This is a genomic window from Sporosarcina trichiuri (genome assembly GCF_030406775.1).
Taxonomy (GTDB): Bacteria; Bacillota; Bacilli; order Bacillales_A; family Planococcaceae; genus Sporosarcina; species Sporosarcina trichiuri.
Genome location: NZ_CP129119.1, coordinates 220,001 through 333,955, shown reverse-complemented (window position 1 = coordinate 333,955; position 113,955 = coordinate 220,001). Strand labels below are relative to the sequence as shown.

Sequence of the window (113,955 nt, the reverse complement as noted above, 5' to 3'; positions counted from 1 at the left end):
ATCAGGATGGCAGCGACGAACGGCAGGTCGAGTTTCATCGTCATGATCGCGGCGACGTACGCGCCGACCGCCAGGAATCCCGCATGGCCGAGGGAAAACTGTCCGGTGATACCGATGACGAGGTGCAGGCTGACCGCAAGCATGATATTTATTCCCATGAAGATAAGTGTATTGGAGTAGAAATTATTCAGGAAGCCTCCGCTGATCGCAAACTGGACAGCCGCATAGAAGACGATCGCCAGTCCGGCAAACACCCAGAACTGCTTAGATTTTTTCATCATTTCCTTTCACCTACACTTTCTCTCTTGTGTGTTTGCCGAAGATGCCGGAAGGCTTGAAGATCAGGATCAGAATCAGGATGATGAAGGCCGCCGCATCGCGCCACAGGGAGAACCCGAGCGCGCTGACAACCGTTTCCACGACACCGAGGACAAGTCCGCCTGCGACAGCACCCGGGATGATGCCGATCCCTCCGAGCACCGCAGCGACAAACGCCTTCAAACCCGGGATAACACCCATCAGCGGATCGATCTTCGTGTAATAGATTCCGAAGATGACACCTGCCGCGCCGGCAAGCGCCGATCCGATCGCAAACGTTGCGGAAATCGTGTTATCCACGTTGATGCCCATCAGTTTTGCAGCTTCCGCATCGTAGGAGACAGCGCGCATCGCTTTCCCGATCTTGGTCTTATGTACAACGAACTGCAAGATGATCATCAGGACAACAGAGACTGACAGAATCAGGATCGCCTGTGTACTGATCTGTGCGCCGAACAAATTGAATGTCTTATTCGCGAACACTTCCGGGTATGCAGCAGGCTGTGCGCCCCGGATGTAGATCACTCCGTTCTGAATGAGCAGGGACACGCCGATCGCCGTGATGAGCGCCGCAATCCGTGTTGCGTTTCGCAGACGCTTATACGCGACACGTTCTATGATGACGCCAATCACCGCACAGATCGCCATCGACAGGAGCAGTGCCGGAAAGAAGCTCAGGCCCCATCCGGTAATAGAAATGTAACCGATGAATGCGCCGATCATGAACACTTCGCCGTGCGCGAAGTTGATCAGCTTGATAATGCCGTACACCATCGTATAGCCGAGCGCAATAAGCGCATAGATACTGCCTAACGAAATGCCGTTGATGAGCTGCTGCAGCCATTCCATGAAGTCTCACTCCTTATTTCTCATCTGACTTCCATCCAAAAAAAGAAGGGGGAGGGAGTTCCCCCGCCCCCCTGATATTACGGATTCACCTTCGTATTGAACACTTGCTCGCCATCTTTGTATTCAAGGATGGTGGCCGATTTGACAGGATGGTGATTTTCATCGACGGAATACGTACCGGTTACGAGATCCAGTCCGTCCGTCTTTTCGAGTGCCTCTTTGATTTTCGTGGAATCTGCGCTGCCTGCCCGCTCAATTGCATCTTTCAGCAGGTACACCGTATCATAGCCGAGCGCATTGAAGGCATCCGGGGACTTGCCGTATTTCTCATTGAACTTATCGTTGAATGCTTTTACGGCTCCATCCGGGTCATCAGCTGAGTAGTGGTTCGTCGTGAATGTATTGTTGAGCGCATCCGCGCCTGCCAGATCCAGCAGTGTCGGAGAATCCCAGCCATCGGCGCCCATGAGCGGAACGTCGATGCCCATTTCACGCGCCTGCTTGACGATCAGTCCGACTTCTTCGTAATAGCCCGGGATGAAGATGAATTCAGGGTTCGCGGATTTGATACGTGTCAGTGTCGAACGGAAGTCCGAGTCTTTCGCTACATAGGACTCTTCCGCGATCACTTTCCCGCCAGCCTTCTCAAAGTCCTCTTTGAATGAAGCGGCCAGGCCTTTCGAATAGTCGCTCGAGTTGTCCGCATAGATGGCGACATTCTTCACGCCTAAGTCGTTATATGCGAAGTTCGCTGCGACAGTCCCCTGGAAAGGATCGATGAACGATGTCCGGAAAACATATTCGTTCACGTCGCCCTTTTCATTGACCGTGACGGTCGGGCTTGTGCCGGACGGACTGATGAGCGGTGTCTTATTGTCATTGGCGATCTGTGCCTGTGCGACTGTCGCACCGCTCGTTGCAGCCCCGATGATGACGGATACGTTTTCCTGTGTTGTCAGTTTGATAGCTGCGTTCGTTGCTTCCGCAGCATCGGACTTGTTATCGATTTTGACGAGCTTGATCTTTTGGCCGTCGATTCCGCCGTCGTCGTTGATTTCATCGACCGCCAGCTGGATGCCGTCCGCTTCGGATGTCCCATACGAGGCGACCGCTCCCGACAATTCCAGGTTCACACCTACCTTGATGTCGCCGCCGTCTTTCGAACCGGAAGCGCTGCCCTTATCTCCGTCTCCGTCTGAACAGCCGGCCAGGAGACCGACGCCAAGCGTCATTGCTGCCAGTAAACTCCATGCTCTTTTGAATTTCATTTCTCTTCCCCCTTATTTTTAACTATTCTGAAATTTGGACAGAAAGCAAAACACAAGGCGGATCAGCAGATTGTCTGCCGGCCGTTTCTGTCTGTAACCCTATTCTAGAACAAACTTCTAATTCAGTCTATACAAATTTTCATAATCTTATTACAAGATTGATAAATCAGCATTATCCCGTCATTCCTGTCCTCTGGATAATGGGAACTATTTCTAAATAACTAGTTGATGAATTCCAGGGAAACAAGAAAAAAGGTATCCCCCACAACTATGGAAGAATACCTTTCACCTATTATTCAGCTGCAGGAGCCACTGCATTCTGACGGGACCGCATCGTCCAGAAAGTGAACAGGACTGCAAGGATGATCACGACAGCGATGAGGCCTATCCAGATCGAACCGGTCAGACCGAGCACGATATACCCTCCTGTTGCAATCCCCGCTGCGACAAGTGCATACGGCAGCTGTGTGGCAACATGGTCGATATGGTTGCTGCCAGCCCCTGTGGACGACAGGATCGTCGTATCGGAGATCGGCGAACAATGGTCACCGAACACTGCGCCCGCAAGCACTGCAGACAGCGCCGGCAGAAGCAGCTCAGGTGCAGCATTCACCATGATCGTCCCTGCTATCGGCAGCAGGATTCCGAACGACCCCCACGACGTGCCTGTCGAGAATGCCATCAGGCCGGCCAGGACAAACAATACGACCGGCAGGAAGCCGACGGGAATATTCGACTTCGAGACGGCTTCGGACAGGAACAGCCCAGTCTCCAGGAGGTCGATGAGATGCGTCAGCGACCAGGCCAGGATCAGGATCAGCACAGCCGGCAGCATCGCTTTCACACCGCTGACGAACGCTCTGCCGATCAGGCCGGCGGAAGCGGTCTCATTCACCTTGAACTGTGCGGCGTACAGGATGATCGCTGCAAGTATGCCGGCAGCACCGCCGAAGACCAGTGACAGAGGTACATCCGTATTTTCGAAAATCGTCCAGAGGTTGAGTTCCCCGCCGATCCGGAATCCCGTCACGATCATCGCTGTCAGAGTGACGGCCACCAGTGTGACAATCGGGGCGACTAGATCGCGCACATGACCGTGGGCATGCTCGGGAAACTCGTCTTTCAACTGTCCCGGTATCTCTTTTTCAGGATCGAACAGCTGGCCTGTTTCCTCTGCCCGTCTTTCGTGTTTCTTCATGGTGAAGAAATCGACATTCGTCCAGGCGAAGAAGAAGACCATGGCGAGTGTAGCGAGAGCATAGAAGTTCATAGGGGCCATCAGCAGGAAGGCCCCAAGCGGTGAATAGTTCACTGCTGTAGTTGTCGCCAGGATCAGCGTCAGCTGTCCGATCAGGAATGCCCCCCAGCTCGAAACCGGGGAAATGACGCAGACCGGGGCGGATGTCGAGTCGATGAAGTATGCGAGTTTTGCGCGTGAAATCTGATGGCGGTCGGTGATCGGCCGTGCAATCTGCCCGACTGCCAGTGCGTTGAAGTAGTCATCCACGAAGATGGCGATCCCGACAGCGACTGTCAGCAGTTTCGCACTCCGCCGCGTCCGGATGCGTTTCACAGCCCATTCGGCAAATGCCCGGCTGCCGCCTGACAGGCTGACGAGCGCGGTGATGACGCCGAGAAAGAGGATGAACACCATGATGTAAATATTGTACGTATTAAGTGCGCCATCGTCCCAGAAGGAGACAGCCAGTGCTTTTCCGAGCTGCATAGCCGTTTCCCCCGGTGCGAACGATGCGACGAGCAGCGCAGCCGACAAAATTCCTGCGCTCAGTGACAGCAGGACCCGCTTCGTTGTCAACACCATGACAATCGCAATTACGGGCGGCAGAATCGAAAGCCAAGTACCGATCATTCCAATTTCCTCCTTTGTTTTCGGGTATGCGGGAAAACAAAAAGCCGGCACCCGCTCACTTGTGAAAGTGTACCGGGCACCGGCTGTCTACATGTCGTTTGTTTGATAATCACGTTCGTTATCCAACTGACGATTGTAGCTCATCACGGACAATATAACGTCCATGACAGTGCCATTCCTGTTCGAAATGACCCCAACCGCAATGGAGATGACCTCCATACGGCTTCGGCAAAACTTCCTTTTTCACATGGTCTTCAACGTCACTCTCGCATGTGATACTCATAAGCAATGCAGCCTCTACCCTATCGAATATGATATTACCTTTTCAGCATACCAGATAGTGAAGGGACATGCAAGGGAGCTTACGGAGCATTCGTGTCGCCCATCGGCACTTCGATATTAGCCGGACTCTGTCCCCCCTTCGTGTAGATTTGAGGTACGACTCCCTGGATGATGCCGATCGCCACTGGGAAGGAATGCTCGACAGTACTCTGTTTTGTCGCCACCGGGATGATGATTTCAACATTGACTTCCAGGATTATGTTCACTTCCATATACACGTTGTTAATGCCGTATTCCGTGATTTTCGTATCGATATTGCCATGGACATCACCGATGATATGGAAACGGATCGGTATTTTCGGGCCAAGATTACCGAGCAGCGGAATGCCCGCCACCTGCCCGATCGGCACGAAAAAGACGACCCCGCCGTGTTTCTCCATTTCCTCAGTGTCAAAGTCGATCCCTTCCCCGTCCGGCAGCATTGCCAGATCTCCGGATTCCGCCCGGTCCAGATGCTCCTCCACAAGCTCATGGATCTCCGCCATGATCTGACTGATCGTCTCGGCATCGACTTTCATCGTCACGGTCTCTTTTGAATCGTTCGGGATATTGATGAGCACATCATTGACATCCAGGACACTGTCCGACCTGGATTGGATCGCCTGGCTGATGACGTGCGCCGCTATTTTACGTGTCTGCACCTCAGCATATTTCATGTAGACGGGTGTCAGTTTGGCATTCAGATAATAGAAACTGAAGACGATCGCCACCACTAACGACGGCAGGAGGATTTTGAGCCATCTGCCTTTCGATTTCTTCCGCTTCGGAACTTGCGTATGGAATCTCAAAAAGGCAGCACCTCCTTTTCATATCCTATGAAAGGGGGGTGCTGCCTATGTCAGTTTCCAAGCTGCCTGCCATACCAGCCGGCGATATCCCGGATCAGTTCAGGGACGAGATAATCGATCTTTTCGGACTTCATGTCCGGGTAGAAGAAGCCGAATGTGAACATGTCCAGGGTGGCCAGCTTATAGGTCCCATCCATCCGGACACGCTCGCTCCCTATGTACAGCAGGCCGTCTTCCATTGAAAGCCGGGTCTGGATCATGGCCCCCATCATCGTGCCCCGGAAGCCGAGCCCTCTCACTTCCGTACGGATCCATGAAGGATCATCCGAAATGATCCAATACTCGAGCAGTGCCCGGCCGGTCACCGTCATGACACAGGCATTGATGGGATGCGGCAGAACGCGGTGCAGATCGCGCAGCGTCACATCCCCTTCCGGCAGGCTCCCGAGAAACAGACCGGCATTGAATAGTGCGCAGTCCGCACCTGTATACGCCAGCAGCGCCCTTCCGAAGAAATCCGACAGGCCGCTCGGACCCGACAGATTCTGGCTGAGCGGACACGGGGACTTGAACACAGTTTCATCAAGCAGTTCCTCACCCGCCTGCAGGAAAAGTCCGAACGCCCGCTCCGCTGCCGGCGGAGCATCCAGCTGTTCAGCCGGTATGACGGCAGCTGCCCTGTCCGTGATTTGTCCGGCTTCCAGCGTGATGCACATATGGCCGACATACTGCCCGTATTTGCCGGTGGCGGCGAGAAGGGTAGTTCCTTCCCATTCACCGCGCAGGAACAGGTGATGAGTGTGTGCACCGAGGATGACATCGATGTCCCCCGTCTCCGCTGCAAGTTTTCTGTCTTCATGGATCCCCAGATGGGACAGGCAGATGACCACATCGGATGTTTCTTTCAGCTGTTCCGCGAGTGTCTTCAGGATGGGCAGTGGCTCACTGACAGCCCAGCCGAGCTTCCCGTAGAAGGCTTCATAGACCGCTGTCGCTGCAATGACGGCAACTGAAGTGCCCTGTGCTGTCTCGTATTGTTCATAAGGGACTGCCCACTCCAGCGGACGGCCGCCCGCTTCCGACAGGTTTGCGACGATGACATCGAACGCCGCGTCATCGTACAGATGTGCAAGATCTTCCGGAGGCAGTGTGATCCCTTCATTGTTGCCGATCGTAACCGCATCGTAGCGGGCCCGGTTCAGCAATTCGGTATTCCCTTTCCCATGTGTCGCTTCCGTGAAAGGGTGCGAGCGGTCCACGAAGTCCCCGAGATCGAACACGAAGACCGATTCTCCAGCCAGCTCATGCTGTTTGCGCTGCTGGAGCAGATACTCGTGGATGCCCGGCCAGTTGTCAAAATGGCTGTGTACATCATTCGTATGATAGATATGGATCGTTTCCGTTTTCTGTGTAATGCCGATCATCCCCAGATTCCGTCAATGATTGAATTGACCCCGAACAGCAGAAGCAATATACGCAATACGACAACGAGCGCTTCGGAGCTCAGCTTCTTATTCAGCATCGAACCGACCGTGCCGCCGATATAGGCGCCCGGAATGACTGCGAGCGAATACAGCCAGGGCACATGGCCGAGATAGATATGCGTCCCTGAATTCACAAGCGCGGACAGGAACACCATGAGCATCGATGTGCCGACCGCCACGTGGGGCGGGAACAGGAACAGCAGGATCATTCCCGGCACGAGCATCGCTCCGCCGCCGATCCCGAAAAGACCTGACGTCAGGCCGATGAAAAAGGTGAATACGAGTGCGAACCAGATGGGATACCCGTACACATGGTCCTGACCCTGCGGATCGGTGAATGTGATCGGTTTGCCATGGTCGACGAACCAGCGGATCGGTTTTAAATATTTTTTCACAAGCAGAAGTGCCGCCAGGAAGATCAGCAGCAGCCCAAAATAGATATTGAATGAATTCAGATCGAGCCCTCTGTTGAAAAAGGCACCGACAATTGTCCCGGGAACACTCCCGGCGAAAAAGATGAGTCCGCTGCGGTAATCGACGGTCTTCGCTTTCAAGTGATACAGCGTGGACGACAGCCCGTTGAACACCATCATGATGACGGACATGCCGACGACCGTCTGCGGCGTCACATGCGGAATCCACCCGAGATCAATGCCGACGAGCAGTGTCACCGGCACGAAGATCGTCCCGCCGCCGAGCCCGACGAGCGAGCCGACGACGCCCGACAGCATGCCGATGGCAATGAGCAAAATATATTCCATTCCTATTCCCCCTCAAAGATGTCGAGCTGCTTCGGGGCAAGGTCTTCGAAGGAGAGGCCGAGCATCTGCTGGAACTGTTTCGCATTCCCGGCAGCATGCCCGCCTGAATTATTGTTGAAGATGACTGCCGTATACGCCGCGTGCTCAGACGCCTGCTCCACAGCCGCCTGGATCTCCTGTAGCTCCCGATCATTGTAATCATACAAATAGCGGACTTTCCGCCAGGCTTCCCGGCTGCCGCCAGGGTTTTTCCAGCCGGCGAGATTGCGTCCATGCAGCCGTACCATCGCCTTATCCGGATGCGTCACCCGGGGGATGAACGGCACACTGCCTTCCCCGGCCTGCGGTTCGTCGGTGATGACGTGGATCAGTTTGTTGTCGGACAGGAACTTGAACGTCTTTTCCCGCAGCTGCTCCGAATACCAGGACTGGTGCCTGAACTCGACAGCCAGATCGAACCCTTCCAGCTGCCCGCATATGTATCGTATTTCCTCGACATGCTCTTTGACACAATCGAACCAAGGCGGGAACTGTATGAGGATCATCGACAGCTTGTCCGCTTCCTCGAGCGGCTGCAATGACAGACGGAACAGCCGGAACATTTCCTCCTTCGATTCATACGGCAGCTCCCCGCGCAGATGACCGGTCATCCCCTGATACGCTTTGACGATGAACTGGAAATGATCCGGCGTCTCCCGTATCCATTTCCGGATATTGCGCTCCGGCTGAATCGCGTAAAATGTAGAGTCCAGCTCCACGATCGGAAAATGCGCGCTGTAATCGATCAGTTTGTCTTTGGCGGATGAGGTCGGTGCATAGACATCCGGATGGTCGCCCCAGCCCGTCAGGCCGATTTCTATCATGAGAATCCCTCCATTCTTGTCTTGTTCCTTACCCGTATCATATCATAACTAGTCGTCCTGGCCGGGCAGTCTGCCTGAACGCAGCAACAGCCGGCAGATCGGGATCCGCCGGCTCTCGTTACTCTTCTTTTACATAGACGGTCCAGCCATGGGCGGCCTTGATCAGCTCTGCCGCTTTCTCTGCACTGTCCCGGCTGCTGAATGTGCCCGTCACGAGCCGGTATGCGCTGCTGCCCAGCGGCTTTTGATTTTGCGGTGTCAAAACCAATCCGAAGTACGCAGCTATCGCGGAAGCTGCTGCCCTTCCTTGTGCCTGCAGTTTCTGCGAATTGCGGAGTGCAGCAATATCCGTCCGGGAATCCATGAACCCACCTTCCATAAGCACGGCGGGCATACGGGTCTCCCGCAGGACATGGAGATTCTTCTTCTTCACTCCCCGATCGCGCAGCCCCATCGCTTTCACGATCTCCGGCTGGATTAACCGGGCGAGCCGGACAGACTCTGGATTCGCATTCCGTGCATCCATCGTGTACGTTTCCACGCCGCCCCAATCGCCCCAGGAGCCTGTATTCGCATTATGATGGAACGAGATATACAGATCGGCCTGCTGTGCATTCGCTCGATCTGTCCGCTGTCTGAGCGGTATGTCCGCCATTCCTGATGGATCATCCACCCGTACGACTTCTACGTTTTCATATTGCAATAATGCCGTCTGTGCAGCCAGCAGAACCCTGTTGTTGAACAGCCATTCCTTCTCCCCGGCGGGCGACTGTTTCCCTGGGGTGCCCAGCCCATGTCCTGCATCCAATACAATACGAACCAAAGTCATCGTCTCCTTTCCTTCCTGCCCGTTATATAGGACCCTGCGGCGGAAAGGGATAGCGGCTGCCGGGCAAAAGCATCTGGACGGACAAATTGTAATCCTGAACCTGTCCGGGTTCCCAAATGAAAAAACCTCTGCACGGATGTGCAGAGGCAGGAGGGGGATCAGCCGATCGATCCTTCCATTTCGAACTTGATCAAGCGGTTCATTTCCACCGCGTATTCCATCGGCAGTTCTTTCGTGAATGGCTCGATGAAGCCCATGACGATCATTTCGGTCGCTTCCTGTTCGGAGATGCCACGGCTCATCAGGTAGAAGAGCTGCTCTTCCGATACTTTGGACACTTTCGCTTCGTGCTCGAGCGAGATGTTGTCGTTCAGGATTTCGTTGTACGGAATCGTATCGGATGTCGACTTGTCATCCATGATGAGCGTATCGCATTCGATGTTGGAACGGGCGCCGTCCGCTTTCCGTCCGAAGTGGACGATACCGCGGTAGCTCACTTTTCCGCCGTGCTGTGAAATCGACTTCGACACGATTGTGGACGAAGTGTTCGGTGCTAGGTGCATCATCTTCGCGCCGGCATCCTGATGCTGGCCTTTTCCGGCGATGGCGATTGATAATGTCATACCGCGGGCGCCTTCACCTTTCAGCAGGACTGCCGGGTATTTCATCGTCAGTTTGGAACCGATGTTGCCGTCGATCCATTCCATCGTCGCGTTCGCTTCACAGACCGCACGCTTCGTCACGAGATTGTAGACGTTGTTCGCCCAGTTCTGGATCGTCGTATAACGGCAGTACGCGTCTTTCTTGATGATGATTTCGACGACTGCACTGTGCAGGGAGTTTGTCGTGTAGACAGGTGCTGTACAGCCTTCCACATAGTGGACGCTTGCGCCTTCGTCGACGATGATGAGCGTACGCTCGAACTGTCCCATGTTTTCCGAGTTGATCCGGAAATAGGCTTGCAGCGGTGTATCGACTTTCACGCCCGGCGGCACATAGATGAACGATCCACCCGACCAGACAGCCGAGTTCAGTGCGGCGAACTTGTTGTCCGAATTCGGGATGACGGTGCCCCAGTACTGCTTGAAGAGTTCTTCGTTCTCGCGGAGCGCGGAGTCCGTGTCCTTGAAGACGATCCCCATGTCTTCGAGCTCTTCTTTCATGTTGTGGTAGACGACTTCCGACTCATACTGAGCCGACACGCCTGCCAGGTATTTCTGTTCCGCTTCCGGAATCCCAAGCTTGTCGAACGTCTGCTTGATCTCTTCCGGCACTTCGTCCCAAGAACGCTCAGTCGCTTCAGACGGTTTGACGTAGTATGTGATCTCGTCGAAGTTGAGCGAGTTCAGATCGCCGCCCCATTGCGGCATCGGCTTGCTGTAAAACAGCTCTAGGGATTTCAGGCGGTAGTTGAGCATCCATTCCGGTTCTTCTTTCATGCGCGAGATCTCTTCGACGATTTCTTTCGTCAGACCGCGCTCGGAACGGAATACAGATACGTCCTTGTCGTGGAACCCGTATTTGTAATCGCCGATTTCCGGCATTTGTTTAGCCATTTGCTATTCCTCCCGTTCATATCATTCGGAATCGTGTGCGATCCCTTTCTCCATTGCTTTCCATGGCAAGGTTGCGCACTTGATGCGGGCCGGGAATTTGGCCACACCCGTCAATGCCTCGATATCTCCGAAGTCGACGGTGTCGTCCACGTCCTTGCCGAGCATCATATCGGAGAATGCATGCGCTGCGTGAAGGGCATCTTCGGTATTCTTCCCTTTGACGAGCTGTGTCATCATCGAAGCGGAGGCCATCGAAATCGAGCAGCCTTCCCCTTCGAATTTGGCATCTTTCACGATATCGTCTTCCACTTGCAGAGTCAGATGGATGACATCGCCGCACGTCGGGTTGTTCATGTCGATAGTGACGTTGCCTTCGTCGAGCACACCTTTGTTCCTTGGTGTTTTGTAGTGATCCATGATGACCGATCGGTACAGCTGGTCGAGTTTTTCGTTTTTCATTACTGGAAATACTCCTTTGCCATGCGGAGGCCTTCTACCAGACGGTCCGCATCTTCTTTCGTGTTGTACAGATAGAAGCTGGCACGGGCGGTGGCTGAGACATCGAGCCATTTCATGAGCGGCTGGCAGCAATGGTGCCCGGCACGGACGGCAATCCCGTTCATGTCAAGGACGGTCGCCAGGTCATGCGGATGGACGCCTTCCAAGTTGAACGTGATGATGCCCGCACGCTTGCCCGCATCACGCGGTCCGTAGATTTCGAGACCTTCCACTGATTTCATCTGTTCCATTGCGTAAGCGACCAATTCGTGTTCGTGCTGTTCGATTGCGTCCAGACCGATCGCCTGGATGTAATCGATGGCTGCCGCCATGCCGATCGCTCCGGCGATGATCGGCGTGCCGCCTTCGAATTTCCAAGGGAGCTCTTTCCACGTGGAGTCGTACAAACCGACGAAGTCGATCATTTCGCCGCCGAATTCCGTCGGTTCCATCGCTTCAAGCAGTGCTTTCTTGCCGTACAATGCGCCGATACCGGTCGGCCCGCATAATTTATGGCCGGAGAACGCCAGGAAATCGCAATCGAGATCCTGGACGTCCAGTGCGATGTGCGGAGCCGCCTGGGCTGCATCGACGACCATGATAGCATCATGGGCATGGGCGATCTCGGTGATTTCCTTGATCGGGTTCACGGTGCCGAGCACATTCGAAACGTACATGATGGAAACGATCTTTGTCCGGTCGGTCATCGCATCGCTCACTTTTTCGAGCGAGACGGTGCCGTCTTCTTCCAGATTGATATATTTCAGGACAGCTCCTGTCGCTTTTGCAAGCTGCTGCCACGGGATGATGTTGGAATGGTGTTCCATATAGGTGATGATGATTTCATCGCCCTCCGAGATGTTGGCACGGCCGTAGCTGTCCGCGACCAAATTCAGAGCGGTTGTCGTTCCGCGCGTGAAGATGATCTCCTTATCGGAAGAAGCATTCAGGAACTTCCGCACGGTTTCCCGGGCGCCTTCGTAATCTTCGGTTGCCCGGTTGCCGAGCGTATGGACGCCCCGGTGGACGTTGGCGTTATCGTAATTATAGTAATGCTCCAGCACCTCGATGACCTGACGCGGTTTCTGTGACGTCGCCGCGCTGTCGAGATAGACGAGGGGGAAGCCGTTCACTTCCTGGTCGAGAATCGGAAAATCATTGCGAATGTCAGGATTTAGCATTAGCGCACTTTCCTTTCAATTACCTCCGTCAGCTGTTTCTTGACGCCTTCAATCGGAAGTTTGCTTACAACCGGCTCCAGGAATCCGTGGATGACGAGGCGTTCCGCTTCCTGCTTCGAAATCCCGCGGCTCATGAGGTAGAACAGCTGCAGCGGATCGACACGGCCGACGGATGCTGCGTGGCCTGCCGTAACGTCATCTTCGTCGATGAGCAGGATCGGATTGGCATCGCCCCGCGCCTTTTCACTCAGCATCAGGACGCGTGACTCCTGCTCGGCATTGGAGCGGGTTGCCCCTTTTTCAATCTTTCCGATTCCATTGAAGATCGAGGAAGCAGCATCTTTCATGACGCCGTGCTTCAGGATATGGCCTTCCGTATCCAGTCCCCAGTGGACGATCTCGGATGTGAAGTTCTGCTTCTGCGAACCGCGTCCGACGACGACGGACTTCATGTCGCAGCGAGAGCCGTTGCCGACGAGGTGTGTCAGGTTGTCGGAAATCGTGTTGCTGTCGTTCATGAGACCGAGCGCCCAGTCGATGCGGCTGTCACGGCCTGCGACGCCGCGGCGGTTCACGTACGTCGTGAACCCTTCTGCGAGTACATCGACAGCCCCGTATGTGACAACGGCATTGTCGCCTGTGAACACTTCGGAGATGATGTTCGCAAGACCTACCGCATGCTCGACTGTGGACAGGTAGTTTTCCACGTATGTCACGGAGCTGTTCGCTTCCGCCACGACGATGACGTGGTTGAATAGGGACGCTTTCTCATCATCATGCAGGAACAGCACTTGGATCGGCTGCTCGACGACAACGTTCTTCGGCACATATACGAATACGCCGCCGTTCATGAGGGCCGCATGGAGCGCTGAGAGCTTGTGCTCGTCCACTTTGACGCCGTCCGTCATGAAATACTTCTTCACGAGGTCTGCGTGTTCCCGTGATGCAGTGAAGATGTCCGTCAAGATGACGCCCTGCGCTTTCAGATCTTCGGAAAGCGAAAGATAGGCAGGTGTATTGTTGTGCTGCACGTAAATGTTCTTCTGGTTCTCTGCATCGACAAGCAGCTTCGCATCTTCCGGAAGCTCACTCAGATCCGCATAGGCGCTGCTGTCGACCGCATGTACAGGAAATTCCGTGAAATTCCACTTGTCGATCTTCGTTTTGTCTGGTTTCGGCATTGGAAGTGCTGCCGCTTTTTCGAGCGCTTCCAAGCGGAGATCGGACAGCCATCCTGCTTCGCCTGTAGAGGCGGCATAAGAGCGGACGTCGTCTCCGGTCAATGCCAATTTCGTTTCAACCGTCATGTTCAATCGTCCTCCCTCTTACGCTTCTTGTTCTACTGTCTCTTCTTCGATACCGAGTTCTTCTTTGATCCAGTCGTAGCCGTGCTCTTCCAGCTTGCGTGCAAGTTCTTCCCCGCCTGATTTGACGACACGGCCCTGCATCATGACATGGACGTGGTCCGGCGTGATGTAGTTCAGCAGGCGCTGGTAGTGGGTGATGATCAGGCAGCCGAAGCCTTCGCCGCGCATTTCGTTGATGCCTGTTGAGACGATGCGCAAAGCATCGATGTCAAGACCGGAGTCGATCTCGTCGAGTACTGCGAATTTCGGTTTCAGCATCATCAGCTGAAGGATCTCGTTACGCTTCTTCTCCCCGCCCGAGAATCCTTCGTTCAGATAGCGTGTTGCCATATCTTCATCCATTTCAAGAAGTTCCATTTTGCTGTCGAGTTCACGGATGAACTTCATGAGGGAGATCTCATCCCCCTCTTCACGGCGAGCATTGATAGCAGAACGGAGGAAGTCCGCATTCGTGACGCCTGTGATCTCACTCGGATACTGCATGGCCAGGAACAGACCGGCTTTCGCACGCTCGTCCACTTCCATTTCAAGCACATCTTCGCCGTCCAGCAGGACCGTACCTGATGTCACTTCGTATTTCGGATGCCCCATGATTGCGGACGCGAGCGTGGATTTACCTGTTCCGTTCGGTCCCATGATTGCATGGATCTCATTTGTATTGATGGTCAAGTTGACCCCTTTAAGTATTTCTTTGTCTTCGATTGAAACGTGAAGATCTTTGATTTCCAAAGTTGCCATTCCAATACCTCCAGTATGCGTAATAAGATGATTGCTCATCTTCTAATTATCATCATTCTAATCTTACCCCATCCCGCCGTCCGTTGCAAATCATTGAGAATGATTATAAATAATATAAAAATCCTTTAATTCTTCGCGATCAGCAAGTATTTTCATTTTCAATTAAGTTTCACAGAGTGAGAATATAAGCCTTCATAAATTGGCTTAAAACCGCGGTTCAGACGCAAAAAACCGCTTCCTCCGAAAAGGAAACGGCTCGGGCCCGGTCATTTGGCCGGTGTTCTGTCTGAAAAGCTGTCGACGATGATGGCAAGGGCTCCGTCGCCCGTGACGTTCGTCGCTGTGCCGAAACTGTCCTGCGCCATGTACAGGGCGATCATGAGCGCAATCATCGACTCGTCGAATCCGAGCATCGATGCGAGAAGTCCGGTCGCTGCGACGACTGCGCCCCCCGGTACGCCCGGAGCTGCGATCATCGTGACGCCGAGCATGAAGATGAAGCCCAGATACGAAACGAAACTGATCGGTGCTCCGTTCATGAGCATGACGCCGATCGAGCAGGAGACCAATGTGATCGTACTGCCGGACAAGTGGATCGTGGCGAACAGCGGAATGGTGAAATCCGTAACTTTCGCGGACGCTCCGGTCTGCTTCGCCTGCCTGAGTGTCACCGGGATCGTTGCCGCCGAGGACTGTGTCCCGATTGCTGTGAAATAGGCGGGAGCCATCGTTTTCATCAGGCGGAACGGATTGCGCTGGGACACAGCGCCCGCCACGGTGTACTGGACTGTCAGCATGATCAGATGGAGCACGATGATCATGACGAACACGAAGATGAAGATCGACAGCACTTTCGCAACTTCACCTGTATAGGTCATGTTCAGGAAGATCCCGAAGATATGTATCGGCAGAAGCGGGATGATCACGACGCTGATGACTTTTTCAATGATCGTATTCAATTCCTCGAACACGCGGAGCATCGTCTTGCTGCCGATTGACGCCATGCCGATGCCGAGCACGAACGCCAGCAGCAGGGCCGTCATGACGCCCATGAGCGGTGTCATCTCCATTTTGAAGAAAGCGGCCGCGGCTTCCTTTCCCGTACTGATGGACTTATCCGACAGTCCATTGATATAGGAAGGCAGAATGGCCGTTGCCGCAAAGTACGCAAGGATTCCAGCCACGATCGTGGACGCATAGGCGAAAACGGTTGCAAGACCGAGCAGCTTGCCGGACCCCTTCCCGAGTTTGGCAATTCCCGGTGCGATGAACGCCAGGATGATGAGCGGCACGACGAAGTTCAGGAACCCGCCGAACAGCATATTGAATGTCGCAAACAGACGGGTGAAGTTTTTCGCAAACCCTTCCCCGATCAGCGGAGTCAAATAGCCGAAGCCCACGGCCAGGCCGATGGCGATGACAATTCTCCAGATGAGTCCTATCTTGAATTTCAAAACACAAACCCCTTTCACACAGTAAATAGGTAAAGACTTTTTCATCATACAATATATTCATCTGGATTATTAGCCTATGAACCGTTTTCTTTCTATTCAAAAAACCACCTTAGCCGGATAACCGGCTAAGGTGGCCTGCATGGTTTTTATTTTTCCACTGGAACAACGGAGCCCTTCCATTTGTCGAGGATGAAGTCCTGGATCTCTTTCGATGTCAGGACATCGACGAGTGCTTTGACAGATTCTTTGTCTTCGTCCCCCGAACGGACGGCGATGATATTGACATACGGCGAATCGGAATCTTCAAGTGCAATCGCGTCTTCCAGCGGGTTCAGGCCTGCATCGATCGCATAGTTCGAATTGATGAGGACTGCATCGCCTTCTTCGCTTTCATACATTTGCGGAAGCAGGGCCGCTTCGTAGTCCGCTTCGAACTTGAGGTTCTTCGGATTGTCCGTGATATCTTTCACTTCGGCTTTTGTCTTGTCGATACCGTCTTTCAGTTTGATGAGTCCTTGTGCTTCAAGCATTGCAAGGACGCGTCCGTGGTCTGCGACCGAGTTGCTGATCAGGATGGTCGCACCGTCCGGCAGTTCATCGAGGGACTTGTATTTCTTCGAATAGACACCGATCGGTTCGATATGGATACCGCCGGCATTCTTGAAATCATAGCCGTTGTCCGCAATCTGTGTCTCCAAATACGGAATGTGCTGGAAGTAGTTCGCATCCAGGTCCCCTGACTCCAGATCTTTGTTCGGAAGCACGTAGTCCTGGTATGTCTCGATTTCAAGATCGTACCCTTTCTCTTTTAGCAGCGGTTTCGCTTCTTCAAGGATTTCAGCGTGAGGCACGTTGGATGCCCCGACTTTGATTGTTTTTGATTCTTCGTCTGAACCGCCTGCGCTGCCGTTCTTATCATCTTTCGTACCGCAAGCCGCCAGTGCCAGAACGAGCACAGCGAGTAAAATACCTGTCAACAGTTTTTTCATCCATTCCACTTCCCTTTACTGTATTTTTATAATGCAGGCTGTGATGCCTGGTAATGCCGGATCAGCGTTTGTCGAGCTTTTTGACTGCCCAGTCCCCAGCGAACTGGAGGATGAAGACGACGATGAGGATGAGTACCGTGGACACGAGCGTGACGTCGGTGCGGCTCCTCTGGAAACCGTCCAGGAAGGCCAGTGTGCCGAGTCCGCCTGCGCCGATGATGCCCGCCATCGCCGTATAGCCGACGAGTGCAATCGCCGTGACCGTGATGCCCGAGATGAGCGCGGGCATCGATTCAGGCAGCAGAACTTTGAAGATGATGGTGGACGTCTTCGCCCCCATTGACCGGGCCGCTTCAAGCACCCCTTTGTCAATCTCCTGCAGAGCGATCAGCACCATCCGTCCGTAGAACGGCGCGGCACCGATGATCAGTGCCGGCATCGCCGCCATCGGCCCCCGGATCGTCCCGATCAGGTATTTCGTGAACGGAATCAGCAGGATGATCAGGATGATGAACGGGATCGAGCGGAAAATATTGACGATCGATCCTGTGAGCAGGTTCACAAGGCGGTTCGCCCACACATGACCCGGTGATGTCAGGAATAATAGGATACCGAGCGCAAGGCCGAGCACGAAGGTGAAGACGGTGGAAACGGACGTCATATAGAGCGTCTCGGCGGTCGCTTCCCACATTTTCGCCCAATCGACGTTAGGCAGATACGTTTCAATCATTTCCCGAACACCTCCGTCTGGACACCCTGCTCATTTAAGTATCCGATCGCTTTGCCGATGGCCGCTTCTTCACCGGTCAGCTGCAGGATCAGCGTTCCATATGCGCCGCCGCGTGTCTGCGAAATGTTGCCCTGCAGGATGCTGACGTCAATCGGGAATTCACGGATCAGACTGGCGAGTACCGGCTGTTCGGTCCGTTCCCCGACGAACGCGAGCTTGACGAGTGTGCCGTCCGGATGATCCTCCCGCATGAGCGACATGACTTTCTTGGCGTCTTCCGGCTCGGTCACCTGGGACACGAACCGTTTCGTGATCGCCTCTTTCGGCGCCTGGAAGATTTCCAGCACATCGCCTGTTTCGACGACACGTCCCTGCTCCATCACCGCCACCTCATGGCAGATTTTGCGGATGACGTGCATTTCGTGTGTGATCAGGACGATTGTCAGGCCGAGACGCTCATTGATGCTCGTCAGCAGATCGAGGATCGCATCTGTCGTCTCCGGATCCAACGCGGACGTCGCTTCATCACACAGCAGGACTTCCGGATCGTTGGCAAGTGCACGGGCGATGCCGACACGCTGTTTCTGGCCGCCCGACAGCTGGGACGGATACGCATTCTCCCTTCCGCCGAGACCGACCAACTCAATCAGCTCGGCCGCTTTCCGTTCACGCTCCGCTTTCTTGACGCCGGCGATCTCGAGCGGGAACGTGATGTTCTCTTTCACGGTGCGTGACCAGAGCAGATTGAAGTGCTGGAAGATCATGCTCACCTTCTGACGGGCGGTGCGCAGTTCCTTTCCGCCGATCGACGACATGAGCCTGCCATTCACTTCGACAGAGCCCTCTGTCGGCCGCTCCAATCCGTTCAGCAGACGGATCAGCGTACTCTTGCCGGCGCCGCTGTATCCGATGATGCCGTAAATACGGCCTTCTTCGATCGTCAGCGTGACGTCATCGACAGCTTTGATGCCAGACGCCGCGGTGCCGAACCGCTTGTTGACATTCGTTAGTTGAATCATCCCGCTCCACCTCACCGTTCATTCAAATAAGTCGTTCTGTCCGCTTGGCGGATAAAAACAAAAACACCTTTCTGCAGATTCACAGAAAGGTGTACGCGAAAAATTATGTGCGTTCAACCGATCTCTCATCTTTCAAAGCATGCGCTTTGTGTGACTTGGCACCATTTCAAAAAATTTGACGGTTGCCGGGCTTCATAGGGCACTTCCCTCCACCACTCTGTATAAGAGTCAGCTATTCAATTGGTTGCTACTAGTTATACCATAGGGGTTCCCAGGTGTCAACTGAGTTTTTCGAGGATATTCTGGACGGACCGGAAGGCATAGACTTTCTCCACCGGCTGCCCGGTACGATGGATGAGCAGGCAGGGCACACTCTCCACCTGATAATCTTCTGCGATTTGTTCTTGATAATTCAAGTCGGCCTTCCCGATGACAAGATCAGGTTTCAGTTCGGTCACGACGGAGAGGATCCTGGAAGCGACCGCGCATGTGCCGCAAAGAGGCGTGTATAAGTAGTATGCACACAGGTCCTCCTTTTCCGTAATCTCTTTCCATTCACGGTATGACCATTGTTCCATATGGCGTCTTCCCCGCTTTCTGATACATGCTGGTCAAAAAGAAAAAACGCCGGAGCTGCCCGGCGTCTGTTTGCTGCTGTTATTCTCCGACAGTCATCTTGTCGTAGTCTTCCGCCGACATGAGCTCATCGAGTTCTTCCGGCTTGGACGCTTCCACGACGACCATCCATGCGCCTTCGTATGGAGACTCGTTGACGAGTTCCGGGCTGTCTTCGAGGTCTTCGTTGACTTCGACGACTTTGCCTGTGATCGGTGCATACAGTTCAGATACTGTCTTCACGGATTCGACGCTGCCGAACGGCTCGTCCGATTTCAATTCATCGCCGACCGACGGCAGTTCCACGAATACGATATCGCCGAGTTCGGATTGTGCGAAATGTGTGATCCCGATCCGGTATTTACCGTCTTCTTCTTTTACCCATTCATGCTCTTCAGAGTACTTCAAACCTTGTGGTGTGCTCATTCCATTTCCCTCCAGCTATCAAATTAAATGTCTAATTTCATATTGCCACAGCCGTCCGTGAAAGACAAGAAATGAACTCAGGATTTCCAGGTGTCTTCAAACGTCTGTTCCGCAAATCCGACAGTCGTTTTCTCTCCGTCCGTCACGAGCGGGCGCTTGATGAGCATGCCTTCTGAGGCAAGCAGTGCCAGCTGTTCATCCTCGGACATTGCCGGGAGTTTGTCTTTCAGACCGAGTTCCCGGTACTTCTGGCCACTCGTATTGAAGAACTTTTTGAGGGGCAGACCCGACGTCTCCACCATCTGCCTGAGTTCACCAGCGGATGGCGGCTCTTCCGCGATATTGGCAGCCGCATATGAAATGTCGTTCTCCTTCAGCCATTTCTCCGCCTTTTTACATGTCGTGCACTTCGGGTATCCGTAATACGTCACGTCCATTCCAGTCACCTCCATGGTGATAAGTGTACCGCAAAAACACCCAGACTGCCGAGCGGCAGTCTGGATGCTCATCAGGCCTATCCCTTATCAGACGACATAGCGTGCAGCATCGATCAGTTTCTCGGATGCTTCGCGCTTTTTCGCGATGATGTTGTACGGGTTGGACCGGGTCAGTTTGCGCAATGCCGACACCATCATGCGCTGGTTGTCGCCGTCCACTGCGGCGTACAAGGTTTCCTTCGCATCGCGCTCGATGGCGGCGAATGCTTCCTGGCAGAAGATTTCCGTATACAGGACTTTCTGACGCTCTTTTTCCGGACCGTTCTTATCGACCGCCTTCTCCGCGCGCAGCAGTGCCGACTCCATGGCGAAGATGTTGTTCGCGATGTCCGCGATGTTGACAAGCACTTCCTGCTCTTCTTCCAGCTTCGTGCCGAAACGCTGCGCGGCAAGGCCGGCTGCAAGGAGACCGATCTTCTTCGCGTTCTTCACGAGCATCCGCTCCTGTGCGAGCGGCTCGTCACCGGGCTCTTCCGGCATCATCATAAGCAGCTCTTCCTGCAGGGCCTGGGCCTGCTGCAGCAGAGGCAGCTCGCCTTTCAATGCTTTCTTCATGAACGTGCCCGGTACGATCATCCGGTTGATTTCATTCGTACCTTCGAAGATCCGGTTGATGCGTGAATCGCGGTAGGCGCGCTCCACTTCGTATTCCTGCATGTAGCCATAGCCGCCATGCAGCTGGACCGCTTCGTCGACGATGTAATCGAGTGTTTCCGATCCGACGACTTTGTTGATGGAGCATTCGATCGCATACTCGGCAATCGCTGCAGCGATCGCTTTCCCGTCTTTCTGCTGCTCTGCCGTCATCTGGCTCTGCCGCTGTTCAAAATAACCGACTGTGCGGTAGATCAGGCTTTCCGTCGCGTACAGACGTGCCGCCATCGTTGCGATCTTCTCCTTCGTCAAGTTGAACGAAGAAATCGGCGTGTTGAACTGCTTGCGCTCGTTCGCATACGAAATCGCGAGTTCGAGTGCACGCTTTGCGCCGCCCACTGTCCCGACACCGAGCTTGTAGCGGCCGATGTTGAGGATGTTGAATGCGATAATATGGCCACGGCCGATCTCGCCGAGCAGGTTCTCGACGGGCACTTCCGCGTCAGACAGGATGAGTGTCCGTGTGGAGGAAGACTTGATGCCCATCTTCTTCTCTTCCGCACCGACCGACACGCCCGGGAATTCACGCTCGACGATGAACGCCGAGAACTTCTCGCCATCCACTTTCGCATAGACGACGAAAACATCTGCGAACCCTGCGTTCGTGATCCATTGCTTTTCACCGTTCAGAATATAGTGTGTGCCGGCGTCGTTCAGCTTTGCAGTCGTCTTCGCACCAAGCGCATCCGACCCCGAGCCCGGTTCCGTCAGCGCATATGCAGAGATCTTGTCACCTGCAACCGAGTTCGGCAGATACTTCTTCTTCTGCTCTTCGTTCCCGAACAGGACGATCGGCAGTGTCCCGATTCCGACATGGGCGCCGTGCGTGATCGAGAAGCCGCCCGCGACGGCCATCTTCTCTGAAATGAGTGCCGAGGAGATCTTGTCGAGACCGAGACCCTCATATTCTTCCGGTACGTCAGCGCCGAGAAGGCCGAGGTCCCCAGCCGACTTCAGCAGACGGACGGAATGCTCGAATTCATGGTTCTCGAGTTTCTCGACGACCGGCAGCACTTCGTTTTTCACATAGTCCTCTGTCGTCTTCGCGATCATCTTCTGCTCATCTGTATAGTCTTCCGGTGTGAAGACACGGTCCGGTGTAATATCCTCCGTCAGGAACGCCCCGCCTTTTACCAGCTCGTTTGTAGTTGTCTCACTCATATCGTTTTCCTCCTCATGTATTGGATAAGGTTGTCATAGTAATTCGAACACGCCTGCAGCGCCCATGCCGCCGCCAATGCACATCGTGACGACGCCGAACTGTTTCTTCTGACGCTTCAGTTCATTCATCATGCGGACAGTCAGGATCGTACCCGTCGCACCGAGCGGATGACCGAGCGCGATCGCTCCGCCGTTGACGTTCACCTTGTCGGTATCGAGACCGAGTTCCCGGATGACCTGCAGCGACTGAGAGGCGAATGCTTCGTTCAATTCCCATACATCGATATCGTCTTTCGTCAGGCCTGCCAGTTTCAGCGCTTTCGGGATTGCGGCGACCGGTCCGATCCCCATCACTTCCGGCGGGACACCCGCGACTGCGAAGGAGCGGAATTTCAGTATCGGTGTCAGCCCTTCGGCAAGAGCTTTTTCCCGGTCCATGACGAGGACGGACGCCGCTCCGTCTGACGTCTGCGACGCATTGCCCGCTGTCACAGACCCTGTGACGGAGAATGCCGGCCGCAGTTTCGCGAGGATTTCCGTCGTCGTCCCTCTTCTTACGCCTTCATCCATCGAGAACGTTTCGTGCTTCTCATCGAATTTGCCGCTGCTGTCCACGTACCCTTTCATGAATTCGACAGGGACGATCTCTTCGTCGAATTTCCCGGCATCGATCGCAGCGGCCGCCCGTTTGTGGGATTCCACTGCAAAGGCATCCTGGTCCTCACGGCTGACCCCATATTTTACGGCGACCTGCTCTGCGGTATGCCCCATGCCCATGTAATACTGCGGCGCCTCTTCCGCAAGTTTCGCGTTCGGACGGACCGTATTGCCCATCATCGGCACCATGCTCATCGACTCCGCACCACCTGCGAGGATTGCTTCCGATGCACCGAGCATGATCCGCTCGGCTGCATAGGCGATCGACTGGAGACCGGACGAACAGAACCGGTTCACTGTGATGGCGGGAGTCGTATCCGGGAGTCCCGCAAGCGCTCCGATATTGCGCGCCATGTTCATGCCCTGCTCCGCTTCCGGCATGGCACAGCCGATGATCAGGTCCTCGATCGGCCCGTCATAGCCGCCAGCGCGTTTCAGCGTTTCTTTTATAGTAAGGGCCCCGAGGTCATCCGGCCGTACTGTCGCGAGCGATCCTTTGCCCGCCTTCCCGACCGGTGTGCGGGAACCCGCAACGATTACTGCTTCACGCATTGTATTTCCTCCTCTGTTGATTGCTCTCTTTCCTTCAGTTGCGGAGCGGTTTGCCTTTGACGAGCATATGCTGCATGCGCGCCTGTGATTTCGGCTCCGCCACCAGGCTCAGGAAGGCTTCCCGTTCCAGATCGAGCATGTACTGCTCATCGACGAGTGTACCGTACGGCAGCTTCCCGCCAGCGAGCACGTAGGCCAGTTTCTTCGCGATCTTCATATCATGATCGCTGATGAACCCTGACAGCCGCATGCCTTCCGCACCGAGCAGCAGTGTCGCATAGCCGGTCTCCCCGACGACCGGGAATTCCTCTTTTTTCGGCGGCTGGTAGCCGTTTTTCGCTAACGCGAGCGCTGATTGTTTTGCGTCATAGAGCAGATGATCTGGATTCACACTGATCCCGTCCGCGAAATCGAGGAAGTTGTTCTCCCGCGCCTCCTCGGCGGAAGTGGAGACGTTCGCAAGCGCGATCGATTCGAACACTTTGTTCGCGATGTTCTGATAGTCGACCTGCACGCCCTGCGGCAGCCCTTTCAGATGCTTCAAGTAGAGTCCGACGTTGCCGCCGCCGCCCGGGATGAGTCCGACACCTGCTTCGACAAGACCGATATACGTCTCCATCGATGCCTGGATGTGCGCAGCCGGCAGACAGACTTCCGCACCGCCGCCGAGTGTCATCTGGAACGGCGCCGCAACGACCGGTTTCGTCGAGTACTTGATTTTCATCATCGCGTTCTGGAAGGTGCGGACGACGAAGTCCAGTTCAAAGATGTTGTCGTCCTGTGCTTCCATGAGAATCATGCCAAGGTTCGCGCCGACGCAGAAGTTCTTGCCCTGGTTGCCGATGACGAGCCCTTTGTAGTTCTTTTCGACTTCATCCACAGCAAAGTTGATCATCTGCATGATGTCGAGTCCGATCGCGTTCGACTGGGAATGGAATTCAAGCAGCGCAATGCCGTCGCCCATGTCGATCAGGCTCGCGCCGGAGTTCTTTTTGATGACACCGTGCTGCTTCTTGTACCGCTTCAAGTCGATCACTTTCTCATTGACCGGCACTTCCGAGTAGCCGTCGCCATCGAAGTAGTAGCGTGTATGGTCTTCTTCCTTATAGAACGTTTCATAGCCTTTGCCGAGCAGGTTCTGTACAAATTCCGGGATGGTGTCCCCTTCTTCTTTCATACGTTCGACGGACTTGGCGACGCCAATCGCATCCCATGTCTCGAACGGTCCCTGCGTCCAGCCGAAGCCCCACTTCATGGCATTGTCGATGGCGACGATATCGTCTGCAATCCGGCCATGCATTTCCGCGGAATACCGGAGTGTCGGCGCGAGAATATGCCAGAGCAGTTCGCCGGTCCGGTCATCTGCATAGACGAGCGATTTCACACGGTTGCCGAGGCCCTTCTGCTGTTTCGCCATCTCGATTGAAGGCGTTTTCAATTTTTTCGCCGGGCTGTACTCGAGCGTCGCCGAGTCGATCTCGAGGATCTCCTTGCCCTTTTTCAGGAAGAAGCCCTGCTTCGCTTTGGCGCCGATCCAGCCGTTGTCGATCATCTTCTGCATGAACGGCGGCAGTTCGAACACTTTCTGTTCGTCGCCTTCCGTCTTGTCGTAGGCGTTCTTCGCTACGTGCATGAACGTATCCAGTCCGACCACGTCAAGGGTGCGAAATGTTGCTGATTTCGGGCGTCCGATCAGTGTACCGGTAACGGAATCGACTTCCCCAACGGAATACCCACGCGCCTCCATTTCACGCAGCGTGACGAGCAGCCCATATGTCCCGATCCGGTTGGCGATGAAGTTCGGGGTGTCTTTCGCCAGAACAACACCTTTCCCGAGACGGTCCTCCGCGAACCGTGCCATGTAGTCGGTCACTTCCTGTGATGTCCGCTCAGCCGGGATCACTTCCAGCAAATGCAGATAGCGCGGCGGGTTGAAGAAATGGGTGCCGAGGAAATGGGTCTGGAAGTCTTCCGAACGGCCCTCGGCCATATCATTGATACTGATACCGGATGTATTGGATGTGACGATCGTTCCCGGTTTCCGCACACGGTCGATTTTTTCATAGAGTGACTTTTTGACAGCCAGGTTTTCCACAACGACTTCGATGATCCAGTCTGCGTCGGCCAGTTTTTCCAGGTCGTCTTCCAGGTTGCCGGGTTCGATGAGGGACAGATTCTTCTTCGATGTCAGCGGAGCCGGTTTCTGTTTCAGCAGTTTCTTCAATGCTCCGGCCGCCATCCGGTTGCGCACTGCCGGACTCTCGATCGTAAGCCCTTTCTTTTCCTCGTCATCTGTCAGCTGGTTCGGCACAATGTCGAGAAGAAGCACAGGGATCCCGATATTGGCGAGGTGCGCCGCGATTCCGGAGCCCATGACACCGGACCCGATGACCGCCGCTTTCTTGATATGATAAGCCAATTGAATGTCCTCCCTTAACGTTTGAATGAATACTCATTCATTTTATGCGTAAAAAAAATAGAAACCCCTTCTATGAATACAAGTCTAGCTCATTTCCAGCGTTTTCGCAATATTTAAATCTGAAAAACTTCCATCACTATGGGGAAGGCAAGTTCGTTCCCACTTACCGGTTTTCATTGTACACTGGGGGTATGAAAGGTAGGGATTGCAATATGGAATCAATCAAAACTTCAGAACAATTTTACGACATCATTTCGGATAAGTCCCGCTCCATCGTCAAGTTCCAGGCCGGCTGGTGCCCGGACTGCCGCGTGATGGACATGTTCATCGGACCGATCGAAGAGAAATACGACGAGTATGACTGGTATGACGTCGACCGCGACGTTCTCCCTGAAATCGCCGAGAAATACGATGTCATGGGCATTCCGAGTCTTCTTGTGTTCGAAAATGGCGAAAAGAAGGCGCACTTGCACAGTGCCAACGCGAAGTCCCCGGATCAGGTGACCGGGTTCCTTGAAGGGATCTCCATCTGACAGCACGCGCAACCGGATGTTTCGGCATCCGGTTTTTTCGTGCCATTTTTCCAAGTTCCTGTATAATAGGGGAGAACCATAGAAACTACACAGAGGTGTACCATGAATCCAACAGAAGAGATCCGGCAGTTGAAAGAGAAGATTGCCAAATATGAAGAGATCATCAGTGAGACGTCCGTTCCGATCATTCCTTCGATCGTCGAAAATACAATTCTTCTCCCCATCACGGGACATACAGACCAAAGCCGCTTCGAACGTATCCGGTCCACTGTCCTCGCATATACAGGCGACCACAGGGATATCGAATATGCCGTCTTCGACTTTTCCGGTCTCCGGCTGGACGAAGAAGATGGCCCGGAAGTCATGACAGCGGAACTCCGTCTCATGCAGGCCGAACTGCAGATGATGGGGGTCCGTCCTCTCATGGTCGGGTTCACACCTCCTTTCGTCCGCGAATTGACGAACGCCGGAGTTGCCGAACAGATCGAGTCCTATGCAAACTTCAAAGCCGCTCTCCAAGTCCTCATGAAAGAGAATGGACTGTCGTTCGCCAGGAACTGATAGGAGGTACCGCAATGCCGCTGTTAAAAGAATTCACGGGGAAATCCCAGTATGACAGCGATATCGGTCAAAAAATCCGCTCATCCGCATGCGGGCCCGTGACCGTTTCCCTGCTGCTGCGCTACGCACGCCACCCGCTCGGGGATGTGCCTGTGGATAAGCTGTACCGGCTTCTCGGAACAACACGGATCGGTCTGTTCACAGGACGCTTCGTCCGCCGTCTGCGGAAACTTCTCGGCGCAGGCTGGACGGTCGAAAAATGCACCGTTGAAGAAGCCCTCTCCGAAATCGATGAAGGGCGGCCTGTTGCAGCAAAGTTCGATAAATGGCTGTCCCGGAAGTGGCGGCAGTCTGCAGCATTCGACTACCACTGGGTGCCGGTCATCGGTTACGAAAGAGACGCTGGGGATATCCAGCTGGCCGTCCATGATAATGGCTCCCCCTCTTCACCGAGCCGCCTGCGGTATATTTCCTATAAGGAGAATGCGCCGGTACTGACGTTTGTGCGCATTGTTCCGCGTCGCCTATAGACCGCAGAATGGAAAACCGGACCTGCCTGGATTATTTCCAGGGAGATCCGGTTTTTTATATGCAAAATTCAGGACACGTGCTCGATTGCCGTTTTCAGATTCCCGAAACTGCGGATCGCTCCGAAATCGAGGCCCAATCCGACCAGTGTCTGGGCAATGACCGGTGTGATGCCGCTCACGACGGGCGTTGTCCCTACAAGTGTCAGAGAATCGAACAGCGTGAACAGCTGCTGCGCAACATAGGTATCCGTCGTCTGGAGGCCCGACAGGTCGATAATGAGATATTCCAGTCTCATCCGGACAGCTTCCATCAGCACCCTTTCCTGCAGCACGGTGCTCCTGTTGAAATCGAGGACACCGATCAGCGGCAGGATGGCAGTCGTATCACTTATCGAAGAAATAGGTACAGACAATGCCTCGACCGCTTCCTGTGATTTCAGCAGCATCTCTTTTTCATACTGCACGAACGGGAGGCTGAAGTAATAGACGATGTCATTGACGATCCTGTCGAAGTCGGTTGTCAGGTCATACATCTCTTCCGCACTGATCCCCTGGTTCAGTCCTTCATGTTTCATAACGGTTCCAATATACTCGCGGTACTCAGGAACTTCACGGAGCATCATATCCAGTGAGATGATCTCCTTCTTTGCGAATGCCGTGCCGACTTCCTCACCCCAGCGTTTCAGCCGTTCACTCCGCTCTTCTTCATCCATCATCATCGCACTCGCATATAGTTTCACCAATTCCACACGGGCCGGATAGAGCTCGCCTTCCAGTTTCCGCATGATCGGGTACCGCTCGTTCTGGGTACGGGTGATCAGACCCGCCAGCTGTTCAGCGTTTCCGATCACTTTCTCACTCAAACGGATCAATAAATTCCTCATTCCGATCCCCTCCTGACTGTAATACCGGCTCGGATAACACCAGCTGATTGACAACACCGCGCAGGCCGTTGCCGGACAGCCTGCTGATGACCATGCTGTCATAAGACGGAATCATGAGGTCCTCCAGTGTTCCTCCGACGTCCGCTTCACAATGGATTTCCGCCAGTTCCCTGGAGATACGCAGCATGTCCAGGTTCTGCTCGATCTTGGTCCGTTCTGATTTGGTCAGCTTGTCCAGAGACCGGGCCACGTTCTCTGCTGTACCGTAGGTCTGAATCAGTTTCAAGGCGGTTTTCGGCCCGATCCCTTTGACGCCCGGATAACCGTCGCTCGGATCGCCGATGAACGCTTTGTAGTCGATGAACTGCTGCGGCGTCATCCCATACTCCTCGACAAAACGGTTTTCCGTATAGACATCATAGATGGAATGGCCTTTCTTCGTCAGGGCGATCCGGACATCAGGCGCCAGCAGCTGGAGCAGATCCTTGTCTCCGGATACGACGGTCAGCTGTGCCTCGGCTTTCCATCTTTTCACAAGCGATCCGATCAGGTCATCCGCTTCCATGCCGGCGATGCCGAAATTTGCCCAGCCCATGTCCTCGGACACCTGGCGGGCGAGATCGAACTGGGGCACCAGCTCCGGGGCCGGTGCGGGCCGGTTCGCTTTATAGCCATCATAGAGCTCGTTCCGGAACGTGACAGCTCCCATATCCCAGCAGACCGCCAGATGTGTCGGCCGGAAGACGGAGACGGCGGTCAGTGTATGCCGGACGAATCCCTGGACGCCGTTCGTCGGAATCCCCTGCTCGTTGTATTGGTATCGATTGTGCACAGCGGTCGCAAAGAACGAACGGAACAGCAGAGCCATTCCGTCAACGACCAGGATGTGCGGGCGCATGTCTGTCATGAGGCACTCTCCTTGGTTGTTAGATGCTGTTTTCATCATATCATGTTTGCACTGCTGGTGGCAGAAAGGTTTAGCCGGGCGGATGTCCAGACGGCGATGTGTGGGCTGCATAGGATAGAGCGAAGAGCGAATGAGTGAGAGGAGTTTTTGGATGAATCAGATGAACAGCGGTGACGGGCAGTGGTTTCCGCAGCTGCCGGAAGGCTATGTCCCACAGCAGGTTGATTGGCAGATGGATTCGATGACAGCGAGGAACCAATGGAACCAGCCGGAGTGGGGCGACTGGCAGCAGCCGGGCTGGCACGGCAGTCAGCAGAATTGGCCGTGGGGCGGATGGCCGGGACAGCAGCCGGGCCATCCGTCTTATCCGGGGGGATGGCCGGGCACACCGTCCTATCCAGGGGGCCGTCCGGATCAGCCATCCCGACCAGGCGGCGGCCAGTCGCAGGGCGCTCCGCAGTCTGCACCCCCTTCGCAGACACCCGCCTATCCGGATCAGCAGCTCATGCGGGTCGACCCTGGCGGCATCCGCAACTGTATGTACCGCTACACGTACATCTGGACGTCCCGCCGGCGCGGTTTCTGGTTCTATCCGACCTTCGTCGGCCGGACATCGATCGCCGGCTACCGCTGGAACAGCCAGTGGCGCCGCTGGGAATATACCGGCTTCGACTTGGATCGGATCGATACGTTCACATGCATGTAACGCAAAAAGACCAGCCGCGGCTGGTCTTTTTGCGTTGGAGGGCGGGAATGGGCGGGTTGCTGGTTCGAAAGGGCGGGTTCCTATTGAGAACGGGCGGGTTCGGCGTGGGAACGGGCGGGTTCGGCGTGGGAACGGGCGGGTCTTGCGCAAGAACAGACACCAGCAGATTGAACACTCGCATGCTGACAATGTTCATCTCCGACAGAAAAGGCGGAGCGCCAGCGGAGCCCGTCCATTCAATCTCGGTTTTGCCCGATAACCAGAGACGGGCTTGGCCGGTCGCGTTTATTTTTGCACGTACACATCTTTGCTGCCTTCTGATAGAACGTAAAACACCATCCGTCATGGATGGTGTTCTGTTCGTTTGCCAAAGAGGTCCGCTTGATCCGGAACAAAATGCTGCAAGCCCGGATTCCCTCATTCCCCGCGGATTGCCCTTCTGACGGCGGAAGCGTCCGTGTCCGAATACCGGGCAGACCCCTTGCCGCCTGTCCTGGCGATGAGTTCGTTCAATTCGTTGTACGTCAGCCCGGAATTCGCGTTCAGCCGTTTCACTTCCTCGATGTCAGTGCCGGCCACCGTGTACTTCTTGCTGTTCTGCATAGCGATCCGCCTCCTCGTGAGCAGTGTTCCCGATAGTGGAAGTTCTATGAGCGCATGTGTGCGGTGATGTACGGCAGCCATGCTGAATTATCGGCAGGCGTCGGGTGGAGTTGTGAAGTTATGATCACTTTCCTCGGTTTTATGATCACTTTCCCAGATTTATGATCACTTTCTCTGTTTTATGATCATTTTTCCTGTTTTATGATCACTTCCCCATTTTTATGATCACTTCCCTCGATTTATGATCAAAGACCCAACTTAATAAGCACCCGTCAGTTATCGCACGTGCTTTCCCCTAACACAAAAACACCATCCGCGATGGATGGTGTTTCTGTAAAGGCCAGGGCAGCCTGCGGTTACTGCACTCCGTTGGCTGTGCTCTCTGCATCCTTCTTATAATCCAGCTCAGCCGGATCGGCCGGCGTGTAGTCTTCCGGTGTGTAGAACCGCAGCAGATCGCCGTTGACGACTTTGTCGGACAGCTGCAATCTGTAGGACGCTTCTTCTTTCAGCGCTTCTGCGGCTTCGTGCTGACTGTCGTCGAGCAGCTCGCCGGTTTTGTTGTCATACAGTTTTTCATTGATGGAATCGATAGCCGGGCTGATGAAATCACCATTCCGGAACGGCACCAATTCCTTATGCCCGTCAGACAGCAGGTCAGATCCGAACTGGATATAATCCTTCGATTCGATGCCGAGCAAGTGGAGCAGTGTCGGCAGCAGGTCTGTCTGACCGCCGTACGTATGGTCGATGCCGCCTTTCATGCCCGGCACGTGGATGAATAATGGTACACGCTGCAGCTGGGCGCCTTCGTATGGCGTGATCTCTTTTCCCATCACCTGGGCCATCGCCCGCTTATGGTTGTCGGAGATACCGTAATGGTCGCCGTACAGAACGATCATCGAGTTGTCATACAGGCCCATTTCCTTCAGCTGATCGAATGCCTGCTTGATGGCTTCGTCGGTGTAACGGGCTGTCTGGAAGTAGCCGTCGACACTTACATCGCCTGTCTGCGCCTTCTCGATCGTCGTCAGCTCCGGCTGGATCGTATACGGGAAGTGGTTGGCGACGGTGATGAACTTCGCATACAGCGGTTCGGGCAATTTTTCAAGGTACTTCTCGGATTGCTCATAGAACGGCTTATCGAGCAGGCCGTATTCCGCCATATCTTCCGGCTTGCTGGTGTCATAGTAGCTTGCATCGAAGAAATGGTCGTAGCCGAACTGTTTGTAGACTTCGTTCCGGTTCCAGAAACTGCCGTTATTTCCGTGGAAGACCGCTGACGTATAGCCATGGCTCTTCAGCAGATTCGGCGCCGCCTGGTACGTATTCTGCGCTTTTGTGATGAACGCGGAACCTTGCGGCAGGCCGAACAGCGAGTTCTCCAGCATGAATTCGGCGTCGGATGTCTTCCCTTGGCCGGTCTGGTGGAAGAAGTTGTCGAAGTACAGGGTATTCTTGTCTTTCGCCAGTGCATTCAAGTATGGGGTCACTTCTTCTCCGTTCATCTTATAGTCGATGAGGAAGTTCTGGAAGGACTCCAGATGCAGGTAAATGACGTTCATGCCTTTCGCTTTGCCGAAATACTCCGGATTCGGGCTCGCATAGTTCGACTGCGTGTAATTGATCACTTCGGCGATGTCACTGCTGTCCGCTAGTGCACGCTGCGACGAGGCCTTCGCCGTTTCGACAGTGTCGTAGATCGAGTAATTGTACATACCCAAGTATTTCACGATGTAGTTGCGGTCGAATCCGCGTGTCAGCAGCTGCGGACGGTTCGCTTCCGCGAGTCCCAGGTTGACGAGGGACACTGCCAGGGCGAACGCAACGATTGCGACAGCTTTCCGCCGGCCGACCCGGTCCGTCTCTTTCTTGACCCTGCGTGTGAACAGCAGGGCGAACATGACGAGAACGTCAACGAAGAACAGGAGGTCCGTCGGTTTCATGAGCGTCATGATACTGCCGCCCAGATCGCCGAAGTTCTGCGTCTGGTAGATTGTCGGCAGTGTGATGAAGTCACTGAAGAACCGGTAATACACGACGTTCGCATACAGCAGGAACGACATCAGTGCGTAAATGACGGTCAGTACTGTGTAGCGTCTCTTCCCTCTGAAAAGGAAGGCGATGCTCAGGAATAACAGGGCTGACCCCAATGGGTTGATGAGCAGAAGGAAATGCTGGAGCGGCCCTTCCACGCCAAGCGTGAATTGCGAGGCCTGCGTGAGATAGGTCTTCAGCCAAAGCATCACAACCGCCAACCCGTATATGCCTAAGAACTTATTCAAGAAGTTGTCCGTTCCGCTGGTCAGATCTTTCAAATTTCCCACCCGCCTTTTATATAGTCTCAATTGTCGGTTCAGTTTCATTTCGGAACAGTCCATTGTATGGACGCAGAGCATTTATCGGAGGTTTCCCCGACAATGAATTGTACCCCGAAACTGTCTTCCTGTCAATTACTAGGCTTTTGTTCGGCAGGAAGATACACCAGGTTTCTTGAAATGAACAGCTTCGGCGGATGGGATGCCAATACGGACTTTTCGCGGTGTGTTGAATGTCCAGCGGGAGCAATTTCAAAAAACCCCTGCAGGCTCATGTTCGTGAACGGAGTGCGGCGGCTACAAAATCCATATCTTCCTGGAACAGCCGGAGAAGATTCGGCCGGCGGCGCACCGCCAATGGATGATACGCTGCTGCGGTCGGGATCCCCCGCACCTCATGCCAGGCTCCGCGCAATGGTTTCACTTCTGCATCAGGTTCGCCAAAGAATGATTGGACCGCTACATTTCCGAGACAGAGGATCAGTTCCGGTCGATGTGCGGCCAGCTGCTGGTCCAAGTGCTGCATGCAGATGGACCGGGTCTCTTCCTTATCATACTTTCGCACGGGCCGCCGTTTGAGAATATATGTGACATACAGCTGGTCCTCCGTCATCCCCGCTTCGCGGACCGCGCGCTGCAATGTCTGACGCGTCGTGCACACCGCAGGGTTCCCCTCCCGATCTTCACGCGCACCCGGATTGTCCAGTATGATCATGACCGGCGCCCCGGGCGTCCCCTCTCCCCATACCATGCGGGATCCTTGGCGGTACAGTCTGCAGCATGTGCATCCTTTCTGATCGGCCGGCACTGGATCCTCCGGCCACAGGCAGAACTCTTCCAAATCGATCACCCTCCTTACTGGACAGGTTTCCCGGGGAACCCGAAGGTCAATCACCAAAGCGCCAAGTGGATGAAAGGGAATGTGAAACCGGCCTTTGGCTGCAGCCGCCGTGTTCCCTGCCTGAATCAAATTCCACACAGAAAAAGACCGGCCGCAGCCGATCTTCTTACATCTGGATCATCCGTGCTGGGCGCCGCTCAATTCCGCTGTGACCTGGCGTGCGGCCGCACAGACTTGTTCGATGAGACTGTCGAGACGTTCTTCCTTGAAATCGTAGGCGAGCACCTCGGCACTGATTGCACCGACGGGCCGCCCTTCGAAGTCGAAGACAGGAGCACCGACAGCGATGGTCCCTTTCGTCTTCTCCCCATAACTGATTCCGTACCCCTGCTGCTTCACGACGGCCAGCACCTCCAGCAGTTCTGCACGCTTCTGTTCATCAGACACCAGCCGCTTCAGTATCTTCTGTACTTCGGTACTCGGCAGATTGGCGAGGATCGCTTTGTTCGCACCGCCGATATGGAGGGGAATCCGGGCACCGACACTGTCCTGGATCTTCACGCTCTTTGGACTGTCAATCCGTTCAATGATCATCGAGTAGTCACCTCGCGGAATATTCAGGTAGACGGTCTCCTCCACGCCGGCTGCGAGCTGTTCAAGCACGGGCCTCGTAATGTCCCGGACATCGAGCTTCTCGAACATCTTCAGTCCGAGTTCCATCCACCTGTAGCCCAGACTGAACTGTTTTGTTGTCTCGTCCTGGATGATCAGCCCGTGCTGCAGCAGGGACTGCGTGATCCGGTAGACCGTACTGATCGGAAGTTCCGTCTCTTCTGCGAGCTCTGCGGCAAGCCAGAGGTCTTTCCCGTCCGCAGACAGTGCTTCAATTAGTTTCATTGCCCGATCTATCGACTGGATCATCTTGTCAGCTCCGTTTCAATTGCCAGCGGGTGCTTTCCGGCTGTACCTTTCTGCCGCCCGCTCACCGCTCTTCTTATGAAGAAAGTCTTGTCTATTGAGTCTACAAGACATTGACTGTTGTGTAAATTATGAAAACCGGTTTGTTCGTAAAATAAGGAATTGACAGTGCCAGATAAGTAGGATTAAATAGTACTTGCGAAGTTATTCCGCATTACAGAATACATTCCACATTGCGGAATGTAAACGCTTTCCATTAGAGTTCCATTCATACGAAAAGGGGTTGGAAGTGTGGCAGAATTCACAAAACTGATTTCATCCGTATCAAACTTCATCTGGGGGATGCCGCTGATCCTTCTGCTTATCGGCGGCGGGCTGTTCCTGACCGTCCGGCTGAACTTCTTCCAGTTCCGTTACTTCCCGCACATTGTGTCACAAACGTTCGGCAAGATCTTCGCCCAGTCGGATTCACCCGGCACCCTGACACCATTCCAGGCGACAACCGCTGCACTCGCTTCTACGATGGGGGCTGCCAATATCGTCGGCGTGCCGGTTGCTATCGCGCTCGGCGGTCCCGGCGCCATCTTCTGGATGTGGCTCGTAGCCCTGATCGGCATCGGCACGAAGTATTCCGAAGTTGTACTCGGCATCGAATACCGGGAGAAGAACAAGCACGGCGAGTATGTCGGCGGTCCGATGTATTACATAAAGAAAGGGCTCGGCTGGAAGAAGCTCGCCTCCTTCTTCGCCTTCGCCCTCATGATCGAAGTCATTGCAAGCGCAATGGTCCAATCCAACTCCATCGCGGCCACACTGAAAAGTTCGTTCAGCATCCCGCCGCTCGCTTCCGGGATCATTGTCGCCGTCCTGGTCATCCTGGTCACGTATGGAGGAATCCGGACCATCGGGAAAGTGTCCGAGAAAATGATTCCGGCGATTGTTGTGCTGTATTTGCTCAGCGCGCTGATCGTCCTTGCGGTCAACAGCAAGGAAGTGCCAGCTGCGTTCGGGCTGATCTTCCAGCACGCCTTCACCCCGATCTCGGCAGCCGGCGGATTTGCAGGGGCCGGAGTCGCTGCAGCAATCCGTTGGGGGCTCGCACGCGGCCTTTATTCCAATGAAGCGGGTATGGGAACCGCGCCGATCGCACACTCTTCCGCCATGACTGATCATCCGGCCAAGCAGGGGTTCTGGGGGATTTTCGAAGTCATCGTGGATACGCTGATCGTCTGTACACTGACCGCCCTCGTCGTTCTGACGTCCGGCGTCTGGAAAGGGATTGCAGCGGATGACGCTTCGACGATGGTGGCCGCTTCATTCGCGCCTGTCTTCGGCGAATCGCTGAGCGGATTCATCATCTCCGCAACGCTTTTCCTGTTCGTCATCACGACAGTCGTCGTCATCATCTTCTACGGTGAAAAGCAGGCGGAATTCCTGTTCGGCACTGCTTTCTCTAGAGTCATGCGCTTTGTCTATATCATTGCCATCGTCATCGGAGCGGTCGGCGGTCTGCAGTTCATCTGGCAGTTCCTGGATCTGCTGCTGGCAGCGGTCGTCATCCCGAACCTGATCGCCGTCCTCTTCCTGAACGGAAAAGTGCGGGAAATCACGAAAGATTATTTCACGAACCTATATCCGAATAAGAAACGACACTAATTTGAAGCAGGAGGTATTTGCTATGTACGCATCCATCCACCCACTGACAACGGAACAGAGACTTGAGGCGATTACGAAACATCTGGTCGGCATCCCGAGCATCAACGGCACATCAGGGGAAGTCGAAGTGGCGGGAGAGCTCTTCCGGATCCTGAGCTCCTTCCCCTACTTCCAGGAGCATCCCGAACACTTGTGGATGCAGCCGGTCGAAAATGATCCGATCGGACGCAAGAATGTCTTTGCGTTCGTCGAAGGGAAGTCGTTCTCGAAAAAGACGATCATCTATCATTCCCATATCGACACGGTCGGCGTGGAAGACTTCGGCCAGCTGAAAGACAGTGCCTTCTCGCCAGATGCGCTCGCGGAGTTTTTCAGCTCCTACGAAAACGATGATGAACTCCGGCGGGACGCCCAGTCCGGTGACTGGATGTTCGGCCGCGGTGCCGTCGACATGAAGAGCGGCGCAGCAGTCCACATGGTGAACCTCCTGCATTTCTCCGAGCATCGCGACGAGCTGGAAGGCAATCTCCTGCTCCTGCTGAACGGCGACGAGGAAAGCGAACACCGCGGCATCATCGGAGCGCTCGCCGAATTGAACAGGCTGCAGGCGGAACAGGGCCTCGAGTATGCGCTCGCCATCAACACGGACTTCATCACCCCGCTCTATGACGGCGACCCGCACCGGTATATCTACACTGGCGCGGCGGGCAAGATCCTGCCTTGCTTCCATATATACGGCCGTGAGGTGCATGTCGGCGATACGCTGTCCGGCATCGATCCGAACTTCATCGCTGCGAAACTGACAGAGCGCTTCCACAACCGGTACGAACTCGCGGAGCAGATCGAAGGCGAACTCGTCCTGCCGCCGACCTGCCTGTACCAGCGGGACACAAAAGACATTTATACCGTCCAGACTGCCTCGAGCAGCCATCTGTACTTCAATTACTTCGTCTACGAAGACACGCCGGGTGAGATCCTCGGCAAGCTGCTGAGGGAAACGAAGAATGTCTGCGCGGAAACCGAGCAGTATTTGCAGGAGCAGTTCCAGCAGTATATCCGCTTCACCGGTCTGCCGACACGCGACCTGTCATGGGAGATCGATGTCGTGACGTACGAGGAGTACATGCAGCAGCTGATCGAACAGGGCATCGATGTCCAGCCGATCATCGAACAGGCGATTGCAGACAGCAAATCGGACGACTTCCGGGAGATCAGTTTCGAAATCGCCGGCGCCCTGCAGGAAGCGGACCCAGCCAAGAAAGCGCGCGTCATCGTGTTCTTCGCGCCGCCGTTCCTGCCGCACAACTATTTGAAGACGGACGTTGCGCGCGACGCGGCGATCCAGGAGACACTGACAGCAATTCTGGCGGAAGCGTCGGCTGCGACCGGCGAACAGTTTGCTTTGAAGAAGTTCTTCCCCTATTTGGCGGACGGCAGCTTCCTGTCCATCCACGAGACGGAAGACGAGCTGGCTCCCCTGCTTAACAACCTGCCGGAATGGGAGACATTCTTCCCGATTCCATATAAGGCGATCCAGGGGCTCGACATCCCGTCCGTCAACATGGGCGTCTACGGCAAGGACGGCCACAAATGGACCGAGCGCCTGTATAAGCCATACTCGTTCGGCGTGCTGCCGGGCCTGATCCGGACTGCGACGGTGGCGCTGCTTGCGCAGGCTGCGGAAGAAGGGCTGCTGCCGGCTTGATGGCGCGGATTGCGAATAGGAAAGGAAAAAGCTGACCTGGTGAGGTCAGCTTTTTTGCGTGAATGGGCAGGCGGGGACATGCGGGGTCAAGTTTATGAGCGGTTTGGCATGGGTTATGATCATTTTTCAGGGTTTATGAGTGATTTCCGGGTTTTATGATCACTTTCCCGTGTTTATGAGCGGAATGGCGGATTTATGATCATTTTTCACGATTTATGAGCGAAATGCTTAAGTTTATGATCACTTTTCCCGCGTCAACAGGTCCTGTATGAACCCTGCTGACTTACTAGCAACTCTTTCATTCTCTGTTTGCTTCATATATGCATTTTCTTCCATTCACCTATCCACAATAAGATACAGCTATGCAAATCGAAGTTTGTCCGCGGAAGATCGCGGGAGAAAAGTAGTAACACACCTGATTGCAGACATGGAAATCGTAAGGGGAAAGGGATTTTCATAATGGCTTCAAAATGGTTCAAATTAGCGAGCCTCTATTTCATCACCGGAATCGGACTTGGCCTGGTCTATGCGGCGTATCCGCGTGCAGGACGGAGCGTGCTCGGAACCTGGACGTTCTGGCTGTACCAGATCGGCCTGCCGTTCCTGCTGGCGAGCATGTTCATGGTGCAGATACCGAGCACCCGGGGATTCGCCCACGTCCTCACATTTTCGGGCGGCGGCGCGTTGGCTCTCGGCATCATCCTGTTCATCGTCAATGTGTTTGGGATTGTGCATGATGAGGATCTCAGGCTCGTGTGACGGCACAGTTCTGGGTTTTCATTTCATTGGCTGAGCTAAAACTTTGCAGGGACCAAGCTGATAGGCTCGGTCCCTTTTTGATCGTTCCCGTATGTACTAGTGCAGAATGACAGACTGCGTTCCGGCACTAGTCCAAGTCATGGAAAACCCGGTCATTGATTGTCAGTCAACCACTCTTCCATAATCCCTTCCGCATATGTACGTTCATACGTATACCAATCCTCTATCAGTCCAAGTTCATATGCCGCTTCTTGGAACTGCCGGAATGGTTTGCGACCCTCTAGTGCCGCCAATAATGCCCCGACCGAATTCGTTTCTGTCTGCTTTTGCGTAAATTCGGCTCTCAGCTGGTACATCTCAGCAGACGTGGACACTGGAACTTCCACTGCCAGTTCATACTCTTCGTCATCCATGTCGATCTCAGGTTCGCCCGTCAGTGACGTCGGCGCATCCAGCAAGATGCGCTCCGTGTGCCGGTCGAAAAGATAGCGCATCTCCCCTTGCACTCCTTCTAAATAGATATCTGTTAGTTCATCGATCAGTTTCATGGAATCCTCCTTTTGAGAATATCTGTGCGAGACGTTTTTCGAAGTTCGCCGGTTATCATATATCCGTTCTGCAAGCCTTTATGCATTATTGCGAGCTGGCACGTGTTGCAATTCTATACAACCGGTACGCCCGCCCGGTTGCCCCCCCCCTGAAGGGACAGCTGCCCGCCGATAAGATGATACTATAACGGCAAATTCGTGTTAAGACTTTTCTCATCGCCCTCCATATTTCCGCCAAATTTAAGTGTCTACTTTTCAAATGAACTATTATTCTGATTTTAACTGGTATACTGAAAGTAACAAGTTACTAGGAAATGAGACGGCCGCTCCCCACAGGGATGACTGCCGGAAAAAGGAGGCTTTATTATGGATGAACAAGGGACCATGGTTCTTGCACAAACGATGCCCGCCATTCTCGACATGGACGCCACGGAAACAGTGAAAGCTATACAAACAGGTGAGCTGACATGCACTGAGGCAGTCGGTGCGTACGTCACCCACTTGCAGAGGATGAACCCGCACATTAACGCAATGGTGGAAGACCGCTTCCAGCAGGCGCTCCAGGAAGCCGAGGAGAAAGACCGGCAGCTCGCAGCCGGGACAGCCACCGGCGAACTGTTCGGCGTGCCGATCAGTGTGAAGGAAGCATTCGACACAGCCGGCATGAAGACGACGGGCGGCCTGCTTCACCGTCAGCACATAGTGGCGGAGAAGGATGCCGAAGTGGTCAGACGGCTGAAGCAGGCCGGGGCCATCATCCTCGGCAAGACGAATACGCCGGAACTATGTTTCTGCCAGGAGACCGACAACAACCTGTATGGCCGCACCAACAACCCATGGGACCCGGCCCGGACAGCCGGCGGCTCGAGCGGAGGCGAAGGTGCTCTTCTTGCGGCAGGCGGCGCCGCGGTCGGCATCGGCTCGGATATCGGCGGCTCGATCCGGTTCCCGAGCCATTTCAACGGCGTCATCGGCTTCAAAAGCGGCCGGTTCCAAGTGTCCGGCGACGGCTCATTCCCTGCAGTCGGCGTCCCGATCCAGGAGCGGATGATCGGCTTCGGCCCGATGGGGAAGTCGGTCCGTGACATGCGCCTGCTGTATGGCCTTATCGCCGAGCAGTCAATGGAGGAACGGCAGACAGACGATTTGAAGATCGATGTGCTGCCGCCGGCCGGCCCCTATCCAATGTCAGGGAAAACGGCAGATGCACTCAACCAGGTGGCGGCGCACCTCAAACAGGACTTCCCCGTTGCGCGCAAGGAGCCGCCCTACTTCCGGGACAGTGCCCGCTTGTGGCAGGAGATGATGTCGTTCGACGGCGCATCCGGCATGCGGGACATCGCCCTGCCCGGCAAAGGGGCGAACGCCATAAAGGAATTCGCCAAAGCCAAACTCGGCAGACGATCCGCCATCCATCCGTATCTTTCGTGGGCGATCATCGGCGCCACCCTGTTCCGTCCCTCTGCCAAACGGCGGGCGGAAATCGATGCCATCATCGAACAAGGAGACCGTGAGCTCAACAGCTATCTCGCCGACCGCATTGTCGTGTTCCCTGTCTACCACACCGGCGCTCCGCTCCACGGCCGGATGTATAAGGAGATCTTCTCCCTGCGGAAAGAATTTTTAAAGTATATGCCATTCACCGGCTATGCGAACGTCTGGGGACTGCCGTCGCTTGTTGTGCCGGTCGGCAGAGATGAGGATGGTATGCCGATCAGCGTTCAGCTGATGAGCAGGAAAGGGAATGAAGAGCTCTTGTTTCAAGTTGGGGAACTGTTGGAGCGGGAGTTTGGTGGGTACCGCAGATGTTTGGGGATTGGTGAGTGATGCCGGGCTGGCTGGCCGCTCAGAACAGGGCGTTATGATCACTTTCCGAGGATTATGAGCGGATTTCCATGTTTATGATCGCTTTCACAGGTTTATGAGCAGAATCTGAGATTTATGATCACTTTACCGGTTTTATGAGCGGAATCGGGGAGTTATGATCACTTCCAGAGATTTATGAGCGGAACGCCAGTGTTTATGAGCACTCCTGCACTTGTATGACTGCTCCCGTCATTTCAACAGCAGTCCAAACAAAAACACCACCCTCGGCGGGTGGTGTTTTGCCATATTACTATGGAGACGGTGGGAGTCGAACCCACGTCCAGAGGCTCCAATACGTAAACGTCTACGCGTGTAGTCTTTCTATTTAGGTTCGCGCACCCGTATGCCGGAAGACGAGGCGTCTGGGGCGCTATCTCGTGAATCTCTTCTGGACTGCCTCGAGACGCAGCAGCCAGCGTATCCCACTATAGGTTGAGCCTTACAGCGCCACATGGGCGATGGAACCATAAGGCAGATTCAACAGCTTACGCTGCGAATGCTAGGTTGTTGTTTGTTTTGCCTGTTATTATTAAGGTCCGTTTCTGACGGAGACGAGCCTCCGACGCGCAGCTCACGCTCAGACCACCCCTGTCGAATCCGTAACGTCCCCGTTAAAGGGATGTCCGGGAAACGTCTGAGGTCACAACAGTCTCCTGCTGATCCCGAGACTTCGGAACTGACTTTCTGTACCCAGTATACCAAAATCACAGGCAGACTTCAATAGTTCTGTTTGTCTTTCAGTGCACGTGCCATTTCCCGATTGGCTTCCTTCTTCTTCAGATCGGCCCGTTTGTCATAGAGCTTCTTCCCTTTTCCGACGCCGATCAGCACTTTTGCGAAGCCGTCCTTGATGTACATCTTGAGTGGCACAATCGCCGTCCCTTTTTCTTTCGTCTGCCCGATGAGTGTCGCGATCTGTTTGCGATGCATGAGCAGCTTTCGGGAGCGCACCGGATCGTGGTTGTACCGGTTCCCCTGCTCGTACGGGCTGACGTGCATGTTCGAAATCCACGCCTCGTTGTTTCGGATCAGCACGAACGCGTCGCGCAGCTGCACTTTGCCGTTGCGGATCGACTTGATCTCCGTGCCTTCGAGGACGATGCCCGCTTCGATCGTCTCTTCGATGGCGTAGTCGAAATTCGCCTTCTTATTGACGGCGAGCACTTTTCCTTTACCTTTCGCCATGGCCCTTCACCTCCCGCGAACGGAATGGCCGCCTGGCCACTCCGCTCACTTTCGTTTTCTCGGTTTCTGTTTCTTGTTCTTCTTCGCGACGCCTTCATAGAAGCGTTTCTTCTGGCTGCCGCCGTTCTTCTTACCAGGTGCTCCCCCGCTGTCTTTCTTGCCGGAGCCGTTTGGTTTTCCGGACTGACCGGACTGTCCGGACTTGCCGGATTTGCTGTCGCCGCCTGATTTGCCGCGCGCATGGATCACTTTCGGCGCTTCTTTCCGCGTCCGGTGGAATTTCTGCTTCATGTCGGCGATCTCGAAATCGATTGACGCCTCTTCCGGTTTCACAGCCGCCACCCGCACGGTGACTTCATCGCCGATGCGGTATTGCTTGCCCGTGTGCTCGCCGATCATCATCATCGACCGGTCGTCGAAGCGGTAATAATCGTCCGTCATGTAGCTGACGTGCACGAGTCCTTCTATCGTATTCTCGAGTTCGACGAATAATCCGAAGTTCGTGACGGATGAAATGACCCCTTCGAACTCCTCACCGACTTTGTCCACCATGAACTGCGCTTTCTTCAGTGCATCGGTATCGCGTTCCGCATCGACTGCGCGGCGTTCCATCTCGGATGAGTGCTCCGCGATTTCCGGCAGCTCCGCATCCCAATGGGCGATCGTCGTCTGTGAGACATCCTTTTCGAACAGGTACGTCCGGATGAGCCGGTGGACGATCAAGTCCGGATAGCGGCGGATCGGTGATGTGAAGTGTGTATAGAAATCCGTCGACAGGCCGAAGTGTCCAAGACTCGCCTGATAATACTTCGCCTGCTGCATCGAACGCAGGAGCATCGTCGATATGACCGTTTCTTCCGGAAGGCCTGCAACCGATTCGGTGATCTCCTGGAGCGCGCGCGGATGGATCTTATTGCCCGCCCCTTTGACGAGAATTCCGAAGTTGGTCAGGAACTCGAACAGCCGCTGCAGTTTCTCCGTCTTCGGGTCTTCGTGGATCCGGTACATGAACGGCACCTGCATCCAGTGGAAGTGCTCTGCGACAGTTTCGTTCGCCAGCAGCATGAACTCCTCGATCATGCGCTCCGCAATCGTCCGTTCCATGATCTTGATGTCGACGGGCCAGCCTTCGTCATCGACGATGATCTTCGATTCCTTGAAGTCGAAATCGATGGCACCGCGGTCTTCCCGCTTCTGGCGCAGGATCTTCATGAGATCTGCCATATCCATCAGCATCGGTACGATCTCTGCATATTCTTCACGCAGGGCTTCGTCTTTCTCTTCCACGATTTTATAGACGTTCTGGTACGTCATCCGGTAATCGGAATTGATGACACTCGGGTAGATCTCGTGGTGCGTCACTTTCCCGTTATGGTCAACCGTCATGCGGCACGTCAATGTCAGACGGTCCACATGAGGATGGAGTGAACAGATGCCGTTCGACAGCTTGTGCGGCAGCATCGGGATGACGCGGTCCGTCAAGTAGACACTTGTCCCGCGCTCATATGCTTCGTTATCGAGCGGTGAGTGTTCCGTCACATAATAGCTGACGTCCGAAATATGGACGGACAGTGTATGCGTGCCGTCTGCATTCTTCTCGAGCGAGATTGCGTCATCCAGGTCCTTCGCATCCGCGCCGTCGATCGTGATCGTCAGCACGTCGCGCAGGTCGGTCCGCTTGAACCAATCTTTTTCCTGGATTTCCGCCGGCACGTTGTCGGTCTGCTTCATGACGTCGTCCGGAAATTCGATCTCGATGCCGTGCTTGTAGATAATCGAGAGTATATCGACACCCGGATCGTTTTTGTGGCCGAGGATCTGGATCACTTTGCCCGTCGCCGATTTCCGGTCGCTTGGGAATTCAGTGATCTCCACGACGACTTTGTGGCCTTCGATCGCGCCTAAGTTGTCGCCTTTTGCGATGAAGATATCCATCGGCAGTTTCTTATCGTCCGGGATGACGAAGCCGAAGCCGCGGTTATCCTGGTACGTTCCGACCACTTTCGTCGTCTTGCGCTCCGCGATGCGGATGATGCTGCCTTCCCGGCGGTCGCCGGATGAACCGTTCGCCACGCGGACAAGGACCGTGTCGCCGTTCATGGCGGTATTCACTTCCGTCGGCGGGATGAAAATATCATCCATCCCCTCCGTCTCCGGTGTCACAAAGCCGAATCCCTTCGCATGGCCGATGAACTTCCCGCGCACGAGATTCATGCGCTCCGGCAGGCCGTAGCGGTCCGTCCGCGAGCGGATGACCACACCTTTCTGCTCCAGGTGGACGAGCATCTTGACGAGTTCCTTGAATTCCGCCGCCTGTTCCATGCCGAGCAATTCCTGGATTTCCTGCACGGTCAGCGGCTTATATGCATCCTCTTTCATAAGTGATAAGATCTGCTGTTCCAATTGTTGTTCGAATGTATCCAATTCGCACCCCTCCTTACTCACTAGTGTTGCCTGAACGCCTCTTGTTTACTCTTCCCAGTCAAGCGACTCGAGAAACGCAAAGACATCTTCATGAAGCTGTTCTTTTTCTTTGCCGAGCGTGATGACATGTCCCGAGTTCTTGTACCAGGACTGCCGTTTGTCCGGAGATTCGATCGTCTCGAAGATGACATCCGCCGACTCCGGATCGATCACCTCATCGTGCACGGACTGTACGACGAGCGTCGGTGCATAGATCAGATCCAGTCCGCTGCGCACGTCCGCTATGAGCTGCTGTAGATCGGCCAGGGACGGCATCGTCTGTCCGCGGAGCGCCTCCACTTCTTCTTCGATCTCCGCTTCGGATTTCCCTTCAATTTTCTTATACTCGCCAGCGTACCGCAGCACACCTTCATACATGAGATCCGTCGAGCGCATCGACATCGGGGCATTCATCGTCACAATCCCCTTCACCGGCATCTCACTGCCGAGTTTCAATGAAAACACACCGCCAAGCGACAACCCGGCAACCGCGATCTGGTCATATCCCGCTTCCCGGAGCGTCCGGTAGCCTTCGAGCACATCCTGCCACCACTCATCCGGTCCGGTATGTATCAACTCTTCCGGCGCCACACCATGACCTTTATAATGCGGCGCCAGTGACGTATAATTCTTCTTCTCCAAATACCGCCCGAGCATCCGGACATCCGCCGACGTCCCCGTGAACCCGTGCAGCAGCAACACCGCCCGCTTCCCATGCTTAAAGAAAAACGGCTTCGCCTGTCCAATCTTCATCCAAAACGACCCTTTCTGTTATGAACACTTTTGAAGTTGTTACACAATCCAGTTGCTTGGAGCGGAAGGCGGCGACTCCGAGGGGATCAGCACGAGCTGAAGACCCCACAGCTGCGTAGCAGCGAGGAGGCTGAAGCCGTGCCCCCCGGAAAGCGTCCGCCTGCAGCGCAAAGCAACCGCTTACGTTGACACCCTGCCAAATAAAAAAGCCCAGCCGTACTGATGGCCAGGCGGAAATTGCTGTTCGTTTATATTTTCATAATTGCAATCGCCAATACAAAGAACACAACGGACAAAATAATGGTAACGCGCTGAAGGACCAAGTCCAAGCCGCGTGCCTTCTGTTTCCCGAATAACTGTTCCGCTCCGCCGGAGATGGCTCCTGACAGACCTGCACTTTTCCCTGATTGCAGCAGTACAACGACAATTAGTGAAAGTGAGACGATCACGAGCAATGTCATTAACAACGCATGCATACTATTGCACCTCCTGAAACTAGCTCAACTGCCCTTACTAGTTTACCAAACTATGGAGCATCCGACAACCGCTGTTTGCAGCAGTTGTCGGAATGCTTCAAAAAAGATCACTTCAAGTTGTAGAACGTGTCTTTTCCGAGGTACTGGGCTGTTTCGTCGAGCTGGTCATCGATGCGCAGCAGCTGGTTGTACTTCGCGACGCGATCCGTACGGGACGGCGCACCGGTCTTGATCTGCCCGGCGTTCGTTGCCACGGCGAGATCTGCGATCGTCGTATCTTCCGTCTCACCCGAACGGTGCGAAATGACCGCTGTATAGCCGGCGCGCTTCGCCATTTCGATCGCATCTAATGTCTCTGTCAATGTGCCGATCTGGTTCACTTTGATGAGGATCGAGTTGCCGACGCCTTCTTCGATTCCGCGTGCAAGCTTTTTCGTGTTTGTGACGAACAGGTCATCACCCACGAGCTGGACACGCTTACCGAGACGGTCTGTCAGCAGCTTCGTGCCGGCCCAGTCGTTCTCATCGAGGCCGTCCTCGATCGAGATGATCGGGTACTTATCCACAAGGCTCTCGTACCAGTCCACCATCTCTTCGGACGTCTTCTCGATGCCTTCTCCGGCAAGCTTGTACTTGCCTTCCTCCGCGTTGTAGAACTCGGATGCTGCCGCATCCATCGCCAGCATGATATCTTCGCCCGGCTTGTAGCCCGCTTTTTCGATCGCCTCGACGATCGTGGACAGTGCGTCTTCGTTCGACGACAGGTTCGGAGCGAATCCGCCTTCGTCCCCGACTGCTGTGTTCAATCCTTTTTCCTTCAGGACGGACTTCAGGCTGTGGAAGATCTCAGCACCCATACGCAGCGCATGGCGGAACGACTCCGCGCCGACCGGCATGATCATGAATTCCTGGATGTCCACGTTGTTATCCGCATGCTCGCCGCCATTGACGATATTCATCATCGGGACAGGCAGCTGTTTTGCGTTGATGCCGCCGATGTATTGGTAGAGCGGGATGTCCAAGTAATCCGCCGCCGCATGGGCAACCGCCATCGAAACACCTAGAATCGCGTTCGCGCCGAGCTTGCCTTTGTTCTCGGTACCGTCCAGCTCGATCAGTGCTTTGTCGATGACGACCTGATCGAGGACAGAGTAGTTGTCTTCGAGGGCATCCGCGATGACTTCATTCACATGATCGACCGCTTTCAGGACGCCTTTCCCGAGGTAGCGGCCTTTGTCGCCGTCACGCAGTTCCACTGCTTCGTATTCGCCGGTGGAAGCACCGGACGGGACGATGGCACGGCCGAATGCGCCGCTTTCCGTGAATACTTCCACTTCGACTGTCGGATTGCCCCGTGAGTCAAGAACTTCCCTTGCTTGAACAATACTGATTACCGGCATGCAAATCTCTCCCTTTAGTTAAAATAATGGCGTTCCTGTCATTTCTTCCGGCTGTTCGATTCCCAGCAATTTTAGCATGGTTGGTGCCAGGTCTGCGAGAATCCCGCCCGCTCTGAGCTCGATTCCTTTTTTCGTGACGATGACAGGGACCGGATTGGTCGTGTGCGCTGTCATCGGATTGCCTTCCGGCGTGATCACTTCATCCGCATTGCCGTGGTCCGCTGTGACGATGGCCGCGCCGCCCTTCTGCTCCAGCAGCCCGACAATCCGGCCGACGCATGCATCCGTCGTTTCAACCGCTTTCACGGTCGGCTCGAGAAGCCCGCTATGGCCGACCATATCAGGGTTTGCAAGATTGAGGATGAATGCATCGATCCGGTCGTTCTCGATCTCTTCGATAAGTGCATCCGTCACTTCATAGGCGCTCATCTCGGGCTTCAGATCATAGGTCGCAACTTTTGGTGAAGCGATCAGGATCCGTTTTTCACCGTCGAATTCCTCTTCCCGGCCGCCGCTCATGAAGAACGTTACATGAGGATACTTTTCCGTCTCCGCGATCCGCAGCTGCCGCAAGTGGTTGGCGGACAGCACTTCGCCGATCGTATTCTTCAGATCCTGGCTCGGAAAGACCACTTCGGAGGCCACTTCTTCACTGTATACTGTGAATGTCACGAATTTCAGGTCGGTGAACGGCTTCACTGGGAACCCGTCGAACCCGTTCTGCGTAAATGCACGTGAGAGCTGGATCGCCCGGTCCGGACGGAAATTGAAGAAGATGACCGCATCGCCTTCGCTGATACGGACGGCTTCACCGCCAGCTTGCTGTACGATGAACGGAACGACGAATTCATCGGTCACTCCCGCATCGTAGGACGCCTGGACACCTTCTTCCGCCGTTTTGTACCTTGGGCCTTTATCATTGACCATGACATCATAGGCCAGCTGGACACGGTCCCAGCGCTTGTCCCGGTCCATCGCATAATACCGTCCGGACACCGAAGAGATTTTGCCGATGCCCGCTTTTTTCATCACTTCTTCCGTCCGCTGCAGGAACGCCATCGCCGTTTTCGGTCCGACATCCCGTCCATCCAGGAACGCATGGACATAGACGTCTTCCAGTCCGTGCATAGAGGCGAGTTCCAGCAGTGCGAACAGATGCTCAAAATGGCTGTGTACGCCGCCGTCCGACAGCAGTCCCATGACATGCAGCGCGCTGCCGTGATTTTTCGCATGGTTCACAGCGGACAGAAGCGCCTCGTTGTCGAAGAACTCCCGCTCACGGATCGATTTGTTGATGCGCGTCAGACTCTGATAGACGATCCGGCCGGCGCCGATATTCAAGTGGCCGACTTCGGAATTCCCCATCTGCCCGGGCGGCAGGCCGACCGCTTCTCCGCAGGCGGTCAGCGTAGAATGCGGATACTCCTTCCACAGACGGTCATAGTTCGGCTTCGAAGCATGCGCCACAGCATTTCCGGCAGCTGTTTCGCGCAGTCCGAAACCGTCCATGATGATGAGTCCGACGGGTCCTTTACTCATGGGAACCCGCCTTCGCAAGTTCGGCAAACGAGTCCGGATCCAGGCTTGCCCCGCCGACTAGCGCGCCATCAATGTCGCTCATCGCCAGCAGTTCTTTGATATTGGCAGGTTTTACGCTGCCGCCGTACTGGATGCGGATCGCTTCTGCAGTTTCTTCGGAGAAGATCTCCGCAAGAACAGTACGGATATGCGCGCACACTTCGTTCGCATCCTCCGCAGTTGCCGTACGTCCTGTGCCGATCGCCCAGACAGGTTCATAGGCGACGATGGATTGTTTCGCATCCTCTTCACGAACCCCTTCGAATGCCTTCTTCACCTGGCGTCCGACCACTTCCGCTGTCTCTTCGGCCTCACGCTGTTCAAGTGTCTCACCGACACAGACGATCGGCGTCAGACTGTGTGCGAAAGCCGCTTTCACTTTGCGGTTCACACTCTCGTCCGTTTCGTTATAATACTGCCTGCGCTCCGAGTGGCCGAGGATGACCAGTTCAACACCGATGCTTTTCAGCATGACAGGGCTGACTTCGCCTGTGAAGGCTCCCTCGTCTTCCTCATGCATCGTCTGTGCACCGATTTTGACTGGCAGCTTCTCCGCTTTTCCGGCAAGTGCCGCCAAGTATGGGGACGGCGGACAGATGACGAGTTCGGCCGCTCCTGTGCCGTCCAGTCTGCTTTCCAATGCATTCATGAAGTCCATTGCTTCCTGCATCGTCTTGTACATTTTCCAATTTCCTGCAATGATCGGTTTTCTCATGACTTGTCCCTCCTCCTTAAAGTCGGTCGTCCAGTGCTGTCACGCCAGGCAGTTCTTTCCCTTCCATGAACTCCAGGGAAGCACCGCCGCCTGTCGAGATATGATCCATCCGGTCAGCGACATCAAACTTTTCAACCGCTGCTGCGGAGTCGCCGCCGCCGATGATCGTGAAGGCATCCGTCTCCGCCATCGCCTGCGCCACTTGTTTCGTGCCTTCGGCAAACGGCGCCATTTCGAATACGCCCATCGGTCCGTTCCAGATGACGAGCTTCGAAGCCTTGATGACATCGGCATACTGTTCCGCCGTTTTCGGACCGATATCGAGCCCCATCCAGCCAGCTTCGATGCCGTCGATCGGAACAACTTTCGTGTTTGCGCTTTCAGAGAACGTATCCGCCACTTTCACGTCGATCGGCAAATAGAGGTTGACCCCTTTTTCCTTCGCCTTCTGAATGAAAGATGCCGCAAGATCGATCTTGTCCTCTTCCAATAGGGAGTCGCCGATCCCGTGTCCCTGCGCTTTCGTGAAAGTATACGACAGACCGCCGCCGATCAGCAGATTATCGACCTTATCCAGCAGGTGGTCGATGACGCCGATCTTGTCTTTCACTTTTGCGCCGCCGATGATCGCAGTAAACGGCCGTTCCGGATCGGATAAGGCTTTACCGAGGATGCTGAGCTCTTTTTCCAGCAGGAGCCCCTGGACACTCGGGAGATACTCCGCGATGCCTGCAGTTGTCGCATGTGCCCGGTGAGCAGCGCCGAACGCATCATTGACGTAGACATCCGCCAGACTTGCGAATTGCTTGGCAAGCTCCGGATCGTTCTTCTCCTCGCCCGGGTGGAACCGGACATTCTCAAGCAGAAGCACGCCGCCGTCGGACAGCTCTGAAATGCGGGATTCCACTGCAGCTCCTGTCGATTCATCAAGCTTCACAACGGGCTTTCCGAGCAGTTCTTCCAGCCGCTCACCTGCTGCAGTCAGACGGAACTCGTCGTTCACCTGGCCTTTTGGTCGTCCAAGATGACTTGCGAGGATCACTTTCGCTCCCTGTTCGGACAAATACTGGATCGTCGGCAGCGCCGCACGGATGCGGGTATCATCGGAGACCTTTCCGTTTTCCATCGGTACGTTGAAATCGACGCGGCAGAATACACGCTTCCCCTTCAAGTCCATGTCTTTCATCGTCTGTTTCGGATTCATGGGAACAAGCACTCCTTTACGGCAAATGTAGTTGTGAAAAAAAAGGAGGAACGGGGCAATGCCGTTCCTCCTGCCCATCTATTCAGTATAATCGGTCACAATCCGATAAGCCAGATTTTATGTGTCTGTATGGATCTGTGGCCAGGTTGATCAGAGACCTTTTTCGTTCATATACAACGCAAGGTCGATACAGCGTGCAGCGTATCCCTGCTCGTTGTCATACCAGCTGATGACTTTCACCATGCTGTCCTGCAGTACCATTGTCGACAATCCATCGACAGTCGATGATGCATGTGTACCGTTATAGTCTTTCGACACAAGCGGCAGATCGCTGTAGAACAGGTAGCCTTTCAATTCGTTCTCAGAAGCCTCTTTCAGTGCGCTGTTCACTTCTTCGACAGTGACATCCTTGCCTAATTCCGCAACGAAGTCGACGAGCGAAACGTTCGGTGTCGGCACACGGACTGCCATTCCATCCAGTTTGCCCTTCAGCTCAGGGATGACTTTCGTCACGGCAGAAGCCGCTCCCGTAGTTGTCGGGATCATCGACTCGGCAGCTGCGCGGGCACGGCGATAGTCCTCATGCGGCAAATCGAGGATCCGCTGGTCGTTCGTATACGAGTGGATGGTCGTCATCATGCCGCGTTCCACGCCGAATTTGTCGTTCAGCACTTTGACGACCGGCGCCAGGCAGTTCGTTGTGCAGGATGCGTTGGAGACGAACTTGTCTTCCTTCGGATCATACTCCTGCTCATTGACGCCCATGACGAGTGTTTTGACATCGCCTTTCGCAGGTGCTGACAAGATCGCTTTCTTTGCACCCGCATCGATATGCTTCTGCAGACCGGCTGCGTCACGGAACACACCTGTGCTTTCCACGACGATGTCGATACCGAGATCTCCCCACGGAAGGTTTGCCGGGTCTTTTTCTGCATAGACACGGATCTTTTTGCCATTCACGATGATGTGGTTCTCATCAGAAGAGACATCCGCATCGAGGATACCGTGCACCGAGTCGTATTTCAGAAGATGTGCAAGCATTGGGGCATTCGTCAGGTCGTTGACTGCCACGACTTCCAATTCGTCATGTACCAAAGAGTCTCTCATCACAATACGTCCAATACGTCCAAATCCGTTAATCGCCATTTTTACTGTCATCTTGAATCCCTCCAGAGTTTTGTTTATATAATAATGGGTTACGCAGCGTCAGCCGCGGAGCCATTTGGTAACAGTCTTCTCACGTTCGTCAGATGAAATTCATGAGTTCCCTTGCTGCCCCTTCGTCGGTGATCAGTACGGTCTGTTTCGCGGCAGCATGCAGGTAGGACAAAATCGCTTCCGCCTTTTCCGAGCCGCCCGCAACCGCCAGAATCAGCGGGATGCGCTTCAGGTCGTCCGTCTGGATGCCGACTGTCCGCAGATGATGTACAATCTCGCCCTCGCGGTTAAAGTAGTAGCCGAATGCTTCGCCCTTTGCCCCGCGGGCGGCGAGGAGGCGGCGTTCATCTTCGCCGGACTCCCGCATGACAGCCATCTTCTGGGCATCCCCGATGCCGTGCAGGAGACAGTCGGCCGAGCTGTATAAGTCCATCATCCGCTGTGCACCCGGCTCTTTCAGGAAGATGGCATGTGCTTCTTCACTGAGTGATTCCGGATAGTACAGCGATTTGTAGGAAGCGTTGCATGTCTGGGCGAACGTGGCGGCAATGACGTTGGCCTGCAGGCCGATATCATCGCCGACACCACCCCTCGCCGGGATGAACAGCGTATCCTCCGCCCCCGGATAGCAGCTCAGATGCTTCGGGATGGAAGCTAGTGTGCTGCCGCCAGTAACTGCGACGACCCTGCCCTTGCCGATACGGCTGCTGAAAACAGAAGCCGCCTCAGCACCGAGCAGTTCGTTCGAAGCACCGATTTCCGAGCTGTCCCCTTTGACGATATGGACATCTTTGATGCCGAACGTCTGCTTGATGCGCTTCCCAAGGATATTCCGTTCGTACTGCAGTTCGATCAGGGGTTCGAGATCGTACAGGACGCTCTCCCCTTCCGCAGTGATGCGCGCCCCTTCTTTCGCCACCTGGATCAGGTGCTGGTCACGGAGTGCCTCCATGACGGAACGGGTTTCCCGTTCCGAGAGGCCGGCTGTCTCCGCAAGCGGCCGCCTGCCGATTGGGCCGGATGTCTTGATGAGCTTCAGCACAAGATACCTTTGCTGGAGCACGGCCATCATGTCAGGGACCAGCTTTTCCTGCGCCTCCACAATAACCGGTTTCAGAAAGACTCCTCCCTTCATTCATTCGCCTGCTTGCCAGGACGATATCCGTCCTGAATGGTTGGAAAGCGTCCCACTAAAGTTAAAAAAATAGAATAGCTTGATACTCCAAGTATACAACCTATTCCCCCCGGACACAACTCTAAACATTACTCGCCGAAAAGGAGCACAAGATCGGCGTATCCGATGTTCCCATAGCAGAGGACCCGTCCCTCCTGCTCGATCACCGGGATCATCAGCATATATTGTTCATGCTTACTGTCGTCTTCTTCAATATTCACGGAAGTCCATGTCAGCGGATACTCCTCGCTGACAAGCTGCATCATCTGTTCCGCCTCATCGCACAGCGGACAGCCCGGTTTCGTATAAAAGATCACGTGCATGGCAATCCCTCCTGTCTGTATCCAGTGTAAAAGGAAAAAGCGGTGTGTGCAACATGGATCGCTGCACACACCGCTTATACATCACCAGCTACGGCCGGCGCCGCCTCCTCCGCCTGAGCCGCCGCCTCCGAATCCTCCGAAGCCGCCTCCGCCGGAACCGCCGCCGAAGCCGCCTCCTGAGCCGCCTCCAAACGAACCCGGGAAGAAGATCGGGCCGACACCGCGGCTTCTGCCTCCTGGCCCGCCGCCGCGTCCGCCTCCTCCGCCTCTTCCGGAATTAGCGAATATCTGGATGAGGATGAACGCGATGACGATTATCGGTACAATCGGGATGCCTCCTCCTCCTCCGCTGTCGCCTTCGTCAAATGTTGCGACAGGGAGTTCTTCACCATTCAGATCATACTCTTTAGCGATTTCATTATAGAATGCTTTGTAGGCTTCCATCACAGCGTTTGCCGGCTGCTCAGCTTTTAAGTATGGCTTTGCAACTTGATCAATAATGCGGCCGACTTTCCCATCAGGCAAAGCGCCTTCCAAGCCGTAGCCTACTTCAAGTCGAAAGTATCTTTTATCTGCTTCATCCTTTGTAGTTGTCACTACTAGAAGAGCACCGTTATTTTCCTTTTCATCACCAAGCTGGAATTCCCGCAGTTTATTCAATGCGAATTCTCCGATCGGCCGGCCACCAGTATCCGATACAATCAGTACCGCAAGTTCTGCTCCCGTTGCCTTGTAAAGTCTCTTCCCATAGTCATTGATCTGCTGGATTTCCGATTCAGACAGTATCCCCGAGTTATCTTGGACAATATCTACACCGCGTGCATTAGCTGACGGCAGGATTGCTGCCGAGAGCATAAGCAGCATGCCGAGCAGGGCAAGTGCCCGGACAGCTGTCCGTTTCATTACTCATCGTCCCCGAAGTCGACGCTCGGCGCCTGTTCGGCACCTGCTGCCGCTTTAAAATATTCCTTCTTGTCAAAGCCGAATACCGATGCAACGAGTTTGCCCGGGAAACGCTGCACTTGCTTATTGTAGGATGCGACTTCTCCGTTGTAATCCTTGCGTGCGACGGCGATCCGGTTTTCAGTACCCGCCAGCTCATCCATCAGCTGGGTGAACTGTTTGTCGGCCTTCAGCTCCGGATAGTTCTCCGTGATGGCAAGAAGACGGCTCAGTGCTCCGGACAGTTCGTCGTTCGCTGCGGCCTGCTCTTCCGGTCCGTTCGCCCCTGCCAGCTTCGAGCGGGCGTCCGCAATATTCGTGAAGACTTCCTTCTCGTGCTTCGCATACCCTTTCGCCGTGTTCACCAGGTTCGGGATCAGATCGACCCGGCGCTGCAGCTGGGTTTCGATTTGTGAATAGGCCTGATCAACGTTTTCTTCCGATGTGACAAACCTGTTGTAGCTCGGAACTAATATCAATCCCAGTACAACAATGATTCCGATGATAATGACAATCGGCCCTAATAACTTTTTCATTTTGCCAGCCCCCTATAGTGTTTTCCTTTCAGGAGTTTACCCGTACTATCGAGTACTCCAAACGTTCGGTCTATATGGTAATACGGCCGGCCGCCCGAAAAGTTCCGGATTGTACGCAAAAACCCCTGACTGCGAACATAGACTGTTCACGATCAGGGGTTTCTGATTGTTGTGATGTCCTCGGCGGGAGTCGAACCCACATTTTAAGCTTCGGAGGCTTACGTGCTATCCATTGCACCACGAGGACGTTTTGTTTTCTTGTTTAGCGGACAAATAATAGTATACTTGCTGAGAAGCCGAAATGCAACAGGTAATTTTCAAAGCGTTATATTTGACCTTTGTTGACCATACTCTGTATGATTAAGACATGGTTAAGCGGGGCACCGTTTTAACATACGACCATCTTCATTCATCAAAAGGAGGAACGGAACATGAACTTGATTCCTACAGTTATTGAACAGACGAACCGCGGCGAGCGTGCGTATGATATTTACTCCCGCCTGCTGAAAGACCGCATCATCATGCTCGGCAGCCAGATCGATGACAACGTGGCAAATTCCATCGTTGCCCAGCTGCTATTCCTGGAATCCGAAGACCCGGATAAGGACATCTCGATCTACATCAACAGCCCGGGCGGCAGCATCACTGCTGGTATGGCGATCTACGACACCATGCAGTATATCAAGCCGGACATCCAGACGATCTGTATCGGTATGGCCGCTTCCATGGGATCTTTCCTATTGGCAGCGGGTACGGAAGGAAAGCGCTATGCTCTCCCTAACGCCGAAGTGATGATCCACCAGCCGCTCGGCGGCGCGCAGGGTCAGGCGACTGAAATCGAGATCGCTGCGAAGCACATCCTCTTCATCCGTGAAAAGCTCAACAAAATCTTGTCGGAGCGTACCGGCCAGCCGATCGAAGTGATCGAGAAGGATACGGACCGCGACAACTTCATGACCGCTGAACGTGCGAAAGAGTACGGTCTCATCGACCATATCATTACGCGTAGCGACATGCGTGAATCGGAAAGCAAGTAATGGAACAGACAAGGCGTCCCGTCAACCGGGACGTTTTTTTCTGTTCACGCTTCCCCTTCGATGAACGCAGTCAGCGTCGCAGCTGCCTGTTCTTCATCTGCTCCTTCGGTGATCACCTGGACTGTGCTGCCTTGGGCGATAGCTAGGCTCATGACGCCCATGATGCTTTTGGCATTGACCTGCCGCTCATCCCGCTTTACATAGACATCCGAAGTAAACCGGTTCGCCTCCTGCACGAACAGGGCCGCCTGTCTCGCCTGCAGGCCGGGTTTAATCTTCACTTCTGCTGTTTTTTCGATCATTTCCCTCTCTCCTATCCGTTACGTTATTCCGCCCACCCGCACTTTTTCGGCGATTTCATCGATTTTGCGGAGCCGGTGGTTGACCCCCGACTTGCTGACGGGTCCTCCGGAGAGCATCTCTCCGAGCTCCTTCAGCGTGACATCCTGATATTCCACACGCAGATGCGCGATTTCCTGCAGACGGTCCGGCAGCGATTCCAGGCCGATCGTCGACTGGATGAGCTTGATGTTCTCCACTTGGCGCTGGGCTGCTCCGATCGTCTTGTTCAGATTGGCCGTCTCGCAGTTCACAAGCCGGTTCACGCTGTTCCGCATGTCACGCACAATCCGGATATCTTCGAATCGCATGAGAGCGACATGCGCCCCGATCAGGCTGAGGAAGTCCGCAATCTTTTCCGCTTCCTTCAAATACGCCACGAACCCTTTTTTCCGTTCGATCGACTTTGCGTTCAGCTGGTAGTCGTTCATGAGCTCCACAAGAGCGTCGGAATGCTCCTGATAGAGCGAGAATACCTCGAGGTGATAGGATGACGTCTCCGGATTATTGACGGAGCCGCCTGCCAGGAAGGCTCCGCGAAGGTATGCCCGTTTGCAGCAGTCGTTCGGGATGATGTCTTCCGAAATCTTCTGGTTCGACTGGAATGTATTCGTCAGGATGTCGAGATCGTCCAGTAATTCCCGTGCTTCTTCCCGGATCCTGCAAATATACACATTGTTCTTCTTCAGACGCATTTTCCGGCGTACGAGCAGTTCCACTTTGAATGTATATAACTTCTTCAGATTGGAGTACAGCCGTCTCGCAATGGCAGCGTTTTCCGTCTGCACATCCAGCATGATCATCTTATTGGAAAACGACAAGACCCCGTTCATGCGGATGAACGCGGCGATTTCCGCTTTCGTGCAGCAATCTTCAGTTTCGATCTGCGTCAGTTCTTTCTTTGTTTCCGATGCGAAAGACATGATCTTCCCCCTTTCCCGGCGGTGGTCACGCCTCTTCTTTGCATGGTTCTTCTGCCAGTATGTCCTCCATGAACCACCGGGCCACCTTATCGGCATCGTGCAGCACACGGCCGTCTTTCGCGAATGCGATGTCCTCCTGTACGATTTGGGGAACGAGTTCTGCAAGCCTGTCCAGATCGCACTCGACCGGCCAGGAGGTGACTGCCTGGCCGGCTGCTGTCAGTACCGGCATAAGGTCCTTGCTGTTCAGCAGGACGGCATCCAGGAACGGCTCCCCGACATGATCGTACAGCGCAGCGACATGTTCGGACGCCGTGTATCGGTACGTTTCCCCTTTTTGGGTTGTCAGATTGCCGACATAGACTTTCCTCGCAGCGCTCAGCAGCACGGCATCCCGGATATCCTGCACAAGGAGCGACGGAAGGATACTCGTATACAGGCTGCCCGGACCGACGATGATCAGGTCCGCTTCGCGTATCGCGCGGAGCGTCTCCGGCAGCGGTTCAGCATCCTGCGGTGACAGATAGACCCGGCGGATCTTCCGTGCGTACATCGGGATCTTCGATTCGCCAGTGACAATCGTTCCGTCCTCCAGCTCAGCGTGCAGTGTTATACGTTCATTGGCCGCCGGCAGCACTTCCCCTTTGATGTTCAGCACTTGGCCCATCTTTTTGATGGCCGTAGCGAAATCACCTGTAATATCAGTCATCGCCGCAAGCATCAGATTGCCTAATGAATGGCCATCCAGGCTGTCCTGGGCAGTGAACCGGTATTGGAACAGCTCTTCGATCAGCGGTTCCACATCTGAAAGCGCTGCCATCACTTTTCTTACATCCCCTGGCGGCGGGATATCATACTGATCCAGCAATCGGCCGGAGCTGCCTCCATCATCTGCGACTGTCACGACCGCTGTCAGTTCGAGAGGATGTTTTTTCAGTCCTCTTAAAAGTGTGGACAGTCCCGTGCCGCCGCCGAAAACCACTACTTTATTGCGTATTGCAGAAGGCTTCATAACGTCAGCCCTTTCTTTTTTCAATATGCTGATGGGTCACATAAGTTGTATAGTCGTCTTTGAAGAGATTTCCGAAATACTCCGCAAGCGTGACGGAACGGTGCTGTCCGCCTGTGCAGCCGAATGCGATGACCACTTGTGACTTGCCTTCCTGTTTGTATTGAGGGATCAGGAATTGGAACAGGTCCGTCAGCTTGCTGATCAGCGTCTGGGTATCGTCCCATTTCAGGACATAATCATAGACATCCTGGTCGAGACCCGTCTGAGGACGCATCGCCTCGATATAATAGGGGTTCGGCAGGAAGCGTACATCGAACACGACATCCGCATCGATCGGCATTGCATGCTTGAAGCCGAACGATATGAAGTTCAGCGTGAAGTTCTCTCCTTCGCCTGCCGAGAACTCCTTGATGATCTTTTCACGGAGTTCCTTCGGTTTCATGACGGACGTATTGAAGATCGACTTGGCGCGTCCTTTGATATCGCTTAAGAGACCCCGTTCTTTCCGGATCCCTTCGAGCGGCTGCCGGCCGTTTGCCAGCGGGTGGGACCGTCTCGATTCTTTGTATCGGCTGACGAGTGTTTCATCATCCGCTTCGAGGAACAGGATCCGGGTCGTCACATTGTCCATCCGGTTGACACTGTCCAGTGCATCCAGAAGCGCGTCGAACAGACCGCCGCCCCGCGTGTCAATGACAGCTGCGATTTTCGGTTTTTTATCCGAGGATGCCAGCATCAGGTCGAGAAACGTCTCGAGCAGCTCAGGCGGCAGGTTATCGATGCAGTAATAGCCCATGTCTTCGAAACTCTGCATGGCGACCGATTTTCCGGCCCCCGACATGCCTGTGATGATGACCAGTTCCAGTTCCTCCGTAAATGCCTCATTATCCATCCGTTCAATCACCTTCCATGGAGTGTTGAATTTTTTCATCCAGCAGGACGAAATCTTCCGTGTACGTGAATGTGCCGTACTGCATACCCGGTTCTGACACTGCAAAGAGGAGATTTGTGCGATCCCCTTCCGCCATCGGCAGCGTGCGCAGCGCTTCTTTCGGATGCCATTCGAGCTTCCCTTCCACGGTATCCTCCATCGGCGTGCCGATCAGGTCATGGCCGGTGAATGTATAGAGCATCCACTCATCCACTGTTTCGTCCCCTCTGCGGATCACCATTGTGTAGATGCCTTTCAAATGGGGGTCCACAGGAGTCGCTCCTGTCTCTTCCGTGAATTCACGGATGGCTGTCTCGACGATCGATTCCCCTGCGTCCATTTTCCCGCCCGGAGCGACGTACCAGCCTCTCCGTGGTTTTTTGAGCAACAGTACCTGACCATCTTTTTCTACTAGCAGATTAACAATTCTTTGCATACACGATGCCTCACTTCTTTTGTTCACATAGTTTTAAGTATAATCGATTTCATAGGAAAACGACACAAAAAGAAGCTGCCGGCAACGTACTTTCCGGCAGCCTTCAAAAGTATTTAAAAATAGGGGGTCAATCAACACTTTTAGTATATCCCTTTTATATTGCGGGAACATTACAAACACATTAATGTTGCGTTAAGGAAAGACTTTTACACTTTGGTTTCGAGGGCGTCGTTCAATTCCTCGACGTATTTCTGGCAGGACTGGGCTGCAATACTTCCGTCACCTGTCGCTGTCACGACTTGACGGAGAAGTTTTTCACGGACGTCGCCTGCGGCGAAGATGCCAGGAATTTCCGTTTCCATCACTTCGTTCGTCTTGATGTACCCATGCTCGTCAAGGATTCCGAGATTCTTGAATGGTGCGGTTATCGGGTCAAGTCCGATGTAGATGAACATACCTTCCGTCTTGAATTCCCGCTCGGAGCCGTCTTTCGTGGAGACCAGTGTCACGGAATCGACCTTGCCGTCTTTTCCATGGACCTCTTTGACAGTCGTATCCCAGATGAAATCGATCTTGTCGTTTGCGAAAGCGCGTTCCTGAAGGATCTTCTGAGCCCGCAGTTCATCGCGTCTGTGGATGATTGTCACTTTGCTCGCGAAACGCGTCAGGTACGTACCTTCTTCGACTGCCGAGTCTCCGCCGCCGACGACGATGATCTCTTTGTTTTTGAAGAATGCGCCGTCACAGACCGCGCAGTAGCTGACACCGCGGCCGGTCAGTTCAGTTTCGCCCGGGATGCCCATCTTGCGGTACTCAGCACCTGTCGTGATGATGATACTCTTTGTTTTATACTCTTTCCCGCCTGCGGTGATCGTCTTGTATTCCTTGCCGTCTTCGATGCCGCTTACGTCCCCGTATGCATACTCCGCTCCGAAGCGTTTCGCATGGTCGAACATTTTAGTGGAAAGATCCGGCCCGAGGATCGACTCGAATCCCGGATAGTTTTCAATTTCTTCCGTGCTTGCCATCTGGCCGCCCGGCACACCGCGCTCCAGCATGAGCGTATTCATATTCGCGCGGGCAGTATAGACGGCTGCAGTCATACCTGCAGGCCCTGCGCCGATGATCACTACATCATAGATTGTTTCAGCTGACATTCAAGCTCCTCCTCTTTCGGTAGTTCTTCTGTCCAAATCGTATAAGTTTTTCGATGTTCCATCAACTAATCTGCCTGTACTCCAGGTGTTCCGGCTTACTCAGGAGAAGTTCGGCAGGAAGGTGAATAACTCGCCGACGTACTTGGTCAGTGTCTGCGTACTGATGCCGTACTGTTTGGAGATGCCTGTCTTGGTGATCCCTTTGGCGCGGGACGAACGGAACATATAATCAGCAGCCGCAGCAATCGCGGGAGGGTTCTTGAATGGGTATTGTTTCTCAAGGCCGATTTCGAACAGGGAGAACCACATCTGGAACAAGTGAGTTCCCTGACGGTCAAGCGGTCTGTTCTGTTCATACAGGTACTCCGTCGCCGCCATCGCCCGGTTGAACGCCTTATCGGCCGCCGTGTCTTCCACGAGCTGATAGTCAAGGCTGCCTGCCAGTACAAACTTCTCGAGATCGGACAGTTTTTCTACGTCAATGTATGCCGGATGGGCGATGATCTCCTGTTTGTGGATCGACTTCCCAAGTAGGAAAAACCCGAACATCCGCTCACTCCTGTACATATTGCCGATCTTTTCAAGGAGGAATTGCTTGTCCTGCACATAGCTTGAGTCGTCCTCTAATTTCTGCAGATCCGCATCGAGCCATGGTTCCAGCCCTTTCTTCGATGGGTCGAGTTCGATCAGCCGGGCGAATGCCTCCTCCGCCTGCTTGCGGCGTCCCGAGAAAAAGGCCGCTTGCGACAGCCAGAAGAAAAACCCTTCGTCTCCTTCGAAGCCTTTCCGCTGGATGCTCCTGAGCCAGTAGTAGGCTTCCGGGTGGCAGCCGATGAGGGCGAACGTCGCGCCGAGCTTATATCTGTGATCGAACTGGTACGGGCGGATCTTTTTCAGCAGATCGATGAGCGGCATCAGCTTCTCCTGATCGCCTTCATAATAGTAGAAGACCGCCAAGTTGCACAGTGCATGCACATTTCCCTTGTCGTTCTTCAGGATATCGTACAGCAGCTCCCGGGCATCCGCTGTCTCCCCGCGGTAGAAATAGGCGAGCGCCAAGTTATTATACGTCGTCCAGGACTCCGGATAATCGGCGATGATGTCCTCGAGTACACCAACGGCTTTATCGAATTCCCCCGACTCCATCATCCGCCGGGCTTTTTCCTGAAGCAGCAGGACCTCTTCGTCCTCCGGGTTCTCTTCCGCCAGGAACGCAGCTTCCTGTTCGGCGAATTCGATGATCTCCTTCGCTTCCTCGTACAGTTCCCCAGACGGCGCCCTTTCGGTGTATTGTTCCGCAAAGAGGCGTGCTTCCCTCAGCATACCGAGATGCGCATGCACTTCCGCAAGATAATAGACGACATCCGCGTCCTGCGGTGCTAATTCAAATGCCTGCAGCAGCAGTTCAAGTGCTTCATCGAACCGTCCCTCCTCCATGACCATAACACCGTATTGCGTCAGGATCCGGGGGTCGGAAGGACTCAGTTCGGCTGCCCGCTTCAAGTATTTCAGCGCTTCCTGGAACTGCTCCTTCTGGATTTCGGTCAGTGCCCGGGCGTAATAGAAGTCACCATTCGGGACAAATGGGATTATGTTAGTTGTGTTTTGATGATGATTTTTATCCAAACAGATTCCTCCGAAAAAACAAGAAGGAACGATTGAGGACGCCCCTTCTTGCAATGTGTCTTCAGTATACCATATCTTCTTTCCCTCAATGCTAAACCTTCGGGACATCCGTCTTCCGCCTGGCAGCTTCTTCTTCTGTGAAGATGATGCGGACAGGGTTGCCACCCGCCATGGCGCCCGGCGGAATATCTTTGTTGACGAGCGACGCAGCGGACACAACAGCTCCGTCGCCGATAGTCACGCCAGGGAGGATCGTGCAGTTCGCTCCGATCATGACCCTATCGCCGATGATGACATCCCCGATCCGGTATTCATCCGTCAAATACTCATGCGCAAGGATTGTTGTGTTAAAGCCGATGATCGTGTTGCTGCCGATGCGGATCCGTTCAGGAAACATGACATCCGGAAATACCATGAGGGCGAACGCGGTCCGATTTCCCACTTCCATACGCAGGAATGTCCGGTACAGCCAGTTCTTCATGCGGAAAAACGGCGTATAGCGGGCGATCTGGATGACCGCGAAATTTTTCGCGATTTTGGCGAACGACACGGTCTTGTACAGATTCCAGAGTGAGCTGCCTTCCCACTTCACCGGATACCGCTCCGTCTTCCTCATTGCGCGGGCACTCCGGTAATCTCATACAGATCGGATATGTGGGTCAGCATAAAGTCGGGATTCCAGGTCCACAGAAATTCCGGCCCCTTCGCAGACCAGGCGACGCCGGCAGTCCGGACGCCCGCGTTCTTCCCGCCTTCGATATCATGGGAATTGTCCCCGACCATGAGCACCTCGTCTTTCGATGCGCCGAGACGCTCGATCGCCAGAAGCAGCGGTTCGGGATCCGGCTTTGCGTTCGTAACATCATCCAGTCCGACGACGGTGTCGAACAGGCGGCCGATACCGATGAGTTCAAGCCCTTTCCAAACCATATCATTGCGTTTCGTCGATACGATCGCCATGCGGATGCCATGCGCTTTGAGCCGCGTCAGCACTTCCGTGACCCCGTCGAATTCGACTGCGAGCCGGTCATGATTGGCCATGTTCCACTCGCGGTATTCTGAAATCATCTGATCCGTCTTGGCCGGATCGATGCTGTCGAATGTTTCCTTAAGCGTCGGACCCATGAACGGAAGAAGATCCGGACGTGTATAGCGGCCCGGATAATGGAGTTCCAGCAGCTGTTCGAATGACTGCAGGATCAGTTCGTTCGTATCAAGCAAGGTTCCGTCAAAATCGAACAGGATGGTCGTAATTGGTTTATCCATGAACAGCATCTCTCTCTTTCTCTAATTTCTCCTGCAGCCGGTTCCGCCAGAAAAAAGCGACTGCAATCGTCAGGGCGAATGCAGTGACGATCCGGATGAGCAGCAGTGGCCATACCGGGATGCCGAGCGGCACGAACAGCAGCGTATCCTCGATGACGGCGTGGCAGGCCACGAGGAAGACGAACGACAGCGTCGCGTCCCGATTGCTGACGCCGTCTTCCTGGACAGCCTGGATCATGACGCCCGCACCATATGCCAACCCGATGACGAGTCCCGCAACCAATGTCAGCGAAGCATTCGGCTGGACACCGATCAGCTTTGTCACAGGGGCGAACTTGGATGAGAACTTCTCCAAGTAGTGACGGTCTTTCAGGAACTGGACGATGATCATGAGCGGTATGACGATCAGCGCAAGCTGGAGTACACCGAACGACGCCTTTTGCAGACCGAGCAGGAAGATGTCCAGCCAGCCTTCCGGCACAGCGGTCACTTCAGGGGACAGCCCATATTGCGCCAGTTCCCCGCCCCCGCGCCAGACGAGATTGATGACGATGCCGGACAGCGCCGCCAGCCCAAAGCGGACGGTGAGCACGATCCACAGTTTGACGCCGACTTTCAAGGCGACCCCTGTTTCAATGAAAATATTGTGTGCGAAACTGAGCATGACCGCGAGAATGAAAACTTCTTTCACCGTCAGGTCCAGCGACAGGATGCCGGCGATACCGGCGTATAAGTTCAATGCATTTCCGAGTACGAGGGGGATTGCCGCCTCCCCGCTCAGTCCGAATAAGTTCATGAATGGGGAAATCAGCTTGACGATCCAGGGCAGTATTGGCGTATGCTGCAGGATGACGACCAGAATGGTGATCGGAAAGATGATCTTTCCGAGCGACCAGGTCGTTTTCAGTCCCGCTTGTGTCCCTTTCCGCAATGTTGTTATATCAGCATTACTTGTCATTATACCTCACATCCGTCTTCATGATGAACCGCCGGTAGACAAACAGACCGATGCCGAGAAGGACACCAAGGATCGATACAACCTGTGCCGCCCGCAGCCCTCCGCCGTACAAGCTGTCCGTACGCATGCCTTCGATGAAAAACCGCCCGATCGAGTACCAGGTGATGTAGAAGAAGAAGATTTCGCCCCGTTTCAGATTCACCCTCCGGAGCAACAGGATGATAGCCAGGCCGACAAGGTTCCATAATGATTCGTACAGGAAGGTCGGGTGATAGGTCACGCCGTCGATCGTCATCTGGTCCATGATCCAGTCCGGGATGATCGTATGCTCAAGGAACGCCTGGGAAACCGGTCCTCCATGTGCTTCCTGGTTCATGAAGTTGCCCCAGCGGCCGATGATCTGGCCGATCAGCAGGCCGGGCGCCGTGATATCAGCGACTTTCCAGAAGGAGACCCCCCGCTTTTTCGTGAAGATGACCGCCGTGATGATTGCGCCGATCAGCGCACCGTGGATGGCGATGCCGCCTTCCCAGATTTTGATGATATCAGCGGGATGGTCCTTATAGAACTCCCACGAAAAGACGACATAATAGATCCTTGCTGAGATGATCGAGATCGGAACTGCCCATATCAGCATGTCTGTCAGCAGGTCGGGGTGCATATGCTGGCGCACCATTTCTCTTTGCACGAGCAGGAATGCCAGCACGATTCCTGTCGCAATCAGTATGCCGTACCAGCGTACGTCGATAGGTCCAAGCGAGAATGCAACCGGATCGATTGCCAATAATGTAGTCATTTACTCAGAAAACCTCTTTTCTTGCGCAGCCTCGGATTTCTGCCGGATCACTGCATCCAATTTGTTCGTGAACTCTTCGGCGGCATTGATGCCGAGTGTTTTCAGCCGGTAATCCATGGCGGCCACTTCGATGATGACAGACAGATTCCTGCCCGGGCGGACGGGTACGACGAGTTTTGTCACTTCCGAGTCCATGATCCTCATCTTATCATCGTCCAGTCCAAGCCGGTCGTACATTTTGTCGGGATCCCACAGTTCCAGCTCAATCGCCAGGACGATCCGTTTGTCGTCTTTGACAGAACTTGCCCCGAACAAGGTCATGATATCGATGATGCCGACACCCCGGATTTCCAGCATATGCTGCAGAAGCGGCGGCGGATTGCCGATCAGTATGTTTTTGCCCACTTCCCGGATCTCCACCGAGTCATCTGCCACCAGCCTGTGCCCCCGCTTCACGAGCTCCAGTGCTGTCTCGCTTTTCCCGACGCCGCTTTTCCCGGTAATGAGCACACCGACCCCGTATATATCGACCAGCACACCGTGGACAGTCTCCATCGGAGCGAGCCTGCCCGCGAGGAAATTCGTCAGCATCCCGGACAGCCGGGTCGTCTGGATGTCCGATCCGAGAACGGGGACCGCATTCCGATCGGCTGCTGAAGCCAGTTCCGGTGGGAGCTCCACACCGTGTGCCAGCACGACGGCAGGAGTTTCCGGTGTACAGAGCAAATGCATCCGTTCTATCCGGTCGGCTTCCGGCAATTTTTCAAAAAATGAGATCTCGGTCTTCCCCAACAGCTGCAGCCGGGTCCTCGGATAGAAATCGAAATAGCCGGCCATTTCAAGACCGGGTCTTGAAATATCACTCAAGTCTATTTCCCGCTCGATCCCTGCCCCGCCAGCCAGCAGATCGAGATTGAAACGCTGACGCATCGCCTGTACAGATACACCGCCCATTTGACAGCCACCTCCGCTAACATAGATTGTCTACGCATTATTCTACCATTGTATGCACGGTTGTGAAGGCAATTTCGCTTCTTCTTTTTCCAGTTCCGCCTGCCGCAAGAAAAAAAGCTGCCCCCGCAAGAGTCCTGGACGGGACTGTCACGGTGCAGCTTTTTATGCAATCATTTGGATTCGCTATTGTAGCAGACAAGGATGGAGCCCGTCTTCGACTCTGCGAACGTATGGAGCAGCGCTTTTGAATCGTCCGTCTCCTTTTTGAAGTTCATCGAACGGTGGAGCAGCTGTTCCTGGTTGGCCGTCTTTTCAACATCAGGCAGCTTCACACTGATACTGCCGATCGATGATTTCAGATTCCCGACCAGCGATTGGTCATTCGGCACATACAACTCAATATTGCCGCCGACGCTCTTCACATCAATCTTATCAGCCTTGTCGTGGGTAGTCGTGACGGAAATGGAACCGTTCAGAGTCCGTGCCGTCGTCTCCTTCACCTTCCCATCGACATAGACCAGACCATTGACAGTCTGAGCATCCAACTCGTTGGCATCGAATCCGAGCAGCCGGATTTCTCCGTTCAGCGTTTCGGCTGCCGCTTCCCTGCACTTCACGTAGGACATGCTGACTTTGCCGTTCGCTGTTTTCACGCGAAGGGTGTCCGCCTCCAAATTGCGGATGTCAAAACCGCCATTCAGCATCCGTACGGAAATCTTCCGGTACAATTTGCTTGGGACGGTCAGCATCGTGTTGACCTGGACCATCTTCGAGCTGCTGGCGACATGGAATGACTGAGCATCCGCTGTGCAGACCAGTTTGTCCAGGAATTCACGTTTCGCTTCTTCTTCCGTCTGGCTCGTGAATGTCTTGACGGAAAACGCTGCTGTGATCTCATCCCCCTCCCCGGGTATGATGGAGCACTTGCCATTATCGATATCGAGAATCAGCTCCTCGATATCCTTTCCGTCCTCTTTCACCGTATGCTCGAACGCGACGGCATTGCCGAATGGGTTTTCCATGTCGAACTGCTTCACTTTCTGGACAGCTGTCTGCATGAACTGCATGAACTGTTCCCCGGCCTGCGACAGGTCTCTCCGTAGATCTTCCATGAACTCGTCAGCAGATGCTCCGTCCCACCGTTTGCCAGATGTATTTTGTTTGCTCTTCGGCTCTTCCTGCTGTTGCGACCGCTGCTGTGTCTGTTCTTGTTCTTGTTCCTGGCTGCCGTCCTCAGCTGGCTCAGGACCTGCGGCCGTACTGCCTGTCTGCTGTCCGGGTACTTCCTGGTGCGAAAGTGCTTCCAGCAGGGTCAGAGCTTCATCCGTTGAGATCGTCCCATTTTCGAGCATATTCAAAATGCGTTTTCGTTCATTCTGCATTTTTTCCGCCTCCTTGTGGAATGATGGTGCCTCGGTTCTGTCTACTAATACGGTTCAGATGCGAAAAAGTTTCACGACACCGGATTCTGGGCGTGTTCCACACGCTGCGCCATGCGGTTCCGATCTCTTTCCAAGATAGGTTTCAAGTATTGGCCGGTATAGGATCTTTTATTCTCCGCCACCTTCTCGGGTGTGCCGGTTGCGATGATCTGGCCGCCTTTGTCCCCGCCTTCAGGGCCAAGGTCGATAATATGGTCGACCGTCTTGATGACATCCAGGTTGTGCTCGATGACCAGTACAGTATTGCCCGTTTCGACGAGACGCTCCAGCACTTTCAGCAGTTTTGCGATGTCATGGACATGGAGGCCGGTCGTCGGCTCATCGAGAATGTAGAACGACTTCCCGTTCGAGCGTTTGTGGAGTTCCGACGCGAGCTTCACGCGCTGCGCTTCACCGCCCGACAGCGTAGTCGCCGGCTGACCCAGCTGCACATACCCAAGGCCGACATCGACGATCGTCTGCAGCTTGCGCTGGATTTTCGGGATGTTCTCGAAAAACTCCGCAGCCGTCTCGACGGTCATCTCCAGCACATCCGCAATATTCTTCCCTTTGTACGTGACTTCCAGCGTTTCGCGGTTGTACCGTTTGCCGTGGCAGACATCGCACGGAACGTAGACATCCGGCAGGAAATGCATTTCGATCTTCAGGATCCCATCTCCGCGGCATGCTTCACAGCGTCCGCCCTTCACGTTGAAGCTGAAACGTCCTTTCTTATAGCCGCGCACCTTCGCTTCGTTCGTCATGGCGAATACATCCCTGACATCATCGAAGACGCCTGTGTACGTCGCCGGGTTGGAACGCGGGGTCCGGCCGATCGGGGATTGGTCGATCTCAATGACCTTTTCCAATTCTTCCAGTCCGGAAACCGATTTATACGCCCCCGGCCGCATTTTCGCCCGATTCAGCTTCTGGGCCAGGATCTTATAGAGCACTTCGTTGATGAGCGTGCTTTTTCCGGATCCCGACACGCCGGTCACCGCGATGAATTCCCCAAGCGGGAAATCGACATCGACTTTTTTCAGGTTGTTCTCAGCAGCCCCTTTGATGGTCACTTTCCGTCCATCGGATTTCCGGCGCTCCGTCGGCAGGGGGATGAATTTCCGGCCGCTCAAGTATTGGCCTGTCAGTGAATCCGGATCTTCCATCACTTCATGCGGAGTTCCTGCTGAAACGATTCTGCCGCCGTCAACACCTGCACCCGGTCCGATATCGATCAGGTAATCCGCTTCCATCATCGTATCCTCATCATGCTCGACAACGATCAGGGTGTTGCCGATATCCCGCATGCTTTTCAAGGTCCGGATCAGACGGTCGTTATCCCGCTGATGAAGTCCGATGGAAGGTTCGTCCAAGATATAGAGGACACCGGTCAGCCGGGAGCCGATCTGCGTGGCAAGCCGGATGCGCTGGGCTTCCCCGCCGGAGAGCGTGCCCGCCGAACGGGACAGAGTGAGATAGTCGAGACCGACATTCTCGAGGAAACCGAGGCGTTCCCGGATTTCGCGCAGAATCAGTTCTGCAATCTGTGCGTCCTTTTCAGACAGCTCAAGCGTGCCGAAAAACTGCAGGGCTTCGACGATCGACTTCTCAGTCACTTCACCGATGTGGAGCCCATCCACTTTGACGGCGAGCGATTCTGCTTTCAGCCGGTATCCCTCACATGTCGGACACGGCCGCTGCGCCATATATTTCTCCATCTGTTCCCTGACATAGTCGGAGGACGTCTCACGGAAACGGCGCTCCACATTTGCGAGCACCCCTTCGAAATAGATCGAGTTATCCCGCGTCTGGCCGAATTCGTTCGTATAGCGGAAACGGATCTTTTCATCACGCGAGCCGTACAGGATCTTGTTCAGATCGTCTTCTGCGAGTTCGCTTACCGGAGTGTCCATCGGGATGCCATAATGTTTCGCTACAGTCTTCAGCAGTTCGGGATAGTATTGCGAACTTGTCGGGATCCAGGGGACGATTGCATGCTCTTTTAGCGGCAGCGAAGGGTCCGGGATGACGAGACCTGGATCGACTTCAAGCTTTGCGCCGAGACCATCACAGTCCGGGCATGCGCCGAAGGGACTATTGAACGAAAACATCCGCGGTTCCAGTTCACCGATCGAGAACCCGCAGATCGGACAGGCATGATGCTCGCTGAACAGCAGTTCTTCGCCATCGATGATATCCACGACTGCGGTGCCTTCGGACAGCCGGAGCGCCGCTTCAAGCGAGTCGCTCAGCCGGCCTGCGATCCCTTCTTTCATGACGATACGGTCCACGACGACTTCGATCGTATGCTTCTTGTTTTTGTTGAGATCGATATTATCATCGAGATCATACGTTTCGCCATCGATCCGGACACGCACATATCCCTGCTTTTTCAGATCCTCAAGCAGTTTGACATGCGTCCCTTTGCGGCCCGAGATGATCGGTGCGAGCACTTGGATGCGTGTCCGCTCTTCGAGTTCGAGCACCCGGTCGGTCATCTGTTCGACAGTCTGGGATGTGATTTCAATGCCATGGACCGGGCAGATCGGTTTGCCGACACGTGCATAGAGCAGTCTCAGATAATCGTAGATTTCCGTCACGGTGCCGACCGTCGAGCGCGGGTTGCGGCTCGTCGTCTTCTGATCGATCGAGATTGCCGGAGACAGCCCTTCGATCAGGTCGACATCCGGCTTGTCCATCTGCCCGAGGAACTGACGGGCATAGGAAGACAGTGATTCGACATAACGGCGCTGGCCTTCGGCATAGATCGTGTCGAAAGCGAGGGATGATTTCCCTGATCCCGAAAGGCCGGTCATGACGACGAGCTCATCACGCGGAATGGTGACGTCGATATTTTTCAAGTTATGCGCACGGGCGCCCTGAATATAGATTTCTGTATTTTTCATGCTTCCTCACCTTTCTGCTTTCAATTCCAGGATCGTATCCCGAAGTTCTGCCGCCCGTTCGAAATCGAGTGCTTTTGCTGCATCTTTCATTTCTTTCTCGAGCGATGCCAGCAGGTCGGCTTTCTCTTCTTTGGTCAGTTTCTTTCCTTCGGTGACTTTCTCCACATACGAAATCGTTTCATCAGCAGCCTGTGTGGCTTTGATGACATCACGGATTCCTTTTTGGATTGTCTTCGGAGTAATGCCATGTTCTTCGTTGTATGCCATCTGGATCTCACGCCGCCGCTGTGTCTCCTCGATAGCTTTTGTCATGGAATCCGTATATTTGTCAGCGTACATGATGACGCGGCCTTCCGAATTCCTCGCAGCCCGTCCGATCGTCTGGATGAGCGAACGTTCCGAACGGAGGAAACCTTCCTTGTCCGCATCGAGGATCGCAACGAGCGACACTTCCGGTATATCGAGCCCTTCCCGGAGCAGGTTGATGCCGACCAGGACATCGTATGTACCGAGCCGCAGTTCCCGGATGATTTCGATCCGTTCCAGGGTTTTGATCTCCGAGTGGAGGTAGTTCACTTTGACGCCGGCTTCTTTCAGGTAATCGGTCAGATCTTCCGACATCTTTTTCGTAAGCGTTGTTATGAGCACCCGCTCGTTGCGTGCGGCACGCTCGTTGATTTCATCCAGAAGGTCATCGATCTGGCCTTCGATCGGCCGGACTTCGATGATCGGATCGAGCAGCCCTGTCGGACGGATGATCTGTTCGACCATCTCAGGCGTGTGTTCGATTTCGTAAGGACCGGGTGTCGCCGAGACATAGATCGCCTGGTGGATATGCTTCTCGAACTCTTCGAACATGAGCGGACGGTTGTCTAGGGCGGACGGCAGGCGGAAGCCGTGCTCCACAAGCACTTTCTTCCGCGCCTGGTCGCCGTTGTACATCCCGCGGATCTGCGGCAGGGTGACGTGGCTTTCGTCCGCCACGATGAGGAAGTCATCCGGGAAATAGTCGAGCAGCGTATAGGGTGTTTCCCCCGCTTCGCGGAGGGACAGATGGCGTGAATAGTTCTCGATACCGGAACAGAAGCCCATCTCCCGCATCATTTCCAGGTCATAGCGTGTCCGCTGCTCCAGACGCTGCGCTTCGAGGAGCTTGTCGTTCTCCCGAAGGATCTTCAGTTGTTCTTCGAGTTCCGCTTCGATGCGTACGATCGCTTTCTCCATTTTCGCTTCGCCTGTGACGAAGTGGGAATTCGGGAAGATGGCGACGTGCTCACGCTCGCCGACGACTTCGCCTGTCAGTGCGTCGATTTCCCGGAGCCGGTCGATTTCATCTCCGAAGAATTCGATACGGATACACCGTTCGTCCTGCGACGCGGGGAAGATCTCGACCACATCGCCGCGCACACGGAATGTCCCGCGTGTGAAGCTGACATCATTCCGTTCGTACAGGTTATCGACAAACCGCCGGAGCAGCTGGTTCCTGTCGATTTCCATGCCCGGACGGAGGGAGATCATGTGGGAACCGTATTCCTCCGGGGACCCGAGGCCGTATATGCAGGACACCGACGCGACAATGAGGACGTCGTTGCGCTCGAACAGCGCAGCTGTTGCGGAGTGACGCAGTTTGTCGATTTCGTCATTGATGCTCGAGTCTTTTTCGATATACGTATCCGTCTGCGGCACGTAGGCTTCCGGCTGGTAGTAATCATAGAAACTTACGAAGTACTCCACCGCGTTGTCCGGGAAGAACTCCTTGAATTCACTGTACAGCTGCCCGGCAAGTGTCTTGTTGTGGGCGATGACCAGCGTCGGCCGGTTGATCTCCTTCACGACATTTGAAACCGTGAAAGTCTTTCCGGTTCCTGTCGCCCCGAGCAGTGTCTGATGCTTTTCGCCGTTCTCCACGCCTTCCACCAGCGACCGGATGGCGGCGGGCTGGTCTCCCTGCGGAGTATATGGCGCCTGCAGGCTGAATGTTTCTTTCACTGAACGTCACTCCCTAGTATTGCTCGTATTCCTTTAGTTTAGCACATTCCCGTTCTTCTCCAAAGCAAAAAGCGAACGTACGTTTTTTCTCACAAAAAAAGCTGCACGCGGTAATTGCGTGCAGCCAGAAGCATTCAATTTTCATCCAAAGACCGGAGCGAAGACGTCAGCTTACGGAACGCCAGCTCGTCACGGCTGTCCAGGGCGCTGTCGATATCACCGAGCAGGCGCACCCTTGTCTGTTCACGGTGAATATGGTTCAGAAACAAATCGATGTAGATATCATTCAGCAGTTTCTCCGCCTGCATAGTGGAACTGTTCTGTCCAACGGCTTTGAGGAACTCAGCATGTGAATACTTCTTCTCCATCCTTCTTCACCTCGGAACTCTTTTTTCCATTGTACCGAAATCAGAGCTGTCTTTGCAAGGACTTTTTCGAATATTCCTACTCCTGTTCACTTGTACCTGTCAGACGGATGGTCGCCTCCGAAACGATCAGGACGATGCCCCCGAGGAGAACCGGTGTCAACGACAGCCCGTGGAGGATGAACGCCGGGACCATGACAAGGACGGCCTGGAGCCATTGAACCCGCTCCGTCAGTCGGAAGATCTCCCTGCCGCGGGTTTCTTCGGCATGCGGGAACAGGAGATCCATCCGGAATTCATCGCCGCCGCGCAGCGCCTGCAGCGTCTGGATCGCCGATGCAAAGGCGAGCGCCCCAATAAAGATGAACGCGACCGCCGGAAACGGGATGAACACAGCGCCTGCCATCGACAGCATTGTCAGACGAAGCCACAGCCAGAACGGCTCATCCGTCCTGATGAACGTCCGGCGCAGCAGGAATGCCTGTGCATCCGTCGTTTCCACGGCGGGATCGCGCATGAACAGGCCGAGCCACGACCGTTTGCTGACTGACCCTTTCAGATGGGGCACATCCGTGAAGTAATTTGCAAAACGGTAGAACCCCATCATCCTGTTCTGTTCAAGCTCGATGAAGTGGGTGTACGGGAACGGCTTTCCGGCCGCGCGCCTCACCCAGTATACATAGTAGGCAGCAAATATGACTGCCGCCCCTGCCGCCAGAACCCAGGAGGCGGTCAAGACTCCGTAAATGGTGATTGTCCCCGCCAGGAACCGGATAGCACGGTCCACCCAGATCCCCTGCCCTTCTTCGGCACCGCGAAACGCGAATTCTGAGCGCACATTCAGCCAGACTGCGCCGAGAATCAGGATGAACAGCACGAGATACAGCGGTTTACTGCCCAATCCATACGCACTCAGCATCGGCAGCGAAACGATGAACAGGATGACCGGTAGCGGCAGCTTCGAGAAGAATGTCCACGTCAGGGCACGTCCCATATAAGCAGGCAGTTCCGTCTCCAGAGGCAGCAGATAGACGGCATCCGCCGGTTTCAGCAGTGTGACAGGCGTTGCCAGCGTTATCACCGCGGCAATCAGGACAGCGGCAATCCAGGCGGCCGGTAATCCAGGCGGCACATCCTTCAGCCATTCACTGTATGCATAGCCGGCGGCTCCGATCGAGAACAGCAGGACGATCGCCAGGTGTCCGGTGAAGACATACTGTAAATAACGCTGCAGCTCTGCTGCATATTTCCCGAACCGGTTCCCCCACAATTCACGTAAGCTGTTCATGGTCCGCTTCCTCTGTCATTGCAATATAGAGATCATCCAAGGATGCATCCGGCCGCCCGAACGCTCTCCTGAGATCGTCCATCGTCCCCGACGCACGAACCCGGCCTTCGTGCAGCAGGATGATCCGGTCGCAATGCTTTTCCGCTGTCGCCAGGACGTGTGTCGACATGAGCACTGCAGCCCCCCGCTCCGTCCGTTCCGTCAGCTGGGCGAGCAATGACCGGATACCGAGCGGATCCAGCCCGACAAACGGCTCGTCAATGATATACAGAGACGGTTCTGCCAGGAAGGCGCACATGATCATCACTTTCTGCCGCATCCCCTTCGAGAAGTGGGACGGATACCATTTCAGCCGTTTTTCCATACGGAATTCTTTCAGCAGTGCCGCTGAGCGTGCCTCGAAGACATCTTGGGGAATGCCGTACGCCATCGCCGTCAATTCCAGATGCTCGCGAAGTGTCAGCTCCTCATACAGCACCGGTGTCTCCGGAATGTAGCTGAACGATTTCCTGTACATTCCTGCATCTTCGGCGAATGTGACCCCGTTGATACTGATGGTGCCGCCCTGCGGGTTCATCAGCCCGATCACGTGTTTGATGGTCGTACTCTTGCCGGCTCCGTTCAGACCGATCAGTCCGACCAGTTCGCCTTTTTGAATGTTGAATGATACATCGTGCAGGACAGGTTTCCTCGTGTAACCGCCTGTCACGTCCTGTAACTCAAGTATAGCCATGCGTCTTCCTCCAATCTTGTTCTCAGTTTACCAAATCCCGGACAACTATGCCTTGTCCGGCGCATGATGATTATCTGAAAATATGCTACACTGAGGACATTCATGAAAGGAAGTGTCTAAATGTCCTCTTGTATTTTCTGTCAGATCGCCGCGGGTGAACTCCCGGGGGAAATCATCTACGAAGATGAGCATTCCGTCGCTTTTATGGATATCATGCCTGTCACGAAAGGCCATGTGCTGCTCATCCCGAAAACCCATCGTGAAAACATCTATGAACTGACTGCAGAGGAATCGTCCCATCTGTTCGCTGCAGCTCCTAAAATCGCAAATGCCATCAAAGAGGCATTCGAACCTGCCGGCCTGAATCTCGTCCAGAATAACGGCGCAGCAGCCGGCCAGGCCGTGTTCCACTTCCATCTGCATTTCGTCCCCCGTTATGACGAAACAGACGGGTACCAGCCGACCTGGAATCAGAAAACGGAAGAGTTCCCGGCCGAGCGCATCCAGCAGCTTGCTGCAGATATCAAAAAACAGCTGAATTGATCTGCACCAAGGCCTCCGGCAGGTTTCAACCGGGAAGGCCGAGGAAATGATACCAAAAGGAAGGAGTGTGCAATCATGAAATCATCTACATTTTTTGCAGGTCTCGCAGTGGGCGCGACAGCTGCCGCAGTGACTGTCCTTTACTCAACCCCCCAGACAGGGAGCGACATGCGCATTTCCGTCAAGACCGCTTCCGCCGATCTGATGGCGAAGCTGAAGGACGTCAGAGGGAAAGTCGACGACCTCAAGGAATCCGTCGCCGATTTCAACAGTGAAACGGTACAGCCCGCCATCGACGGCGTGAAAGATTCCATCGGCGGCTGGCGGACAGCTGACGAAGGCTCACGGAACCGGCTGGAGAGCGAAATCCAGGAAATCCAGGATGCCATTGCCGAACTCGAGCGGTCTGTCGCTTCCCAGCACAATAATTGACTATCACGACCGATGGCAGAATCAGTCATATGAATACCGGCCGGAACCACTTCTTTCCTGTGGCTCCGGCCGTTTTTTGCCGTACGGATGCTGGTCATTCCGATGCCGGCTCTCATGGAAATAGCTTGAATTGAATTATTTTTAAATTCTAACTTTTTTATTTGTTGCTTTCCTGCTATAATTAAATCATCTATAGAAAAACAGGAAGCAGGTGCTTGCATGTCCGAACAAGAATACTCCTTGAAAGAAGCGATGATTTACAGTCAGCGGCTTGCTCAGATGTCGAAAGCGTTGTGGAAAGCTGTCGAGAAAGACTGGCAGCAGTGGATAAAACCTTATGACTTGAATATTAACGAACACCATATTCTTTGGATCGCCTATCATCTGCAGGGCGCTACGATTTCGGATATTGCCAAGTTCGGTGTCATGCACGTCTCCACCGCTTTCAACTTTTCAAAGAAACTGGAACAGCGCGGCTACTTGGAGTTTTTCAAAAAAGAGGAAGACCGGCGGAATACATATGTGCTTGTCACCCAAGAAGGAAAAGACCTGCTTGACGGAATGACCGAGAATTATTTCGATACCCATCATGCAATCCTGGACGGCTCCCTGCCGATCCAGAGGATTTACGGGAAGTTCCCGGAGTTCCTTGAAGTTATGTCCGTCATAAGGAACGTATACGGAGAGGATTTCATGGAGATTTTTGAAAAGGGGTTCGACAGTCTCGGCAGCTCCTTCAGCGACGAGGGCGGGAGCCTGAAAACAGCGGCCCCTGACCTGAAGCTCGCATCCGGTGAACATAATTAGTTCCCATAATTCGTCCCTGTCTGCTATGATAGAGTGAGATGTCCAAAGGGGGTATGTCCGTGATTTTGATAATAACCGTTCTCTTTTCACTATTCTACCTGTTCCAAATCAACAAAATGACGTTCGCGCTCTGCGAATCACGTGAAATTCCGGAAGAAAAGCAAAACAAGATATATGCAACCGTCAACGTACTGATCACCATCCTGATGCTGTCCCTGTACGTTGAGGTTTTCCTGAAAGTCTGAACGAGAAAAAGTCCATCCCTCCGGAAAGGGATGGACTTTCTTTCATTATTTAGTACAGGTAAGCTGCGCCTACAATGATCAGCAAAATGAACAGGACTACCAGCAAAGCGAATCCAGAACCTGCTCCAGTATTTCCACCGTAACCACTCATTGAAGCACCCCCTCTCTTCTCTAACAGTCTATGCGGTTCCCTTTTCAATGGCTGGGCGGTCAGGGATGGAACTTTTTTGTGCTCAATTCGTTTGTATGGTATAGTGTCACTTGTTAATTACATTTACAGAGGAGTATCAAAGTTATGAAAAAAACTGTTCTATCGTTCACATTAGCAGCATCCGTTCTCGCCCTTTCTGCTTGTTCCGGCAATGCTTCGGATGACGAAGCCATCGTTACCTCAAAAGACGGGGATATTTCAAAGAGCGAGTTCTATAAGGAAATGAAAGACTCCGTCGGGGAGCAGGCCGTGCAGATGATGGTCATTGAAAAGGTCCTCGAGTCAAAGTATGACGTTTCCGACAAAGATGTGCAGGCGGAATACGACGATGCAAAAAAACAGCTCGGTGACAATTTCGATCAGTACCTCGCTTCCCAAGGTCAGACGGAGCAAAGCTTCAAGAAGTCCATCAAGCTGAACAAACTGCAGGAAGCCGCTTTGACGGACGGCATCGAAGTGAGCGATGACGAAGTCAATAAATATCTCGAAGAGAAGAATGTGGAGCTGAAAGCGAGCCACATCCTTCTGGATGACGAAGAAAAAGCGAAAGAAGTCCAGAAAAAAGCTGAAGCGGGCGAAGACTTCGCCAAACTGGCTAAGGAATACTCCACTGAAGAAGCCGCGCAGCAATCAGGCGGCGAGCTCGGCTGGTTCAAGAAAGGCGATATGGTCGACGAATTCTGGCAGGGCGCACTGAAGCTGAAAAAAGGCGAAATCAGCGGTCCCGTCCAATCTGAACACGGCTTCCACATCATCAAGCTGGAAGACAAGAAAGTAGATGACAAAAAGCCATCCAAAGAAGACAAAGAAAAAGCAAAAGAAGAATTGAAGATGAACAAAGCCGACAGCAGCAAGCTCGTCGACAAAGTTTCGAAACTCGTCAAAGATGCTGATGTGAAAGTGAAAGACAAGGATCTGAAAGGCGCTCTGGATCTTTTCAATCAGAGCCAGCAGGCACCGGCCGATGACGCAGGTGAACCTGGAGATGTTGAAACGGATACTGATTCAGAGAAATAATGCGATACTGGCAAAACCGCCCTCCCGGTTATCGGAGGGCGGTTTTTTTGGTGCGGGCGGCTCTGTTGAGACTGGGTGCTGACTATTGTGAAATGTAAATCTCCCCCGCCTGAGGGTTCCATAAAAAAAGCGGAGCGCAGCGAAGCCGACAAGCTGGATCTTTAGAATTTTCTTGAAGGATTAGCGGCGCGGCAGTCTTTTCACCTGTCCCCTGTGGAACGGCCGCGGGCATGCTGTGTGGATGTGTGAAGTTATGAGCGGTTTCACGCTGGTTATGAGCGGAATCCGCTGTTTATGATCACTTTGCCGGGTTTATGAGCGGTTTCCGCCATTTATGATCACTTTGCCAGAGTTATGAGCGGTTTCCGCCAGTTTATGATCACTTCCCCGCAATCCGGGCCCGCTCTGCTCGCCTGGCCGATGATGATAGACCAAAAGGAGCTTCCCCGGCATGGGGAAGCTCCTCTAGTTTTGATTTATTCAAATGCCGGCTTGTAGAACGAGCGGTTTTCGAGCGGGAAGATCCGTTCCGAGAATGTGCCGGGTTCGGTCTTGCCCATCGCCCGGTTGAGCATGTTCATCTTTGCATCAATATTATCGATATAGTGAAGCATTTCGGCTTCCGGCAGCATCGGCCGTTTCGGGCTGCCCCATTCCTCTTTGCCGTGATGGGACAGGACCATATGCTGGAGCAGCATGACTTCCTCCCCGGATACGTCCAGCTCATCCGCTGTTTTCGAGATTTCGGTCACCATGATGCTGATATGGCCGAGCAGGTTCCCTTCCACCGTATAATGCGGCGCGACGGCACCGGACAGCTCGATGACTTTCCCGATATCGTGAAGGATGACCCCTGAATACAGAAGATCCTTGTTGAGGGTCGGGTACAGATCCGATATCGCCTTGGCCAGCCGCAGCATGGAGACGACATGGTCCAGCAGACCGGTCACATAGTCGTGGTGGTTCCGCGTGGCAGCCGGGTAGGTCATGAAGTCGTCCTGATGCTTTTTGATGAGATGGCGGGTGATCCTCTGGATTTTCGGGTTCTTCATTTCGAAGAAGAACTGGAGCAGTTCCTCCATCAGTTCCTCTTTGCTCTTTTCTGCGGACGGCACGAGATCCGACAGCGTGATGCCCTCTTCTTCCCGGATCGGGCGGATGCTCTTGATGCGCAGCTGGTTCTTTCCGCGATATTCGTGGATTTCCCCGCCGACGCGCACGATGCCGCCCGCTGCGTACAGACGCTCTTGTTCGTCCCCGGTGTCCCATAGTTTCGCTTCCAGGTCGCCGCTTTTATCCTGCAGGACGAGCGACATGAACGGGCTGCCCTGCTGGGTGATACCCTTGTTCGATTGCTTGATGAACAAATAGAGATCGATCGGTTCCCCTACTTTATAGTCCAATAGTTTTTTCATAGTTTCACTGCCTCCTGACTGTTTCCGATTTCGGAAACAGTGATGATCGCTGCGTCCGGCCATTGTGCAGCCAGTTCTTCATGGCAGGTGAAGATGAACAGCTGATGGTCTGCCGCAAGAATCTCCAGCAGACCAATCATACGGCTGAGCCGTCTGCCATCGAAATGGACGAACGGGTCATCCATGATGATCGGGAATGGTGCGTCTCCCAGCAGCTCCCCTGCCAATGCCAGACGGAGTGATAAGTACGCCTGTTCTTTTGTCGCCTGGCTCAGTTCGGCGATTGAAAAGGACTGTCCGTCACTGCGGAGCGCAAGGAAATGATCGCTGTCCCCTATAGCCAGTGTATCATAGGCGCCGCCTGTCACATGATGGAAGTGCCGGTTTGCGCGCTGCAGGACGGCAGGCAGTTTCGTCTCTTTCAAGTCTGCCATCGTCTGCCGGATCGCTTCCGCGACTGCCTGCTTCACCGACCACTCCATGGCAAGTTCATTGAATTCGGCTTTTTTGCTTTCGAATTTCTGCTGTGTCAGCAGATGGGCGTCCTCCGTCAGCAGCGCCTCCGTTTTGTGCCGGAGAGCAGCCTGCTCCTCGGTCAGTGCGGTCAGTTCCTTTTCGATATCCGCAAGGCGCTGTTCCTGATGATCTTCAAGCGCCGCGAGTTCCGTTTCTGAAATATCCCGGACATCCGCGTCACGCTGCGAGGCCAGCTGCGCTTCCAGGCTGTCGAGCCGAGCCGTCAGTGCCTGTCTGCGCTGCGACCGGTCATATGCCTCGTAGAATGTCTTTTTGTCCGCGGCATCGGCTTTTGCGAACAATGCAAGTTCCTTCTCCCGATATGTCTTGAGCTCATTTTCCTTATCATGGATCGTCCGCTTGAGCTGCTCCGCCTGCACACGGCCGGTTTCCGCTGCATTCACCTGCTCCTGCAGGCTGCCTGCATACTGCCTGATGACAGTATACAGGTCGGTTTCCGGAAGTTCACGTCCGAGGCAGTCCTCGGCCTTCCTCCGATGGGTGTCCAGCCGGCTGCGGATCGCAAGCAGCTCATCCGTCAGGTCAGCCAGCAGCCGATCGGTTTCCTGGAGTTTGTTCAGCATGCGGAACAGCTCGGGAATCATGCCGGGGCTCGCATATGGCTGGAACCCGTGTACTGCAAGCGCCTGCTGGAGCAAGCGCCCATTCTCCTCTTCCGTGTCACGGATCCTTGCCAGTTCCGCTCCAAGTGCCTCCCGCTGCCCCGCGCTCTGCCGGACAGTAAGCTGAAGCTGCTCCTCCGTTCTCGCATATTCCGCTACACGGCTGCACAGCTTTTCATAGTCCTCTTCTTTCCCGGCATATGCTTTCACCAGGGCCCGCATCTCTTGTTCCCGATCATCCTGCCGATCTTCCGCAGGCCGCTTCTTCAGGAGGATGACGGCGGCTGCGGCTGTCAGCAGACCGAACAGGACAAGCGCCCATTGCTTCAGGAAGGCACCTGCCGCCATGGCGATCAGAGCTGCAGCAATGATCACCCATCCAGCATTCGAGGCTCCGTCTGCCTGCTGTCCGCCGGCGAGTGCCGTGTAGGCTTTCGCCTCCGCCAAACGTATTCTGACTCCCGGCCATTTCGATGCAGCCGCCTCGTCTTCCGCAGACGGTTTCCCGGCTTGGTGCTGTCTGAGAGCTGCAAGTGACCGGTCTTCCTGTTCTTTCGCCCGCCGCCATTCCGTTTCGCAGGATTGTGCGGCCTGTTCCGCCCTCTCAACTGCCGCCGCCAGTCCCTGCAGCCGCTGTTCGGCGGCAAGGGAGCTGTCGGCACTGCGCAGTTTGGCGGCCGTTTCCGTATCCGCCGCTCCCAAGCGGTCGAGGAGGTGCTGCTGTTCATTCAGGAGGCGTGTCTGCTCGGATGCACAGCGGTATTCCTGCTGCCGGAGATCCTGCCAATCCTGCTCTTTGTCCAGAAGCACCTTTAAAACCGTCAAGTGTTCAGGGTCCGCCTGTCCCTCCGTACGATCGGTCAGTGCTTCCAGCTCGTAACGGGACCGGCTGAGCACCGCTTCCGTCTCCACTTTCTTCGCTTCCAGCATTTCCTGCTCGCGGATGCCGTTGGGCGGGAACACAGCATTGCCAAGTCGTTCCAATTCAGCAGTCAGCTTCTTCCGCTCTTCTTCGGCCGGCAGCCTGAGCCGCATAGCCTGCAGCTTTCCTGCTTCCTGACGAATTCCATCCAGTTCCTGCCGCTTCTGTGTAATGAGCTGTCCCGTTTCGTGCAGACGCTCCATGGAGGGACCGTACTCATCCATTCGGCTGCGCTGTTCTTTCATTGCCGTCTCGAGTTCGCGCAGTTCCTTCAAAACAATATTCATCCGCGGATTCTTGCCCGATTTCTTGAACAGTTCGCCCTTCTCCTTCTCCAGCTTCTTTTCCAGCTGCAGAAGAAGGTCGACTCCCGTCGTTCCGGAAGAAAGAAGAGTCCGGCTCAGTTCGTCCGCATCCATCTGTTCGAGCCCCTGCAGCTGGAACAGCGAAAAGGAGAAGATCGACTCGAAAGCGGTCCGGTCGTATTGCCTGAGTATCGCCGACAGCTTTTCCTGACCGGCTGTCGTGCCATCCGAAAAGCGTACGGTCACATCGCCTGCCGACCTGCCGCGGACCCTCTCCACTTCGAACTGCCCATATTCCGGATCTTCCAGCAGCAGCTTCCCTCCGTAGGCCGCACCGTCTTTCGGTTCATAACGCAGGAGCGCACCGTTTTTCGGCGGAAATCCGAAAAGGACCTGGAGGATGAACTGATGGATCGTCGTCTTTCCCGCCTCGTTCTCACCAAAGAATATTGTAATCCGTTCTCCAGGCGTCACCGTGACATTGCGATGCCTGCCGAACCCATAGATCGTCAGCTCTTTAATGCGCACTGCCGCTCCCCCTTTCTCATTTCGCCAGTTCCCCGGCAACCAGATCGGCTGCCGCCTCCTTCACGCGCTGCTGCCTCTCTTCATCAGCCGGCTCGAGATACGGAGCCGATCTGGCATGCTGATAGACGTCTGCCAGTACGGATTGCCATTCTTCTGCGTCCCAGCCTGAAAGCCGCTCCATCACCGAACGGATCAAAGGGGAATCCCCGAGACCTGAACCTGTTCCCGAAGGTTCAAAATCCAGCCCGGAGAACCAGACGTCATCGCCTGCCGATTCACGGAGAATCTCGAGCCATTCGGCACGCGGCGCTCCCGCAAAAAGCTGTTCCGCTTCTTCGGACAATCTGCAGTTGTGAACCCGCAGGATAACGGGACCAGTACGGGCTGTCATCGATCCCGCCTTCGCCAGACAGGCATTCAGCCAGTCGGTCGCATGACGGACATGTGAGCAATCGACCTCGATTTCCCCGAAAACAACTGCCGAACATGGGACGAACTGCATGGAAACTTCAGGTCCGCCGAGTTCCACATCATAGAACCCTTTCATGCCTGGCTCGTTTTTATGACGGCCCTGCAGGCAGCCGGGGTAGACGATCGGCGGATTGCTGTGCAGCAGCTGCCGTTTATGTATATGACCGAGCGCCCAGTATGCATAATTTTTCTGAAGCAGCGATTCTTTCGTGAATGGCGCGTAGACGGCATGGCTCTTATCACCTGCTATGCTGCCATGCAGCATTCCGATATGGAGGATGCCGTCATCCGGCGCTGCAGCCGGATAGTCTGTGATCATCGCCCGTTCGATATGGCGCTCGCGATAGCTGAAGCCATGGATGGCGACTTTGTGTTCCCTGACCGTAAGCTCATATGTCTCCACAACCGGTCCGAATACGGTCACATTGTCCGGCAGGCCGAAGCGCACCCAGCCGCCGGACAGGTGATCATGGTTCCCATGCGACAGGAAGACCGGAATCCCGGCGGCACCCAGCTGTTCAAGACCGTCGTGGAACCGTTTCTGCGCACGCAGGCTGCGATCCTCCCCATCGTAGATGTCCCCGGCGAGCAGCACGAAATCCGGCCGGACAGCCAGAGCATGCCGAATCAGGTTACGGAATGCTGTGAAAGTGCTTTCCCGAAGACCGGCCAGCCGGTCTGCCGTCATGTCTGTGATCCCTTTGAACGGACTGTCGAGATGCAGGTCGGCTGCATGTAGAAAACGGATCATCTTTTCCTGCTCCTTCCGGTCGAATATTTGTTCTAATTTTACCATAGTTCCCCTCATCCCGCGACCGTCTCCTGGAGATTCCGGAAACGGTTAAAAAATCGAAAAGCGGAGGAACCGGCTGTTCCCCCGCTTTTCGATGGGTGAGTTACTCTTTCCCTAATTGGATCGCCTTCTTAATGTCCTTCAATGAACGGGATGGGCCGTACATGAGCACGCCGCCCCGATAGACGCGGGCGCCGAACCAGCCGAGCACAAAGATCGTGACGAGCATGATGGCGATGCCGAGCAGCGGTTCCCATACCGGCAGATCGAGCATACCGACCCGCAGGAACATGACAAGCGGTGTGAAGAACGGGAAAAACGATGCGTATTTCAAATACCCGAGTTCCGGATTCCCGAGGCCTGATGCCGCCAGGATGAACGCCGCCACAATCAGGAGTGTCATCGGCATGATCATCTGCTGGACGTCTTCCGTCCGGCTGACGAGCGAGCCGAGCAGCGCCGCAAGGGTCGCATAGAGGAAGTAGCCGAGCAGGAAGAATATGACCGCATAGACGAGTGTCATCGGATCGATATCCGACAGACTGAAGAAACTTGCAAATCCTTCCGTCGCTTCCGACGCAGTCGTCTTGAAGGCGATGAATCCTGCGATTGCGTAAACGACGATCTGGACGATCCCGAGCGACCCGATGCCGAGCACTTTCGCGAACATGTGCTTGACCGGTGACACACTCGAAATGAGGATCTCCATGACGCGTGACGATTTTTCGGTCGCCACTTCCGTCGCGATCATACCCGAGTAGAGGATGACGGCGAAGTAGATCACGAACATGAGCACGTAAACGAGGATCCGCGCCTGATTCAGTTCGTCTTCGGATTTCGCAGTGGCCGAAATGTTATTCGTTTCGAAGTTCACCTGCGTGAAGAGCGAATCCACCTGTTCGGAAGACAGGGACAGCTCATCGGCCTTGACTCCGGCCTGGACGGTCTGCAGAGCATTCTTCACGTCGTCCGGAAGTCCGGTGTCGATGCTGCTGAGTGTCGTGTAGGTCGCGTGGATTGTATTTGTCTTGTCGAGATCGAGCGTCAGAAATGAGTCGATATCCTCCGACCGCACTTTCTCTTCGAGCACCTTCGGCTGTTCGTCCGTTTTCTCCAATTCGATGTAGGAATCCGGATCGTTCGCTTTCACAACAGCCGCCAGCGGATCGAACAGCTGCCCGCTTGCATCATATACTTCCAGCGTCTCGTTTTCGCCGTCGCCGATACCGTCGATGGCGTCCAGGATACGCGGCAGGTTGGACAGCAGGAAGATGCCAGCGATGACCAGAACAGTTGTGATGACGAACGATTTCGTCCTCGCCTTGGTCAGGAAGGCCTGTTTGAAGATGATCCAGAATTCACGCATGTTCTTTCCCCACCTTTGCTATGAAGATATCCTGCAGTGTCGGTTCCTCGATCTCGAACTGACGGACCGGCCCGGATTTCAAGGCTTCTTCCAGCAGTTTACCGGCTGTTTCATCGGACTCCACCTGATAGACGGCCCCTTCGATCGTCGTCGTTGCCGCGAGCACACCTGGCACCTCGTTCAGTGCATCGAGCGGGTAGTCCGAACGGATCCGGACATTCTGTTTGCCGAATGACCGCTTCACGTCCTTCAGCGTGCCGCTGACGATCTGCCTGCCGTGGTCGATGATACTGAACTGCTCGCACAGCTCTTCCACATGATCCATCCGGTGGCTTGAAAAGATGATGGTCGCCCCGCTGTTACGGATGTCGAGGATCGCTTTCTTGAGCAGTTCCACGTTGACGGGATCGAGACCGGAGAATGGTTCATCCAGTATGATCAGCTTCGGCTTATGAAGGAGTGCCGCAATGACCTGGATCTTCTGCTGGTTCCCTTTTGACAGTTCCTCCACTTTCTTATTCAAGTATTGCGGCACTTCGAACCGGTCGAGCCATGCGCCGAGCTCGCGTTTTGCATCTGCCCGTTTCATGCCGCGCAGTTCAGCAAGAAACAGCAGCTGGTCCTCGACTTTCATCTTCGGATAGAGCCCCCGCTCTTCCGGCAGATAGCCGATCTGCGGGCTCGTCGCGTAGTTGACAGGCCGGCCATTCCAGGTAATCGTTCCTTCGTTCGGCGTCAGCAAGCCGAGGATCATCCGGAATGTCGTCGTCTTGCCGGCGCCATTCGCACCGAGGAAGCCGTACATCGTCCCTTCCTCCACGGTCAGTGATAAGTCATCGACAGCCGTGAAATCACCGAATCGCTTCGTTACATGTTCGATTTGCAGTGTCATCAAATATCCCCTTTTCTATATACTCAGTTTTCTATACGCACGAGACTATAATCCGTTTCATAGTTTTCGATTCAGGATGAACACGCTGCTCATATAAGACAGGAGCAAGACAATATATGCTGATAAAACAAGATAGAATGCCAGTTTCGGACCTTCCATCAATAGGAGGGTGATCCACATGGCGGTCAGCGTGACCAGTGTCAGCGACCAGGACACATTTCTCGCAAGCGTGTGGATCCGTTCATACCGTTCATCGAAACGCCGGTATTTTTTGCCTTTCCTGAAGTACAGATATAGCAGCAGCAGACTGACACCAGCCCCTGTGAAAAAACCTGCAATCGTGTCTATAGAAATATCCATTGACAGTCCTCCTTCAATTTTGGCTGGATGCAACAGCGGCGCCGATCATATAGGAGAGCATGTGCACAACCCAAATACCGGTCAGCAGAAAGAATGCAAGTTTCGGTCCCTGCACAATCAGCACAATCATCCAGGCAGCCAGCACTGCCGCAGTCGTCGCCATCCATGAAATCGAACGTGCGTGACGGTGGATGGTCCTGTACCGTTCGTCGAAGGCGCGTTCCTTCTTCAGCTTTCTCCGTGTCAGCAGCCACACCGCTCCGGCAATCAGAAGCCCAAGCGGCAGTCCCGCCAGAAATGTCCATATATTGAAATTATCATACATCTTCATTCCTCCTCGGGTATGAAAATATCCTCTATCCTGCAGCCGAACAGCTTCGCGATCTTAAATGCCAGGATGAGCGACGGATTGTAACGGCCTTTTTCAAGTGAAATGATTGTCTGTCTGGAAACATCCAGTTTTTCCGCAAGGTCATCTTGCGTCCAGCTATGCTCGGTCCGCCGTTCCCTGATCTTATTCTCCAGGTCGATACCCTCCTTCAAGCTGTGCGTGTATACCGTCCTTTACGTAAAGCTTACTTTACGTCACCCGCCATGTCAAGCATCCTTTACAAAGTGTTTGAAATGAATGACTGTTCACCTAATGATTTTTCATAGTATAATGGTGGAAACACCAGGGAGAGGACTGATTAAATGAGAACTTACAAACTGACAGCGTATGAAAAGGACGGAACACTGATCACGGACGAATCATTCACAGCAGAGACCGACGAGGCCGCAAAAGTCATCGGCCGTGAAATGATCGAGAAGCAGAACCTGTCCAATCAGACACACCGGCTCGCATCGCCGGCAGGCAAACTGCTGCTGTTCCACGTATGAGGTATGAAGCTTGATATTATGATATCCTTAGGCTGACCAGAGGGGAGTGTCAGACGTTGAAGATTGCATTGATTGCACACGACGAGAAGAAAGACGAAATGGTGAATTTCGCCATTGCCTATGAATCGATTTTCAAGAAATTCACGCTGTACGCGACGGGGACAACCGGAAAACGGATCATGGATGAGACGGATCTGACCGTCAATCGGATGAATTCGGGACCTCTTGGCGGTGATCAGCAGATCGGTGCGATGATTGCGACCGGCGAGCTGGATCTCATCTTGTTCTTCCGGGACCCGCTGACGGCGCAGCCCCATGAGCCGGACGTCAGCGCCCTGCTGAGGCTCTGTGATGTGTACGGCATCCCGCTCGCCACCAATATCGCGACGGCCGAACTGCTGATCCGGGCTGTCGAAAAAGGATATTTCGAATGGCGAACGACTGCCGATAAATACAAACAAAAAACGCTTGCCCGCTTTGAACGCGGATAAGCGTTTTTTCTATTACAAATACCATTGGATGGCTTGCTGGAGCGTACCGAGCGTTTCCGTGCCGCTGTCGAATTCCCGTCCGAGCACCGCCATCTTGCGTACAACATCCGGCCGCAGTCCGGTGATGACGACTTCGCATCCCATCAGTTTCGTGCTGTCAATCACTTTCCCCAGATTGTCGATGACCTCGTCTTCCATTTCAGCGATCCCTGACATATCCAGGATCAGCCGCTGGATATGCATCCGGCTGATTTCGAACAGCACCTTCTCCTGGATGACCGTCGTCCGGAAATAATCCAATTTGCCGATGAGCGGCAGGATGCTTATCGTTTCAGTGATCGGTATGATCGGTACCGACAAGTCTTCCACAAGTTCCCGCTGTGATGTGATCTGCTCGTCCTTGTAGCGTGAATAGCTGAGGAAGAACTCATTCAGGAAGACATCCAGCCTGGAGTTGATTTTCTTCTCCAACTCGAAAAACTGGCCGGCTGTAAAGTCTTTCTTATACTGCTCGATATACTGGCGGATGAATTTCCACATGGTGCGGCGGATGGCTGATACCCATTCCAGTTTAAAATAGAGTGTCAGCGAATGCTTCGCCCAGGCGATCCCTTCCACTTTCGCGAAAGCGACCAGTTCATCCTGCTGGGCCTCACTGACAAAGGTGACGAGTTTATGTGCATTATTGATAAGGTCGATATTGCCGATCCGGAGTATTTCACCTATCTTGTCATTCACCGTAACTGCTTCGATCAGCAGCTGCCTTTCAAACTCGTCACGGTGATCGGCGATGAACCTCTTAACATCCGGCCGGATTTCCGCGTTCCCCACGACTGAGCCCTCCTCGACTATAGTTTCCGTATGCAGGTTCCTGCTGCAACATTCATTATAACGCTTTCCCGATATACTGCACTCTAATTTGCTTTGCCGATGAAAAACCGGCATCTTCCTTTTAGTCGGATGCCGGTTTTCAACTTTACTTCCCTTCAAAAACAGGTTTTCTTTTTTCGATGAATGACCGGATCCCTTCCATATGGTCGGCTGTCTGCCTCATCGCAATCTGAGCGGCAGCCTCCCTGTCCAGGATGTCCGTCAGTTCAGCCTCATTGCTTCCATGCAGGATCCGTTTCGTTGCCATCATGGCGGACAGCGGCGACTTCAGCAGGGAAGACACCAGATGAGTTGCGGCCTGCCCGGATTGGCCGCTCGGCACGAGCTCGTCGACGAGACCCGCCGCCTTCGCTGTTTTCGCATCGAGCACGTCGCCGGCCCAAATCATCTTCTTGGCGTTCGCGGCACCGATCCGTTCTTTCAGGTAGAAGTGGCCGCCCCCATCCGGAACAAGACCAATTCCGATGAAGTTCATCGCAAGCTTGCTGTCCTCTTCCGCGATGATGATATCACACGCAAGCGCCAGTGTGAATCCGAGCCCGGCGGCCGATCCGTGGACAGCCGCAATCGTGATCTGCGGGAGCAGATATAATGCTCTCGATAAACGTGTGATCGACTTCATCACGTCTGTCATGTCCATCGGTGATGCGGGATCCGCCATCTTTTTTATATCTCCGCCCGCCGAAAACGTCCGGCCTGCCCCCCGGATTGTCAGCAGCTGGACATCTTGATCATCCTTCAGTGATTCGAACGCAGCTGCTAGTTCAGCCATCATGATATCATCCATGGCATTCATCGACTCCGGACGATTCAGCGTCAAGGATGCGTGCCTGCCGTTTTTTGTAAGTATAATTGTCTGAAACATGGTAGTCCCCTTCCTTCCCCGTTATCCGGCCAGCCTTCTGTAAATGAATGGCTGTTCATTACCTATTCGGGAACGGAAGGGAAACTCCTTTAATTCGTGACGGTTTCCGGAAAGATTTCATCCAGCAGCTCCAGCTTCTTCTCCATCGACTCCTGATACGACAAGATATACGCAGCCGGGTCTTTCGGATTCTGGAATTGCGTGATGCGGCCCGTTGCAGGGTCGCGGAATTTACTGGATGCTCCGCAGCCGATGCCGATGATCGACTGGACCTCTTCCATGATCATGATATTGTAGATGCTCTCTTCACCGGGCTTGGAATAGCCGACGTTTTCAAGATTGCCGAGGATGTTTTTCTGGCGGTACAAGTAGTAAGGGACGTAGCCGTTCTCCTCTGTCCATTGTTCACCGAGTCTCATCATCTCTTCAGCGGTCGGACGGTCTGCCACTTCGTACTTCTTTTTGTTGCGTGTCATTTCGGATGCCCGCTTGAACGACAGCGTATGGATTGTCAGGGACTCCGGCTGAAGTTTTCCGGTTTCCGCGAGTGAATGACGGAACTCCTCCGTCCCTTCGTTCGGCAGGCCGATGATCAGGTCCATGTTAATGTTCTTCATGCCCATCGAGCGTGACAATTTGAACTTGTCGATCGTCTCCTGGACGGTGTGATGGCGGCCGATCGCTTTCAGGGTTTCGTCGGTATAGGATTGCGGGTTCACACTGATCCGGTCGATGCCCCACTTCTTCAGCACGTCGATCTTTGCCGGGGTGATCGTATCCGGACGTCCGGCTTCCACGGTCACTTCCCGTACGTGCTCCATGAACGGGAAGGATTCGGCCATCACTTCGTACAGCGCGTCCATCTCCTCCGCTTCGATGGATGTCGGCGTGCCGCCGCCGAAATAGATCGTCGTCACACGGATCTGCCGGCGCTCGAGCCATTCGCCGAGCTGACGGATCTCTTCGTGCAGACCGTCCAGGAAATTTTCCACCCGCCCGTTTTTCCGGTGGATGGCATACGCAGGAAACGTACAGTAGGCGCATTTCGTCGGGCAGAATGGAATACCGATGTAGATGCTGACCTCCCGTTCCAGTCTGTACAGGTCCGGAACGGCTTCCAGCTGCACATCAGCAATCTTCTCCAGCAGGTCTGCCTTCCTGCGAGACACCCGGTGTTTCGACATCAGCAGACCCTTGGCCTCTTCCTGGCTCAGCCCCTTCTGCAAATAGGTATGATACAGCTTCGTCGGTCTGATTCCCGTCAGGATGCCCCACTCCTGCGTTATACCAGTGTACGCCTCGAGCGTTTCAAGGAACACATGGGAATACAGCCGTTTCCATTGACGGTTCCGTTCCTTTTCCGTGCCGCCTTCCGCCTTTTCGGTGAATGATGCTTCGAATGTGCGTTCATCCGCTGAAAGGAAGCCTTTTACAGAAAGCTGTCCTTCTGCCGCCTGTTCTTCAAAACGGAACGTCAGGCTGCCGGACTCACCTTCCCGGCAAATATGGGTCTCCTCGAAAAACAAATTCGCCAGGTGGATGAACATCCGCTTCCAATCTTCTTTGAAATCGCCCTGCAGCGCGATCATTTGCATAACTAGCCCAACTTTCTCCGGCAGTCCGTGCCGGTCTTCTCTGTCACTCAGTATAGCAAATCCGGAAAACAAAAAACCAGCCTGTCCGGCTGGTTTTTTGCATCAATTCATTGTTTCGTACAGGTCCTGCACAGGTTTCATGAGGATGCGGTTGATTTCATCGATGATACCGCTCAATTTCATCTCCGCTTCAAGCATTTCCATGATCTTCGGGTTCTGCTGGGACAGCTGCGCCGTCTTCTGCGCGTGCTCCAATTCGTCCGGCTGGATCTCTTCCCCTGCCATCTGCTTCTGCTGGAGCGTCATCTGGATCTCACGGAAATTACGGAACAGTTCCAATGCTTGCTTATCTTGTTTTACGCGCTCGATCGCTTCTTTCACGCCTTCAAATTCGTCTGTTGCGCGAAGTGAGCTTTCCAATGTGTTGATGTCGTCATAGATGTTGACTGCCATGTTCAATTCCCCCTAAATGATTACGTCAGATTGGTAAAGTATACAATGAGTCCTTGTACAATTCCAATGATACCGCCGAGCAGTGCACCAAGAACAGTGATCATTTTGAACTCCCGTCTCGAGATGCCGAGCACAAGATCCTCGAGGACGGCTACCGGGAACGTATCGACCTGTTCTTTGACGATCTGGTCGAGTTTCAATCTCTTCAAGGACTGCTCGAGCTGGACTTCCGCCTGTGCAAACGCGAACTCGACGAGCTGCGGTGTAAGATGTTCTGCGGTCCAGGCAGCCCCGTCCGCCCAATAATGGCGGATCGGCTGTGCCAGACGGCCGGCTGCATCCAGCTCATCCAGCGCATAATTGCGCAGGGATGTGCCGAGCCCTTCCCAGTCGAACCCGCCAGCGAGTTCTGCCATCGGACGCTGTTTCAGCTTGGTCCATTCATTCGTCAGCATCGTTTCGATCAACTGCGTCGTCCCAGGTGCGGCGATGAACTTCCTCGCTTCCCGCTGCACCTTCTCAACCAGCGAATTCGAATCGCCGAACAGCATTTTGACCATGCCGCCGAGCGTTCCTTTCGATTCAAGGAAATCCGTGATCAGCCGCTGGAACATCACCTTGCCTTCATAGCTGTCCACAAAGCCGTCCGCCCTTCCGAGTATGTAGGAAGTGAGTGACGGGATATGCTCTTCCGCCTGCTCCAGCCACTTGGCCGGGACTGTCTCCTCAACTGTTCCGGACAATACAGCCGTCTTGACCGCCTGGAACCGTTCATCGATCAGCTGACCGGCCTTTTGGTCGATCTTCCGTTCCATTCCGTGCACGCCGCCGAGTTCCAGCCAGTCCGCGAGCGTCCTGTCCGACAAGAGGATCTCCTTCTCCAATTTACCTTGCAGGAACGTCTCGGTCTTCTTCGCCATTTCAGGTGTCAGCAGGCGTTTCCGGAACGTTTCCGGCGTCAGCAGATAATTTGTGACCGTCTTGCCGAGCTGGACAGCCAGTTCATCCCGGCGTTTCGGAATGAGACCCGGTGTGAAGGGGATATGCCACTTGCCTATATATTTCGCTTCATGCGGACGGAACAGCATCTTGATCGCCAGGTGGTTTGTAAAGCCGCCGATCAGTGCCCCGATCAGCGCCATGAACAGCAGTACCCATAGAAAATCCATTGCCTCACCTTTTTCTGTTCAGTTTCATCCAGTATACCAGAACAGCGCTTTCCGCCCAATCGTTAGGGCCGGACAGCTCAGGGTGCGGCGGATGAATTCCATCTGTGTTTCCTGTACGATGGAAGTGACATAGAGGTCATGAGTTAAATGCAGCGCCGTATTGGCATGTTGCCGTTTCGTATGGAAATGCCATTCAGGCAGACTGCTGCCACTACTTTAAGCTGAAAGGATGATTGCATGGAGCGGACAGTTACGGACGCACTCGGCCGGACGGTCACGTATACATACCCGCCGAAGCGGATCGTGTCCCTATGTCCTGCTGTGACGGACACCCTGTTCGCACTCGGACTGGCGGATGAAACGGCGGGACGCACCCGGTTCTGCATCCACCCTTCTCCGGATGTGCTGGACGTTCCGGCGGTGGCCGGGACGAAAGATCTGAAACTCGATCGGATCCTGGAATTGCAACCCGATCTGATCATCGCCGAGAAGGAAGAGAATACGAAAGAAATGGTGGAAACGCTTGAACCGCATGTGCCTGTCTACGTGGCGGAAGTACAGTCCATCGAAGACGCCTATCGGATGATGATAGACATCGGCGATATAACCGGCCGTCTGCCCGAAGGTCGGCAGCTGGCAGAGAAGGCGAAAGCAGGATTCCAAACGCTGGAAGGAACCGTATCAGGTGACGTGCTCTATGTCATCTGGAAGAAGCCGTATATGGCTGCCGGGAGGACGACATACATCCAGTCGGTTCTGGAGCACCTCGGCTTCACGAATGCTGCGGCACGATTTCTCGGGCGTTATCCGGCACTTGAGCCGAAAGACATCCAAGACCTGGATCCTTCAGTAGTCCTTTTGGCTTCCGAGCCGTATCCATTCAAGCAGAAGCACATCAAGGAATTTCAGGAGATCCTGCCGAATTCCCTGATTCTCCCAGTAGACGGCGAGATGTTCTGGTACGGTCCGAGGATGCTGGAAGCCGTCCATTACTTCAGCAGCCTGCTGTCCGATATGCAGCACGAGTGAGAGGAAAAGCCTGGAGCGGCCAGTATACATTCCCAGCACCCCGGATATTTACACCTCCCCGTTTTAGTGCTATAGTTGTTTTGCCGGCAGATCTTTACTCATGCAGCAGGAGGATAACACAGGGCTTATAGTAATGTCCTCCTGACCGATCTTCCGACATATTCTTCGTGCAGTCCTTTGGCAGCATGCTGTCTACTGAACGATGACTTTCTGATTGGCCTCAGGAATTCATTTCAATGCATTATATATAGTTCTTTTTTCGAACCGTCCTTCCTGCGAGGACGGTTTTTACTTGTTCACTGAAGTCCATTGTAGATGACCGACAGCCGGATCGCGTGCTCCATCTCATCCTGCATGGCGATGAACAGCGGGTTATAGGCGTCCTGGATCGGTATGGACAGCAGCATCTCCTTATAGGTTTCAACTGCTTCCAGTTCATCAAGAAGCGCCTGTTGGACGCATGCTTTGACGTCATAGCAGGGAGCCGGACGTTTCGGATTGGCAACATAACTGCCGGTCAGCATATAATGGAGCTGCTGGAACATCTCATAGTGGCTTTTTTCGTCTTCATACATATGGCGGATGAAGTCTTTCCACATCGGCTTCTCGACTGTATCGTACAGCGACCGGTATAGGAAATACGCTTTGTATTCCTCATGGATGGCCGATTTCAGTTTGGCAACGAACATGTACTGCCCTCCTGTCCCCTTTTGCAGTTACTGTATGCCTAAAATCTTTGAATCATGAAAGGAGGCGATGGATATGCTTCAGCACTTCAAAGTCCAGCCGATGTTTGCAGGCGGACAGCTTCCGGGATGGACTTTCTCCTTCCACCTGGGCCCGGATCGCTACACCGGCGACTATCTTCCCGACGGAACGATCCGGTGGACAGGCAGCATACCGGATGATGAGGATAAAGTGAAGAAGATGGTCCATGAACTGATGATTTTCCATGTATATGAATAATAGCTGGCGCGGGATCCATACTACGTCCGATCACCAGTTACGGAGGGATGCAGGATGGATGGCAAAACACCTGATCAGCTGAAGAAAGAAAAGACCCAGCTGCACGTCGAGGATCAGAAAACGGAGAATGTCTTCGAGGACAAGAGCCGGGTTCCGGACGAGCAGAACGCCTGGAAAGAAACACAGCCGAAGCGCTGAAACGCTTCCATGCAAAGATGCCCGAACAGTCAATTGACTGCCCGGACATCTTTTTTTCATTCGGCGGATAAGTCCTGCTTGCCGATCACAATGTAATAGTAGATGGATGAAACGACATACAGACCTGCCGTGATGGAAAATGCGACGGCATATCCCCAATAGAACCCCTGCGCCACTACGAGACCCGTGGCAATCGGGCCCATCGATGCCCAGCCGAGCTGGAATACCGTCTGGTTCATGGAATTTGCGAGCCCCCGGTACTTATCGGTCACCAGTTCCATGGCGATGGCACTCTGGATCGGATTGCCGGCATTCATGAGTGCCTGCCGGAGCAGGAAACCGAGCGATGCGAACAGCAGTGAATTCGTGAAGGCTGTGAGCAGGAGGAACGGAATCGACAGCAGCTGAAAAATGATGAGCGCTTTCACTTTGCCCACCTTCTTGACCAGTATGGGACCGATCATCGCCGCCACCGCCGTCATGGCAGAACCGAGTGACAGCACAAGTCCGATCGTCGAATTGGACGCATGGAACCGGTTGGCGAAGTACAAGTTCAAATAAGGGACGACGAGCCCTGAGCCGAGACCGATCAGCAGTCCTGCGAATGAGAAATGGAGGATGAGCGTAAAATTCCGTTTGAAACTGTCGGCGGCCGCATCAGCGGGTGCTGTCCCGGCCTCTTCACGGACCTGCACAGGCACAGGCGGCCGATCTTTCAGGGCGAACAGCGGGGGCAGTCCGAGCGCAAAGATTCCTGCACCGATATACAGCGACCAGCGGATCGCATCGACCGTCTCCATCTTGAAAAGCAGTTCCAGCGCATCCGCGAGCAATCCTCCCGCCAGGCTCCCTGCCACTTGCGCGACCGTCACGAGTGCGAATTGTATGCTGAACAGCTTGACCCGTTCGGACGGCGACGAGTTCTCTGCAAGAAACGGAATTCCAGACACCTGGACAAATGCCATGAACACTCCCGTCAGCAGGGAAGCGAAGACGATCGGCCCTTCCAAAACAGCGGCACTCCGCAGGAACAGCGTGGCCATCGCAAGGGCGGTCCCTCCGGCTATGAGCCACTTCCTGCCGAACCGGTCACTCAGGAAACCGGCCGGCACAAGCATGACAGCCGTCGCAAGAGCTGTCATGGAAATGACCTTCCCGTTGACCGTTTCCGGCATGCCGAGTTCCCGGATGTACAAGTTATACATGACCATGAACACGCCAAGACCGATCTGGATGAATACATTCGCCAGCAGGAAATTTTTGATATTGCGATTAAAGGATGAAATCGTCTGGACCCAGTCCTTGATGAGATTCAAAAGATGCCCTACTTTCTTGTCAAAACATTTCGATACTCTAAATATATGTTTTTTTCTGCCGCTTGGCAATCTTTTTCATACAATCCTCAGAAACTCATGAAACGAAAAAACTGCCCCGAACCATCTGTAGGATGATTCGGGGCAGTACGGTTCACTGCATATTCAAGTTACGAAACGGAAATGCCCGATTGCAGTTTATACATCTGGGCATATTGACCGTCCAATGCAACCAATTCGTCGTGAGTTCCGCTTTCTTTGATCTCTCCGCGGTCAAGCACGAGGATGCGGTCGGCATTTTTGATGGTCGACAGGCGGTGGGCGATGATGAACGTCGTCCGGCCCTTCTTCAGGACATCCATTGCATGCTGGATGATTTCCTCGGTTTCGGTATCGATGTTCGAAGTGGCTTCATCCAGTATGAGGATGGCCGGATCGAATGCAAGTGCACGCGCGAAGGAGATGAGCTGGCGCTGTCCGCTCGACAGCGTACTGCCCTTCTCTACGACCGGCTCGTCGATGCCGCCCGGCAGATGTTCCAGCACACGTTCGCCGCCGACCGCATCGAGCGCTTCCTGGACAGCATCCCGGGTGATACGCGGGTCCCGCAGGCTGATGTTGGACTCGACAGTGCCTGTAAACAGGTACGGATCTTGCAGGACGATCCCCATGTGGCTGCGGACAGTCTGCCGCGGAAGCGCAGTGATGTCCTGCCCGTCGATCAGGATCTTCCCTTTCACCGGGTCGTAGAAGCGGAACAGCAGGTTCATGATCGAGCTCTTCCCTGATCCTGTATGTCCGACCAGGGCGACCGTCTCTCCCCGCTTCGCTTCGAAATTGATATCTTTCAGCACGTACTCATTTTCCTTATAGGCGAACCAGACGTCTTCGAAGGCGACATTCCCTTGATAACGTTCCATCCGTTCGTCGCTGACCGGCTCTCCCGCACGGTCCATCAGCTGGAATACACGCTCCGCCGCAACCAGCGAGTGCTCAAGACGTGCAAACTGGTTGACGATTCCCGTCACCGGGTTGAACAGCCGGGTGATATAATCCACGAATGCATACAGCATCCCGACAGAAATGACACTGCCCGCAGAAAATGATGCGCCAGCGAAATACCAGATGAAGATGACGAACGTCAGCGACCGGATCGTGTTGACCAGGTTGTGTGAGGTGGCCGCTTCGACTTTCAGCAGTTTCGTCTGATAATTGTAATGCGTCGTATTCAGTTCCTCGAATTCCTCTTCCATCTGCTTTTCCCGTCCGAACGCCTGGATGATCGTCATCCCGTTGATGGACTCATTGATCATCCCGTTCATGTCGCTCACTTTCGAGCGGATGACATGGTTCACCTTGGAGGCGAATTTCCGGTACAGAATCATCCAGACATAGAGCAGCGGCAGGACGAACAGCAGGATGGCACCCATTTTGGCATCCAGGCTGAACAGGGCGATATAGATCCCGATAATGTACATGCCGCTGATCGCGAACTGCGAGACGACTGTCACATACAGATGGCGGATCGCTTCCGTGTCGTTCGTCACACGTGCCACCACTTTTCCGGCAGGCAGATTATCGAAGTAGCTGATCGGCAGTGTCTGGATGTGCCGGTACAGCTCATTCCGCATCTTCTGCACGATCCGGTTCGCGGTCGCCTGCAGCATGATGTACTGACCGTAGCGGAATATTGCCGTCACGACGGCGAGGGCAAAGAAGATGACGAGCAGTTTCGCAATCGGAGAGAAGTCGATGCCCCCGGAATCCGAGCCTGCGATATGGTTATCGATGATCTGCTTCGCGATGATCGGCCCGAGCAGGTCGGCGCCTACCGCGACGGCGAGCAGCGCCATGCCGCCGATGAAGTACCCTTTGAATTGCAATGCATAGTGGACGAGCCGTTTACCGGTTGTCATGACTCGTCACCTCCAATCTGCTGCCGGTCATATTGTTCCTTGTACCAGCCATTCTGTTCAAGCAGTTCTTCATGTGTGCCTTCTTCGGTGACACGGCCGTTTTCAAGCACGATGATGCGGTCTGCATGCTGGACGGCGGACAGTCTGTGTGTCGTAATGATTGTCGTCTTCCCGCTCCGCTCGTTCTGGATGTTTTCAATAATCCTGGTTTCCGTCTTGGCATCGACGGCCGACAGTGAATCATCCAAGATGAGGATTTCCGGATTTTTCACGAGAGCCCGGGCAATCGAAATCCTCTGCTTCTGGCCGCCTGACAGGGCCACGCCTTTTTCACCGACAAGCGTTCCAAGCCCTTCCGGCAGCATTTCCAGATCCTTTTCGAAATGGGCAAGGCGGATCGCCTCCGCAATATCCGCTTCCGTTGCATCCGGCTTCCCGAACAGGATATTGTCACGCACGGAACGGGAGAACAGCACATGGTCCTGCGGGACGTAGCCCACCCAGTTCCTCACCTGCTCTTTGGTCATATCATCGAGCCGTCTGCCGTCGAACGTCAGCAGCCCTTCGCCCGCCGGATACTCACGCAGCAGCTGTTTGACGAACGTCGTCTTGCCGCTGCCTGTTTTACCGACGATGCCGAGTGTCTGGCCGCCGCCGAGCTGGAGACGGATCTGATCCAGATTCTTCCGTTCGGACGTAGGATAGCTGAAGCTCACGTCACTGAAACCGACCATGCCCGGTCGTTCCATCTGCACAGGCATTGACGGATCACGTACATCTTCAACAGCATCGAGCGTCTCCTGGACACGGTCGAGCGATGCGTTCCCCCGCTGCATGACGTTGATCAGTTCCCCGATCGCAAACATCGGCCAGACGATCATGCCGAGATAGACGTTGAAGGTGACAAGACCCCCGAGAGTGATATCGCCGACCGAGACGAGATAAGCTCCGTAGCCAAGACCGATAATGTAGGACATCGACGTCATGATCTTGGAAATCGGTGTGAACAGAGCGTCAATCCGCTCGACATCCATATTTTTCTTATAGACATCTTCCGTCGCATCCGCAAAGCGCTGCTCTTCAGCACGTTCCTGTACATAAGCTCTGACGACACGGACACCCGCCACAGCTTCGAGCACGTCATCGTTTAAATCGCCGAATGCACGCTGCGCCGTCACGAATTTCAGATGGATCCGTTTGCCGAGCACCTGCATGAGATAGGCGAGGATCGGCAGCGGCAGGATTGCTGCGAGCGTCAGTTTCCATGAGACGGCGAACCCCATCATGACGATGAGTGTGAACAGATAGACCGTCGAGTCGATCAGCGTCATAATACCGAATCCCGCAGTCTCCGAAATCGCCTGAAGGTCATTCGTCGAACGGGCCATCAGATCGCCCGTCTTATTCCGCTGATAGAACGAAGGCGTCATCTTAAGAAAATGGCGCATGAGATTGCCCCGCAGCTTCCGTTCAATGACATTCGCGCCGCCGAACAGCTGATACTGCCAGACGAAATCGCCGATATAGCCGATGACGGTGATTACAAGCAGAATGCCGATGTACGTCCACAGCAAGTGCGGGGTCATCGTATTCAGGTGGATTCCGTCGATCGCCTTCCCGATGATCCATGGGGGAACAATCGCAAATACACTCGTCATGATCAGCAGCAGCAATGCTACTGTGTAACGCATTTTATTCTCTTTGAAAAACCATCCTAATTTCCCTAATACCGAAAACATACTTTTCTACGACCTTTCTTTGAAACATCCGGCTATCCGCCATCACCTGTCTCTTTTTTCTCAGTTTGTTCCGCTTTCATTGCTTTTTCGATCTGAATCACATCCATAACGCTCCTCTCGTCATCATTTCTATGCACCACGCTGACGCGTGAGGACATCCAATTGAAGACAGAAAAAAAGACACGTGCCCGCATTTTCAGCAGCACGCGTCTGAATCGGGATCATGCCCCTCCGTCCATCCTTTCCGCTAAAGAGAATGCGGAACAGGCAATCGTCCAAAAGGGGGTGCTTGAAATTGGCGGCGCGTTTTCTTTTCGGCTGTCATCATGTCAGGCACCCCTTTCTTTCGGATTTCGAATGTTTTCAGATTATCATGCTTTTTTCACTATTGTCAATAGTTTCTTTTAATCTTTTGAAAATTTTCTCATATAGCAGCAGGAAAACCGTTTGGAAGGAAAATTCATTGAAATCCACGCCCTTTTACCTTATTATTGAATCAACTACCCTATTTTAAACCACAGGAGGTGTACGCTTTGTTCCCCCCTTGTTCGGCATGGAACAAAGCACCTATTTGGATATTCCCATACGCTTGGCAGCATTTGCTGCCTTGATCGCCCTCACTGCCTTTTTCGTGGCAGCTGAGTTTGCAATAGTGAAAGTGCGGATGACACGGATCGACCAGCTCGCTCTTGAAGGAAATAAAAGAGCGATCAACGCCCAGCGCGTCGTGACCAACCTGGACGACTATCTGTCTGCCTGCCAGCTCGGTATTACGATCACTGCGCTCGGGCTCGGTATGCTCGGTGAACCGACCGTCGCCCTGCTGTTCGCGCCTGTTTTCGATCACTTGGCCCTGTCTCACAGCCTGACCGCATTTCTGTCCTTCGCCATCGCTCTGATCATTGTGACGTTCCTCCACGTAGTTGTCGGGGAACTGGCACCGAAGACAGTCGCAATCCAGAAGGCGGAGCGGATCACACTGTCATTGGCCATGCCGCTCATCATCTTCTACCGGACAATGTATCCGGTCATCAAGCTCATGAACCTCAGTTCTCGGTTTGTGACACGGCTGTTCGGCTTCCAACCGATGTCCGAAGCAGACGTCGCCCATACGGAAGAAGAGCTGCGGATGATTCTGTCCGACAGCCTCAAGAGCGGAGAGATCAACCAGTCCGAATACAAGTATGTGAATAGAATTTTCGAATTCGACGACCGGGTCGCAAAAGAGATCATGGTGCCCCGGACCGAAATGATGTCGATCGACAAAGAGATGACCGCGAAAGAGCTGTTCAACACGGAAGGCGTTGAGCAATTCACACGCTATCCGGTCATCGACGGTGACAAGGACCACGTCATCGGGCTAATCAACATGAAGCACCTGCTCACCGCCTATATCAAAAACCCGAAAAACGGTGAACTTCCGGTTGTTGCCTACATGCAGCCGATCATCCGTGTCATTGAAACGATGGCAATCGGGGACCTTCTGCTGAAAATCCAGCGGGAACGCATCCACATGGCAATCCTTATGGATGAATATGGCGGGACATCGGGCTTGGTGACCATCGAAGATATTCTGGAGGAGATCGTCGGGGAGATTCAGGACGAGTTCGACAAAGATGAGCTTCCGGATGTCCAGGTCATCGGAGAGAACCATTACATCCTGGATGCCAAAATGCTGCTGGAAAACGTCAATACGACACTCGGCATTGACATCGATGAAGAAGATATCGATACGATCGGCGGCTGGTTCATGTCCCAGCGATTCGAAGCGATTCCGGGAGAAAAGATCATCGAGCAGGGCTATGAGTTCTCCGTGAAAGACGTGGAAGGCCATCATATCCTGTATTTGGAAGCGGAAAAACTTGTACCGGATGAAAATGATCCGGACACAGAAGATACGGAAGACTGATCATCAAGTAAAACGGCTGACAAAAGGGTTGGAAATCGAAAAGATTTCCAACCCTTTTGGTTTTGTACGTGTAAATCAGCAAGTAGTCAAACGCCGTTGATCTCCGTTCCGGGCGGACGCTTTCCGGGGGGCTTGCCCTCAGCCTCCTCGTCGCTTTGCTCCTGTGGGGTCTTCGCGCTGCGCTGATCCCCCAGGAGTCGCCGCCCTGCACTCCGATCAACTCAGTTCCCCGCAGAACACTGGATATGTGTGGGCATCTTTGTTATCAAGTGGACTTCATGTCCACCTGGCGAGTTTCTTCAAATTTTGGACGCCAAAAGATGGCATCGCCTACATGGACAATTTTTTAAGGCCCTTCAGGTCTGTCCATTGCATTCCATGCTTCTCTTTCGCATCCGCTAAAACACGTTCAACCGGATCGACGCTCGTCCGTCCCACATCGGAGTACAAGTTCTCGACCAATGGACAGATGAACGAAAAATCAGTCGCTGCATCCAGTTTGCGAACCAAATGATTTGGTGGAACCAATTGCTCGACCGCCAAGATTTCCATCTGTTTTCGTTCATTGACTTGTTTCTTCTTCATCATATCCATCACCTCATCTAGTCATAAAAGACACTTGTTGATCGGAGAGGAGAGCGGCGAATAAAAGCGAAGTGTTATGAGCAAGGCTGTCTGAATTTCTGCAAAGTACGCAGAAATACGGCCAAGCGAACCCTTGTCGCGATTCGTTAGGCTGAAGCCGTGCCCCCCTCCCCCCGGGGAAAGCGGCCGCTCGTAGCGGAAATCAACAGATTTCGTGTTGAATCTATTGTAATAGAAAAAAACTGCAGGCATGAGTCGAGTCCGTTGAAAAACGCACGACTAATTTTTATGCGGTGCAGCGTTCACAAAAAAAGACGTTCGGTGAGTCGAATTTGACCCACCGAACGTCTTTTCACTGCTCCGTACCTTGTTTTCTCTGCTCCCTGAGTTTGGGGTCCGTTTCAAGTTTACTACAACTATGGAGACAGCCCCTTGCGTCAGCCCGTTTCCCGTTGATTGGAGCGGAAGGCGGCGACTCCTGCGGGAACAGCACGCGCGGAAGACCCTGGACTGAGCGCAGCGAGGGAAGCGGCTGGAGCCGTGCCCGCGGAAAGCGTCCGCCTGCAGCGGAAATCAACCTTACCGAGGATGTTCCAGCTTTCATGAGACTTTTTCAGCAGCCCTCATGAGTCTGCAGCCGTTTTTTCATTGCTCCGGATTCTTGGCGAAGTATTCAACCCGGTACACGTCATGCCGGCGGTCCTTCAGCTGTTTGACGGTCCCTTCCTGCCGCTGACGTTTCAGCACTTCCAAGTCCACGTCGCCGATCAGCACCGTCTCCAGATTGGCGTTCGTTTCCCCGACGATCCCGTCACGGGCAAATTCAAAATCGGACGGCGCGAAAATTGCCGACTGTGCATACTGGATGTCCATATTGACGGCCTGCGGCAGGTTTCCGACTGTGCCCGAAATGACCGTATAGATCTGGTTTTCCACAGCGCGCGCCTGTGCGCAGTATCGGACACGCAAATAACCTTGGCGGTCTTCCGTACAGAACGGCGTGAAGATGATATTGGCACCTTTTTCCGTAGCGATACGGGCCAGTTCCGGAAACTCGATGTCGTAGCAGACCTGGATGGCAATCTTGCCGCAATCCGTATCGAACACCCGGACGGAATCCCCCGCGCTGATGCCCCAGTACTTCTTCTCATTCGGCGTAATGTGAATCTTATACTGCTTGTCGATCGACCCGTCCCGGCGGAACAGGTAGGAAATATTGTAAATTTCCTCGTCCTCTTCTTCCACGAAGTGCGAGCCTCCGATGATGTTGACATTATATCGGACGGACAGCCCGTTGAAGAGCTCGATATACTCCTCGGTGTATTCCGAGATTTTGCGGACCGACTGGCTGGCGGACGGCTCATCGAGGAATGACATGAGCTGCGTCGTGAAGATTTCCGGGAACACAACGAAGTCCGAGTTGGCGTCAGCCGCCACCCGTACGAAGTATTCCACTTGCGATGCAAGCTCATCGAAACAGGATATTTTACGCATCAGATATTGGACGACGCAGATCCGGACCGGATAACTCGTCTTGTAGTGCCGTTTGCTCACTGCCTTGTAATCGATGTTGTTCCATTCCATCAGCGTCGCATACCGCTTCGATGCCTGATCATCCGGCAGATAGTTCGGATTGATGCGCATCAGTGTGAAGTCGTTCATGAGCTGGAACGTCAGGACCGGATCATAGATTTTGTGACGGGCGACGGCATTCACGTATTCACGCGGTGACATTTCATCGGCATGCTTGTGATAATTCGGAATGCGGCCGCCGATGATGATCGATTTCAGGTTCAGCTGGCGCGCCAGTTCTTTCCTTGCCTCATACAGCCGTTCCCCGACCCGCATTCTTCTGTATTCCGGATGCACCATCACTTCGATGCCGTATAAGTTATAGCCTTCCGGATTGTGGTTCGTTATGTAGCCATTGTCCGAGATATCATCCCACGTATGGCGGTCATCGTATTCCGCGAAATTGACGATCAGGCTCGAACACGATCCGATGATGCTGCCGTCAAGCTCCGCTACGAACTGGCCTTCCGGGAAAACCGATAAGTGGCTTTCCAGATGTTCCGTCTCCCAAGGTTCCATCCCCGGGAAGCAGACTTTCTGCATTTCAAGTATTTCCGGTATATCCGTCAGCTGCATCTGACGGACGATCATACTCATTTCAAATGGCGATAAATCAAATTCCTCGCTCAACACAAATCACCTCTTTATCCTTAGTACCCGTTTTTCTGATAATCATGCCGCAGAATGGCTTAAATTATACTTTCCCATTATAATTGAGAACGGATAAGCGCGGAAGGAGAGAACTCATGGACAAACGACAGGAAAACCGGCTGGTATTCATATGGACAGTTGCGCTTGTCGCAACTGCTGGCTCACTCTATTATTCTGAGGTGAAAGGCTACATCCCATGCTTGTATTGCTGGTATCAGCGAATCCTTATGTACCCCCTTGTATTGATTGCGGGGATCGCCCTTTTCCAGAAGAACAGCGGGATTGCACTGACGACAGCTGTCTTCAGCCTGATCGGCGGTCTGCTGTCAGGCTATCATTATGCACTGCAGAAGATCACGCTGCTGCAGGAGCATGGCGGTACGTGCGGAGATGTGCCTTGTACAGCCCAATATGTGAATCAGCTGGGGTTCATCACTATCCCTTTCATGGCGCTGACGGCGTTCACCCTCATATTCATCACGAGTGTGCTCATGCTAAAACAATCGAAGGAGCGTAACTGACTTGAAGAAACTTCTGATCATCGGCGGAATCGTCGTCGTATTTTTTGTGGCGATCATCGCGCTGACCAATGCATCGAACAAATCCAAGCTGCAGGATAACCCGTACGGGACGGATGATCTCGAGAAATCGACAATCGACCTGATCGGCAATGAAAACTACGACAGCATCGTGCTCCCTGACGTGGTGGATAAGAAAATCCAGTCCGGCGAACCGACGACGGTCTACTTCTTCCACCCCGAGTGTCACTATTGCATGGAAATGACACCGATTCTCATGCCCATCGCAAAAGAAGAAGGCGTGAAAGTGAATCAGTACAACATGCTGGAATTCGGGCAGCAGGCGAAGGATAAGTATGGGATCGACCAATGGCCGGCTCTCGTCCAATACGAAAACGGCAAAGAGGTCGGACGTCTTGTCGGACTCCAGCCGGAAGAAAATATCCATGAATTCTTCAATACGTATTATGGAAATTAACCATTCGGAAAGAGGCGTATAAATGATCATCTTCCACTATACTGTACCGGAAGACGGCCGGACGCTCGAACAGCTCCTTCGGGATGACTGGCGTGCCGGCAAGAAAAATATCCACGAGCTGCGGATGACCAATGGCGTGACGCTTGCTTCCGGGGAAGCGGCAGTCTGGCGCACCCCGCTCGCAGCAGGAACAGTGCTCACCTTCCGGCTGCCCGATGCAGTGTCGGAGTATGAACCGATGGACGTGCCGGAAGTCCGTGTACTGCAGGAGGACGCACATTACATGGCAGTCTTCAAACCTGCCGGAATCCCTGTCCATCCGGACAACACAGCCAGCGGACCCACGCTCATGAACGCCGTGATGGAACAGATCCAGGAGGATGGCGGCACGTATGCCGAACACATCCAGCGGCTCGATAAAGGGACGAGCGGTATCATCCTCATTGCAAAACACCCGATTGCAAAAGCGATGTTTGACAGGATGCTTGCGGAAAATGATATCCACCGGACCTACCACGCAGAACTCGAGGGACGGCTGAAGAAGACGAAAGGAACCGTCAACTTGCCGATCGGACGCGACCGCCATCATGCTTCGCGCAGACGTGTTTCCATGTCCGGCCAATCTGCGGTCACCCATTTCAATGTTCTTGAGCGCAAAGAGGATTCCACGATCATCCAGGCAGAACTCGATACTGGCCGGACACATCAGATCCGCGTCCATATGGCCCATCTCGGGCACCCTGTAGTGGGCGATAATCTATATGGCGCCAAGTCACTTCCGGACGGTACATACCGCCTGACCGCTGCGGAAACATCGTTCGTCCATCCGCTCACCGCGGAAAAACTGTCGATCTCGATTGATAACTGAGCCATAGCAAAAGACGGCATGGAACCGAATCCATGCCGTCTTTTTGTATTATCCGAGTGAATCGGGATCCGTTCCTGTCCGTTCGTTCCGGTTCAGTCCGTCGATTGCAGTCATCTCTTCATCTGTCAGCCGGAAATCCCCGATCTGGCTGTTCTCCAGAATCCGTTCCGGTGTGATCGACTTCGGGATGACGATCAGATCATGCTGCAGATGCCAGCGGATGATCACTTGTGCAGCCGTCTTCCCGTGCCGTCTGCCGATTTCGTTCAGTACTGTGTTCTCGAGCAGCTGTCCTCTTGCAAGCGGCGACCAGGACGTTATCGCAATTCCATTATCCAGGCAATAATCGCGCAGAGGAATCTGTGTGAGAAGCGGATGCAGCTCGACCTGATTGACCATCGGCTGCACATTTGCCGTCAGTTTCAGTTCATCCAGATGGCGGACGTGGTGGTTCGACACCCCGGGCACACGAATCAGCTTCTCTTCGTAGAGCCGCTCGATGGCACGGTATGTATCCACATAAGTCTCTGGGACTGGCCAGTGCGTCAGATACAAGTCCAAATAGTCAAGGTCAAGCTTTTTAAGGGAAGTTTCGAAAGCACGGAGCGTCTGGTCATAGCCCTGATCGGTATTCCAGACTTTCGAGGTGATGAACAGTTCGCTGCGATTGATGCCCGCTGCACGGATCGCCTCCCCGGTTTCCCGCTCATTCTCATAGACGGCCGCCGTGTCGATTGCCCGATAGCCGTTCTTCAAGGCAAAGGTGATTGCTTCCACTGTTTTTTCAGGGTCTGTCATTTTGTAAACACCAAGACCGAATCTCGGCATGTCGACTCCGTTCCTCAGCTGCTTCGTCTCTGTATACATTGAAGTCATCGTCCTTCCTCCTTTTCGTCTCACTGATATCCTACCACTTCGGCGGACTGGAGGAAAAGCAAATGCAGCCGCATCGTCAAGGAGATGACACAATTTTTCGGGCCGGTCATTTCTTTTTCGCTCCTGTTCCGGTATAATGGGGAAAGAACAAGTGATCCAACAGGAGGGTATCTGATGAGACTAATCTTAATCATGGGTGTCTGCTTCGCATTCCTTTCCGCAATCTTCACAGGCGGGTACGAAGACAAGCCAGGCAAGGTGAAAAAATAACACATAAAAAGGATGCAGTCCCCCGGGGCTGCATCCTTTTTTTAGTGTAATCCGGGGTATTGCTGCTGCCGCAGCGCTTCATAGACCAAGATGGCTGCTGTGTTCGAGAGGTTCAGCGATCGGATGTGGTCATTCATCGGTATGCGGAGGCATGTATCCTTGTGCGCCGCCGTCACTTCATCAGGAAGTCCCGTCGTCTCCTTCCCGAAGACGAAGAAGATATCCCTTGTGCTTCCCGAGAAATCGAAATCGGAATACGTCTGTTCCCCGAACTTGGTGATGAAATAGAAATCAGCATCCGGGTACTGGCGGAACAAGCCATCGATACTGCCGTGATAGGTGATATCGACATGCTCCCAGTAATCGAGTCCTGCACGCTTTAGCATCTTATCGTCTGTGGAGAAGCCGAGCGGTTCGATCAGATGCAGTTTCGCCCCTGTCCCTGCACATGTACGTGCGATGTTACCTGTGTTGGCAGGGATGAGCGGTTCAAATAATGCAACATGTATGGTCATCGTTTCACTTCCTTTTCAGATTGTGCTGCAAGCTTGCGGAGCGCCTCTTCAATCTCTTCGCACACCGAAGAGTCGTTTTCTGTGTGAAGCGACTCGTCCAGCGCGGTGTACCCCTCATCCGTTCCGATTTCTCCGAGAGCCCATGCGGCGGCCCCTCGGATCATCGGCCGTGGGTCTCCATGCAGCAGCTCCGCAAGTTCCGGAACAGCAGCGGTTTCCTTGAAATGGGCGAGCGCCAGGATAGCATTCCGCTGGATCGGGTTCTTTCCCCGCCACGAACCTGACATATGCCCGAATGTCTCCTTGAACTGCCGATTGGACAATTTCAGCAGAGGCTGGAGCAGCGGCTTGACGAGATCCGGTTCAGGCACGAAGATATCCTGGTCCAAATTATACTTACGTTTGTTCTTCGGACAGACGGTCTGGCAGGTGTCGCATCCATAGATCCGGTTGCCGATCTCTTTCCTGAATTCCTCAGGGACAGGCTGCTTGGTCTGCGTAAGGAAGGCGATGCAGCGCTGTGCATTGAGCTGCCCTCCCTGGATAAGCGCACCAGTCGGACACGCATCGAGACAGAGTGTACAATCGCCGCATTGGTCTTCCATCGGCAGGTCAGGTGCAAACGGCAGATTCGTGATCATCTCACCCAGATAGACGTAGGAACCGAATTCGGGGGTGATGATCGAGCAGTTTTTCGCCGACCAGCCGAGACCTGCCCGCTCAGCGACAGCCCGGTCCGCCAGTTCGCCCGTATCCACCATGGAGCGGGTTTTGACGCCAGGCAGACGTTCATGCAGAAAAGCTTCGAGCAGGGACAGCTTCTCGCGCAAGACAAGATGGTAGTCGGTCCCCCAGGAAGCACGGCAGAACATCCCCCGCCGCTCCCCTTTCTTTCCTTTTGGAGCATCTGCAAGCTTGGACGGATACGCGACAGCAATCGAGATGATACTCTCCGCCTGTTCCAGCAGCAAGGACGGCTCAGTCCGTTTTTCGATATCCGGTTCCTCAAAACCGGATTGGTAGTTCAATGCCTGCTGACGTTTCAGCCGATTTTTCAATTCCCGAAAAGGAGCGGCTGTCGTAAATCCGATTTTATCGACACCAATCTCGTCTGCGTATGCGGTCAGGTCGCGCTGCAGTTGAGCGATATTCACCAGTTGCCACCTCCAATATGATAAGCTTGAGAAAAATATGAACAGGGGGATTATATGAAATTTGAAATAGCATCCTCTATTTTTGAAAAGGTTCCCGGCTTTAAGCTCGGTATACTCCATTATAACAAAACAACCGTCTCCGATTCTCCTCAAATGCTGAAAGGGCGGCTCCAGTTATTCCAGGAGCAATTGTTTTTCGAATTGGAAGAACGACCGCTGACAGACATTAAGGGGCTTTCGGAGTGGCGTGATAGTTGGAGAGCGTTCGGGGCGGATCCAAACCGACACAGACCGTCAGCAGAGGCCCTATACAGAAGAGTCCGCAGCCAGAACTTTTTGGAAAGCCACTCCAGTGCAGTCGATCTGAATAATCTGTTCAGCCTGCAGTATGGGATTCCTGCCGGGATATATGATGCAAGTGAGCTGGTAGGCGATATCCGTGTGTCAGTCGGCCATGAAGCCGATGGGTATGAAGGATTGAATGGAAGATACAATTCGCTGCACAAGCTGATCATACTCCACGACCAATACAGCCCATTCGGCAGCCCGTATGTGGATTCTGTACGAACCGCTATCACACAAGACGCAGCAGAAATCATTCAGGTGCTGTACGTGCGCCCGGGGATGCCGTCGGAAGAGGCCCGGAAGCTGACAGAAGCATGTGGAAAAATGTACACAAGCATCAACGGCGGAGAGGCGGCAGCCTACATCATCGACAAAGAGACACCGATCATGCGGCTGCCGGTCGTATCCAGCAATCAGCTGATCGATTGAAAAGACTGAAGAAAAATGCAAGAGCCTGACTGCTGAACAGCAGCTGGGCTCTCTGCTTTGCGGACACCTGCGGATACCAGAACATAAAAAAAAAGAACAACCGAAGTTGTCCTTTTGCAAGATACCCGAGGCCGGACTTGAACCGGCACGCCTTGCGGCATCGCATTTTGAGTGCGACGTGTCTGCCATTCCACCACTCGGGCATTACGATAACACAATAACGGAAAACATAGATTGGAGGCGGCAACCGGAATCGAACCGGTGGTAAGGGTGTTGCAGACCCGTGCCTTACCGCTTGGCTATGCCGCCGTAGAATAAGTGGAGCGGAAGACGGGATTCGAACCCGCGACCCCGACCTTGGCAAGGTCGTATTCTACCACTGAACTACTTCCGCTTAAAACTGGGGTAGCTGGATTCGAACCAACGAATGACGGAGTCAAAGTCCGTTGCCTTACCGCTTGGCTATACCCCAAAAGTAAAAAGGGGCGACCGAGGGGAATCGAACCCCCGAATGTCGGAACCACAATCCGATGCGTTAACCACTTCGCCACGACCGCCATAATAAAATATTCAGTTCACCGAGACACATATGTGAAATGGCAGGGGCAGTAGGAATCGAACCCACACCAAAGGTTTTGGAGACCTCTATTCTACCGTTAAACTATGCCCCTGTAAAGATGGTGGTGGGGGACGGATTCGAACCGCCGAACCCGGAGGGAGCGGATTTACAGTCCGCCGCGTTTAGCCACTTCGCTACCCCACCAAAGGGTTATGGTGCCGGCGAAAGGAATTGAACCCTCAACCTACTGATTACAAGTCAGTTGCTCTACCAATTGAGCTACACCGGCAAGATGAAAGGTGGTTCAGGACGGAATCGAACCGCCGACACAAGGATTTTCAGTCCTTTGCTCTACCGACTGAGCTACTGAACCAGATGATGTTTCAGAAAAAATGGCGGTCCCGACCGGGATCGAACCGGCGATCTCCTGCGTGACAGGCAGGCATGTTAACCGCTACACCACGGGACCATTTGGTTGCGGGGGCAGGATTTGAACCTGCGACCTTCGGGTTATGAGCCCGACGAGCTGCCACTGCTCCACCCCGCGATAATAATACTACTGTCACATCGAGCTTTCACGCTCAAGTTTACTTCTTTGCAAGGTTATGGATTTCCTTTCAGGAATTCCTACAAATCGTCATCTTCGTATGACGCTTTGCTCCACCCCGCGATAATATTATTAGTATTGCATTTGAGCTTTCAAGCTCGTTGTTTACTGTATGCAAGATGAACTTGCAATAGAAGTGTTATGGTGGAGGATGACGGGCTCGAACCGCCGACCCTCTGCTTGTAAGGCAGATGCTCTCCCAGCTGAGCTAATCCTCCGGGTGAAATTGCGATAAGCTTCATTCGATCAATCAGTTACGTACGCAAGTACGCTCCTTCCTTCTCTCAATCGCTTCCTCGTTCCCTCGCTTCTCCCAATTTCACAGGAGTCACAATAAACTTCGCATTATAATTTTAAAGATGGTGACCCCTACGGGATTCGAACCCGTGTTACCGCCGTGAAAGGGCGGTGTCTTAACCGCTTGACCAAGGGGCCGTATTGGAACTAATAAGATAACTGGCGGAGAGCAAGGGATTTGAACCCTTGATACGCGGTTAGCGTATACACGATTTCCAATCGTGCTCCTTCGGCCACTCGGACAGCTCTCCATTATGGCTCCGCAGGTAGGACTCGAACCTACGACCGATCGGTTAACAGCCGATTGCTCTACCACTGAGCTACTGCGGAATAACTGGTATTTGTTCAAATCAAGTGTTTCACTCGAAAGTGAAAGCCCGGCGACGTCCTACTCTCACAGGGGGAAGCCCCCTACTACCATCGGCGCTGAAGAACTTAACTTCCGTGTTCGGTATGGGAACGGGTGTGACCTCTTCGCCTTCATCACCAGACTTTTTCACAACACAAGTATTATTATATCACACTCGGATTGTAGAAGCAAGCGTTAATTTCAATTAAAATTGTTCACTCAAAACTGGATAAAACAGACATTGTGTTTTCAAGACCGCCTTGCGGCGCTTCCGCTTCTAATCCAGCTTCGACTCCCTGATGCTCGAGGTCATAAGTCAACTCGTCTGCGTGGCAGAAACCGCCACTCCGCCGATTCGCCTTATGCTTGTCGCATCAAAACGGTCGTCTCCGCTTTTTTGTTTTGGTTAAGTCCTCGATCGATTAGTATCTGTCAGCTCCACATGTCGCCATGCTTCCACACCAGACCTATCCACCTCATCATCTTTGAGGGATCTTACTTACTTGCGTAATGGGAAATCTCATCTCGAGGGGGGCTTCATGCTTAGATGCTTTCAGCATTTATCCCGTCCACACATAGCTACCCAGCGATGCCTTTGGCAAGACAACTGGTACACCAGCGGTGTGTCCATCCCGGTCCTCTCGTACTAAGGACAGCTCCTCTCAAATTTCCTGCGCCCGCGACGGATAGGGACCGAACTGTCTCACGACGTTCTGAACCCAGCTCGCGTACCGCTTTAATGGGCGAACAGCCCAACCCTTGGGACCGACTACAGCCCCAGGATGCGATGAGCCGACATCGAGGTGCCAAACCTCCCCGTCGATGTGGACTCTTGGGGGAGATAAGCCTGTTATCCCCGGGGTAGCTTTTATCCGTTGAGCGATGGCCCTTCCATGCGGAACCACCGGATCACTAAGCCCGTCTTTCGACCCTGCTCGACTTGTCGGTCTCGCAGTCAAGCTCCCTTATGCCTTTGCACTCTTCGAATGATGTCCAACCATTCTGAGGGAACCTTTGGGCGCCTCCGTTACCTTTTAGGAGGCGACCGCCCCAGTCAAACTGTCCGCCTGACACTGTCTCCTGCCCGGATCACGGGCAAGGGTTAGAAGTCCAATACAGCCAGGGTAGTATCCCACCATTGCCTCCGCGTAAGCTGGCGCTCACGCATCCAAGGCTCCTACCTATCCTGTACAGGCTGCACCGGAATTCAATATCAGGCTACAGTAAAGCTCCACGGGGTCTTTCCGTCCTGTCGCGGGTAATGCGCATCTTCACGCATATTATAATTTCACCGAGTCTCTCGTTGAGACAGTGCCCAGATCGTTACGCCTTTCGTGCGGGTCGGAACTTACCCGACAAGGAATTTCGCTACCTTAGGACCGTTATAGTTACGGCCGCCGTTTACTGGGGCTTCAATTCGAAGCTTCGCTTGCGCTAACCTCTCCTCTTAACCTTCCAGCACCGGGCAGGCGTCAGCCCCTATACGTCACCTTACGGTTTTGCAGAGACCTGTGTTTTTGCTAAACAGTCGCCTGGGCCTATTCACTGCGGCTCTCTCGGGCTGTTCACCCTACCAGAGCACCCCTTCTCCCGAAGTTACGGGGTCATTTTGCCGAGTTCCTTAACGAGAGTTCTCTCGATCACCTTAGGATTCTCTCCTCGCCTACCTGTGTCGGTTTGCGGTACAGGCACCTCCCGCCTCGCTAGAGGCTTTTCTTGGCAGTGTGAAATCAGGGACTCCAGGGAATACTCCCCTTGC

General features: G+C 53.9%; 109 protein-coding genes, 16 tRNA genes, 2 rRNA genes, 1 other RNA gene, 1 pseudogene and 2 riboswitches (2 of these 131 only partly in view). Of the genes and pseudogenes, 25 read left to right on the top strand and 104 right to left on the bottom strand.

Annotated features, from left to right (window positions below; translation table 11 throughout):
* From QWT68_RS01895 to QWT68_RS01780, 24 genes are all read right to left on the bottom strand, one after another.
* Positions 1 to 278: the beginning of a branched-chain amino acid ABC transporter permease gene (locus tag QWT68_RS01895; protein WP_040285995.1), read on the bottom strand. The gene continues 673 nt to the left of window position 1, outside the view; 278 of the gene's 951 nt are visible here — the first part of the coding sequence; the start codon lies at positions 276 to 278; its stop codon lies off the left edge, out of view.
* Positions 279 to 291: 13 nt separating this feature from the next.
* Positions 292 to 1,167: a branched-chain amino acid ABC transporter permease gene (locus tag QWT68_RS01890; RefSeq protein ID WP_040285721.1), complete on the bottom strand. Its 876-nt coding sequence runs from the start codon at positions 1,165 to 1,167 to the stop codon at positions 292 to 294.
* 77 nt (positions 1,168 to 1,244) lie between these two features.
* Positions 1,245 to 2,435, bottom strand: a complete 1,191-nt coding sequence (locus tag QWT68_RS01885) for an ABC transporter substrate-binding protein (protein ID WP_040285722.1) — start codon at positions 2,433 to 2,435, stop codon at positions 1,245 to 1,247.
* Between the two features lie 292 nt (positions 2,436 to 2,727).
* Positions 2,728 to 4,305, bottom strand: a complete 1,578-nt coding sequence (locus tag QWT68_RS01880; RefSeq protein ID WP_040285723.1) for a Na+/H+ antiporter NhaC family protein — start codon at positions 4,303 to 4,305, stop codon at positions 2,728 to 2,730.
* 128 nt (positions 4,306 to 4,433) lie between these two features.
* Positions 4,434 to 4,613, bottom strand: a riboswitch (Lysine riboswitch).
* Between the two features lie 54 nt (positions 4,614 to 4,667).
* Positions 4,668 to 5,435: a sporulation protein YunB gene (yunB, locus tag QWT68_RS01875; RefSeq protein WP_040285724.1), complete on the bottom strand. Its 768-nt coding sequence runs from the start codon at positions 5,433 to 5,435 to the stop codon at positions 4,668 to 4,670.
* 50 nt (positions 5,436 to 5,485) lie between these two features.
* Positions 5,486 to 6,859: a bifunctional metallophosphatase/5'-nucleotidase gene (locus tag QWT68_RS01870; protein WP_290149252.1), complete on the bottom strand. Its 1,374-nt coding sequence runs from the start codon at positions 6,857 to 6,859 to the stop codon at positions 5,486 to 5,488.
* Positions 6,856 to 7,680 carry a sulfite exporter TauE/SafE family protein gene (locus QWT68_RS01865; RefSeq protein ID WP_040285726.1) on the bottom strand — a complete coding sequence of 275 codons (825 nt, stop codon included), beginning with the start codon at positions 7,678 to 7,680 and terminating at the stop codon, positions 6,856 to 6,858. The genes QWT68_RS01870 and QWT68_RS01865 overlap by 4 nt, the downstream gene beginning before the upstream one ends.
* 2 nt (positions 7,681 to 7,682) lie before the next feature.
* Positions 7,683 to 8,543 carry a DUF72 domain-containing protein gene (locus QWT68_RS01860; protein ID WP_040285727.1) on the bottom strand — a complete coding sequence of 287 codons (861 nt, stop codon included), beginning with the start codon at positions 8,541 to 8,543 and terminating at the stop codon, positions 7,683 to 7,685.
* A 118-nt stretch (positions 8,544 to 8,661) separates the two neighbouring features.
* Positions 8,662 to 9,366, bottom strand: coding sequence for an N-acetylmuramoyl-L-alanine amidase family protein (locus QWT68_RS01855; RefSeq protein ID WP_052461679.1), 705 nt, complete (start codon positions 9,364 to 9,366; stop codon positions 8,662 to 8,664).
* 164 nt (positions 9,367 to 9,530) lie between these two features.
* Positions 9,531 to 10,928 carry a Fe-S cluster assembly protein SufB gene (sufB, locus tag QWT68_RS01850; RefSeq protein WP_040285729.1) on the bottom strand — a complete coding sequence of 466 codons (1,398 nt, stop codon included), beginning with the start codon at positions 10,926 to 10,928 and terminating at the stop codon, positions 9,531 to 9,533.
* Positions 10,929 to 10,949: 21 nt separating this feature from the next.
* A complete protein-coding gene (gene sufU / locus QWT68_RS01845) occupies positions 10,950 to 11,387 on the bottom strand; it encodes a Fe-S cluster assembly sulfur transfer protein SufU (protein ID WP_040285730.1) in 438 nt (145 codons plus the stop codon).
* Positions 11,387 to 12,607, bottom strand: a complete 1,221-nt coding sequence (locus tag QWT68_RS01840; protein WP_290149250.1) for a cysteine desulfurase — start codon at positions 12,605 to 12,607, stop codon at positions 11,387 to 11,389. The genes sufU and QWT68_RS01840 overlap by 1 nt, the downstream gene beginning before the upstream one ends.
* Positions 12,607 to 13,914 (bottom strand): Fe-S cluster assembly protein SufD, encoded by a 1,308-nt coding sequence (sufD, locus tag QWT68_RS01835; RefSeq protein ID WP_290150439.1) that lies wholly within the window; start codon positions 13,912 to 13,914, stop codon positions 12,607 to 12,609. Before sufD ends, QWT68_RS01840 begins: the two co-directional genes overlap by 1 nt.
* Before the next feature lie 18 nt (positions 13,915 to 13,932).
* Positions 13,933 to 14,712, bottom strand: a complete 780-nt coding sequence (gene sufC / locus QWT68_RS01830; protein ID WP_040285732.1) for a Fe-S cluster assembly ATPase SufC — start codon at positions 14,710 to 14,712, stop codon at positions 13,933 to 13,935.
* A gap of 266 nt (positions 14,713 to 14,978) precedes the next feature.
* The gene (locus tag QWT68_RS01825) at positions 14,979 to 16,166 is read right to left on the bottom strand and encodes a dicarboxylate/amino acid:cation symporter (RefSeq protein WP_040285733.1); all 1,188 of its coding nucleotides are present in this window, start codon (positions 16,164 to 16,166) and stop codon (positions 14,979 to 14,981) included.
* Positions 16,167 to 16,312: 146 nt separating this feature from the next.
* Positions 16,313 to 17,155, bottom strand: coding sequence for a MetQ/NlpA family ABC transporter substrate-binding protein (locus tag QWT68_RS01820; RefSeq protein WP_290149248.1), 843 nt, complete (start codon positions 17,153 to 17,155; stop codon positions 16,313 to 16,315).
* A gap of 61 nt (positions 17,156 to 17,216) precedes the next feature.
* Positions 17,217 to 17,885, bottom strand: a complete 669-nt coding sequence (locus tag QWT68_RS01815; protein WP_290149246.1) for a methionine ABC transporter permease — start codon at positions 17,883 to 17,885, stop codon at positions 17,217 to 17,219.
* Complete coding sequence (locus QWT68_RS01810; protein ID WP_290149244.1) at positions 17,882 to 18,904, bottom strand: methionine ABC transporter ATP-binding protein; 1,023 nt, start codon at positions 18,902 to 18,904, stop codon at positions 17,882 to 17,884. The genes QWT68_RS01815 and QWT68_RS01810 overlap by 4 nt, the downstream gene beginning before the upstream one ends.
* A 122-nt stretch (positions 18,905 to 19,026) precedes the next feature.
* Positions 19,027 to 19,132: riboswitch (SAM riboswitch) on the bottom strand.
* Between the two features lie 50 nt (positions 19,133 to 19,182).
* Entirely contained in the window at positions 19,183 to 19,482 is a 300-nt protein-coding gene (locus QWT68_RS01805) for a thioredoxin family protein (protein WP_290149243.1), read from the bottom strand.
* Between the two features lie 79 nt (positions 19,483 to 19,561).
* Positions 19,562 to 19,945 (bottom strand): glycine cleavage system protein GcvH, encoded by a 384-nt coding sequence (gene gcvH, locus QWT68_RS01800; RefSeq protein WP_040285738.1) that lies wholly within the window; start codon positions 19,943 to 19,945, stop codon positions 19,562 to 19,564.
* Positions 19,946 to 20,022: 77 nt separating this feature from the next.
* A complete protein-coding gene (locus QWT68_RS01795) occupies positions 20,023 to 20,382 on the bottom strand; it encodes an arsenate reductase family protein (RefSeq protein ID WP_290149241.1) in 360 nt (119 codons plus the stop codon).
* Positions 20,383 to 20,469: 87 nt separating this feature from the next.
* On the bottom strand, positions 20,470 to 22,257 hold the full coding sequence (locus QWT68_RS01790) for an acyl-CoA dehydrogenase FadE (RefSeq protein WP_290149240.1): 1,788 nt from the start codon (positions 22,255 to 22,257) through the stop codon (positions 20,470 to 20,472).
* Between the two features lie 33 nt (positions 22,258 to 22,290).
* Positions 22,291 to 23,466 carry an acetyl-CoA C-acetyltransferase gene (locus QWT68_RS01785; protein WP_040285741.1) on the bottom strand — a complete coding sequence of 392 codons (1,176 nt, stop codon included), beginning with the start codon at positions 23,464 to 23,466 and terminating at the stop codon, positions 22,291 to 22,293.
* 34 nt (positions 23,467 to 23,500) lie between these two features.
* Positions 23,501 to 25,885 (bottom strand): 3-hydroxyacyl-CoA dehydrogenase/enoyl-CoA hydratase family protein, encoded by a 2,385-nt coding sequence (locus QWT68_RS01780; RefSeq protein WP_290149239.1) that lies wholly within the window; start codon positions 25,883 to 25,885, stop codon positions 23,501 to 23,503.
* A 212-nt stretch (positions 25,886 to 26,097) separates the two neighbouring features.
* Here QWT68_RS01780 and QWT68_RS01775 point away from each other — a divergent pair, with 212 nt between their 5' ends.
* The 3 genes from QWT68_RS01775 (at position 26,098) to QWT68_RS01765 (ending at position 27,509) form a co-directional block, all read left to right on the top strand.
* Positions 26,098 to 26,418, top strand: coding sequence for a thioredoxin family protein (locus QWT68_RS01775; RefSeq protein WP_290149238.1), 321 nt, complete (start codon positions 26,098 to 26,100; stop codon positions 26,416 to 26,418).
* Between the two features lie 102 nt (positions 26,419 to 26,520).
* Positions 26,521 to 26,979, top strand: coding sequence for an STAS domain-containing protein (locus QWT68_RS01770; protein ID WP_290149237.1), 459 nt, complete (start codon positions 26,521 to 26,523; stop codon positions 26,977 to 26,979).
* Positions 26,980 to 26,993: 14 nt separating this feature from the next.
* Entirely contained in the window at positions 26,994 to 27,509 is a 516-nt protein-coding gene (locus tag QWT68_RS01765) for a C39 family peptidase (protein WP_290149236.1), read from the top strand.
* A gap of 68 nt (positions 27,510 to 27,577) precedes the next feature.
* Here QWT68_RS01765 and QWT68_RS01760 read toward each other — a convergent pair whose 3' ends face one another.
* Together QWT68_RS01760 and QWT68_RS01755 are read right to left on the bottom strand one after the other, a co-directional pair.
* Positions 27,578 to 28,393: an STAS domain-containing protein gene (locus QWT68_RS01760; RefSeq protein WP_290149235.1), complete on the bottom strand. Its 816-nt coding sequence runs from the start codon at positions 28,391 to 28,393 to the stop codon at positions 27,578 to 27,580.
* Complete coding sequence (locus QWT68_RS01755) at positions 28,365 to 29,300, bottom strand: 5'-3' exonuclease (RefSeq protein WP_082023258.1); 936 nt, start codon at positions 29,298 to 29,300, stop codon at positions 28,365 to 28,367. The genes QWT68_RS01760 and QWT68_RS01755 overlap by 29 nt, the downstream gene beginning before the upstream one ends.
* Before the next feature lie 151 nt (positions 29,301 to 29,451).
* Between QWT68_RS01755 and QWT68_RS01750 the strand changes: the two genes are divergently transcribed.
* On the top strand, positions 29,452 to 30,006 hold the full coding sequence (locus QWT68_RS01750) for a hypothetical protein (protein WP_290149232.1): 555 nt from the start codon (positions 29,452 to 29,454) through the stop codon (positions 30,004 to 30,006).
* Between the two features lie 417 nt (positions 30,007 to 30,423).
* Here QWT68_RS01750 and QWT68_RS01745 read toward each other — a convergent pair whose 3' ends face one another.
* The 4 genes from QWT68_RS01745 to QWT68_RS01730 all read right to left on the bottom strand — a co-directional run bounded on the left by QWT68_RS01745 (position 30,424) and on the right by QWT68_RS01730 (position 34,689).
* Complete coding sequence (locus QWT68_RS01745; RefSeq protein WP_040285747.1) at positions 30,424 to 30,609, bottom strand: hypothetical protein; 186 nt, start codon at positions 30,607 to 30,609, stop codon at positions 30,424 to 30,426.
* A 356-nt stretch (positions 30,610 to 30,965) separates the two neighbouring features.
* On the bottom strand, positions 30,966 to 32,927 hold the full coding sequence (gene ltaS, locus QWT68_RS01740; protein WP_290149231.1) for a lipoteichoic acid synthase: 1,962 nt from the start codon (positions 32,925 to 32,927) through the stop codon (positions 30,966 to 30,968).
* A gap of 271 nt (positions 32,928 to 33,198) precedes the next feature.
* Positions 33,199 to 33,768, bottom strand: coding sequence for a uracil-DNA glycosylase (locus QWT68_RS01735; protein ID WP_290150438.1), 570 nt, complete (start codon positions 33,766 to 33,768; stop codon positions 33,199 to 33,201).
* Positions 33,769 to 33,945: 177 nt separating this feature from the next.
* On the bottom strand, positions 33,946 to 34,689 hold the full coding sequence (locus QWT68_RS01730) for an IclR family transcriptional regulator (protein ID WP_040285750.1): 744 nt from the start codon (positions 34,687 to 34,689) through the stop codon (positions 33,946 to 33,948).
* Between the two features lie 288 nt (positions 34,690 to 34,977).
* Between QWT68_RS01730 and QWT68_RS01725 the strand changes: the two genes are divergently transcribed.
* From QWT68_RS01725 to QWT68_RS01715, 3 genes are all read left to right on the top strand, one after another.
* Positions 34,978 to 36,342 carry an alanine/glycine:cation symporter family protein gene (locus tag QWT68_RS01725; RefSeq protein ID WP_290149229.1) on the top strand — a complete coding sequence of 455 codons (1,365 nt, stop codon included), beginning with the start codon at positions 34,978 to 34,980 and terminating at the stop codon, positions 36,340 to 36,342.
* 22 nt (positions 36,343 to 36,364) lie between these two features.
* On the top strand, positions 36,365 to 38,047 hold the full coding sequence (locus tag QWT68_RS01720; protein WP_290149228.1) for a M20/M25/M40 family metallo-hydrolase: 1,683 nt from the start codon (positions 36,365 to 36,367) through the stop codon (positions 38,045 to 38,047).
* 459 nt (positions 38,048 to 38,506) lie between these two features.
* The gene (locus QWT68_RS01715) at positions 38,507 to 38,806 is read left to right on the top strand and encodes a hypothetical protein (RefSeq protein ID WP_290149227.1); all 300 of its coding nucleotides are present in this window, start codon (positions 38,507 to 38,509) and stop codon (positions 38,804 to 38,806) included.
* Positions 38,807 to 38,958: 152 nt separating this feature from the next.
* On the opposite strand, the gene QWT68_RS01710 is transcribed toward QWT68_RS01715, so the two are convergent.
* Positions 38,959 to 39,354 carry a UPF0158 family protein gene (locus QWT68_RS01710; protein WP_290149225.1) on the bottom strand — a complete coding sequence of 132 codons (396 nt, stop codon included), beginning with the start codon at positions 39,352 to 39,354 and terminating at the stop codon, positions 38,959 to 38,961.
* 366 nt (positions 39,355 to 39,720) lie between these two features.
* Between QWT68_RS01710 and QWT68_RS01705 the strand changes: the two genes are divergently transcribed.
* Complete coding sequence (locus tag QWT68_RS01705) at positions 39,721 to 41,181, top strand: amidase (protein WP_290149224.1); 1,461 nt, start codon at positions 39,721 to 39,723, stop codon at positions 41,179 to 41,181.
* A 289-nt stretch (positions 41,182 to 41,470) separates the two neighbouring features.
* Here the strand turns inward: QWT68_RS01705 and ssrA are convergent.
* The 15 genes from ssrA to QWT68_RS01630 all read right to left on the bottom strand — a co-directional run bounded on the left by ssrA (position 41,471) and on the right by QWT68_RS01630 (position 55,374).
* Positions 41,471 to 41,830, bottom strand: a transfer-messenger RNA (tmRNA) gene (ssrA, locus tag QWT68_RS01700).
* A gap of 107 nt (positions 41,831 to 41,937) precedes the next feature.
* Positions 41,938 to 42,405 (bottom strand): SsrA-binding protein SmpB, encoded by a 468-nt coding sequence (gene smpB / locus QWT68_RS01695; protein ID WP_290149222.1) that lies wholly within the window; start codon positions 42,403 to 42,405, stop codon positions 41,938 to 41,940.
* 45 nt (positions 42,406 to 42,450) lie between these two features.
* The gene (gene rnr, locus QWT68_RS01690) at positions 42,451 to 44,784 is read right to left on the bottom strand and encodes a ribonuclease R (RefSeq protein ID WP_052461714.1); all 2,334 of its coding nucleotides are present in this window, start codon (positions 44,782 to 44,784) and stop codon (positions 42,451 to 42,453) included.
* A gap of 90 nt (positions 44,785 to 44,874) precedes the next feature.
* Entirely contained in the window at positions 44,875 to 45,621 is a 747-nt protein-coding gene (locus QWT68_RS01685; protein ID WP_040285762.1) for an alpha/beta hydrolase, read from the bottom strand.
* A gap of 248 nt (positions 45,622 to 45,869) precedes the next feature.
* Positions 45,870 to 46,097 (bottom strand): preprotein translocase subunit SecG, encoded by a 228-nt coding sequence (secG, locus tag QWT68_RS01680; RefSeq protein WP_040285763.1) that lies wholly within the window; start codon positions 46,095 to 46,097, stop codon positions 45,870 to 45,872.
* Positions 46,098 to 46,204: 107 nt separating this feature from the next.
* Complete coding sequence (gene eno / locus QWT68_RS01675) at positions 46,205 to 47,497, bottom strand: phosphopyruvate hydratase (RefSeq protein ID WP_040285764.1); 1,293 nt, start codon at positions 47,495 to 47,497, stop codon at positions 46,205 to 46,207.
* Between the two features lie 18 nt (positions 47,498 to 47,515).
* Positions 47,516 to 49,036 carry a 2,3-bisphosphoglycerate-independent phosphoglycerate mutase gene (gpmI, locus tag QWT68_RS01670; protein WP_040285765.1) on the bottom strand — a complete coding sequence of 507 codons (1,521 nt, stop codon included), beginning with the start codon at positions 49,034 to 49,036 and terminating at the stop codon, positions 47,516 to 47,518.
* Positions 49,029 to 49,790 carry a triose-phosphate isomerase gene (tpiA, locus tag QWT68_RS01665; RefSeq protein WP_290149220.1) on the bottom strand — a complete coding sequence of 254 codons (762 nt, stop codon included), beginning with the start codon at positions 49,788 to 49,790 and terminating at the stop codon, positions 49,029 to 49,031. Before tpiA ends, gpmI begins: the two co-directional genes overlap by 8 nt.
* Positions 49,791 to 49,806: 16 nt before the next feature.
* Positions 49,807 to 50,994 (bottom strand): phosphoglycerate kinase, encoded by a 1,188-nt coding sequence (locus tag QWT68_RS01660; RefSeq protein ID WP_040285767.1) that lies wholly within the window; start codon positions 50,992 to 50,994, stop codon positions 49,807 to 49,809.
* A gap of 150 nt (positions 50,995 to 51,144) precedes the next feature.
* On the bottom strand, positions 51,145 to 52,152 hold the full coding sequence (gene gap / locus QWT68_RS01655) for a type I glyceraldehyde-3-phosphate dehydrogenase (protein ID WP_040285768.1): 1,008 nt from the start codon (positions 52,150 to 52,152) through the stop codon (positions 51,145 to 51,147).
* A gap of 88 nt (positions 52,153 to 52,240) precedes the next feature.
* Complete coding sequence (locus QWT68_RS01650; protein WP_290149216.1) at positions 52,241 to 53,287, bottom strand: sugar-binding transcriptional regulator; 1,047 nt, start codon at positions 53,285 to 53,287, stop codon at positions 52,241 to 52,243.
* Between the two features lie 128 nt (positions 53,288 to 53,415).
* The gene (locus QWT68_RS01645; protein ID WP_290149214.1) at positions 53,416 to 53,649 is read right to left on the bottom strand and encodes a glutaredoxin family protein; all 234 of its coding nucleotides are present in this window, start codon (positions 53,647 to 53,649) and stop codon (positions 53,416 to 53,418) included.
* 81 nt (positions 53,650 to 53,730) lie between these two features.
* Positions 53,731 to 54,552, bottom strand: coding sequence for a TPM domain-containing protein (locus QWT68_RS01640; protein WP_290149212.1), 822 nt, complete (start codon positions 54,550 to 54,552; stop codon positions 53,731 to 53,733).
* Complete coding sequence (locus QWT68_RS01635; RefSeq protein WP_290149211.1) at positions 54,552 to 55,127, bottom strand: LemA family protein; 576 nt, start codon at positions 55,125 to 55,127, stop codon at positions 54,552 to 54,554. Before QWT68_RS01635 ends, QWT68_RS01640 begins: the two co-directional genes overlap by 1 nt.
* Before the next feature lie 175 nt (positions 55,128 to 55,302).
* Positions 55,303 to 55,374 (bottom strand) — tRNA-Arg (locus QWT68_RS01630).
* 160 nt (positions 55,375 to 55,534) lie between these two features.
* Here QWT68_RS01630 and clpP point away from each other — a divergent pair.
* A complete protein-coding gene (gene clpP / locus QWT68_RS01625) occupies positions 55,535 to 56,164 on the top strand; it encodes an ATP-dependent Clp endopeptidase proteolytic subunit ClpP (RefSeq protein WP_276327486.1) in 630 nt (209 codons plus the stop codon).
* A 44-nt stretch (positions 56,165 to 56,208) separates the two neighbouring features.
* Here clpP and QWT68_RS01620 read toward each other — a convergent pair whose 3' ends face one another.
* From QWT68_RS01620 to QWT68_RS01535, 18 genes are all read right to left on the bottom strand, one after another.
* A complete protein-coding gene (locus QWT68_RS01620) occupies positions 56,209 to 56,466 on the bottom strand; it encodes an HPr family phosphocarrier protein (RefSeq protein WP_040285774.1) in 258 nt (85 codons plus the stop codon).
* An 18-nt stretch (positions 56,467 to 56,484) separates the two neighbouring features.
* Complete coding sequence (gene whiA, locus QWT68_RS01615; protein ID WP_040285775.1) at positions 56,485 to 57,426, bottom strand: DNA-binding protein WhiA; 942 nt, start codon at positions 57,424 to 57,426, stop codon at positions 56,485 to 56,487.
* A 25-nt stretch (positions 57,427 to 57,451) separates the two neighbouring features.
* A complete protein-coding gene (locus tag QWT68_RS01610; protein ID WP_290149209.1) occupies positions 57,452 to 58,438 on the bottom strand; it encodes a gluconeogenesis factor YvcK family protein in 987 nt (328 codons plus the stop codon).
* Between the two features lie 4 nt (positions 58,439 to 58,442).
* Positions 58,443 to 59,330: an RNase adapter RapZ gene (gene rapZ / locus QWT68_RS01605; protein WP_290149207.1), complete on the bottom strand. Its 888-nt coding sequence runs from the start codon at positions 59,328 to 59,330 to the stop codon at positions 58,443 to 58,445.
* 4 nt (positions 59,331 to 59,334) lie between these two features.
* Positions 59,335 to 59,805 carry an NUDIX domain-containing protein gene (locus QWT68_RS01600; RefSeq protein WP_040285778.1) on the bottom strand — a complete coding sequence of 157 codons (471 nt, stop codon included), beginning with the start codon at positions 59,803 to 59,805 and terminating at the stop codon, positions 59,335 to 59,337.
* 206 nt (positions 59,806 to 60,011) lie between these two features.
* Complete coding sequence (gene trxB / locus QWT68_RS01595; protein WP_040285779.1) at positions 60,012 to 60,962, bottom strand: thioredoxin-disulfide reductase; 951 nt, start codon at positions 60,960 to 60,962, stop codon at positions 60,012 to 60,014.
* Positions 60,963 to 61,061: 99 nt separating this feature from the next.
* Entirely contained in the window at positions 61,062 to 62,588 is a 1,527-nt protein-coding gene (locus QWT68_RS01590) for a tetratricopeptide repeat protein (protein WP_290149206.1), read from the bottom strand.
* A gap of 91 nt (positions 62,589 to 62,679) precedes the next feature.
* Positions 62,680 to 63,204, bottom strand: coding sequence for an acyltransferase (locus tag QWT68_RS01585; protein ID WP_290149204.1), 525 nt, complete (start codon positions 63,202 to 63,204; stop codon positions 62,680 to 62,682).
* Complete coding sequence (gene ppaX, locus QWT68_RS01580) at positions 63,201 to 63,854, bottom strand: pyrophosphatase PpaX (protein ID WP_040286001.1); 654 nt, start codon at positions 63,852 to 63,854, stop codon at positions 63,201 to 63,203. The genes QWT68_RS01585 and ppaX overlap by 4 nt, the downstream gene beginning before the upstream one ends.
* Positions 63,847 to 64,812: a nucleoside recognition domain-containing protein gene (locus QWT68_RS01575; protein ID WP_290149202.1), complete on the bottom strand. Its 966-nt coding sequence runs from the start codon at positions 64,810 to 64,812 to the stop codon at positions 63,847 to 63,849. Before QWT68_RS01575 ends, ppaX begins: the two co-directional genes overlap by 8 nt.
* The gene (lgt, locus tag QWT68_RS01570) at positions 64,802 to 65,608 is read right to left on the bottom strand and encodes a prolipoprotein diacylglyceryl transferase (protein WP_290149198.1); all 807 of its coding nucleotides are present in this window, start codon (positions 65,606 to 65,608) and stop codon (positions 64,802 to 64,804) included. The genes QWT68_RS01575 and lgt overlap by 11 nt, the downstream gene beginning before the upstream one ends.
* Complete coding sequence (gene hprK / locus QWT68_RS01565) at positions 65,609 to 66,562, bottom strand: HPr(Ser) kinase/phosphatase (RefSeq protein ID WP_040285784.1); 954 nt, start codon at positions 66,560 to 66,562, stop codon at positions 65,609 to 65,611.
* A gap of 170 nt (positions 66,563 to 66,732) precedes the next feature.
* Complete coding sequence (locus tag QWT68_RS01560) at positions 66,733 to 67,944, bottom strand: DUF4097 family beta strand repeat-containing protein (protein WP_290149194.1); 1,212 nt, start codon at positions 67,942 to 67,944, stop codon at positions 66,733 to 66,735.
* 71 nt (positions 67,945 to 68,015) lie between these two features.
* Positions 68,016 to 70,889 carry an excinuclease ABC subunit UvrA gene (gene uvrA / locus QWT68_RS01555; protein WP_290149192.1) on the bottom strand — a complete coding sequence of 958 codons (2,874 nt, stop codon included), beginning with the start codon at positions 70,887 to 70,889 and terminating at the stop codon, positions 68,016 to 68,018.
* 6 nt (positions 70,890 to 70,895) lie between these two features.
* Positions 70,896 to 72,878: an excinuclease ABC subunit UvrB gene (gene uvrB / locus QWT68_RS01550; protein WP_290149189.1), complete on the bottom strand. Its 1,983-nt coding sequence runs from the start codon at positions 72,876 to 72,878 to the stop codon at positions 70,896 to 70,898.
* 134 nt (positions 72,879 to 73,012) lie between these two features.
* The gene (locus QWT68_RS01545) at positions 73,013 to 73,246 is read right to left on the bottom strand and encodes an IDEAL domain-containing protein (protein ID WP_040285788.1); all 234 of its coding nucleotides are present in this window, start codon (positions 73,244 to 73,246) and stop codon (positions 73,013 to 73,015) included.
* Positions 73,247 to 73,322: 76 nt separating this feature from the next.
* On the bottom strand, positions 73,323 to 74,531 hold the full coding sequence (locus tag QWT68_RS01540; protein ID WP_040285789.1) for an ABC transporter permease: 1,209 nt from the start codon (positions 74,529 to 74,531) through the stop codon (positions 73,323 to 73,325).
* A complete protein-coding gene (locus QWT68_RS01535; RefSeq protein WP_040285790.1) occupies positions 74,515 to 75,264 on the bottom strand; it encodes an ABC transporter ATP-binding protein in 750 nt (249 codons plus the stop codon). Before QWT68_RS01535 ends, QWT68_RS01540 begins: the two co-directional genes overlap by 17 nt.
* Positions 75,265 to 75,384: 120 nt before the next feature.
* On the opposite strand from QWT68_RS01535, the gene QWT68_RS01530 reads away from it, so the two are divergent.
* The 4 genes from QWT68_RS01530 to QWT68_RS01515 all read left to right on the top strand — a co-directional run bounded on the left by QWT68_RS01530 (position 75,385) and on the right by QWT68_RS01515 (position 77,291).
* Positions 75,385 to 75,807 (top strand): HIT family protein, encoded by a 423-nt coding sequence (locus tag QWT68_RS01530; protein ID WP_040285791.1) that lies wholly within the window; start codon positions 75,385 to 75,387, stop codon positions 75,805 to 75,807.
* A gap of 75 nt (positions 75,808 to 75,882) precedes the next feature.
* Complete coding sequence (locus QWT68_RS01525) at positions 75,883 to 76,239, top strand: YtxH domain-containing protein (RefSeq protein ID WP_040285792.1); 357 nt, start codon at positions 75,883 to 75,885, stop codon at positions 76,237 to 76,239.
* Positions 76,240 to 76,458: 219 nt separating this feature from the next.
* Positions 76,459 to 77,046, top strand: a complete 588-nt coding sequence (locus QWT68_RS01520) for an HTH-type transcriptional regulator Hpr (RefSeq protein ID WP_040285793.1) — start codon at positions 76,459 to 76,461, stop codon at positions 77,044 to 77,046.
* Positions 77,047 to 77,099: 53 nt separating this feature from the next.
* Complete coding sequence (locus tag QWT68_RS01515) at positions 77,100 to 77,291, top strand: hypothetical protein (RefSeq protein ID WP_425313920.1); 192 nt, start codon at positions 77,100 to 77,102, stop codon at positions 77,289 to 77,291.
* Between the two features lie 49 nt (positions 77,292 to 77,340).
* Here the strand turns inward: QWT68_RS01515 and QWT68_RS01510 are convergent, their stop codons facing one another.
* Positions 77,341 to 77,442: a YjcZ family sporulation protein gene (locus QWT68_RS01510; protein ID WP_082023261.1), complete on the bottom strand. Its 102-nt coding sequence runs from the start codon at positions 77,440 to 77,442 to the stop codon at positions 77,341 to 77,343.
* 144 nt (positions 77,443 to 77,586) lie between these two features.
* Here QWT68_RS01510 and QWT68_RS01505 point away from each other — a divergent pair, with 144 nt between their 5' ends.
* Positions 77,587 to 78,519: a peptidylprolyl isomerase gene (locus tag QWT68_RS01505; RefSeq protein ID WP_052461681.1), complete on the top strand. Its 933-nt coding sequence runs from the start codon at positions 77,587 to 77,589 to the stop codon at positions 78,517 to 78,519.
* Between the two features lie 476 nt (positions 78,520 to 78,995).
* On the opposite strand, the gene yhaM is transcribed toward QWT68_RS01505, so the two are convergent.
* The 8 genes from yhaM to QWT68_RS01465 all read right to left on the bottom strand — a co-directional run bounded on the left by yhaM (position 78,996) and on the right by QWT68_RS01465 (position 87,235).
* Positions 78,996 to 79,934, bottom strand: coding sequence for a 3'-5' exoribonuclease YhaM (gene yhaM / locus QWT68_RS01500; protein WP_040285794.1), 939 nt, complete (start codon positions 79,932 to 79,934; stop codon positions 78,996 to 78,998).
* On the bottom strand, positions 79,931 to 82,828 hold the full coding sequence (locus QWT68_RS01495; protein ID WP_290149181.1) for an ATP-binding protein: 2,898 nt from the start codon (positions 82,826 to 82,828) through the stop codon (positions 79,931 to 79,933). The genes yhaM and QWT68_RS01495 overlap by 4 nt, the downstream gene beginning before the upstream one ends.
* A 16-nt stretch (positions 82,829 to 82,844) precedes the next feature.
* Positions 82,845 to 84,095: a metallophosphoesterase family protein gene (locus QWT68_RS01490; RefSeq protein WP_290149179.1), complete on the bottom strand. Its 1,251-nt coding sequence runs from the start codon at positions 84,093 to 84,095 to the stop codon at positions 82,845 to 82,847.
* Between the two features lie 100 nt (positions 84,096 to 84,195).
* A complete protein-coding gene (locus tag QWT68_RS01485; protein ID WP_290149176.1) occupies positions 84,196 to 85,458 on the bottom strand; it encodes an ABC transporter permease in 1,263 nt (420 codons plus the stop codon).
* Entirely contained in the window at positions 85,451 to 86,350 is a 900-nt protein-coding gene (locus QWT68_RS01480) for an ABC transporter ATP-binding protein (RefSeq protein WP_040285797.1), read from the bottom strand. Before QWT68_RS01480 ends, QWT68_RS01485 begins: the two co-directional genes overlap by 8 nt.
* A 57-nt stretch (positions 86,351 to 86,407) precedes the next feature.
* Positions 86,408 to 86,710: a DUF2178 domain-containing protein gene (locus QWT68_RS01475; protein WP_290149174.1), complete on the bottom strand. Its 303-nt coding sequence runs from the start codon at positions 86,708 to 86,710 to the stop codon at positions 86,408 to 86,410.
* A gap of 13 nt (positions 86,711 to 86,723) precedes the next feature.
* On the bottom strand, positions 86,724 to 87,035 hold the full coding sequence (locus tag QWT68_RS01470) for a DUF2178 domain-containing protein (protein WP_040285799.1): 312 nt from the start codon (positions 87,033 to 87,035) through the stop codon (positions 86,724 to 86,726).
* A 2-nt stretch (positions 87,036 to 87,037) separates the two neighbouring features.
* Complete coding sequence (locus QWT68_RS01465; RefSeq protein ID WP_040286004.1) at positions 87,038 to 87,235, bottom strand: helix-turn-helix transcriptional regulator; 198 nt, start codon at positions 87,233 to 87,235, stop codon at positions 87,038 to 87,040.
* A 168-nt stretch (positions 87,236 to 87,403) separates the two neighbouring features.
* Between QWT68_RS01465 and QWT68_RS01460 the strand changes: the two genes are divergently transcribed.
* Both QWT68_RS01460 and mgsA read left to right on the top strand, forming a co-directional pair.
* On the top strand, positions 87,404 to 87,589 hold the full coding sequence (locus tag QWT68_RS01460; RefSeq protein ID WP_290149172.1) for a YhzD family protein: 186 nt from the start codon (positions 87,404 to 87,406) through the stop codon (positions 87,587 to 87,589).
* 56 nt (positions 87,590 to 87,645) lie between these two features.
* The gene (gene mgsA / locus QWT68_RS01455) at positions 87,646 to 88,080 is read left to right on the top strand and encodes a methylglyoxal synthase (RefSeq protein WP_290149171.1); all 435 of its coding nucleotides are present in this window, start codon (positions 87,646 to 87,648) and stop codon (positions 88,078 to 88,080) included.
* Between the two features lie 12 nt (positions 88,081 to 88,092).
* On the opposite strand, the gene QWT68_RS01450 is transcribed toward mgsA, so the two are convergent.
* The 5 genes from QWT68_RS01450 to QWT68_RS01430 all read right to left on the bottom strand — a co-directional run bounded on the left by QWT68_RS01450 (position 88,093) and on the right by QWT68_RS01430 (position 93,053).
* Entirely contained in the window at positions 88,093 to 88,911 is an 819-nt protein-coding gene (locus QWT68_RS01450; protein WP_040285802.1) for an STAS domain-containing protein, read from the bottom strand.
* A 145-nt stretch (positions 88,912 to 89,056) separates the two neighbouring features.
* A complete protein-coding gene (locus QWT68_RS01445; RefSeq protein WP_290149170.1) occupies positions 89,057 to 89,836 on the bottom strand; it encodes an enoyl-CoA hydratase in 780 nt (259 codons plus the stop codon).
* 89 nt (positions 89,837 to 89,925) lie between these two features.
* A complete protein-coding gene (locus QWT68_RS01440) occupies positions 89,926 to 91,431 on the bottom strand; it encodes a coproporphyrinogen III oxidase (protein ID WP_040285804.1) in 1,506 nt (501 codons plus the stop codon).
* A 102-nt stretch (positions 91,432 to 91,533) separates the two neighbouring features.
* Positions 91,534 to 91,884: a YlbF/YmcA family competence regulator gene (locus QWT68_RS01435; RefSeq protein ID WP_040285805.1), complete on the bottom strand. Its 351-nt coding sequence runs from the start codon at positions 91,882 to 91,884 to the stop codon at positions 91,534 to 91,536.
* A 20-nt stretch (positions 91,885 to 91,904) separates the two neighbouring features.
* A complete protein-coding gene (locus QWT68_RS01430) occupies positions 91,905 to 93,053 on the bottom strand; it encodes a DUF445 domain-containing protein (RefSeq protein ID WP_040285806.1) in 1,149 nt (382 codons plus the stop codon).
* 237 nt (positions 93,054 to 93,290) lie between these two features.
* Here QWT68_RS01430 and QWT68_RS01425 point away from each other — a divergent pair, with 237 nt between their 5' ends.
* Positions 93,291 to 94,082 carry an ABC transporter substrate-binding protein gene (locus QWT68_RS01425; protein ID WP_290149167.1) on the top strand — a complete coding sequence of 264 codons (792 nt, stop codon included), beginning with the start codon at positions 93,291 to 93,293 and terminating at the stop codon, positions 94,080 to 94,082.
* Between the two features lie 296 nt (positions 94,083 to 94,378).
* Here the strand turns inward: QWT68_RS01425 and QWT68_RS01420 are convergent, their stop codons facing one another.
* Entirely contained in the window at positions 94,379 to 94,771 is a 393-nt protein-coding gene (locus QWT68_RS01420) for a ferritin family protein (protein WP_040285808.1), read from the bottom strand.
* Positions 94,772 to 94,844: 73 nt separating this feature from the next.
* Between QWT68_RS01420 and QWT68_RS01415 the strand changes: the two genes are divergently transcribed.
* Positions 94,845 to 95,048, top strand: a complete 204-nt coding sequence (locus QWT68_RS01415; protein WP_040285809.1) for a DUF5342 family protein — start codon at positions 94,845 to 94,847, stop codon at positions 95,046 to 95,048.
* A gap of 54 nt (positions 95,049 to 95,102) precedes the next feature.
* Positions 95,103 to 95,246 (top strand): hypothetical protein, encoded by a 144-nt coding sequence (locus tag QWT68_RS01410; protein WP_179860748.1) that lies wholly within the window; start codon positions 95,103 to 95,105, stop codon positions 95,244 to 95,246.
* A gap of 56 nt (positions 95,247 to 95,302) precedes the next feature.
* On the opposite strand, the gene QWT68_RS01405 is transcribed toward QWT68_RS01410, so the two are convergent.
* From QWT68_RS01405 to QWT68_RS01395, 3 genes are all read right to left on the bottom strand, one after another.
* Positions 95,303 to 96,562, bottom strand: a complete 1,260-nt coding sequence (locus QWT68_RS01405) for an MFS transporter (RefSeq protein WP_290149166.1) — start codon at positions 96,560 to 96,562, stop codon at positions 95,303 to 95,305.
* A gap of 167 nt (positions 96,563 to 96,729) precedes the next feature.
* On the bottom strand, positions 96,730 to 98,475 hold the full coding sequence (locus QWT68_RS01400) for an ABC transporter ATP-binding protein (protein ID WP_040285810.1): 1,746 nt from the start codon (positions 98,473 to 98,475) through the stop codon (positions 96,730 to 96,732).
* Entirely contained in the window at positions 98,472 to 100,214 is a 1,743-nt protein-coding gene (locus QWT68_RS01395; protein ID WP_040285811.1) for an ABC transporter ATP-binding protein, read from the bottom strand. Before QWT68_RS01395 ends, QWT68_RS01400 begins: the two co-directional genes overlap by 4 nt.
* 162 nt (positions 100,215 to 100,376) lie before the next feature.
* Here QWT68_RS01395 and QWT68_RS01390 point away from each other — a divergent pair, with 162 nt between their 5' ends.
* Together QWT68_RS01390 and QWT68_RS01385 are read left to right on the top strand one after the other, a co-directional pair.
* Positions 100,377 to 100,622 (top strand): hypothetical protein, encoded by a 246-nt coding sequence (locus tag QWT68_RS01390; RefSeq protein WP_144036069.1) that lies wholly within the window; start codon positions 100,377 to 100,379, stop codon positions 100,620 to 100,622.
* 145 nt (positions 100,623 to 100,767) lie between these two features.
* Entirely contained in the window at positions 100,768 to 102,123 is a 1,356-nt protein-coding gene (locus QWT68_RS01385) for a hemolysin family protein (RefSeq protein ID WP_040285812.1), read from the top strand.
* A gap of 411 nt (positions 102,124 to 102,534) precedes the next feature.
* Here the strand turns inward: QWT68_RS01385 and QWT68_RS01380 are convergent.
* Positions 102,535 to 102,711: pseudogene (locus QWT68_RS01380) on the bottom strand (transposase); the annotation flags it as partial.
* A gap of 642 nt (positions 102,712 to 103,353) precedes the next feature.
* Complete coding sequence (locus tag QWT68_RS01375; protein WP_040285813.1) at positions 103,354 to 104,910, bottom strand: carbon-nitrogen hydrolase family protein; 1,557 nt, start codon at positions 104,908 to 104,910, stop codon at positions 103,354 to 103,356.
* A 116-nt stretch (positions 104,911 to 105,026) separates the two neighbouring features.
* On the opposite strand from QWT68_RS01375, the gene QWT68_RS01370 reads away from it, so the two are divergent.
* From QWT68_RS01370 to QWT68_RS01360, 3 genes are read left to right on the top strand one after another with little or no spacing between them, the layout of a single operon-like run.
* A complete protein-coding gene (locus QWT68_RS01370; protein WP_040285814.1) occupies positions 105,027 to 105,452 on the top strand; it encodes a disulfide oxidoreductase in 426 nt (141 codons plus the stop codon).
* 1 nt (position 105,453) lies between these two features.
* Positions 105,454 to 105,927 carry a thioredoxin family protein gene (locus QWT68_RS01365; RefSeq protein WP_040285815.1) on the top strand — a complete coding sequence of 158 codons (474 nt, stop codon included), beginning with the start codon at positions 105,454 to 105,456 and terminating at the stop codon, positions 105,925 to 105,927.
* Positions 105,928 to 105,949: 22 nt separating this feature from the next.
* On the top strand, positions 105,950 to 106,795 hold the full coding sequence (locus QWT68_RS01360; protein ID WP_290149162.1) for an RluA family pseudouridine synthase: 846 nt from the start codon (positions 105,950 to 105,952) through the stop codon (positions 106,793 to 106,795).
* A gap of 48 nt (positions 106,796 to 106,843) precedes the next feature.
* Here the strand turns inward: QWT68_RS01360 and QWT68_RS01355 are convergent, their stop codons facing one another.
* The 3 genes from QWT68_RS01355 to queG all read right to left on the bottom strand — a co-directional run bounded on the left by QWT68_RS01355 (position 106,844) and on the right by queG (position 109,610).
* Complete coding sequence (locus QWT68_RS01355) at positions 106,844 to 107,671, bottom strand: aldo/keto reductase (RefSeq protein ID WP_290149160.1); 828 nt, start codon at positions 107,669 to 107,671, stop codon at positions 106,844 to 106,846.
* A 311-nt stretch (positions 107,672 to 107,982) separates the two neighbouring features.
* Positions 107,983 to 108,456: a tRNA (uridine(34)/cytosine(34)/5-carboxymethylaminomethyluridine(34)-2'-O)-methyltransferase TrmL gene (gene trmL, locus QWT68_RS01350; protein WP_040285818.1), complete on the bottom strand. Its 474-nt coding sequence runs from the start codon at positions 108,454 to 108,456 to the stop codon at positions 107,983 to 107,985.
* Positions 108,453 to 109,610 carry a tRNA epoxyqueuosine(34) reductase QueG gene (gene queG, locus QWT68_RS01345; RefSeq protein WP_290149159.1) on the bottom strand — a complete coding sequence of 386 codons (1,158 nt, stop codon included), beginning with the start codon at positions 109,608 to 109,610 and terminating at the stop codon, positions 108,453 to 108,455. Before queG ends, trmL begins: the two co-directional genes overlap by 4 nt.
* A gap of 54 nt (positions 109,611 to 109,664) precedes the next feature.
* Here queG and QWT68_RS01340 point away from each other — a divergent pair, with 54 nt between their 5' ends.
* Positions 109,665 to 110,384 carry a B3/B4 domain-containing protein gene (locus QWT68_RS01340; RefSeq protein ID WP_040285820.1) on the top strand — a complete coding sequence of 240 codons (720 nt, stop codon included), beginning with the start codon at positions 109,665 to 109,667 and terminating at the stop codon, positions 110,382 to 110,384.
* A 122-nt stretch (positions 110,385 to 110,506) separates the two neighbouring features.
* Here the strand turns inward: QWT68_RS01340 and QWT68_RS01335 are convergent.
* The 17 genes from QWT68_RS01335 to QWT68_RS01255 form a co-directional block, all read right to left on the bottom strand.
* Positions 110,507 to 110,587 (bottom strand) — tRNA-Leu (locus QWT68_RS01335).
* A 32-nt stretch (positions 110,588 to 110,619) separates the two neighbouring features.
* A tRNA-Cys gene (locus tag QWT68_RS01330) sits at positions 110,620 to 110,693 on the bottom strand.
* 10 nt (positions 110,694 to 110,703) lie between these two features.
* A tRNA-Gly gene (locus tag QWT68_RS01325) sits at positions 110,704 to 110,778 on the bottom strand.
* A 6-nt stretch (positions 110,779 to 110,784) separates the two neighbouring features.
* A tRNA-Gln gene (locus tag QWT68_RS01320) sits at positions 110,785 to 110,856 on the bottom strand.
* 12 nt (positions 110,857 to 110,868) lie between these two features.
* A tRNA-His gene (locus QWT68_RS01315) sits at positions 110,869 to 110,941 on the bottom strand.
* Between the two features lie 40 nt (positions 110,942 to 110,981).
* Positions 110,982 to 111,055, bottom strand: a tRNA-Trp gene (locus QWT68_RS01310).
* Between the two features lie 7 nt (positions 111,056 to 111,062).
* Positions 111,063 to 111,147, bottom strand: a tRNA-Tyr gene (locus QWT68_RS01305).
* Positions 111,148 to 111,156: 9 nt separating this feature from the next.
* A tRNA-Thr gene (locus tag QWT68_RS01300) sits at positions 111,157 to 111,232 on the bottom strand.
* 11 nt (positions 111,233 to 111,243) lie between these two features.
* Positions 111,244 to 111,316: transfer RNA gene (locus QWT68_RS01295), tRNA-Phe, on the bottom strand.
* A gap of 20 nt (positions 111,317 to 111,336) precedes the next feature.
* Positions 111,337 to 111,412: transfer RNA gene (locus QWT68_RS01290), tRNA-Asp, on the bottom strand.
* Between the two features lie 3 nt (positions 111,413 to 111,415).
* Positions 111,416 to 111,490: transfer RNA gene (locus tag QWT68_RS01285), tRNA-Met, on the bottom strand.
* Between the two features lie 202 nt (positions 111,491 to 111,692).
* A tRNA-Val gene (locus tag QWT68_RS01280) sits at positions 111,693 to 111,768 on the bottom strand.
* Positions 111,769 to 111,910: 142 nt separating this feature from the next.
* A tRNA-Glu gene (locus QWT68_RS01275) sits at positions 111,911 to 111,985 on the bottom strand.
* A gap of 22 nt (positions 111,986 to 112,007) precedes the next feature.
* Positions 112,008 to 112,098 (bottom strand) — tRNA-Ser (locus QWT68_RS01270).
* A 4-nt stretch (positions 112,099 to 112,102) separates the two neighbouring features.
* A tRNA-Asn gene (locus QWT68_RS01265) sits at positions 112,103 to 112,177 on the bottom strand.
* 45 nt (positions 112,178 to 112,222) lie between these two features.
* A 5S ribosomal RNA gene (rrf, locus tag QWT68_RS01260) occupies positions 112,223 to 112,338 on the bottom strand.
* A 260-nt stretch (positions 112,339 to 112,598) separates the two neighbouring features.
* Positions 112,599 to 113,955: ribosomal RNA gene (locus QWT68_RS01255) — 23S ribosomal RNA — on the bottom strand (it continues 1,575 nt past the right edge of the window).

Excerpts from the sequence above, each read along its gene's own strand:
- QWT68_RS01715 (WP_290149227.1), top strand. The coding sequence starts at position 38,507 with ATGGCTTCAAAATGGTTCAAATTAGCGAGCCTCTATTTCATCACCGGA.
- QWT68_RS01440 (WP_040285804.1), bottom strand. The coding sequence starts at position 91,431 with ATGCAAATGATCGCGCTGCAGGGCGATTTCAAAGAAGATTGGAAGCGG.
- QWT68_RS01745 (WP_040285747.1), bottom strand. The coding sequence starts at position 30,609 with ATGCAGAACAGCAAGAAGTACACGGTGGCCGGCACTGACATCGAGGAA.
- gap (WP_040285768.1), bottom strand. The coding sequence starts at position 52,152 with ATGACAGTAAAAATGGCGATTAACGGATTTGGACGTATTGGACGTATT.
- QWT68_RS01770 (WP_290149237.1), top strand. The coding sequence starts at position 26,521 with ATGAATCCAACAGAAGAGATCCGGCAGTTGAAAGAGAAGATTGCCAAA.
- secG (WP_040285763.1), bottom strand. The coding sequence starts at position 46,097 with ATGCATGCGTTGTTAATGACATTGCTCGTGATCGTCTCACTTTCACTA.
- QWT68_RS01730 (WP_040285750.1), bottom strand. The coding sequence starts at position 34,689 with ATGATCCAGTCGATAGATCGGGCAATGAAACTAATTGAAGCACTGTCT.
- QWT68_RS01505 (WP_052461681.1), top strand. The coding sequence starts at position 77,587 with ATGAAAAAAACTGTTCTATCGTTCACATTAGCAGCATCCGTTCTCGCC.
- QWT68_RS01410 (WP_179860748.1), top strand. The coding sequence starts at position 95,103 with ATGGATGGCAAAACACCTGATCAGCTGAAGAAAGAAAAGACCCAGCTG.
- QWT68_RS01710 (WP_290149225.1), bottom strand. The coding sequence starts at position 39,354 with ATGAAACTGATCGATGAACTAACAGATATCTATTTAGAAGGAGTGCAA.
- QWT68_RS01340 (WP_040285820.1), top strand. The coding sequence starts at position 109,665 with ATGAAATTTGAAATAGCATCCTCTATTTTTGAAAAGGTTCCCGGCTTT.
- QWT68_RS01415 (WP_040285809.1), top strand. The coding sequence starts at position 94,845 with ATGCTTCAGCACTTCAAAGTCCAGCCGATGTTTGCAGGCGGACAGCTT.
- QWT68_RS01425 (WP_290149167.1), top strand. The coding sequence starts at position 93,291 with ATGGAGCGGACAGTTACGGACGCACTCGGCCGGACGGTCACGTATACA.
- QWT68_RS01775 (WP_290149238.1), top strand. The coding sequence starts at position 26,098 with ATGGAATCAATCAAAACTTCAGAACAATTTTACGACATCATTTCGGAT.
- QWT68_RS01660 (WP_040285767.1), bottom strand. The coding sequence starts at position 50,994 with ATGAATCCGAAACAGACGATGAAAGACATGGACTTGAAGGGGAAGCGT.
- QWT68_RS01860 (WP_040285727.1), bottom strand. The coding sequence starts at position 8,543 with ATGATAGAAATCGGCCTGACGGGCTGGGGCGACCATCCGGATGTCTAT.
- QWT68_RS01795 (WP_290149241.1), bottom strand. The coding sequence starts at position 20,382 with ATGGACGTGACGTATTACGGATACCCGAAGTGCACGACATGTAAAAAG.
- QWT68_RS01805 (WP_290149243.1), bottom strand. The coding sequence starts at position 19,482 with ATGGAACAATGGTCATACCGTGAATGGAAAGAGATTACGGAAAAGGAG.
- QWT68_RS01705 (WP_290149224.1), top strand. The coding sequence starts at position 39,721 with ATGGATGAACAAGGGACCATGGTTCTTGCACAAACGATGCCCGCCATT.
- QWT68_RS01645 (WP_290149214.1), bottom strand. The coding sequence starts at position 53,649 with ATGCACGTGATCTTTTATACGAAACCGGGCTGTCCGCTGTGCGATGAG.
- QWT68_RS01535 (WP_040285790.1), bottom strand. The coding sequence starts at position 75,264 with ATGGCTATACTTGAGTTACAGGACGTGACAGGCGGTTACACGAGGAAA.
- QWT68_RS01575 (WP_290149202.1), bottom strand. The coding sequence starts at position 64,812 with ATGACAAGTAATGCTGATATAACAACATTGCGGAAAGGGACACAAGCG.
- QWT68_RS01485 (WP_290149176.1), bottom strand. The coding sequence starts at position 85,458 with ATGCGTGAATTCTGGATCATCTTCAAACAGGCCTTCCTGACCAAGGCG.
- QWT68_RS01385 (WP_040285812.1), top strand. The coding sequence starts at position 100,768 with ATGGAACAAAGCACCTATTTGGATATTCCCATACGCTTGGCAGCATTT.
- QWT68_RS01460 (WP_290149172.1), top strand. The coding sequence starts at position 87,404 with ATGAGAACTTACAAACTGACAGCGTATGAAAAGGACGGAACACTGATC.
- QWT68_RS01490 (WP_290149179.1), bottom strand. The coding sequence starts at position 84,095 with ATGGTAAAATTAGAACAAATATTCGACCGGAAGGAGCAGGAAAAGATG.
- sufB (WP_040285729.1), bottom strand. The coding sequence starts at position 10,928 with ATGGCTAAACAAATGCCGGAAATCGGCGATTACAAATACGGGTTCCAC.
- yhaM (WP_040285794.1), bottom strand. The coding sequence starts at position 79,934 with ATGAAAAAACTATTGGACTATAAAGTAGGGGAACCGATCGATCTCTAT.
- QWT68_RS01880 (WP_040285723.1), bottom strand. The coding sequence starts at position 4,305 with ATGATCGGTACTTGGCTTTCGATTCTGCCGCCCGTAATTGCGATTGTC.
- rnr (WP_052461714.1), bottom strand. The coding sequence starts at position 44,784 with ATGAAAGAGGATGCATATAAGCCGCTGACCGTGCAGGAAATCCAGGAA.
- QWT68_RS01435 (WP_040285805.1), bottom strand. The coding sequence starts at position 91,884 with ATGGCAGTCAACATCTATGACGACATCAACACATTGGAAAGCTCACTT.
- QWT68_RS01610 (WP_290149209.1), bottom strand. The coding sequence starts at position 58,438 with ATGAAGCCTTCTGCAATACGCAATAAAGTAGTGGTTTTCGGCGGCGGC.
- QWT68_RS01525 (WP_040285792.1), top strand. The coding sequence starts at position 75,883 with ATGAAATCATCTACATTTTTTGCAGGTCTCGCAGTGGGCGCGACAGCT.
- QWT68_RS01650 (WP_290149216.1), bottom strand. The coding sequence starts at position 53,287 with ATGAAGGGAGGAGTCTTTCTGAAACCGGTTATTGTGGAGGCGCAGGAA.
- QWT68_RS01600 (WP_040285778.1), bottom strand. The coding sequence starts at position 59,805 with ATGCAAAGAATTGTTAATCTGCTAGTAGAAAAAGATGGTCAGGTACTG.
- QWT68_RS01370 (WP_040285814.1), top strand. The coding sequence starts at position 105,027 with ATGGACAAACGACAGGAAAACCGGCTGGTATTCATATGGACAGTTGCG.
- QWT68_RS01530 (WP_040285791.1), top strand. The coding sequence starts at position 75,385 with ATGTCCTCTTGTATTTTCTGTCAGATCGCCGCGGGTGAACTCCCGGGG.
- QWT68_RS01890 (WP_040285721.1), bottom strand. The coding sequence starts at position 1,167 with ATGGAATGGCTGCAGCAGCTCATCAACGGCATTTCGTTAGGCAGTATC.
- rapZ (WP_290149207.1), bottom strand. The coding sequence starts at position 59,330 with ATGGATAATGAGGCATTTACGGAGGAACTGGAACTGGTCATCATCACA.
- QWT68_RS01585 (WP_290149204.1), bottom strand. The coding sequence starts at position 63,204 with ATGAGGAAGACGGAGCGGTATCCGGTGAAGTGGGAAGGCAGCTCACTC.
- QWT68_RS01515 (WP_425313920.1), top strand. The coding sequence starts at position 77,100 with ATGTCCGTGATTTTGATAATAACCGTTCTCTTTTCACTATTCTACCTG.
- QWT68_RS01445 (WP_290149170.1), bottom strand. The coding sequence starts at position 89,836 with ATGTTTCAGACAATTATACTTACAAAAAACGGCAGGCACGCATCCTTG.
- QWT68_RS01480 (WP_040285797.1), bottom strand. The coding sequence starts at position 86,350 with ATGACACTGCAAATCGAACATGTAACGAAGCGATTCGGTGATTTCACG.
- whiA (WP_040285775.1), bottom strand. The coding sequence starts at position 57,426 with ATGTCTTTCGCATCGGAAACAAAGAAAGAACTGACGCAGATCGAAACT.
- QWT68_RS01520 (WP_040285793.1), top strand. The coding sequence starts at position 76,459 with ATGTCCGAACAAGAATACTCCTTGAAAGAAGCGATGATTTACAGTCAG.
- QWT68_RS01635 (WP_290149211.1), bottom strand. The coding sequence starts at position 55,127 with ATGAAAAAGTTATTAGGGCCGATTGTCATTATCATCGGAATCATTGTT.
- ppaX (WP_040286001.1), bottom strand. The coding sequence starts at position 63,854 with ATGGATAAACCAATTACGACCATCCTGTTCGATTTTGACGGAACCTTG.
- eno (WP_040285764.1), bottom strand. The coding sequence starts at position 47,497 with ATGCCGGTAATCAGTATTGTTCAAGCAAGGGAAGTTCTTGACTCACGG.
- trmL (WP_040285818.1), bottom strand. The coding sequence starts at position 108,456 with ATGACCATACATGTTGCATTATTTGAACCGCTCATCCCTGCCAACACA.
- trxB (WP_040285779.1), bottom strand. The coding sequence starts at position 60,962 with ATGTCAGCTGAAACAATCTATGATGTAGTGATCATCGGCGCAGGGCCT.
- QWT68_RS01430 (WP_040285806.1), bottom strand. The coding sequence starts at position 93,053 with ATGGATTTTCTATGGGTACTGCTGTTCATGGCGCTGATCGGGGCACTG.
- QWT68_RS01750 (WP_290149232.1), top strand. The coding sequence starts at position 29,452 with ATGAATCAGATGAACAGCGGTGACGGGCAGTGGTTTCCGCAGCTGCCG.
- QWT68_RS01870 (WP_290149252.1), bottom strand. The coding sequence starts at position 6,859 with ATGATCGGCATTACACAGAAAACGGAAACGATCCATATCTATCATACG.
- QWT68_RS01620 (WP_040285774.1), bottom strand. The coding sequence starts at position 56,466 with ATGATCGAAAAAACAGCAGAAGTGAAGATTAAACCCGGCCTGCAGGCG.
- QWT68_RS01360 (WP_290149162.1), top strand. The coding sequence starts at position 105,950 with ATGATCATCTTCCACTATACTGTACCGGAAGACGGCCGGACGCTCGAA.
- QWT68_RS01720 (WP_290149228.1), top strand. The coding sequence starts at position 36,365 with ATGTACGCATCCATCCACCCACTGACAACGGAACAGAGACTTGAGGCG.
- gpmI (WP_040285765.1), bottom strand. The coding sequence starts at position 49,036 with ATGAGTAAAGGACCCGTCGGACTCATCATCATGGACGGTTTCGGACTG.
- QWT68_RS01510 (WP_082023261.1), bottom strand. The coding sequence starts at position 77,442 with ATGAGTGGTTACGGTGGAAATACTGGAGCAGGTTCTGGATTCGCTTTG.
- QWT68_RS01790 (WP_290149240.1), bottom strand. The coding sequence starts at position 22,257 with ATGAGTGAGACAACTACAAACGAGCTGGTAAAAGGCGGGGCGTTCCTG.
- gcvH (WP_040285738.1), bottom strand. The coding sequence starts at position 19,945 with ATGAGCACACCACAAGGTTTGAAGTACTCTGAAGAGCATGAATGGGTA.
- QWT68_RS01840 (WP_290149250.1), bottom strand. The coding sequence starts at position 12,607 with ATGCTAAATCCTGACATTCGCAATGATTTTCCGATTCTCGACCAGGAA.
- QWT68_RS01470 (WP_040285799.1), bottom strand. The coding sequence starts at position 87,035 with ATGTATGATAATTTCAATATATGGACATTTCTGGCGGGACTGCCGCTT.
- QWT68_RS01355 (WP_290149160.1), bottom strand. The coding sequence starts at position 107,671 with ATGACTTCAATGTATACAGAGACGAAGCAGCTGAGGAACGGAGTCGAC.
- hprK (WP_040285784.1), bottom strand. The coding sequence starts at position 66,562 with ATGGGCGGTGTATCTGTACAGGCGATGCGTCAGCGTTTCAATCTCGAT.
- QWT68_RS01685 (WP_040285762.1), bottom strand. The coding sequence starts at position 45,621 with ATGAAGATTGGACAGGCGAAGCCGTTTTTCTTTAAGCATGGGAAGCGG.
- QWT68_RS01395 (WP_040285811.1), bottom strand. The coding sequence starts at position 100,214 with ATGTTTTCGGTATTAGGGAAATTAGGATGGTTTTTCAAAGAGAATAAA.
- sufD (WP_290150439.1), bottom strand. The coding sequence starts at position 13,914 with ATGACGGTTGAAACGAAATTGGCATTGACCGGAGACGACGTCCGCTCT.
- QWT68_RS01885 (WP_040285722.1), bottom strand. The coding sequence starts at position 2,435 with ATGAAATTCAAAAGAGCATGGAGTTTACTGGCAGCAATGACGCTTGGC.
- smpB (WP_290149222.1), bottom strand. The coding sequence starts at position 42,405 with ATGGCGAAAGGTAAAGGAAAAGTGCTCGCCGTCAATAAGAAGGCGAAT.
- QWT68_RS01400 (WP_040285810.1), bottom strand. The coding sequence starts at position 98,475 with ATGACAACCGGTAAACGGCTCGTCCACTATGCATTGCAATTCAAAGGG.
- sufU (WP_040285730.1), bottom strand. The coding sequence starts at position 11,387 with ATGAAAAACGAAAAACTCGACCAGCTGTACCGATCGGTCATCATGGAT.
- QWT68_RS01540 (WP_040285789.1), bottom strand. The coding sequence starts at position 74,531 with ATGAACAGCTTACGTGAATTGTGGGGGAACCGGTTCGGGAAATATGCA.
- lgt (WP_290149198.1), bottom strand. The coding sequence starts at position 65,608 with ATGACTACATTATTGGCAATCGATCCGGTTGCATTCTCGCTTGGACCT.
- QWT68_RS01765 (WP_290149236.1), top strand. The coding sequence starts at position 26,994 with ATGCCGCTGTTAAAAGAATTCACGGGGAAATCCCAGTATGACAGCGAT.
- QWT68_RS01420 (WP_040285808.1), bottom strand. The coding sequence starts at position 94,771 with ATGTTCGTTGCCAAACTGAAATCGGCCATCCATGAGGAATACAAAGCG.
- QWT68_RS01810 (WP_290149244.1), bottom strand. The coding sequence starts at position 18,904 with ATGATTCAACTAACGAATGTCAACAAGCGGTTCGGCACCGCGGCGTCT.
- QWT68_RS01820 (WP_290149248.1), bottom strand. The coding sequence starts at position 17,155 with ATGAAAAAACTGTTGACAGGTATTTTACTCGCTGTGCTCGTTCTGGCA.
- uvrA (WP_290149192.1), bottom strand. The coding sequence starts at position 70,889 with ATGAAAAATACAGAAATCTATATTCAGGGCGCCCGTGCGCATAACTTG.
- QWT68_RS01560 (WP_290149194.1), bottom strand. The coding sequence starts at position 67,944 with ATGCAGAATGAACGAAAACGCATTTTGAATATGCTCGAAAATGGGACG.
- QWT68_RS01815 (WP_290149246.1), bottom strand. The coding sequence starts at position 17,885 with ATGATTGAAACGTATCTGCCTAACGTCGATTGGGCGAAAATGTGGGAA.
- QWT68_RS01755 (WP_082023258.1), bottom strand. The coding sequence starts at position 29,300 with ATGACAGACATGCGCCCGCACATCCTGGTCGTTGACGGAATGGCTCTG.
- tpiA (WP_290149220.1), bottom strand. The coding sequence starts at position 49,790 with ATGAGAAAACCGATCATTGCAGGAAATTGGAAAATGTACAAGACGATG.
- QWT68_RS01785 (WP_040285741.1), bottom strand. The coding sequence starts at position 23,466 with ATGCGTGAAGCAGTAATCGTTGCGGGTTCCCGCACACCGGTCGGGAAG.
- QWT68_RS01475 (WP_290149174.1), bottom strand. The coding sequence starts at position 86,710 with ATGGATATTTCTATAGACACGATTGCAGGTTTTTTCACAGGGGCTGGT.
- QWT68_RS01640 (WP_290149212.1), bottom strand. The coding sequence starts at position 54,552 with ATGAAACGGACAGCTGTCCGGGCACTTGCCCTGCTCGGCATGCTGCTT.
- QWT68_RS01545 (WP_040285788.1), bottom strand. The coding sequence starts at position 73,246 with ATGGAGAAGAAGTATTCACATGCTGAGTTCCTCAAAGCCGTTGGACAG.
- QWT68_RS01760 (WP_290149235.1), bottom strand. The coding sequence starts at position 28,393 with ATGAGGAATTTATTGATCCGTTTGAGTGAGAAAGTGATCGGAAACGCT.
- QWT68_RS01865 (WP_040285726.1), bottom strand. The coding sequence starts at position 7,680 with ATGGAATATATTTTGCTCATTGCCATCGGCATGCTGTCGGGCGTCGTC.
- sufC (WP_040285732.1), bottom strand. The coding sequence starts at position 14,712 with ATGGCAACTTTGGAAATCAAAGATCTTCACGTTTCAATCGAAGACAAA.